Source organism: Streptomyces narbonensis, from assembly GCF_014649015.1.
In the GTDB taxonomy this organism is placed as follows: Bacteria; Actinomycetota; Actinomycetes; order Streptomycetales; family Streptomycetaceae; genus Streptomyces; species Streptomyces narbonensis.
Genome location: NZ_BMSF01000002.1, coordinates 1 through 115,343 on the forward strand (window position 1 = coordinate 1; position 115,343 = coordinate 115,343).

Here is a 115,343-nt window from a genome sequence, read left to right on the forward strand (position 1 = left end):
ACGCACCAGACGCCGCGGGGCCGCCCTTCGGGCGACGACGGGAATGTGACGACACCCCCTAGGCCCTGTCGATCAGGGCGAACCGCGGCCGGCCAGGACCGCGGCCGGTCAGGACCGCGGCCGGTCAGGACCGCGGCCGGCCAGGACCGCGGCCGGCCAGGACCGCGGCCGGCCAGGGGCCGGGGACGGCCCCTCCCGGCACCTCACGCCGGGCCGGACGAGAGCCGGGCCCGGAGTCGGTCCCGGGATCAGGCCTCGGCGCGCGCGGAGTCCAGGGCGGCCACCAGGGCCTCCGGCTCACGGCTCGACAGGTACGCGTACGGCGTCGGGTCCGTCGGGTCGGTGATCTCGACCCGCACCGCCCGCGGCACATAGCTGCGCATCAGCATGAAAGCGCGCGGGTCCGCCTTGTGGGAGCGCCAGGCGCGCGCCTCCTCCTCGTCCAGCGCCTCGGCCGCCCCGAGCGCCGAGACCGGGATCCGGGCGTCGCCCGCCACGAGCGAACCCGCCACCACCCGGACCCGGGCGGAGCCGTACGAGGAGACCGCCGCCCCCGCGAGCACCGCTGCCACGATCACACCGGCCAGCGTCGGGACCGCACCCAGCGGGTACATGACGAGGCCGCCGGAGAGACCGAGCAGACCCGCGATGACCCACCACGACCGGGGCGCCGTCAGCCGCTCGTCGAAGCGCGGCGCGACCGCCGCCGGGGACGACGCTGCGGGCGCCGCCGAGGTCGCCTCGGCGGACGGCACGGGCGAGGGCTCGGAGGAGGGGGCGGGGGACGGCACGGAAGGCTGCATGCGTCCAAGCTTGGCACGGCGCGACCCGCGCCCGGCCGCGCGGGTAAGGTCTGCGCCTGTGACTGCAACATCTGCCGCCCTCACCCCGCCGGCCGACGCCATACCGCCGGTACGCCACCCCGACGCCCCGGCCCCCGGCGAGCTGCTCGGTTCCCACTACGAGTACTGCTTCGGGTGCGGCGGCGGGCAGCCCCACGGCCTGCACCTGGAGGCGCGGGCGGGCGAGGGCGTGACCGTCACCGCCGAGTTCACCGTGACCCCCGACCACCAGGGCGCCCCCGGCCTCGCGCACGGCGGCGTCCTCGCCACCGCGCTCGACGAGACCCTCGGCTCCCTGAACTGGCTGCTGCGGGTCATCGCCGTGACCGGCAGGCTGGAGACCGACTTCGCCCGGCCCGTCCCGGTCGGGACCGTTCTCCACCTGGAGGCCGCGGTCACCGCCGTACACGGCCGCAAGATCTTCTCGACCGCCGTCGGCCGGATCGGCGGCCCCGAGGGGCCCGTCGCCGTCCGCGCCGACGCCCTCTTCGTCGAGGTCAAGGTCGACCACTTCATCGACAACGGCCGGCCTGAGGAGATCCAGGCCGCCATGTCCGACCCCGACCAGGTCCGGCGCGCCCGCGCCTTCGAGGTGAACCCCTGATGCGCAACCCTGTCGACGTACTGATCCGCCGCGTGGACCCCGAAGTGCCGATCCCGGCCTACGGGCACCCCGGCGACGCCGGTGCCGACCTCGTGACCACCGAGGCCGCCGTCCTCGCCCCCGGGGAGCGCGCCGTGCTGCCCACCGGGGTCTCCATCGCGCTGCCGGACGGGTACGCGGCCTTCGTGCACCCGCGCTCCGGCCTGGCCGCCCGCTGCGGAGTCGCGCTCGTGAATGCCCCGGGGACGGTGGATGCCGGGTACCGTGGAGAGATCAAAGTGATCGTGGTCAATCTCGACCCGCGCGAGAGCGTGCGGTTCGAGCGGTTCGACCGGATTGCCCAACTGGTCGTCCAGCAGGTCGAGAAGGTTCGCTTCCACGAGGTGGCGGAGCTTCCCGGCTCGGCGCGGGCCGAGGGGGGCTTCGGGTCCACCGGCGGCCATGCCGCCGTGGACGGCGCAACGGGTGGGAATCGATACGCTTCGGTCGTATCCGACCGGGAAGGACAGTGACGTGTTCGGACGTCGCAAGAAGAGCGGTGCCGCTGAGGACGCAGCGGGCGAGGCCGAGCAGGTCGTCGACGAGGTCGGCACCGACGAGTCGGCCGAGGCGCCGCGTCGGGTGAACCTTCCGCCGGCGCCCCGGCCCGACGGACCGTGGGACATCTCCGAGGTCACGACGCCGGAGGACGGCCGTGTCGACCTCGGTGGCGTCTTCGTGCCCGGAGTCGAGGGCATGGAGCTGCGGGTCGAGGTGGCGGGCGACGCGATCGTCGCGGCCACCGTCGTCCTGCGCGACAGCGCCGTGCAGCTCCAGGCCTTCGCCGCCCCGAAGAAGGAGGGCATCTGGGGCGAGGTCCGTGACGAGATCGCCACGGGCATCGTCCAGCAGGGCGGAGTGATCGACGAGGTCGAGGGCCCCCTCGGCTGGGAGCTGCGGGCCCAGGTCCCCGTCCAGCTGCCCGACGGCAACCGCGGCGTGCAGCTCGTGCGCTTCGTGGGCGTCGACGGACCCCGCTGGTTCCTGCGCGGAGTGATCTCCGGGCAGGGCGCGGTGCAGCCGGAGGCGGCCGGGCTCCTGGAGCAGATCGTGCGCGACACCGTGGTCGTCCGCGGTGACGGCCCGATGGCCCCGCGCGACCCGATCGTCCTCAAGCTGCCGAACGACGCGCAGATGGTGCCGGACGGTGTCCAGCAGGAGGAGCAGGCGAACTCGCGCTTCTCCGGCGGCATGGGCCAGCTCCAGCGCGGCCCGGAGGTCTCCGAGATCCGCTGAGCCGCGATCGAGGATCGTGCACGCGCACATCGAGCAACGAGCGGTGGGCCGCTTCCCGTACGAGAGGTACGGGAAGCGGCCCACCGGCCGTTGTCCCGCCGCCCCACCGCTGCTTCCTCCGCTGCTTCCTCCGCCGTCCCCCTGTCCGTACGGCCTTGGGCTCTGGCCCTGGGGCCCGGCGGCGGACCATACTGGCGCGCACATGTTCGAGGAGGGGGAGTACGCGGTGAGTGAGAGCAGCACGCGGTCCGGAACAGCCGTCGCCGAGGACCCGGCCGGCACGCCGATGGTCCGCGTCGAGGGCCTCCGGCGCTCGTACGGCACGGGCGAGGCCGCCGTCCACGCCCTGCGCGGGGTCACCTTCGACATCCCGCGCGGCGAGCTCGTCGCCCTGAAGGGCCGCTCCGGCTCCGGCAAGACGACCCTGCTCAACCTCGTGGGCGGCCTCGACCAGGCCGACGGGGGCCGGATCGTCATCGACGGCACCGACCTCTCCACCCTCGGCGAGAGCGGACTCCTGGAGCTGCGCCGCGACCGGATCGGCTTCATCTTCCAGTCCTTCGGACTCCTCCCGATCCTCTCCGCGGCCGAGAACGTCGGCGTACCCCTCCGGCTGCGGAAGGCCGACCCCAAGGAGCGCGAGGAGCGGGTCGCGCTGCTGCTCTCCCTCGTGGGCCTCGCCGATCACGCGGCCCAGCGGCCCGGCGAGCTCTCCGGCGGCCAGCAGCAGCGGGTCGCCATCGCCCGAGCCCTCGCCAACAAGCCCGCCCTGCTGATCGCCGACGAGCCGACCGGCCAGCTCGACGCGGAGACCGGGCTCGCCGTCATGGAGCTGCTGCGCGCGGTGGTGCGCAGCGAGGGCTGTACGGCCCTGGTAGCCACGCACGACCCGCAGCTCCTGGGCCTGGCGGACCGGGTCCTGGAGCTCAGCGACGGCGAGATCACCGAGCACTGACCTCCGGATCCGCCGACCCCGGGGCACCCGCTCCGGGCCGGCTGGTCCGGCCGTCGGCCTTCGGACATCAGAATCACGTCAATACCGCCCCGGGGCCTCCGCCCGCGTACGGAATGTCCGATTGGCTGGACGTATGGTCGTGCCATGGGACGCGGCAAGCTTCGGATCTACCTCGGCGCTGCGCCGGGCGTCGGCAAGACGTACGCGATGCTCTCCGAGGGACATCGCCGGATCGAGCGCGGCACGGACTGCGTCGTGGCCTTCGTGGAGCACCACGGACGGCCGCGCACGGAGGTGATGCTGCACGGCCTGGAGCAGGTCCCGCGCCGGACCCTGGAGCACAGGGGCGCCACCTTCACCGAGATGGACGTCGACGCGGTCCTGGCCAGGAAGCCGACCGTCGCTCTCGTCGACGAGCTCGCCCACACGAACGTCCCCGGCTCCCGGAACTCCAAGCGCTGGCAGGACGTCGTCGAGCTCCTCGCGGCCGGTATCGACGTCGTGTCGACGGTCAACATCCAGCACCTGGAGTCGCTGGGGGACGTCGTCGAGTCGATCACCGGCGTACGGCAGAAGGAGACCGTCCCCGACGAGGTCGTCCGCCGGGCCGACCAGATCGAGCTGGTCGACATGTCGCCGCAGGCCCTGCGCCGCCGCATGGCCCACGGCAACGTCTACACGTCCGACAAGGTCGACGCGGCCCTCTCCAACTACTTCCGCCCGGGCAACCTCACCGCCCTGCGCGAGCTCGCCCTGCTGTGGACGGCCGACCGGGTCGACGAGTACCTCCAGCAGTACCGCGGCGAGCACAACATCCGCTCCACCTGGCAGGCCCGGGAGCGCATCGTCGTGGGCCTCACCGGCGGACCCGAGGGCCGCACGCTCATACGCCGGGCCACGCGGCTGGCCGAGAAGGGCGCGGGCGGCGAGGTGCTCGCCGTCTACATCGCCCGCAGCGACGGACTGACCGCCGCCTCGCCCAAGGAGCTGGCCGTCCAGCGGACCCTCGTCGAGGATCTCGGCGGAACGTTCCACCACGTCATCGGCGACGACGTCCCCTCCGCGCTCCTGGAGTTCGCCCGCGGGGTCAACGCCACCCAGATCGTCCTCGGCTCCAGCCGCCGCCGCGCCTGGCAGTACGTGTTCGGCCCCGGCGTCGGCCAGACCGTGGCACGGGAGTCCGGCCCCGACCTCGACGTCCACATCGTCACCCACAGCGAGGTCGCCAAGGGGCGGGGGCTGCCCGTCGCGCGCGGGGCGCGCCTCGGCCGGTCCCGGATCCTCGGCGGCTGGCTCGTCGGCGTCGCGGGGCCCGCCGCCCTGGCCCTGCTCCTCACCCATGTCGACGCCGACCTCGGCCTCGCCAACGACATGCTGCTCTTCCTCGCCCTGACCGTGGCCGCCGCGCTGCTCGGCGGGTTCCTGCCGGCGCTCGCCTCGGCCGCGGTCGGCTCCTTCCTCCTGAACTGGTTCTTCACCCCGCCCGTCCACCGGCTCACCATCGCCGACCCGAAGAACATCGTCGCCATCACCGTCTTCCTCGGGGTCGCGATGGCCGTCGCCTCGGTGGTGGACCTGGCGGCCCGGCGCACCCACCAGGCGGCCCGGCTCCGCGCCGAGTCCGAGGTCCTGTCGTACCTCGCGGGCAGCGTGCTGCGCGGCGAGACCAGCCTGGACGCCCTCCTCGAACGGGTCCGCGAGACCTTCTCGATGGAGTCGGTGACCCTGCTGGAGCGGGCGGACGAGATCGAACCGTGGACCCCGGCGGCGAGCGTCGGCCCCCACCCGGCGGCCCGGCCGGAGGACGCCGATGTGGACATGCCCGTCGGCGACCATCTGGCCCTGGCGCTGACCGGCCGGGTCCTGCCCGCCGAGGACCGGCGCGTCCTCGGCGCCTTCGCGGCCCAGGCCGCGGTCGTCCTGGACCGGCAGCGGCTCGTCGGCGAGGCCGAGGAGGCCAGGAAGCTGGCCGAGGGCAACAAGATCCGTACGTCGCTCCTCGCCGCCGTCAGCCACGACCTGCGCACCCCGCTCGCGAGCATCAAGGCCTCCGTCACCTCCCTCCGCTCCGACGACGTCGAGTGGTCCGAGGAGGACCGCGCCGAACTCCTGGAGGGCATCGAGGCAGGCGCCGACCGGCTCGACCACCTCGTCGGCAACCTCCTCGACATGTCCCGCCTCCAGACCGGCACCGTCACCCCGCTGATCCGCGCCGTGGACCTCGACGAGGTCGTCCCGATGGCCCTCGGGGGAGTGCCCGACGGCAGCGCCGAGCTCGACATCCCCGAGACGCTGCCCATGGTCGAGGTCGACAAGGGCCTCCTGGAGAGGGCCGTCGCCAACATCGTCGAGAACGCCGTCAAGTACAGCCCCGACGGCCGGCCCGTCTCGGTCGCGGCCAGCACCCTGGGGGAGCGCGTCGAGCTGCGCGTCGTGGACCGGGGCCCCGGAGTGCCCGACGAGAGCAAGGACGGCATCTTCGAGCCGTTCCAGCGCTTCGGCGACGCTCCCCGCGGCGCCGGTGTCGGTCTCGGCCTCGCGGTCGCCCGCGGCTTCGTCGAGGCCATGGGCGGCACCCTCGCCGCCGAGGACACCCCGGGCGGGGGGCTGACCATGGTGCTCACCCTCAGGACCGTGCGGGGCGCGCCCCCGGAACCGGCCGCCGAGCTCCCGGCGCAGGCCGTGAGCTGAGCCGGGCGGCGCCCGGCCGCAATACAGCCCCCGCCGCCCGCCCGTACAGCCCCCGCCGCCCGGGCCGCACGCCCCCGCCGTACAACCGCTCCCGCAGCCCTCCGGCGCCGCCCCCCGCTCACGTACTGCCTGCCCCGCAAGCCCCACCGCCATCACCCAAGCCGCCCGCAACGGGCACCGAAGAAGGTAGGTCCCCCTCCATGACCCGGGTCCTCGTGGTCGACGACGAGCCACAGATCGTCCGCGCCCTGGTGATCAACCTCAAGGCGCGGAAGTACGAGGTCGACGCCGCGCCCGACGGCGCCACCGCCCTCCGGCTGGCCGCCGAGCGCCACCCCGACGTCGTCGTCCTCGACCTCGGCCTGCCCGACATGGACGGCGTCGAGGTGATCAGGGGCCTGCGCGGCTGGACGAGGGTGCCGATCCTGGTCCTCTCCGCCCGCCAGACCTCCGACGAGAAGGTCGAGGCGCTCGACGCCGGCGCCGACGACTACGTCACCAAGCCCTTCGGCATGGACGAGCTGCTCGCGCGGCTGCGCGCGGCCGTGCGCCGCGCCGAGCCGGTCGGCGGTGCCGAGGACGGCGTGGTGCTCGTCGAGACCGAGGGCTTCACCGTCGACCTGGCGGCGAAGAAGGTCCACCGCGACGGCCGCGACGTCCGCCTCACCCCCACCGAATGGCACCTCCTGGAGGTCCTCGTCCGTAACGGCGGGCGGCTGGTCAGCCAGAAGCAACTGCTCCAGGAGGTCTGGGGGCCCTCGTACGGTACGGAGACCAACTACCTCCGCGTCTACATGGCGCAGCTGCGGCGCAAGCTGGAGGCCGACCCCTCCCACCCCCGCCACTTCGTCACCGAACCGGGCATGGGTTACCGCTTCGAACGATGAAGCGAACGTCGTGTGTGTAGCCGGTCCTGGTGGGGGTGGGGGCCGGTACGCTTTCTGTATGAGTGCTGCACCGCGTACAGAGAAGCCGGCCGGAAGGTTCCGCCGGATGCTCGACCGGCTCTCCTCCACCCCGGAGGACCTGGAGTCGGAGGAGCTCCAGGAGGACGCCGAGGCCACCGGGTGCACGCGTATCTGCGACTGCTCCGACCGCCAGATAGTCAAGGTGACTGGTACCTTGCGCACGGTCACGCTGCGCCCCCGGGCCGGTGTGCCCGCGCTGGAGGCCGAGCTCTTCGACGGCACGGCACCGCTGGACGTCGTCTGGCTGGGCCGCCGCTCCATCGTGGGCATCGAACCGGGCCGCAAGCTGATCGCCTCCGGCCGGATCTCCATGAGCCACGGCCGGCGGGTCCTCTTCAACCCCAAATACGAGCTCCGACCGCTCGGACAGGAGTAGCCGGTGACGTCCCTCGACAAGCCGACCACGGATCAGGGCGCCGAGGCCCCGCAGGACGCCCGGGCCTCGAAGGAGGTCACCGAGGCCGCGCTGTTCGAGGCCTTCGGCGGCCTGCGAGGCATGATCGAGACGGTCGTGCCCGGCCTGCTCTTCGTCACGATCTTCACGATCAACAAGAACCTGCACGTCTCGGCGATCGCCGCGCTCGCGGTCTCGCTGGTCCTGGTCGCGGTCCGGCTGATCCGTCGCGACACCGTCAAGCACGCCTTCAGCGGCGTCTTCGGCGTCGCCTTCGGTGTCGTCTTCGCGATGATGACGGGCAACGCCAAGGACTTCTACCTGCCGGGCATGCTGTACACCCTCGGCCTCGCCCTCGCGTACATTGTCACCACGCTCGCGGGCGTCCCGCTGATCGGCCTGATCCTCGGCCCGGTGTTCAAGGAGAACCTCTCCTGGCGCACCCGCAACCCCGGCCGCAAGAAGGCGTACGCGAAGGCCAGCCTGGCCTGGGGCTTCATCCTGCTCGCCAAGTGCGCGATCCTCTTCCCGATGTACTGGTGGGCCGACACGACCAAGTTCGGCTGGGTGCTGGTCGCCCTGAAGATCCCGCCGTTCCTGCTCGCGGTCTACCTCACCTGGATGTTCCTCGCGAAGGCGCCGCCGCCGATCGACGTCTTCGCCGAGATGGAGGCCGAGGAGCGCGCCGAGAAGGAGCGCAAGGCGGCCGCGGCCGCCGCGCGGAGCGGCACGCCGGAGGCCTGAGCCGTACGCCGGAGGGCCCGGACCTGACGAACAGGTCCGGGCCCTCCCGCGTATCACGCCTGATCAGGAATCGGTCGTCTCGCGGCGGACCTGCAGCAGGTCCTCCAGCTGCTCCTCGCGGGCCTGCGCGGCCACGAACAGCAGCTCGTCGCCGGCCTCCAGGGTCTCCTCGGGGCTCGGCGTGAGCACCCGGGAACCACGGATGATCGTCACCAGCGAGGTGTCCTGCGGCCAGGCCACGTCCCCGACCGAAGTGCCGGCGACCGCCGACTCCGGCGGGAGCGTCAGCTCGACCAGGTTCGCGTCGCCGTGGCTGAAGCGCAGCAGCCGGACCAGGTCGCCGACGCTCACCGCCTCCTCGACCAGGGCCGACATGAGGCGCGGCGTCGAGACGGCCACGTCCACGCCCCAGGCCTCGTTGAACAACCACTCGTTCTTCGGGTTGTTCACCCGGGCCACGACCCGCGGCACGCCGTACTCGGTCTTGGCGAGCAGCGAGACGACCAGGTTCACCTTGTCGTCGCCGGTCGCCGCGATCACCACGTTGCAGCGCTGGAGCGCCGCCTCGTCGAGGGACGTGATCTCGCAGGCGTCGGCCAGCAGCCACTCCGCCTGCGGCACCCGCTCCACCGAGATGGCGGTCGGCGCCTTGTCGATCAGCAGGACCTCGTGCCCGTTCTCCAGCAGCTCGCCCGCGATGGAACGGCCCACCGCACCCGCGCCCGCAATAGCGACACGCATCAGTGACCGCCCTCCTCAGGACCTTCGGCGAAGGCCTCCTCGACCTGCGCGATCTCGTCCGTACGCATCATCACGTGCACCAGGTCACCTTCCTGGAGCACCGTCTGAGAGGTGGGCAGAATCGCTTCGCCCAGCCGGGTGAGGAAGGCGACGCGGACGCCGGTCTCCTCCTGGAGCCGGCTCACCTTGTGGCCGATCCAGGCGGGCGTGGTGTGCACCTCGGCGAGCTGCACACCGCCGCTCGGGTCCCGCCACAGCGGCTCCGCTCCGGAGGGCAGCAGCCGCCGCAGCATCTGGTCGGCGGTCCACCGGACCGTCGCGACCGTCGGGATCCCGAGGCGCTGGTAGACCTCGGCTCGGCGCGGGTCGTAGATCCGCGCCGCCACGTTCTCGATGCCGAACATCTCGCGCGCGACCCGCGCCGCGATGATGTTCGAGTTGTCGCCGCTGCTCACCGCGGCGAAGGCACCGGCGTCCTCGATCCCGGCCTCACGCAGAGTGTCCTGGTCGAAGCCCACACCCGTGACGCGCCGACCGCCGAAACCCGACCCCAGACGACGGAAGGCCGTCGGGTCCTGGTCGACGACCGCGACGGTGTGCCCCTGCTGTTCGAGGGTCTGCGCGAGAGCGGCTCCCACTCGCCCGCAGCCCATGATGACGATGTGCACGTCCCCTTACCCCGCACTCCTGATCGCCCTGCTGACCTGCGAAAACACCCTGCCCACAACTTTCCTCGCCCGATCGGCCCGGGCCGCGGCGGACAACACCCTGCCGGGTTGCCCGGTCCGAGCTTATGCGGCAACGCCGACCGGGACTGCATCAGAGGTGGTAGACGGAAAGATTCCGTATGGATAGGGGGTCGCGTTGAGCTTGGCTGTTTTCGAACGCTTACGATCCTCTCCGTGTCCAAACTGACCGACGTGCCCAAACGGATCCTGATCGGGCGGGCTCTGCGCAGCGACAAGCTCGGGGAGACCCTCCTCCCGAAGCGGATCGCCCTCCCCGTCTTCGCCTCCGACCCGCTGTCCTCGGTGGCGTACGCGCCCGGCGAGGTGCTGCTGGTCCTCTCCGTCGCGGGACTGTCGGCGTACCACTTCAGCCCGTGGATCGCGCTCGCGGTCGTCGTACTGATGTTCACGGTCGTCGCCTCGTACCGGCAGAACGTGCACGCGTACCCGAGCGGCGGCGGCGACTACGAGGTCGCCACCACCAACCTCGGGCCGAAGGCCGGACTCACCGTCGCGAGCGCCCTGCTCGTCGACTACGTCCTGACCGTCGCCGTCTCGATCTCCTCGGGCATCGAGAACCTGGGCTCCGCGATCCCCTTCGTCGTCGAGCACAAGGTGGCCTGCGCGGTCGGCGTCATCGTCCTGCTGACGGTGATGAACCTGCGCGGGGTGAAGGAGTCGGGCAGCCTCTTCGCCATCCCCACCTACGTCTTCGTCGCCGGCGTCTTCATCATGATCGCCTGGGGCGCCTACAAGGGGATCGTCCTCGACGAGACCATGAAGGCCCCCACCGCCGACTTCGAGATCAAGCCCGAACACGAAGGACTGGCGGGCTTCGCCCTCGTCTTCCTCCTCCTGCGCGCGTTCTCCTCCGGCTGTGCCGCGCTCACCGGCGTCGAGGCGATCTCCAACGGCGTCCCCGCCTTCCGGAAGCCGAAGTCGAAGAACGCCGCCACCACGCTCGCCCTCATGGGCGGTCTGGCCGTCACCATGTTCTGCGGCATCATCTTCCTCGCCATGGCCACCGACGTCCGGATGGCCGAGAAGCCCGCCCAGGACCTCCTGAACAACGGAGTGCCGGTCGGCGAGGGCTACGTCCAGGACCCGGTCATCTCCCAGGTCGCCGCCGCCGTCTTCGGCGACGGAACGTTCTTCTTCGTCGTCCTGGCCGCCGCCACCGCGCTCGTCCTCTTCCTGGCCGCCAACACCGCGTACAACGGCTTCCCGCTCCTCGGCTCGATCCTCGCCCAGGACCGGTATCTGCCGCGCCAGCTGCACACCCGCGGCGACCGCCTCGCCTTCTCCAACGGCATCGTGCTCCTCGCCGGCGCCGCCGCGCTCCTCGTCTGGCTCTACGGGGCCGACTCGACCCGGCTGATCCAGCTGTACATCGTCGGCGTCTTCGTCTCCTTCACGCTCAGCCAGATCGGCATGGTCCGGCACTGGAACCGGCACCTGAGGACGGAACGCGAACCCGCCAAGCGCCGCCACATGATCCGCTCCCGCGCGATCAACACCTTCGGCGCCTTCTTCACCGGCCTCGTCCTGGTCGTCGTCCTCGCCACCAAGTTCACCCACGGCGCCTGGGTCGCCCTGCTCGGCATGGTGATCTTCTACGGGACGATGACCGCGATCCGGAAGCACTACGACTCGGTCGGCGCCGAGATCGCCGCCGCGGAGGAGCGGCCGGACGAGTACGTGCGCCCCTCCCGGGTCCGCTCCATCGTCCTCGTCTCCAAGCTCCACAAGCCCACCCTGCGCGCCCTGGCCTACGCCAAGCTCATGCACGCGAACGAGCTGGAGGCGCTGACCGTCAACGTCGACCCGGTCGAGGTGAAGGCGCTCAAGGAGGAGTGGGAGCGGCGCAACATCAACGTCCCGCTCAAGATCCTCGACTCCCCGTACCGCGAGATCACCCGGCCGGTGATCGAGTACGTGAAGAGCCTCCGCCGCGAGAGCCCGCGCGACGTCGTCTCCGTCTACATCCCCGAGTACGTCGTCGGCCACTGGTACGAGCACCTGCTCCACAACCAGTCCGCACTCCGCCTCAAGGGCAGGCTGCTCTTCACCCCCGGCGTCATGGTCACCTCGGTCCCGTACCAGCTCCAGTCCTCCGAGGCCGCGAAGAAGCGGGCCCGGAAGCGCCAGGAGTGGAACGCGCCGGGCTCGGTCCGCCGCGGTCCCGTGGAGAAGGGCCAGAAGGAACCGGCCGCGAAGAACAACCGGTAAAGAACAACTAGACTGGTGGGCTGCCGTCCGAACTGTCACGAACGGCGGCCCACCGTCACTTCCTCTTGGAGTCCCCCCGCCATGCAGAACACCCCTGTTTCGTCGTTGGTCGGGGAAGAGTACGAGGTCGAGGTCGGTCCGGTGGCCCACGGCGGGCACTGCATCGCCCGCACCGAGGCGGGCCGCGTCCTCTTCGTCCGCCACGCGCTGCCCGGCGAGAAGGTCGTCGCCCGCGTCACCGAGGGCGAGGAGACCTCCCGCTTCCTGCGCGCCGACGCCATCACGATCCTCGAACCCTCCAAGGACCGCGTCGAGGCCCCCTGCCCCTTCGCCGGCCCCGGCAAGTGCGGCGGCTGCGACTGGCAGCACGCCAAGCCCGGCGCCCAGCGCCGCCTCAAGGGCGAGGTCATCGCCGAGCAGCTCCTGCGGCTCGCCGGGCTGACCCCGGAGGAGGCCGGCTGGGACGGCACCGTCATGCCGGCCGAGGGCGACAAGCTGCCGCCGGGCGAGGTCCCGCAGTGGCGCACCCGTGTCCAGTACGCGATCGACGCCGAGGGCCACGCGGGCCTGCGCAAGCACCGCTCGCACGAGGTCGAGATCATCGACCACTGCATGATCGCCGCTCCGGGCGTCTCGGAGCTCGGCATCGAGAAGCGCACCTGGGAGGGCATGGCCTCGGTCGAGGCCATCGCCGCCTCGGGCTCGAACGACCGCCAGGTCATCCTGACCCCGAAGCCCGGCGGCCGCCTGCCCCTGGTGGAGCTGGACAAGCCGGTCGCCGTCCTCCGCGTCGACGAGAACGACGGCGGCGTCCACCGCGTCCACGGCCGCGGCTTCGTCCGCGAGCGCGCCGACGAGCGCACCCACCGCGTCGGCAGCGGCGGCTTCTGGCAGGTCCACCCGCAGGCCGCCCAGACCCTCATGCTCGCCGTCATGCAGGGACTGACCCCTCGCAAGGGCGACACCGCCCTCGACCTCTACTGCGGCGTCGGCCTCTTCGCGGGCGCCATCGCCGACCGTGTCGGCGAGCGGGGCGCGGTCCTCGGGATCGAGTCCGGCAAGCGCGCCGTCGAGGACGCCCGCCACAACCTGGCCGGCTTCCCCCGCGTCCGCATCGAGCAGGGCAAGGTCGAGTCCGTCCTCCCGCGCACGGGCATCACGGACGTCGACCTCATCGTCCTGGACCCGCCCCGCGCGGGCGCGGGCAAGCAGACGGTCACCCACCTCGCCGGCCTGGGCGCCCGCCGCATCGCCTACGTCGCCTGCGACCCGGCGGCCCTGGCCCGCGACATCTCCTACTTCGCGGAACGCGGCTACAAGGTCCGTACTCTGCGTGCTTTCGACCTGTTCCCGATGACGCATCACGTGGAGTGCGTGGCGATCCTGGAGCCGGTGAAGAAGGACGCCTGACCGGCTGTCACTCCGCGTGTGACGGGGCGGGCGGTTACGGCTTCCGGGAGTCGGCTCAGGGCAGGTCGATGTGTACGCTCGTCGACTTCACCCGGGCCGTCACCGTGACCCCCACGTCGAGCCCCAGTTCCTCCACGGCTTCCCGGGTCACCAGGGAGACCAGTCGGTGCGGACCCGACTGGATCTCCACCTGGGCGGCCACGTCGTCGACGCGTACCCCCGTGACGATGCCCACGAAGGAGTTCCGGACGGACGTGGGCACGTCGTCCTCCGGGACGGCGTGGAAGCCGGCGCCCCGTTCCTGCGCGAAGCCGGCCAGGGCCGCTCCGTCGATCACCCGCTTGCCGGAGCCGTCCCGTTGCATGGCCAGCTTGCCGCCGTCCGCCCAACGGCGGACGGTCTCCGAACTCACTCCGAGCAGCTGCGCTGCCTGCCCAATGCTGTATGACGGCACCGTCGCACTCTAGGCCACGCACCAGCCTTCCCCCGCAGGACAAAAGGTACAAATAGGAATAGGTTCGGGGGTCATGAGGCGGGCCGATGCCGGTGCCGCGGCGTTCGAGCGCTTCGACGAGGAACCACATGGCCCGAGCCGACACCCACGACGACACCGGAGCGGCGCCGTCGGCGCCGACCGCGAAACTCACCCTGCTGACGCTCACCGCGATGGTCGTCGGCTCCATGGTGGGTGCCGGCGTGTTCTCCCTCCCACGGCGATTCGCGCAGGAGACCGGTGTCGCGGGCGCGCTGATCGCCTGGACGGTGGCGGGTCTGGGCATGCTGATGCTCGCCTTCGTCTTCCAGGCCCTCGCCGTGCGCCGGCCGGACCTGGACGCCGGCGTCTACGCGTACGCCAAGGCCGGCTTCGGGGAGTACCTGGGCTTCTTCTCCGCCTTCGGGTACTGGGCGAGCGCCTGCGTCGGCAACGTCACGTACTGGGTGCTCATCATGTCGACGATCGGCGCGATCGCGCCCGCCCTCGGTGACGGGGACACGGCACTCGCCATCATCCTCTCGTCCGCCGGACTGTGGGGATTCTTCCTCCTCATCCGCCGGGGCGTGAAGGAGGCGACGGCGATCAACAGGATCGTGACCGTCGCCAAACTCGTCCCCATCATCGTCTTCGTCATCCTGGCGCTGTTCTGCCTCGACACGTCCGTGTTCGCCGACAACTTCGCCGGCGAGGACTACGCCGGCTCCCTCTTCAACCAGGTCCGCGGGACGATGCTGGCCACCGTCTTCGTCTTCCTCGGCGTGGAGGGCGCCAGCGTCTACTCCCGGCACGCCAAGCGTCGGGAAGACGTGGGGCGGGCCACTCTGCTCGGATTCCTCAGCGTCTTCGCGATCTTCGCCTCCGTCACCATCGTGTCGTACGGCATCCTGCCCATGAGCGAGATCGCCGAGCTCCGCCAGCCCTCCATGGCCGGCGTCCTGGAGGCGGCGGTCGGCACCTGGGGCAAGACCTTCGTGAGCGTCGGCCTCATCATCTCCGTCCTCGGCGCCTACCTGGCCTGGTCCCTCATGGCGGCGGAGGTCCTCTTCGTCGCCGCCAAGGACGAGGACATGCCCCGCTTCCTCGGCCGGTCGAGCGGTGACGACGTACCCGTCCCGGCCCTGCTCATGACGACGGCTCTCAGCCAGGTCGTCCTGATCGTCACGGCCTTCTCCGACGACGCGTTCGGCTTCGCCCTCGACCTGACCAGCTCGCTGAGCCTGATCCCCTTCCTGCTGGCCGCGGCCTTCGCCGTGAAGATCGCCCTGCGGCCCCGGCAGGAGAGAGTCGTCGGGCGGGGCACCCGCGCGGAACTCGTCTTCGCCGTCCTCGCGACCGTCTACACGGTGTTCCTGCTCTTCGCGGCCGGGCTCAAGTTCGTCCTCGTCTCCTTCATCATCTACGCCCCGGCCACCTTCCTGTTCGTCAAGGCCCGCCGGGAACAGAACCGGCGCCTGTTCTCCCCGAAGGAGGCCCTCATCTGCGCCGTCTCCGTCGCGGGGGCCGTCGTCGGCATCGTCGCCCTGGCCGCCGGGTGGATCGAACTGTGACCTGCCGGGGCCCCCGCCCGTCCCACCTGCCGGGGCCCCCGCCCCTCCCGCACACCGAGCCTCCCGCACCCGCCGCATCACCGGAAAGGCTGCTCATGAACCTCCCCGAGACCGGTACCGGTACCAGTACCGGCGCTGGTGCCGTGACCTCCGACCTCGGCGTCCACTCCGAGGTCGGACGCCTGCGCAAGGTCCTCGTCTGCGCCCCGGGACTCGCCCACCGGCGGCTCACCCCGGGCAACTCCGACGATCTGCTCTTCGACGACGTCATGTGGGTCGAGAACGCCCAGCGCGACCATGCCGACTTCGTCAACAAGCTCACCCAGCGGGGCGTCGAGGTCGTCGAACTGCACAACCTCCTCGCCGAGACCATGGCCGTCCCGGAGGCCAGGGCATGGCTCCTCGACCGCAAGATCGTCCCCAACGAGGTCGGACTCGGCCTGGTCGACGACACCCGCGCCTACCTCGAGTCCCTCGCCCCGCGCGAGCTCGCCGAGTTCCTCATCGGCGGCCTGTCCACCGCCGACCTGCCGGAGGACTTCCGCTCCGGATACGTGGCACTCGCCAGGGAGGGCGTCGGCGCGCGCGAGTACCTGATGCCCCCGCTGCCCAACACCCTCTACACCCGGGACACGACCTGCTGGCTGTACGGGGGAGTCACGCTCAACCCCCTGTACTGGCCCGCACGGCACGGCGAGACCCTCCTGATGAAGGCGATCTACACCTTCCACCCGGACTACAAGGCCGCCACCGTGTGGTGGGGCGACCCTGAACAGGACTGGGGTCAGGCCACCTTCGAGGGCGGCGACATCATGCCGGTCGGCAACGGCGTCGTCCTCATGGGCATGAGCGAGCGCACCTCCCGTCAGGCCATCACCCAGGTCGCCCGGGCACTCTTCGACAACGGCGCGGCCCAGCACGTCGTCGTCGCCGGCATGCCGAAGCTTCGCTCCGCCATGCACCTCGACACCGTCTTCACCTTCGCGGACCGCGACATCGTCACCCTCTACCCGACGATCATGGACGCCGTGCACACCTTCTCCCTGCGTCCCTCCGACAAGGCGCCGGGCGTCGAGATCACCGACGAGGGCGGTGCCGCGTTCGTGGACGTGGTGGCCAAGGCCCTCGGCCTGCCCCAGCTGCGGGTGATCGGGACGGGCGGTGACGTCTACGCCTCGGAGCGGCAGCAGTGGGACAGCGGCAACAACGCCGTCGCCCTGGAGCCGGGCGTCGTCTTCACGTACGACCGCAACACCCAGACGAACACGCTGCTGCGCAAGGCAGGTGTCGAGGTCATCACCATCGTCGGCGCCGAGCTGGGGCGCGGCCGCGGCGGCGGCCACTGCATGACCTGCCCTCTGGTCCGGGACCCGGTCGCGTTCTGACGCGAACCGGATAGCAGGAAGCGGCCGGGTCCCGGTGGGACCCGGCCGCTTCCCTCGCGTCGGAAGGCGCGTCGGAAGGCGCGTCAGAGCAGCGCGTCAGGCAGCGGATTCGGCGGAGCCGGCCAGCTGCTCCGCGAGCTCCCGCTCGCGCTCCTCGGAGAGCGAGGTCTTGAGCACCTCTCCGCCGAGGGGCCCCATCGCCGCGGCGAACCGGTCCTCCGTGACCTTCGTGGCCATGATCACCACCGCGTGCGAGCCCGGCCGGAGCAGCTCCTGGACCTTGTTGCGGAACTTGTTGTCGACGCCCATCTGCTGGAGCTTGCCGATCAGGCCGCCGGCGGCCGCACCCACGACGCCGATACCCGGGGTGAGGATGAGGATGCCGAAGACCATGCCCCACAGGGCGCCGGCGGTGGCCGACATGGCGATCTCCTCGGTTCTGGCCGGGGTGTCCACATGGGTCTTGCCGTCCTCGTCGACCGTCACGACGGCGAGTCCGGACAGGTCGACCACGTGGTCCTTTGCCAGCCGCTGGACCTCGGCGAACGCCTTGTCGGCGACGGCCCGGTCCTCGTAGCCGAGGACGATGAGTTCGGACATTGCGCAATCTCCTTGAGAGGGGGCTGTCAGTACCGCTGGGCCTTGGTCAGCCTCGCTGTGAGGACGGGTTCGGGCGGCTGCCGGCTGATGACCAAGGGCTGCCGGCGCTCGCCGGGAGCGAGATCCTCCTCGCCGACGAACTGGGTTTCGACGACCTCGCCCGCCGAGTCGATGAAGTCGACCTGGACGGCGTACGAGGCGGTGTCCTGCGTCTTGTTGGTGATGCTGACGACGGCGGTCGTGACGCCGTTGTCCCCGGTTCGGGGCTTGCCGGTCAGCGCCACCTCGCCCAGGGCGTTCCCCCGGCCCTGCACGTCCTTCAGGGCGTCCTCGGCCGCGCGGCGCGAGCGTTCGATCTCGGTCCCGATCGACGCCTTGCGCGACGCCTCCCTGGCGGACGCGGACGCGGCGGCCGACGAGGCGGACGCACGGGCGGACTCGACGACCGCAGAGGCCGAGGAGGCGACCGCGGAGGGCGCTGCTCCGCTGAAGGACTCGGTGATGGGAGGGGTCGGGCGTTCACTGAAGGTCGGTCCGCTCGTGTCGTCGCCGCCCGAGTCGCAGGAGACGACGGCCGTCGCGCCCAAGGCGACGAGGACGACGGCGGCGGCCGCGGTCGCGGCGCGAGAACGGACCGGGCGGCTGAGCCGCTCGGGTGACTTATTCACGGTCGTGCCTTCTCGGTAGGGGGTCAAGGTGGTCGTGCCGGGTGGTCGTGCAGGGTCCGGTCCTCTTCGGGACCGGACCCCTCGGACGCCGGTCAGTACCTCAGCACTCCGGCGATGTGGCCCTGGCCGGCCAGCGCCTCATCGGGTACGAAGCGGATCTCGGCCCCCCTCTCCAGGGCCTGCTCGACGATCTCGTCGACCATGTCGTCCCGCGCTCCGGGCTGGCCGGCGTCCGCGGGCTCCAGGTGGCCTCCCTCTTCCCGTACGACGGTCCGGTAGTGCTCCTCGACGGCCAGCAGCCGCACGCGCCCCTCCTGCACGGCCTGCCACACCTCGTCGAGCCCGCCCGCGAACTCCCTGCGGCCGCGTGCCGCTTCCAGCTCGGCGGCGATCGTGGCCGTCGAGGCCGCCTCGCGGGCCTCGCGGACCGGCTCCACGGCCTTGGCGACAGCACCGGCCGGCCCGTCGGCGAGCCCTCCGTGCTGGACCGAGACCGCGCCCGGGCCCAGCGGGCCGAGCTCCTCCAGAAGCGCGAGTGCGGCGGCCGACCCGATCACGTACAGCGGACGGGGCGCGCCGCCGAGGACGGCACGCAACCGCTCGTGCGCCTCGCGCAGGAACCGGCGGGTGGCCTCGTCCTGGAAGGTGCTGGGCAGGTCCCCGATCTGCTGCTTGCGCTCCGCGTCGGGGTCCTCAAGGCTCCGCGTGAGCGGGAAACCGTCCCCGGAGTGCTCGGCGACCTGCTCGGGACTGCCGTCCCACAGGGAGACCCGGTCGGCGGCCACCGCGACCGCCCAGTACGGCTGCTCGGCGGCCTGCGCCGCGACGAGGTTGCGGGTGAGGAAGGTGTCGGCGAGCACCACACGCTCGGGCACGGCGCGGGCTACCGACCACACGTGGTGCTCGCCCTCGGCCACGAAGATCACCAGACCGTCCTGCGCGTGGGTCGGATCGAGCTCGGCGACGGCTCGCCTCAGCCGCTCGACCATCTCCGTGCGCCGCTCGCGCGGCACGTCGGGGTCGCTCTCCAGCGCCTTCTCCGCCTGGGCCACCAGGTTGCGCAGACGCACGGGGTCCTGCGCGTTCCCCGGCTCGCGCCGGTGGGTCGGCATCAGCAGGGAGAGGGCGGGATAGGGCCGGGGCCGGCGCAGCTCGGCGAGCTGGTCCGAGGTGAGCTGGGGATCCATCGGATGCCTTCCTGGTGGTCGGGTGGTCGGGTGGTGGGGTGGGGGAGAGGGGCGTCCGTCGAGCCCGTGTGGCCCGCTCGTCCTGTCCGACGACGATGAGCTCGCCTACTGCCGCCTCCTCGGTCCGGTGCCCCTCACGACGGTCAGCTGTCGAGCGATTCCGCCAGAAAGCGCACACATGGACGAGCTTGACCCGATATGCAGGAGGGCGCGACTCGATGAGTACCTGTCCACTGCGTTTCTGGTTTGGCGGAAAAGTGCCGTAGGTCCCCCTCGCTTGTGCCAAGCTGGCGGTTCTTTCCAGCCGGGTGCGATGGGGCCGCCCCGGCAACCGGTCAGTGCGCTCGGGGGACAGCAGTGGGCAATGGCGACTGGTATGTGAACGAGGACTGGGCCGACATCCCGCTGGGCCGGGGCGGCGGGTTTCCCCGGACCGCCCGGGAGCGCTACGGCAAGGACGAGGATTGGGTCCGCCGCTGGAGCTGCTACGCCCAGATCATGAGCATCGCCGCCGAGCACTGGGGTGAGCGCGCGGACATCTACGAGGAGATGGGCGATCCGCACCTGCGGATCTACCAGGATCTGGTCTCCACCGAACTACTCGCACCTTCGCCGCGGGAGCTGGGCCGTTTCCTGTACGACTCCATCATCCAACCCGTCCTGACCGAGCTGTACGAGGACGACGAGGCACCGCCGCTCGACGGGGCCGGCCGTCAGCACCGGAACAAGTCGCGTGAGGCGATCTGCGCCTGGTACTGGGCCGTGGAATCCCACAGGTCCTGGAAAGAGGCGGCCCGGAAGTGGCAGTCGGCGATCCGGCAGCCGAGCCGCGAACTGAGCCAGCCCGAGCGGACGATCAAGGAGCGGATGTGGGCGGGCGGGCTGGCCGACCCCGAGGCCTTCCCGCCGTACTCCGCCGCCGGCCTCCGGCTGATCACGGAGCGGCTCGACGAGGCGTTACGGCAGTACCGCCGGGTGCCCGCGGTGGTGACGGACCTGCTCGACCAGCTCCTCCCGGCCTCGGTAGCCGAGAAGGTACGCAAGGGAACCGCGGAGCTGGCGCTCAGCCGCGCCCAGTACCCGCCCTCGGTGCTGGAGAACCTGGGCATCGACGAGGAGGGCCACACGGACCTGATGGCCGCCGCACTGCCCCGGCTGCTCGAATGCATCACCCAGCAGGAGTCGATGCTGCTGCTCGGCCCCACGTCCAGCGGCAAGAGCCGGGTCGGCCGGATCGCGGTGTGCCACGCGATCACCCGCGCGCGACGCCGGCACGGCCGGGCCGTCGTCCTGATGCCGACGAAGGCGCTCGTCAGTCAGGCCGTCGAGGAATGGGCCGAGTTCCTGGCGGGCACGGAGTTCGAGCACTGGCGCATCGTGCCGGGGTCCCGTGACTACCCGCACAACGACGAGGCCATCGCCCGCGGTGAGTTCGACGTCGCCGTGATCATCCCCGAGAAGCTGGCCGGTCTGATGGCGGGCGGCATGACCCTGGACGGCTGCGACCTCGTCGTCGTCGACGAGCTGCAGAACCTGGCCGACCGGGACCGCGGGCCCCGGCTGGAGATGCTGCTCACGACGATCCGCGCGAGCTACCAGATGCCGATCCTCGGGCTCTCCGCGACCCTGACCGAGGCCGCGGCCGAGGACGTGCGCGAGTGGCTGAAGATCAGTCCGCACGCCGTCGTCCGGGTGACCAGGCGCCCGGTGCCCCTCAACGTGATCGTCAGGGACGACCGGAAGGTCTCCGAGCGGCGTGCCGAGTACGACGAGCCCGAGAAGTACGCGCAGGACGTCGGCATCGTGCTGCGCCAGTGGAGAGCGGACCCCGTCCTCAAGGCGCATCTCAACACCAACACCGGGCGCCTGTACGAACGCGCCCTCGCGGTCGCCGTCGGGCTCCTCAAGGAGGACCGGCGCGACATCCGCAGCGTGCTGTGCTTCGTCGGCTCCCGGCAGGACGCCCAGAGGCTCGCGGAAGTCGCCCAGGCGCTGCTCGACCGGGACCCCGGCATGGGACGGGTCGCGCCCGCGGCCAATCCCTTCGACGGCCGCTTCGGCACCCTGGACAAGAAGGACGCGGACCTACGGCACCGCTCCTTCAACAGGTTCCCTCAGACCAGCGTGCGCGATTCGGTCGAGAAATCGCTGCGGACCGGCGTCGGCTACCACTCCGCCCGCCTCGAACAGGGCCTGCGCAGCGTGGTGGAGAAGGCCTTCCGGGACGGCCTGATCCGGCTGCTGTTCGCCACCGACACCCTCAAGCTCGGCATCAACCTGCCCGCCGACGCGGTCGTCGTCGGCTCGCTGACCACGCCGACGGGCGGCCGCAAGAGCGAAGTTCTCAACCGTGACACGGTGGCGCAGCGCCTGGGACGGGCCGGCCGCCTCGGCCTCGGCACGGGTCCGAGTCCGCGCGGTCACGGCTTCCTGGTGATTCCCCATCCGATCCCGAAGAAGAGCGCGGTGGACTTCCAGCTGGAGGAACTCCTCGGGCTGTCCGGGCGGATGAAGCCCCTCTACGAGGGCGAGCCGGAGATCGACAGGGCCTTGAGGGCGCTGGGCGACGTGGACGCCGTGTACGGGCACTACATCGACTACACCTCGGTGGGCGCGACGATCGCGTCCCAGGTGGACGACCGGTGGTTCGCCACCGAGCTGCTGCACTGGGCGGTGCAGCAGCGGTTCCCGTTCACCCGGTCGGACCTCGTCCGCAGGCTGGAGGCGCTGTACAGCGCCTCCCTGGGCGCCGTGAGGAACGCCCCGCCGCCCGACGCGGACACGGTCGTCGGCATGCTGGAGCAGGGCAGGCTGATCGGGCCCTTCCCCGGCCGCGCGAAGGACGCCGGCGACGGGCAGCCCGAGAGCTGGGTCGTCACCGGACTCGGGAGGGCGATCAGCACCTCGGGGCTGCCCTTCGCGGACGCCCGCATCGTGGAGCAACTGGTGGCCGAGGCCACGCACGGCGCCGGGGACCTGACGCTCCTGTGGATCGCGGCCCGGTCGCAGCACGTCAAGGACACCATGAGCTGGCTCTCCGTCGTGCCCGCCGCGGCCGACGACGAGCGGGAGAGGGAGCAGCGCGTCAGGGTCCTGCACCTGGCCTCGGTCCTGGTTGTGTCCGACCCCGAGGAACGACGCAGGCGCGCCTTCCAGCTCGCCGAGAGCACTTTCGTGGCGAGCCTCGGCGACCGGGACCTGATCGGCCGGGGCGTCGTGGCCGACCAGCTGCGGCAGCTGACCTCAGGGCCCGCCGAGAACCCGGGTCTCGACGACATCACGGCACTGCTGCGGGCCTGCGTGATGGTGCTGTGGATGTCCGGATGCCCGCTGCTCGACATCGCGTCGGCGATCGAGACCAACACGAGGGTCGGGAGCGCCCGGGTGCAGGGGCCGCGCGAGGTGGCCGTCCACGCCGCGGACGTCCGGAACCTCGGCGAGAACGCCAGCTACCTCTTCGACGCCGCACGCGAGCTGTCGGGCGTCCGGCCCCAGAACGCGGGCTTCCGGCGGTTCGAGGCGCTCAGCGAGGCGGTCGAGCTCGGCATGCCGAGCGTGCTGGGCCCGCTCGTCCGGCTGCCGCTGCCGACCACGCACCGCGAGCGCATCGTGCACCTCGTGCCGTACCTGCCCGCGATCACCGCCAAGGGGGTCGACCACATCGGCGACGTGGTGGACCACTACCTGGCGCGGCCCAAACGCAGGCCGAAGAACCTTCGTGACGCACAGAAGATCTACGACTTCACCCTGAGCGAGGAGGAGCGGGCCGAGATCCGTCGGATGCTCGACGCCCAGGAGCAGACACGGCGCCGCGGTCTCCGGCTGGCGCCCGCCTTCGGCCGGTTCCGGGTGCCCGGCCACACCAACTACCAGTTCGCGGAAGCGCTGGACAGGCTCTCCCGCGGCGACGCGGACGGCGCCCCCGACGAAGTCGCCACCCTGCTGGAGGCCTTCGGTCTGATGCCCGAGAAGGACCAGCTGACCGGCACGCTCACGGTGACGAGCCCACGGGACCCGGAGCTGACGCGCCGGATCGCCGTGCACACAGGCGACTTCGGGGTGCGGCAGCTCGTGGACGCCCGGGGCCGCGAGGAGATCGTGATCGCCTGCGGGGCGGTCACCGACGGGGTGCGGCGCGCCTTCCCCTCCTCCTCGCGCAACCCCGTGGTGGTGCAGCCGGCGATCCTGCTGGAGGCGTTGGGGCGGGTCATGCAGCTGGCGCACGTGGACGGGCTGATCGCGGATCCGGCGGCCGCGCCGGCGAAGGACGACTCGGCTGTCCGGCAACACCTCTCGGGAGTCGGCGGCTTCGGCGAGGCCGTGGTCGAGTCCGTGGTCAAGGTCGAGGTCGAGGACGACGTCGAGGACGACGTCGAGGACGACGTCGAGGTCGTGGCCCAGGTCGAGGGCTCGGAGATGGCGGTGGAGGTGTCGGCCGAGAGCTCCGAAGTGGAGGACGAGACCTTCGGGTGGGAATTCGAGGACGACAGGGAAGACGGGGAGCACGAGGACGACGAGGACGACGAGGACGACGAGGACGACGACGGTGGGTGGGACAACCTGTCCCCGACCGTGGGAACCGAGGAGGGCATGAGCGCGGTGGGCCACCGACTGCTGAAGCTGCTGACCGCCGCCCCGCCCGTGCTCGGGCGGAGCGAACTCAACCGGCTCGTCGCCGGACTCCGGGTCGCCGCACCGCCGGAGGACGACTCCCTTGAGCCCCTGGCCGGGGGTGAGGTCCGGTGAACCGCTTCGATCTGGGCGTCTTCGTCGACGCCCACCACCTCCTCGAAGCCGCTCCGAGGGTTCGAAGGGCCTCCGACGTGCTCGTCCGCATCGAGGCCGCCGCCGAGGAACAGTGCATGTCCTTCGGCATCGCGAACCGGCTCGTCGTCGCCGACTGCGCGGACGCGGAGGCCAGGGCCGTCGCCGAGGACTTCGGGGCCCAGGGATTCGTCATCCGGCACGTGCCCGCCGGTTCGACGGTGACGAGGGCGCACGTACTGACGGCCGAGATCATCGAGGCCGCGGTGGTCCGGGAGGAGCTGCGTACCGTCGCCGTCGTCGCGGCGGACGGCGTGCCGTTGTCCGTCGCCGACATGCTCCACCGCGCCGGCCGCGCGCTGATCGCCTGTGTGGCCGGCGGCACCCGCGACTCCGCCGCGCTGGACCGGCTGCTCACACTTGCACTCGACAGCCGCCCGCTGCAGTCGTTCGTGACCGACGCGGTGAACTCCCTACGGGAGGCGGGGCGGAGCGACGTACTGATCCCGGAGTTCGAGTCGGCGCTCCGCCGCGTGCGCCCCGGGTTCGCCCCCGCGGCGTACGGCACGACGACGAAGCAGCTGCTCCGGCAGCTGTCCGGGACCGGATTCCGGTTCGTCGAGCCGGACCGCGTCCTGATCACCCCGCAGGTCGGCACGCCAGGGTCCGAACACGCCTCGCCCGGCGCCGAACCGCGCCCGACCGTGGCCGCCGACGGATTCGTCCCCGCGCCTCGTGGGCTGCTGAGCGCCATGGCCGCCGCGGCCGCCGTGCTGCCCGCGACCACGAGCGTCGACCCCGGCTCGGTGGTGAAGGCGCTGCGTTCGGTTCTCGACCTGGCCGCCGAGCGGTCCCCTCTCCGTGAGGCCGCCGTGGGACGCGGGCTCACCATCATGGAAGTGTGCGCCGGGCTCGCGGTCGTCGCGCACCGATACCGGGCCTTGCCGTACAAGCCCTTGGAGCTCTGCCAGATGGCGGTGGACGGCACCCCGTGGACGGTGCTGAGGAACCCGGACAAGCCCGAGGACATCCGTCTCCGTCTCCGTCTTTCCGAGGACAGCGTGTCCGGGGCGTCCGAGGGCTCCGTGTCCGGCGTGTCCGGCGCGTCCGAGGACAGCGTGTCCGGGGCGTCCGAGGGCTCCGTGTCCGGCGCGTCCGGCGCGTCCGAGGACTCCGTGCCCGGCGAGACCTGACGACAACGCCCGCCCGCTGTCGGGGGATTCCCCGTGCGTTCCCCGATCCGGTCTCGTGAGCTGCTCGCGTTCCCCAACTCCCCCGTCCAGCCTGATGGCGAGCCGGAAGGGTTCCGGCGGAGACGGAGAACAGTCATGAAGAAGGGCATCTTCCGGGGGCGGGGCCGAGGCAGCGCTTCCCCGGCGGCAGGGAGCCAGGACACCGGCGGTGCGCACCCGGCACCGAGTGCTCCGGTGGACACCGGGCAACCCGACAGGGCGAGTCCGTTCCTCGTCCTCCTGAAAGCGCTCGACGTGGCGGTCCGCGTCATCGACATCGCGCTTCGCATGTGATTCGCCCTGTGGTGGGCGGCCCCCCCGGGAGGCCGCCCACCACAGGCCTGTCGAAGGAGCTGAAAGTTTGGGAGTCCACCCGTTCCTCATCGGTCCGACGCCCCTGCGGTGGCCCGCCGATCTCGTCGTCGCCGAGCTGGACCGGCTCATCGCCGCCGCGCCCGCCGACGGTCCCGGCGCGGCGGATCCCCATCTGTGGGGTCAGGAGGTCGAGCACTTCCTGCGCGAGGTGTTCCCCGCCGGCCCGGTCGAGGAATGGCAGGCCCTGTGGTCGTCGGGCTGGGAGCAGGACCACGACCACGCGGCCTCCGGCGTCGGGACGCGATGGCTCCGCGAACTGCGCAGTGCCGTCGACACCATGCCGGAGCCGCGATCCCGCCCCGCGTACTGGACACAGCGCCGCGCCGGCGACCTTCCCCGGACGCGCGGGGCCCGGGAGAGCGCTGCCGCCGTCGCCGACGCCGTCGCGGATCTCGAAGAGGCGGGCTATCTGGTCTGGGCCTTCGGGCAGGCCTGCGTGGACCGACCCGCAGCGGGCGTGCTGGGCGAGGATCCGGCCGAGGCCGTCCACAGCACGCTGGGCCGCGTCGGGCTCTGGCCGATCGCGCTGCACCACACGAGCTACACGCTGGACGACCTGGCCGACGTCATTGAGTTCCTCGCGGACCAGGTGCGCCGCCCCACCCGTTCGTACCTGCACGACTACGCGGGCTGTGGCCGGCACTTCGACGGGTTCGACGCCGTCCGCGGAGCGCAGGTGTACCGGGCGAGGATCAACGCGGTGCTGCGGTCGAGCGACCTCGGGGTGGAGCTCGGAGAGCATGGCAGGCTCGTGCAGACCACGCCGCCCGGCCTGGGAGTCCTCGTCACCGACGTCCTCGGCGGCTCCTCCGTCCATGCGGCCGACGCCGCGGAACTCGCCCACGCCGTTGTGCGGTTCCGCGCTCGTGACGCCACGGAACTGGACCGCAGGCACGCGGTCATCGCCCTGGCCGGCATCCTGGAGCGCCGCCGCGGCCTGGTGTCCGAGCACCTCCTGCAGAAGGACGCCGGCGCGCTCTTCACCATTGCCAACACCTATGGAATCCGGCACCAGAAGGCCGACCAGCGCATCGAGTACGAGCCGCAGCTGTACCTGGAGTGGGTCTTCTACCTGTATCTCGGCGTCATCCACCTGACCAACCGCATCGTCGCCGAGCAGCAGCAGCAGCAGGAGGAGCAGCAGCAGGAGGAGCAGGAGGAGCAGGAGGAGCAGGAGCAGCAGTAGTCGGCCCCCGGCTCGTGAAGATGGGTGTCGGCCCCGATGCGGCGCGTCGGCGCCGCGGGTGATGGTGGGGTTTCGGAGCACCTGCTGTTCGGGGTGGGCCTGGTGGGGCGTGGGTGCTCGCGGCAGTCGCTGCGATGGGAGCCACGCCGATGAGCACCCAGCGGCTGACCACCCGGCCGATGAGCACCCAGCGGCTGACCACCCGGCCGATGAGCACCCAGCGGCTGACCACCCCGCCCAGGGCTCCGCGTCACGCCGGTACCAGCCGGGCCGGCCCGCCATGAGTGGCACCGCCTGGGTCGCCCTGGCCGTGTTCGCGGCCGTCTACGTGCTGATCGCCACCGAGAAGGTCCACCGGGTCGCCGCGGCCCTGGGCGGTGCGGTCGTCATGCTGCTGATCGGCGCGACCAGCACGGAGCACGCCTTCTTCTCCGAGGCCGCCGGGATCGACTGGAACGTCATCTTCCTGCTACTCGGCATGATGCTGATCGTCTCGGTCCTCAAGCGCACCGGCCTCTTCGAGTTCGTCGCGATCTGGGCCGCCAAGAGGTCGCACGGCCGCCCCTACCGGCTGATGGTGCTCCTGATCCTCGCCACGGCGTTCCTCTCGGCGTGGCTGGACAACGTCACCACCGTCCTGCTGATCGCCCCCGTGACCATCGCGGTCTGCACCAAGCTCGGCGTCCCGGTCGTGCCCTACCTGATCGCCGAGGTGATGGCCTGCAACATCGGCGGCGCCGCGACCCTGATCGGCGATCCGCCCAACATCATGATCGGCTCCCGCGCCGGACTCTCCTTCAACGACTTCCTGATCCACATGGCGCCCGTCACCACGGTGCTGATCGTGGTGTTCGCGGTGCTCGCCCGGTGGATGTTCCACGGCGCCTTCTCGTACGACCCCCAGCGCGCCGCGCACGTCATGGCCATGCGCGAGCGTGACGCCATCACCGACGGCCGTCTGCTGGCCGTCAGTGGCATCGTCGTCGTGGCCGTGATGGCGGGCTTCGTCCTGCACACCACCCTGCATCTGGAGCCCGCGGTGGTGGCCGTCTCGGGTGGCCTGATCCTGCTCGCCGTCTCCCGGCTCGACGCGCGCCGGGTCGCGGCCGACGTCGAGTGGGAGACCCTCGCGTTCTTCGCCGGTCTGTTCGTGATGGTCGGCGCCATGGTGAACACGGGCATCCTCACCGACCTGGGCCAGGCCGCGGCCCGCGTGCTCGACGGCAACCTGTTCGGCGCTTCCATGGCCCTGCTGCTCGGGTCGATCGTGCCGTCCGCGCTGATCGACAACATCCCGTTCGTCGCGTCGACCGGCCCGGTCGTCTCCGAGATCGTCACCGCCTCCGGCGGCACCGGGGAGGCCCAGGTCCTGTGGTGGTCCTTCGCCCTCGGGGCCGACCTCGCCGGCAACGCCACCGTCATCGCGTCCTCCGCCAACGTCGTGACGGTGGGCATCGCCGAACGAGCCGGACACCACATCTCCTTCTGGCAGTTCAGCCGCTACGGCCTCGTCGTCACCGCCGTCACCACGGTGCTGGCCGGGGTGTACGTGTGGCTGCGCTACTTCGTACTCGCCTGACCGACGGAGAGGGAGAGGGAGGGACGAGCGAGGGAGACGAGCGAGGAAGAGAGATGCGTGAGGGAGCGAGACGAGCGAGGAAGAGAGATGCGTGAGGGAGCGAGCGAGCGAGGAGGAGAGATGCGTGAGGGAGCGAGCGAGCGAGGAGGAGAGATGCGTGAGGGAGCGAGACGAGCGAGGAGGAGAGATGCGTGAGGGAGCGAGACGAGCGAGGAAGAGAGATGCGTGAGGGAGCGAGACGAGCGAGGAGGAGAGATGCGTGAGGGAGCGAGACGCGTGAGGAGAGGAGGGCGTCGTCATGACGGGATCCGACGACGAGAGGATCGCCGACCTCGAAGCCGCTCTGTGGCACGACGATCCCCGCTTCGCCCGCGGCCTGGGCCAAGGCCGCCCCTGCCGTCCTCGCGAGTACCGGCGTGGCCGGGCCTGGCCGGTGACGGCCCTGGGCGCCCTGGCCGCCGTGGTCGCCGGAGCCCTCATCCCCAACGGGCTGGTGCTGGCGGCCGGTCTGATCGCGGCCGCGTTCGCGGTGCATCTCTTCGACGCCACCCGTCGGCGCCGCGGCCGCCACCCGGGGCCAGGCCGAGGCGAGCACCGCTGACGCGGGCGGCCTCAGCCTCCGTCCTGCCGTGCCCTCGTCCTACGCGCGCCCCACCGGGTCCGGGTCCTGGGCAGGGTCCGGGTCCTGGTCCTGGGCCTGGTCCCCTTCCTTGAGCTCCTCCGGAGAAGGCGCCAGGGAAGGCACCGCGGCCGGGAGCGGGCCCGACGGGGCGCGCCGGCCGGTGATCCAGGTGGCCACGGGTTCGGTGTAGCGGGCGGTGAGCGGTCCGATCACCACGAGGATCAGGACGTACGCGGTGGCGAGCGGGCCCATGGCGGGTTCGATGCCGGCGCTGACGGCGAGGCCGGCGATGACGATGGAGAACTCGCCGCGGGCCACGAGCGTGCCGCCGGCGCGCCAGCGGCCCTTGACCCCGACCCCGGCGCGCTTCGCCGCCCAGTAGCCGGTGGCGATCTTCGTACCCGCCGTGGCCAGGGCGAGAGCGAGCGCCGGGAGCAGGACCGGCGGGATGCTGGCGGGGTCGGTGTGCAGGCCGAAGAAGACGAAGAACACCGCGGCGAAAAGGTCGCGCAGCGGGCTGAGCAGGGTGTGCGTGCCCTCGGCCACCTCACCGGACAGCGCGATGCCGACGAGGAACGCGCCGACGGCGGCGGAGACCTGGAGCTGCTGGGCGATACCCGCGACGAGCAGCGTCAGGCCGAGGACCACGAGGAGGAGCTTCTCGGGGTCGTCGCTGGAGACGAAACGGGAGATGTGGCGCCCGTAGCGCACGGCGACGAAGAGGACCGCTCCGGCGACGCCGAGGGCGATGGCCAGGGTCGCGCTGCCGGCGGCGAAGCTGACGCCGGCGAGGAGGGCGGTGACGATCGGGAGATAGACGGCCATCGCGAGGTCCTCGAGGACCAGGATGCTGAGGATGACCGGGGTCTCGCGGTTACCGACCCGCCCCAGGTCACCCATCACCTTGGCGATCACCCCGGAGGAGGAGATCCAGGTGACCCCGGCCAGGACGACGGCGGCGACCGGGCCCCAGCCCATGAGCAGGGCGGCGACCGCCCCGGGCACGGCGTTCAGGCCGAAGTCGACGAGACCGGCCGGGTACTGCGTCTTGAGATTGGAGACCAGATCGGTGGCCGTGTACTCCAGGCCCAGCATCAGCAGCAGGAGGATGACGCCGATCTCGGCGCCGATCGCCACGAACTCCTCGCTCGCGCCCATCGGCAGCAGCCCGCCCGTGCCGAACGCGAGCCCGGCCAGCAGGTAGAGGGGTATCGGGGAGAACTTGAAGCGGCCGGCGAGCCTGCCCAGCAGTCCCAGGCCGAGGATGATCGCACCGAACTCGATCAGGAAGACAGCGGAGTGCACAGGCGATCACTCCCGTCCGAGTATCGCCGCGGCGGCGTCGACACCCTCGCGGGTGCCGATGACGATGAGGGTGTCCCCGCCCGCCAGGCGGAATCCCGGCGCGGGGGAGGGGCGGGCCTCGGCCCGGCGCAGTACCGCCACGATCGAGACGCCGGTCTCCGTACGCATCCGGGTCTCACCGAGCACCCGGCCGTTCCAGTACGAGTGCGGTGACAGCTCGATCCGCTCGGCCACCAGGCCGAGATCGGTGGTGTGCAGCAGGCTCGGGCTGTGGTGCGCGGGCATCAGCGCGTCGATCAGCGAGGTCGTCTCCGCTCCGGTCAGGTGCAGCGACTGGGCGCAGGCGTCCGGGTCGTCGGTCCGGTAGACGTTCACCGTCCGCGTCCCGTCGCGGTGCGCGACCACGGACAGATGGCGGCGCTCGCGGGTGGTCAGGTCGTACTGCACCCCGATCCCTGGCAGTGGTGTGGTGCTCATCCGTGAAGCCGGCACAGCCGTCCCCCTTTTGTGTTCGTCTGGGTTAGTTTGGGTGGTGTTCGGTTTTCGGTGTTCGTGTTCGCTGTTCGGCGCTCGTTCGGGTTCGTTCCTACGAGGTGCCGTCGCGGTGAACGGCCGAGCTCAGGCGCGACGGAAGGCGCCGCCCGGCGGGCTCATCGTGCCACTTTCCGTGTGTCCGAAATATGGGTGTCGGCACGGATGGACGGCCGCCTTCCGTCGACGTGAGGATGGAGGCGGGACGGCCGCGAGGTCATGACGGATGCTGGGAGAGACCGGCTGGAAAGGTGTATGTGGCCGTGTCGCTGTACTGGCGGATCTTCCTCCTGAACACCGGCGTCCTGGCACTCGCGGTGGCTCTGCTCCTCGGCCCGGTCACGGTCTCCACCCCGGTCCTCTTCGGCGAGGCCCTCGTCCTCCTCGGCGGACTGGTCGCGATGCTGGTCGTCAACGCGGTGCTCCTCAGGGTCGGACTGGCACCGCTCGCCCGGCTGAACCGGGCCATGGCCACCGCCGACCTCCTCAAGCCCGGGGCCCGCCCGGCCGTCACCGGAGATGGCGAGGTCGCCGCTCTCACCCAGACCTTCAACGCGATGCTCGACCGCCTCGAAGCCGAACGGGCCACCAGCAGCGGCCGGGTGCTCACCGCCCTGGAGGCCGAACGCCAGCGCATCGCCCAGGAGCTCCACGACGAGATCGGCCAGACCCTCACCGCCGTCCTCCTCCAGCTCAAGCACGCCGCCGACCGCGCACCCGAACCGCTCCGCACCGACCTGCACCAGGCCCAGGAGACCACCCGCGCCAGCCTCGACGAGATCCGCCGCATCGCCCGCCGGCTGCGCCCGGGCGTCCTGGAGGAACTCGGCCTGCACAGCGCCCTGCGCTCCCTGGCCGCCGAGTTCACCACCCCGCGCCTGAGCGTCACCGCCCACATCACCCCCGGCCTGCCCCACCTCGACGGGGCCACCGAACTGGTCCTCTACCGCGTCGCCCAGGAAGGCCTGACGAACGCCGCCCGCCACTCCGGCGCCACGCGCGTCGAGGTGCACCTGCGGTCCCTGCCCGGCGGCGGCACCGGACTGCTCGTCCGCGACAACGGACACGGCCTCGGGGAAGCGCCCGAGGGCGCCGGCATCCGGGGGATGCGCGAGCGCGCCCTGCTGATCGGCGCCGAACTCCTCGTCGGTGCAGGCCCGCAGGGCGGCACCCAGGTCCGACTCGACATCGCCGACACGACGAAGGCCACGCGATGACCCAGCCCACCGCGGGACCCGCCCGCATCCTGCTCGCCGACGACCACACCCTCGTACGCCGCGGTGTACGGCTCATCCTCGACTCCGAACCCGACCTGACCGTCGTCGCCGAGGCCGCCGACGGAGCGGAGGCCGTCGCCCAGGCCCGCAGCCTCGATCTCGACCTCGCCGTCCTCGACATCGCCATGCCCCGTCAGACCGGCCTCCAGGCCGCCCGCGAACTGGCCCGCATCCGGCCGGGCCTGCGGATCCTGATGCTGACCATGTACGACAACGAGCAGTACTTCTTCGAGGCCCTGCGCGCCGGAGCCTCCGGCTACGTGCTCAAGTCCGTCGCCGACCGCGACCTCGTCGAGGCCTGCCGCGCCGCGCTGCGCGACGAGCCGTTCATCTACCCCGGTGCGGAGACCACCCTCGTCCGCACCTATCTCGACAGCGCCCGCTCGGGCGGCCCGATCCCGGACCGGCCCATCACCGAGCGCGAGGAGGAGATCCTCAAACTCGTCGCGGAAGGCCACAGCTCCAAGGAGATCGGCGACCTCCTCGTCATCAGCCCCAAGACCGTGGAACGTCACCGGGCCAACCTGCTCCAGAAGCTCGGCCTGCGCGACCGCCTCGAACTCACCCGCTACGCGATCCGCGTCGGCCTCATCGAGCCGTGACCGGGGCCGGGGACCAGGACCCCGGCCCAGGCCCTTGACCCCGGCCCCGTCCGCCTCCCCTGACGCCGACACCGCCGCACCCGCCCTGGTGGCCGCCGTGGTCGCCGGAACCAGCAAGGTCCTCCAGGCTGACGGACTGCTCTTCCGGGCGAGCGAACGGACCCCGCGGCAACGCCGCGAGGCCGCGACGACCCCCCTGTGCACGCTGGCCCTGCTGTCCTCGCCCACGGACGATCCGGTGGGAGCCGACGGTTCCGACCGCAGCGGACCGGCGGGACCCCAACTCCTGCCCTCCGCCATGGACATCGCGCACTCCGCCCAGCGCGACGCCGTCGTCCTGGAGGCCGTACCGAACACGGCCCGCCCCGAGCGGCGCGAGAGGCGGATCGGCACGGCCGGCCTCCCGGTGATGGAGCTCTTCTCCCGACGGGTCCGCTGGGCGCTGGCCGCCTTCACCGCGGCCGTCCTCGCCATCGCCGTCACTTCCTGGATCACCACCGGCGACCCACCCGCCCACGCCGCCTATGTCACCCTCCTGGACCTCTTCTCCATCAACGACCCCGCCGTCGGCGACCCCACCGAACGCCAGCTCCTCCAGCTCTTCACCGGGCGCGCGCCCTCCTCGCCCCCACCAGCTCCCTGGCCGCCCCCGCCCTCGCGAGCGCCATGATGGGACGCCAGATCCTCGGCGCGCTGCCCGTCGAGCGCCGGGTGCTGCTCTTCGCCGCGCTGGACGTGGCGGGCCTCCCCCGTCTCCAGGGCCGCACCGTCGCCGAGGCCACCCGGCCCGGCCGCTGGCGAGCCCTCGCCCTCGACACGGCGGCGCCCGCCGACCGGCGTCCCGATCTGCGCGCCACGCGCCTCGACGGCCGGGCCCACGACAGCGGTCTCCTCTTCGACCTCCACCCCGGCCACGTCCTCGGTCCCGAGGACCGAGTGGTCATCGCGGCCACCCGCCAGGGCCGGCCGAACAGCTCGGCGACGGGCCCTGACCGCAACTGGTGGAAGCGAAGGGTGAGATGGGTCCGTCGGATAATGTGGACGTCCGTCGTTGATCTCTGTTGCCGTGGTCGTGGCTGTGACGGTCCCGTTCGCGGTCGCAGTCTCCGTTCCGGTTCCGGTTCCGGTTCCGGTTCCGGTTCCGGTTCCGGTTCCTGTACCCGTACCCGTACCCGTTCTCGTCGCCGTTGCAGTTGCTCGAAAGGCCTCCATGTCGATCCCTTCGCTCGACCACTCCGCATCCGTCATCGTCACCCGGCTCCGGACCGCCGGGTGCGTCTTCGCCGAGGACGAGGCGGAGATGATCATGGCCGCTGCCGGTGACGCCGCCGAGCTGGAGAAGATGGTCGAGCGTCGCGTCGTCGGGCTGCCGCTGGAGCACGTCGTCGGATACGCGGAGTTCCGCGGCCTGCGGATCGAGGTCGACGCCGAGGTCTTCGTACCCCGGCGGCGCACGGAGGCACTCGTCCAGCAGGCGGCGGAGCTCGCTCCGGAGCGGGCGGTCGTCGTCGACATGTGCTGCGGCTCCGGCGCGCTGGGCGTCGCGCTCGCCGCGGCCCTGGGCGAGGTCGAGCTGCATTCCGCGGACGTCCACCCGGCCGCCGTCCGCTGCGCCCGGCGCAACGTGACCCCGGCCGGCGGCGAGGTCTACGAGGGCGACCTCTTCGAGCCGCTGCCCGCCGGGCTGAAGGGCCGCGTGGACGTCCTGCTGTCCAACGTCCCGTACGTGCCCACCGTGGAGATCGAGCTGCTGCCGTCCGAGGCCCGCGACCACGAGGCGCGCGTGGCGCTCGACGGGGGAGTGGACGGCCTGGAGATCCTGCGGCGCGTCGTCGCCGAGGCCGGCGAGTGGCTGGCCCCGGGCGGCGTCCTGCTGTTCGAGACGAGCGAGCGGCAGGCCGGCGAGGCCGTGGCCGCGGTCTCCGCCGCCGGGCTCGTCGCCCGGGTGGCCACTGACGACGAGCTGGACGCCACCGTGATCATCGCGAGTCGCCCCGACGCCGCCTGAGCGGACACCGCCGGAGAGGGCGCTGTCCCAGAGAGAGAGGTCATCCGTGACGCCGTCCGTGACGCCGCCGTCCGTGAACTTATCCGTGGAAGACGATCCCTCCGATCGTCGGCCGCAGCTCCTCGCCATCAGCGACCTGCACGTCTCCCACGAGGAGAACAAGCGGATCGTCGAGGAGCTCCGCCCGGCCTCGGACGGCGACTGGCTGATCGTGGCCGGCGACGTGGGGGAGATGTCCGAGCAGATCACCTGGGCGCTCCGGACGCTCAGCGAGCGCTTCGCCCGGGTGATCTGGAGCCCGGGCAACCACGAGCTGTGGACGCCGAACGAGGACCCCGTCCAGCTGCGGGGCGTCGAGCGGTACGAGTACCTGGTCGACGTCTGCCGCGACCTGGGCGTGCTCACCCCCGAGGACCCGTACGCCCTGTGGGAGGGCGACGGCGGGCCCGTCCGCGTCGCGCCCCTCTTCCTCCTGTACGACTACACCTTCCGCACGCCGACCGCCGCGAACAAGGCGCAGTCGCTGGAGCAGGCCTACGAGGCGGGGGTGGTGTGCACCGACGAGTTCTTCCTGCACCCCGACCCGTACGCGGGCCGCGAGGACTGGTGCGCGGCCCGGGTGGCCCTCACCGAGCGGCGCCTCGCGGAGTGCGACCCCGACGTCCCGCTCGTCCTGGTCAACCACTGGCCCCTGCTCCGCGAACCGACCAGGATCCTGCACTACCAGGAGTTCGCCCAGTGGTGCGGGACGGAGCGCACGGCGGACTGGCACCGCCGGTTCAACACCGCGGTGGCGGTCTACGGCCATCTGCACATCCCTCGGACCACCTGGCACGACGGCGTGCGCTTCGAGGAGGTGTCGGTCGGCTACCCGAGGGAGTGGAAGCGCCCCGGTCACCCCAGGAACGTGCCGCGCCCGGTCCTCGTCCCGTGAACGAGCGCGCCTTCCCGTAGGGGCGGCGCGCCCGCCCACGGAAGTCGTTCCGCCGCGGAATCCGGTCCGCCACGGAAGTCGTTCAATCCTGGAACTCACCCCTTGTGGCGATACCGACGATCGGTAAAATGTCACACACCATACAAGGGAGTTCCTACATGGCCCACGAGCATGCCCCGGCGCACCGTGCCCACCCCTGGCACGGCATCATGGTCGCCACTGCCCTCCCCCTGCGCGACGACCGTTCCGTCGACCTCGACGCGTACGCGGAGCACGTGGCCTGGCTGATCGCCAACGGGTGTGACGGGGTCGTCCCGAACGGCTCTCTCGGCGAGTACCAGACCCTGACCGACGAGGAGCGCGGCCAGGTCGTCCGTACCGCCGTCGAGGCGGCGGGCGACGGGGCGCGCGTCATGCCCGGCGTCTCCGCGTACGGGAGTGCCGAGTCGCGCCGCTGGGCCGAGCAGGCCGCCGAGGCCGGGGCGGAGTCGGTCCTGCTCCTGCCGCCGAACTCCTACCGCGCGGACGAGCGGGCCGTACGCGCCCACTACGCCGAGGTCGCCGCCGTCGGCCTGCCCGTCGTCGCGTACAACAACCCGCTCGACACCAAGGTCGACCTCACCCCCGACCTGCTCGCGCGCCTGCACGGCGACGGCAGCATCGTCGCCGTCAAGGAGTTCAGCGGCGACGTCCGCAGGGCATACGAGATCGCCGAACTCGCTCCCGAACTGGACCTCCTGATCGGCGCCGACGACGTCCTCCTGGAGCTGGCGCTCGCCGGTGCGGTCGGCTGGATCGCCGGCTACCCGAACGCTCTGCCCCGCAGCTGCGCCACGCTCTACCGGGCCGCCGTGGCCGGCGACCTCTCCGTCGCGCTCCCGCTGTACAAGTCGCTCCACCCGCTCCTGCGCTGGGACTCCAAGGTCGAGTTCGTCCAGGCGATCAAGCTCTCCATGGACCTCGCCGGACGCCACGGCGGAGCGACCCGGCCGCCCCGCGCGCCGCTGACGCCCGAGCAGGACGCCGTCGTGCGCGCCGCCACAGAGAAGGCCCTCGCCGAGGGCCACGGGTGAGCCCCCGAGCCCCGGGCCCGCGAGCTCCCGGGCTCCGGGGCTCCGGGGCTCCGGGGCTCCGGGGCTCTCGAGCCTCTGTGCTCCCGAGCTCCCGGGTCCGCCTCGCTCCGGTCCACCCGCAACCACCCATGGCAACCCGTAACCACCTATAACTTCCTCCCTCCCTCCCCCTCCCTCCCTCCGAAAGGGACCCCATGCGTACGCGCCATGTCTTCCATGCCGTCGACTCGCACACCGAGGGCATGCCCACGCGCGTCATCACCGGTGGCGTCGGGGTCATCCCCGGTGCCACGATGGCCGAGCGCCGGCTGCACTTCATCGAGCACATGGACCACCTCCGTACGCTCCTCATGTTCGAGCCGCGCGGTCACGCCGCAATGAGCGGCGCGATCCTGCAGCCGCCCACCCGGCCGGACGCGGACTACGGCGTGCTGTACATCGAGGTGTCCGGGCTGCTCCCGATGTGCGGGCACGGCACCATCGGGGTCGCGACCGTGCTCGTCGAGACCGGGATGGTGCCGGTCGTCGAACCGGTCACCACCGTCCGCCTCGACACCCCGGCCGGGCTCGTCAGCGTCGACGTGCAGGTCGAGGACGGCGCCGCGAAGGCGGTCACGCTCACCAACGTGCCCGCGTTCTCCGTCGGGCTCGACCTCAAGACGGAGGTGCCCGGGTACGGCACCGTCACCTATGACCTCGCCTACGGCGGAAACTTCTACGCCTTCGTCGAACTCGACTCCCTGGGCCTGCCGTTCGACCGCGACCGCAAGGACGACCTCCTCGCAGCCGGCCTCGCCATCATGGACTCGATCAACTCCGGCCCCGACCGCCCCGTCCACCCCCTGGACCCCGCCTTCGCCGGAGTGAAGCACGTCTATCTGGCCGCGCCCGGCTCGGACGCGACCCGCTCGCGGCACGCGATGGCCATCCACCCCGGCTGGTTCGACCGCTCGCCCTGCGGCACCGGGACCAGCGCTCGCATGGCCCAGCTCCACGCCCGCGGCGAGCTCCCGCTCGACACCGACTTCGTCAACGAGTCCTTCATCGGTACGGAGTTCACGGGCCGGCTCGTCGGCGAGACCGAGGTGGGCGGCGTGCCCGCGGTCGTTCCCACAGTGACCGGCCGCGCCTGGATCACCGGCACCGCGCAGTACTTCCTCGACCCCGCCGATCCCTTCCCCGCCGGATTCCTCCTCTGACCTGCGCTGCGGGGCCCGCCCCGTACGGACCGGCAGGGAAACGTGACATTGTACGATGCTCCTCCGTGACTTCTCGGAGGGCGCACGATGGGTGACCTGAAACAGTACGGCCTCGTGAGGGCGCAGGAGCGGCTCCGCGACCAGGTAGGGCACGCCCTCCGGGCCGCCCTCATAGCGGGCGAACTCCGCCCCGGCCAGGTCTACTCGGCCCCCGGGCTCGCCGCCGACCTCGGTGTCTCGGCGACCCCGGTCCGTGAGGCGATGCTCGACCTGGCCCGCGAGGGTCTGGTCGAGCCCGTACGCAACAAGGGCTTCCGCATCACCGAGGTCAGCGAGCGCGACCTCGACCAGTTCACCGAACTGCGGACCCTCATCGAGGTCCCCACCATCGGCCGCGTCACGCGCAAGGCCACCAAGGAGGAGCTGGAGGAACTCCGGCCGGTTGCCGAGGAGATCGTCTCCCGCGCCGGGGAGCACGACCTCATCGGCTATCTGGAGGCCGACCGCCGCTTCCATCTCGCCCTGCTCGCCCTGTCCGGAAACGATCGCCTCGTCGAGACGGTCGGAGACCTCCGCAAGCGCTCCCGTCTCTACGGCCTCACCGGCCTGGACGAGGCGGGCAAGCTCGTCTCCTCCGCCGAGGAGCACCTCGAACTCCTCGACCTGATGCTGGCCGGTGACGCCCAGGGCGCCGAGGAGTGCATGCGCCGCCACCTCGGACATGTCCGCTCCCTCTGGGCCGACGCCCACGACGAACCGGCCGGGCAGGCGGCGGCCGGGCAGGCGATGGCGGGGCAGCCGACGGCCGTCTGAACGGGGTCGGTGTGTGGCGTGATCCCGCCCGTCGACGGACATGCGGGAGAACGCCAACTCGGCTTCTCCCAGAGGGATTCCGCGAAGTCTGGACAGTCGGCGGACGATCTATATGCTGACGCCATGCATTCCGCCGCCTCGACGCCCGCGAACGCCGCCACCCCCCTCCCTTCCCCCGGCCAGGCCGTACCCGCCCCCGCCTTCGCCTCCCGGCTGGCCGGAGTCGCGTCGTCGCCGGTACGGGACATCCTGGCGCTCACCGCGCGCCCCGAGGTGATCTCCTTCGCCGGTGGACTGCCCGCCCCCGAGCTGTTCGACATCGCGGGGATCCGGGCGGCGTACGACCGCGTCCTGGCCGAAATACCGCGCCAGGCCCTCCAGTACTCGACCACCGAGGGCGACCCGGAGCTGCGCACCGCCGTCGCGGACCGGCTCACGGACCGCGGCCTGCCCACGGACGCCGACGACCTGCTGATCACCACCGGCTCGCAGCAGGCCCTCACCCTCCTCACGACGGCCCTCGTCGAACCGGGCAGCGTGGTCCTCGTCGAGGACCCCTGCTACCTCGCGGCCCTCCAGACCTTCGCCTTCGCCGGTGCCCGGGTCGTCCCCGTACCCACCGACGACCAGGGCATCATCCCCGCCGCGCTCGAAGAGATCGCGGCACGCGAGAAGGCCACCCTCCTCTACGTCATCCCCACCTTCCAGAACCCCACGGGCCGTACGCTCCCCGCCGAGCGCCGCGCCGCCGTCGCCGAGGCCTCCGCGCGGCACGGGTTCTGGATCGTCGAGGACGACCCGTACGGCGAACTCCGCTACGACGGCGAGCGCGTCCTCCCCATCGCCGCCGACCCCACGGCCGCCGACCGGACCGTCCTGCTCGGCTCCTTCTCCAAGGTGATGGCCCCCGGGCTCCGGCTCGGTTTCCTGCGCGCCCCCGCCCGGCTGCGCCGCGCGTGCGTCATCGCGAAGCAGGCCGCCGACCTGCACACCTCCTCCATCGACCAGGCGGCGGCCGCGCGCTATCTGCGCGACAGCGACCTCGACGCGCACGTCGCGGGGATGCGGGCCGCGTACCAGGAGCGCAGGGACGCCATGCTCGAAGGCCTGCCGGCCGCACTGCCCGAGGGCAGCCGCTGGAACCGGCCCGAGGGCGGCATGTTCATCTGGGTCAACCTCCCCGACGGCCACGACGCGACGGCCCTCCTGAGGACCGCCATCGGACACGAGGTGGCGTACGTGCCGGGGGCGCCGTTCTTCTCGGGCGAGCCGGACCCCGGCTCGGTGCGGCTGTCGTTCACCACGCACTCGGCCGAGGAGATCGGGGAGGGCCTGCGCAGACTGGCGAAGACCTTCGCCTGAGCACCGCCCGCTTCCCGGCAGGCCATGACCTCGTGTCGTTGTTGGGCCGAACGGGTGAGGAGCGGGAGGATGTGCGCATGAGTAGGTACGAGAGCTACGACGTCACCGACGAACAGTGGGAGGGCCTCGCCCAGGTCCTGCCCCTGCGCGGCCGTGACGAATGGCCGTCCAGAGTCGACCACCGCACGATCCCCGAGCAGTACGAGTCCGCCGAGCAGCGCCGCATGATCGTGCTGCGGGTCCAGGTGTTCGCCGACGCCCGTGAGGTCGCCGAGTACCTCATCGCCCAGATCCCGGTCCTCCTCGATCTGACGAGCGCCGACGCCGACGTCGCCAAGCGCATCCTCGACTTCAGCAGCGGGGTCGTCTTCGGCCTCGGCAGCGGGATGCACCGCGTCGACCGGAACGTTTTCCTTCTCGCCCCCGCCGGCACGGAGGTCGAGGGCGCGGAGGGCGGCGACGGTGAGGAGGTCGTGGGCGGCCGGACCGCGGGCGTCCCCCGTTCGTAGGAAGGTCATCTGGACGTAACGGTTCGTCACGGAGTGGGCTGCGTACGGTCCGGGCATGGACCTCACCGGCGGCAGCACGCTCGCCCGCACGCCACACGCGCCCCCCTCCGACGCCGTCCCCTCCCAGTCCCGCTCCTCCCAGTCCCGCTCCTCCGAAGCCCGTCCCTCCGAAGCCCGTCCCTCCGGAACCCACCCTTCCGAAGCCCGTACCCCCGAAGCCCGTCCTTCCGAAGTCCGGCCCTCCGGCGTCCGTCCGTCCGGCGGTCGCGGAGGCGGGGCCCGGGTCGAGGGCGGGCGGGCGTGCGCCCGGCCGGTGGTCACCGAGCTACGGCTGTCCGCGTTCGCAGGCCACCGCGGCGCCGTCCACGCGCTCGGGCCGGTCACCCTCTTCGCCGGGCCCAGCGGAAGCGGCAAGTCCACCATGCTCCGGGCCTACGAGGCCCTGGCCCGGCTCGGCGCGGGCGACTCCCTCGACGAGGTCTTCCCCGACGCCGTCGACTGCGTCCCCGAACGCGCCCGCCCCGACGCCCAGGGCCGCCGCGGATTCCGGATCGGCTGCACGGTCGACGGAGCGGCCGGCCCGGTCCGCCTCGACCTCGCCGTCCAGGCCGAGCCCCGGCTCCGTATCGTCGGCGAGCGGCTCACCGGCCGGGGCCGCACCCTGCTCGCGACCGCCCTGCGCGACCCGAGCCGCAGCACCGTCCAGGCCGAGTGGCACACGGCCGGAGCCACCCCCGTCACCCGGGCACCCCTCCCCGACGACCTGCTCGGTACGGCCCTGCTGCCGCTGCGCGTCGCCGGCAAGACGCCCGGACAGCTGGAGGTGCTGGCAGCGGCCGAGCAACTGGTCATCGGGCTGCGGTCCGCCTTCCCCTGCGACCCCCGGCCCTCCGGGATGCGGGCCTCCGTGCTCCCCGGCGAAGGACGCCTGCGGCGCGACTGCGCCAACCTCGCAGAGGTCCTGCACCGCACCCACACGGACTGCCCCCGCAGACACCACCGCCTCGCGGCCATGGCGGGTGCCGGCTGCGCGGGACCCGTCACGGGGCTCGGCGTGCGGGAACTCGCCGACGGCACCGTCCGCGCCGTCCTCGAAAGGGGCGGACGGTCCGCGACCCCGCTCGGCCGCCTGGCCGACGGCGAACTGCGCTACCTGGCCCTGGCGCTCACGCTGCTCACGGGCCCCGGCGTTCTCGCGATGGACCGGATCGCCGAGGTGCCGGACGCGATGCAGAGCCTGACCCTGCTCGCCGACGGCCTGGACCGGGGGCTCGACGGGCGTCAGGTGCGCGAACTGCTCGGCCTCGCTGTGGCCATCGCCGCCGACGGACACATCCGGGTCGCCGGGACCGTGGGGGAGCGAGGGGCGGGGGAGGCGCGGCGGACGTCCGGTGTGACGGTGGTAGACCTGGGCGTGTGACGGAGAAGAAGACGGAGTACGAGACGGTGGACGGCGACGGCGACGGCGACGACGCCGAGGGCGGCGGCGACGAGGGCGGCGGCGACGAGGGCGTGGGCGTGGGAGAAGGGGTGGGCGTGGGCGAAGGCGTGGGCGAAGGCGTGGGCGTGGGAGAAGGGGTGGGCGTGGGCGTGGGTGGCGAGTCGGCGGGCACGAGCGGGACGGGCAGCGGTGACGTGGTGCGCCAGGACGTGGCGGCGCTCCAGCGCAGGCTGGCCGAGTTCGCGGCCGCCCGTGACTGGCAGCCGTACCACACGCCCAAGAACCTGGCGGCGGCGCTCAGTGTGGAGGCGTCCGAACTCCTGGAGATCTTCCAGTGGTTGACCCCTGAGCAGGCGGAACGGGTGATGGACGACCCCGAGTCGGCGCACCGCGTCGCGGACGAGGTGGCCGACGTGCTCGCCTATCTGCTGCAGTTCTGCGAGGTGCTCGGGGTTGATCCGCTGGTGGCGCTCGCGGCGAAGATCGACAGGAACGAGGTCCGATTTCCCGTCCGGAGGCGGGGTGGCGGGGAGGTCGGCGGGGACGCCGGCGGGGCTGAGACGGGAGATCGTCACTCTTCGGAGTGATCGACTTTTCCCCGCCGAGCCTACTGTCCACAGATTTCCGAATTCCCCTGGTGGTGGGGCTCAGTCGGCCTCACTCTGGGTAGTGGAATGAGTGGGCGGTAAGTCGTATGAACGGGGGCGGCGTTGATGGAAGCAGAGCGGCTCATCGCGGCCGGGCGGCACGCGTTGGCGGGGAGCGGGACAGCACAGGACATTGTGGCGGAGGCCTGGCAGGCTCAGGCGCTCGCCCAGGCGATAGGGAGTCATCTCGCGCTCTGCGGGCCGTTGGAACTGCGCGGTGAGGCACGGGGGCTGAGCGAGATCGGGGAGTACCCGGCGTGGGGGGCCGGTGGGCCGCGTGCGGCGCAGTTGACCGAGGTCGGCGATCCGGTCGCGGCGCTGACGGCGCTCGGGGCGCTGCTCGGCGAGGTGGGGATCGCACTCGTCGGGGTGGCCTGCGCCACCGACGAGGAGGGGCTCTACTGGCAGTGCATCGAGGCCATCGATGCGGTCGACGAGTCGAGCGACAGGGTGGGCGGGATGCTCCGCCGGCTGGCGGTGCGCGACGACCGGGAGCGGGCCCGCCCGCCCGACCCGGCCCGAGGCCGGGCGGGCCCCGGGCCGCGACCGGCGTGAGCGGCGTGAACGACGGACGGCGATCGGCCGGACTGGCTCTAGAAGCGGGGCCGAGGGTCGCCGGGGGCCGGGCGGTGCTCGGGGCCGTGGTCCGCACTCTCGCGGTGCTTGGTGTCGTGGGGCTGGGAGCCGTGGTTCTCGGGTCGCGTGCTCTCGGGGCCGTGGCGGTCGGTCCGCAGGGCACCGGAGCCGTCCTGATCGGAGTGGTCCTGCTCGGAGCCGTCCTGCTCGGCCTGGTCGCGCTCGGCGCTGAGTCGGTCGCTGTCGGGGTGCGGGGGCTCCGGGTCCAGGCGCTCGGCCGTGGACTGGATGTCGGCGTCGAGCTGGGAGAGGTCGGCGGAGAGCGCCGCCATCAGCTCCTCCATCTGCTGGAGCAGGCCCTTGGGCGCGCCGGCGTCCTTCTGCTCGGGCACGGACGGCGGCGCGGACTGCTCGGGCACGGCCCGCTCCGGCGCGGCTTCCTGGGACATGGCGGCCTCCTCGGCCCGGACCCACCGCCGTCGGCGGGGACACGGGAGAGAGCGACGCACCGGCTGCGGCCGCCGGCACGCGGGCCGGGCGGTCCGGCTCCGCCCGAGCCAACGACGGGTCCCCGGCCACGGTCACTGGCCGGGTAGGACGCGGCCCGCCACGGGCCGGATATTCACCCGACCGGGCCGGAGCCACCCGCGAGCTGACGGAGAGGTTGACACGCACCCGACGGTGCAGGATGGAGGTATGGATCTCCGTATCTTCACCGAACCCCAGCAGGGGGCCGACTACGACACCCTCCTCGCGGTGGCCCGGGCCACCGAGGAGCTCGGCTTCGACGCCTTCTTCCGCTCCGACCACTACCTCAGCATGGGCTCGTCCGACGGGCTTCCCGGGCCGACGGACGCCTGGATCACCCTGGCCGGTCTCGCACGGGAGACGAAGCGGATCCGGCTCGGCACCCTGATGACCGCCGGTACGTTCCGGCTGCCGGGAGTCCTGGCCATCCAGGTCGCGCAGGTCGACCGGATGTCCGGCGGCCGGGTCGAACTGGGGCTCGGCGCGGGCTGGTTCGAGGAGGAGCACAAGGCCTACGGCATTCCGTTCCCGAAGGAGAAGTTCGGCCGGCTGGAGGAGCAGCTGGCGATCGTGACCGGCCTGTGGGAGACCGAGCTTGGCAAGACGTTCTCCTACGAGGGGCAGTACTACCAGCTCACCGACTCGCCCGCGCTGCCGAAGCCCGCGCAGGACAGGATCCCGGTGCTGATCGGCGGACACGGTGCGAGTCGTACGCCGCGGCTGGCCGCGCGGTACGCGGACGAGTTCAACATCCCCTTCGCCTCGCTGGAGGACAGCGAGCGGCAGTTCGGCCGGGTCCGGGCGGCGGCGGAGGCGGCGGGGCGGCAGGCCGGTGACCTCGTGTACTCCAACGCGCTGGTCGTCTGTGTCGGCAAGAACGACGCGGAGGTGGCCCGCCGGGCCGCCGCGATCGGGCGGGACATGGACGAGCTCAAGGCGAACGGCCTCGCGGGCTCGCCCGCCGAGGTCGTCGACAAGATCGGGCGGTACGCGGCCATCGGCTCCTCCCGGGTCTACCTCCAGGTCCTCGATCTCGACGACCTGGACCACTTGGAGCTGATCTCCGCGCGGGTCCAGTCGCAGCTGGGATGAGCGGGGAGAGCCGATGAGACCGGTCCGTACGCTTGCCGAGGCCCTCCGGGCGGGGCCGCTCGTCCTCGACGGCGGGCTGTCCAACCAGCTTGAGGCGCAGGGCTGCGACCTCTCGGACGCGCTCTGGTCCGCGCGGCTCCTCGCCGACGGGCCCGAGCAGATCGAGGCGGCGCACGCGGCGTACGTACGGGCCGGCGCCCGGGTGGTCACCACCGCCTCCTACCAGGCCACCTTCGAGGGCTTCGCCCGCCGGGGTGTGGACCGGGCCGGGGCGGCGCTGCTCCTCGGCCGGAGCGTGGAGCTCGCCAGGGAGGCGGCGGGAAGGGTCGGGGAGGGGGTCTGGGTCGCCGCGTCCGTCGGGCCGTACGGAGCGATGCTCGCGGACGGGAGCGAGTACCGGGGACGGTACGGGCTGTCCGTGCGAGAGCTGGAGCGGTTCCACCGGCCCCGGATCGAGGTGCTCGCCGCGGCCGGGCCCGATGTCCTGGCCCTGGAGACGGTGCCGGACATGGACGAGGCGGAGGCGCTGCTGCGGGCGGTCGACGGGTGCGGGGTACCGGTGTGGCTCTCGTACACGGTCGACGGCGGGCGGACGAGGGCCGGGCAGGAGCTGGCGGAGGCCTTCGCGGTCGCCGCCGGGAACGACCAGGTCGTGGCCGTGGGGGTCAACTGCTGCGACCCGGAGGGGGTGGGGTCTGCCGTGGAGCTCGCCGTCGCCGCGACCGGGAAGCCGGCCGTGGTCTACCCGAACAGCGGGGAGCGGTGGGACGCCGGGGCCCGGGGCTGGCGTGGCGACGGCACCTTCGACCCGTCCCGGGCCGCCGCCTGGGCGGTCGCCGGGGCCCGGTTGGTCGGGGGCTGCTGCCGCGTCGGTCCGCCGCTCGTCGCCGCGCTGGCCGGGGCTCTCGCCCGCGGGACGGAGCCTCCGCCCGAGTAGCCGACGGGCGACCCAGGTGCGCCGAAATTGCCTGGTGGGGCGGGCGGGGCGCGCTCATACTCGAGCGTGTGTTCCTGACGATCAGTACAACCGGCATCCCGGAGCGACCCGCGACCGATCTCGGATTTCTGCTGCACAAGCATCCCGAGAGGGCGCAGGCGTTCTCGACCTCGCACGGCACCGCGCACGTCCTCTACCCCGAGGCGAGCGCCGAGCGGTGCACTGCGGCACTCCTCCTGGAGGTGGATACCGTGGCGCTGGTGCGCCGCGGCAAGGGCAAGGGCCGGGGCGGCGCCCCCGACGCCGCGCTCGCTCAGTACGTGAACGACCGGCCCTACGCGGCGTCCTCGCTGCTCGCCGTGGCGCTCGCCAAGGTCTTCAAGACCGCGCTGCACGGCGTGTGTCAGGCGATGCCCGAACGGGCCGCCGCACCGCTGCCGTTGCGCGTCGAGGTCCCCGCGCTCCCCGCCCGGGGCGGCGCCGGCCTCGTGCGCGCCCTCTTCGAGCCGCTCGGCTGGAGCACGGTGGAGGCCGAACCGGTCGCGCTGGACGAGGAGTTCCCCGAGTGGGGCGACTCCCGGTACGTGCGGCTGGTGCTCGAAGGCGAGCTACGGCTCGCCGACGCGCTCAACCAGCTGTACGTCCTGCTGCCCGTCCTCGACGACGCCAAGCACTACTGGGTCGCGCCCGACGAGGTCGACAAGCTGCTGCGCGCCGGGGACGGCTGGCTGGCCGGGCACCCGGAGCGGAAGCTGATCACCGCGCGCTACCTCTCGCGCCGCTGGGGCCTGGCCCGGGAGGCGACGGAGCGCCTCGAGCTGGTGCGCCTCGCCGAGGCCGAGGGGCTCGACGTCGAGGACGTCGACAACGCCGTGGACGAGTCCACCGACACGGAGGAGCGGCCGGTGCCGCTCGCCGAGCAGCGGCGGGACGCGATCCTCGCCGCGCTCCACGGCGCCGGTGCGGCCCGCGTCCTCGACCTCGGCTGCGGCCAGGGCCAGTTGGTGCAGGCCCTGCTCAAGGACGTCCGGTTCACCGAGATCGTCGGCGTCGACGTGTCCGTCCGGGCGCTGACCGTCGCCGCCCGCCGGCTGCGGCTCGACCGGATGGGGGAGCGGCAGGCCGCCCGGGTCACGCTGCTCCAGGGCTCGCTGGCGTACACCGACAAGCGGCTCGCCGGCTACGACGCGGCCGTGCTCAGCGAGGTGATCGAGCACCTGGACCTGCCGAGGCTCCCGGCGCTCGAGTACGCGGTGTTCGGCGCGGCCCGGCCCCGTACGGTCCTCGTGACCACGCCGAACGTCGAGTACAACGTGCGCTGGGAGTCGCTGCCCGCCGGACACGTCCGGCACGGCGACCACCGCTTCGAATGGACCCGGGAGGAGTTCCGGGAGTGGGCGGCCTCGGTCGCCGGACCGTACGGCTACGGCGTGGAGTTCGTGCCCGTCGGGCCGGACGACCCCGAGGTCGGGCCCCCCACGCAGATGGCCGTCTTCACCCGGACGGACAAGACCGACGAGACCTTGAAGGAGGTCACGGCATGACCACCCGCACGCTGCCCGTCACCGACCTGTCCCTCGTGGTCCTCGTCGGTGCCACCGGCTCCGGCAAGTCGACCTTCGCCCGGCGCCACTTCAAGCCGACCGAGATCGTCTCCTCCGACTTCTGCCGGGGGCTCGTCGCCGACGACGAGAACGACCAGTCCGCGAGCAAGGACGCCTTCGACGTCCTCCACTACATCGCCGGCAAGCGGCTGGCGGCGGGACGGCTGACCGTCGTCGACGCCACCAACGTGCAGCCGGAGGCCCGCCGTCAGCTGGTCAGGCTGGCCCGGGAGCACGACGTGCTGCCCATCGCCATCGTGCTCGACCTGCCCGAAGAGGTGTGCCGCACGCGGAACGCCGGCCGTCCCGACCGCGCCGACATGCCCGCGCACGTCATCCAGCGCCACCGCCGCGAGCTGCGCCGCTCGCTGCGCGGACTGGAGCGCGAGGGCTTCCGCAAGGTGCACGTGCTGCGCTCGGTGGAGGAGGTCGAGGAGGCCGAGGTCGTCCTGGAGCGCCGCTACAACGACCTGCGCCACCTCACCGGCCCCTTCGACATCATCGGTGACATCCACGGCTGCCGGTCCGAGCTCGACAGCCTGCTCGCCCGGCTCGGCTATGTCGACGGCCACCACCCGGAGGGGCGTACGGCCGTCTTCGTCGGCGACCTCGTCGACCGGGGCCCCGACTCGCCGGGCGTCCTGCGGCGCGTCATGGCCATGGTCGCCGCCGGCGACGCCCTGTGCGTCCCCGGCAACCACGAGAACAAGCTCGGCCGCTGGCTGAAGGGCCGGAAGGTCCAGCAGACCCACGGACTCGCCGAGACGATCGAACAGCTGGAGGGCGAGAGCGAGGAGTTCCGCGCCCAGGTCGCCGAGTTCATCGACGGGCTCGTCAGCCACTACGTCCTCGACGGCGGCGCGCTCGTCGTCTGCCACGCAGGGCTGCCGGAGAAGTACCACGGCCGGACCTCCGGCCGGGTGCGTTCGCACGCGCTGTACGGGGACACCACCGGGGAGACCGACGAGTTCGGGCTGCCGGTGCGCTACCCATGGGCGGAGGACTACCGGGGCCGGGCCGCCGTCGTGTACGGCCACACGCCCGTACCGAACACCTCCTGGATCAACAACACCATCTGCCTCGACACCGGAGCCGTCTTCGGCGGGAAGATGACCGCGCTGCGCTGGCCGGAGCGCGAACTCGTCGACGTACCGGCCGAGCGGGTCTGGTACGAGCCGGCCCGGCCGCTCGTGACCGAGGCGCCCGGCGGGCACGAGGGGCGCCCGCTGGACCTGGCCGACGTGCACGGCCGACGGATCGTGGAGACCCGGCACCTCGGCAACGTCGCCGTACGCGAGGAGAACGCCGCGGCGGCCCTGGAGGTCATGAGCCGCTTCGCCGTCGACCCGCGGCTGCTCGCCTACCTGCCGCCGACCATGGCACCGACCGCCACCTCGCGCGCCGAGGGCTACCTGGAACACCCGGCGGAGGCCTTCGCCCAGTACCGGGCGGACGGCGTCGAGCGGGTCGTGTGCGAGGAGAAGCACATGGGTTCCCGGGCCGTGGCCCTGGTCTGCCGGGACGAGAAGGCGGCCCACGAGCGCTTCGGCGTCACCGGGGTGACCGGCGCCCTGTACACCCGTACCGGCCGCCCCTTCTTCGATGACCAGGACGTCACCGAGCAGGTCCTCGACCGGCTGCGGACCGCGATCGGCGCCGCCGGGCTGTGGGACGACCTCGCCGCGTCGGACAGCGCCCCCGGCGCGGGCGACTGGCTCCTCCTCGACGGCGAGCTGATGCCGTGGTCGCTCAAGTCGGCCGGGCTGCTGCGCTCGCAGTACGCGGCGGTCGGCGCCGCCTCGGGCGCCGTCCTCCCCGGGGCGGTCTCCGCCCTGGAGCAGGCGGTCGCGCGCGGGGTCGAAGGGCTCGACGGGCTCCTCGCCAAGCAGCGGGAGCGGGGGGTGGACGCGGCCGCGTTCACCGAGGCGTACCGCAGGTACTGCTGGCCGACGCAGGGCCTGGAAGGCGTGCGGTTCGCCCCCTTCCAGCTCCTCGCCGCGCGCGGACGCTCGCTCGCGGCCGTCCCGCACGACGAGCAGCTGGCCTGGCTCGACCGGCTCGTCGAGCACGACCCGACCGGGCTGCTCCAGGTCACCCGCAGGCTCGTCGTCGACACCGGCGACGAGGCCTCGGTCGCCGCGGGCACCGACTGGTGGCTGGAGCTGACCGCGGCAGGCGGCGAGGGGATGGTCGTCAAGCCGCTGGCCGCCCTCGTCCGCGATGCCAAGGGGCGCCTCGGGCAGCCGGGCGTGAAGGTGCGCGGCCGGGAGTACCTGCGGATCATCTACGGCCCCGAGTACACCCGCCCGGAGAACCTGGAGCGGCTGCGGCAGCGGTTCCTCGGCCACAAGCGCTCGCTGGCCCTGCGCGAGTACGCGCTCGGGCTGGAGGCGCTGGACCGGCTCGCCGACGGAGAACCGCTCTGGCGGGTCCACGAGGCCGTCTTCGCGGTCCTCGCGCTGGAGTCGGAGCCGGTCGACCCGAGGCTCTGAACCGCGCGATCGGGGCCGTTTCCATGGCGGTTCCGTGATTCTTTCGTGCTGCTCCGACGGGGGGCGCAGGGGTGCAGGGAACGGCGCTCCCCTGCGCCCCCCGTGCTCGTTGACGTTGTCGTTCCGCACCTCTAGCGTTCTTCACCCCACGAGGTGACACAGTGTCAACAGTGTGACGGGGCACGCCACATGAGGTGTGAACACACGCGCGAGCGGCGCCGGTCGGTGACCGGTGGGCGGGACTCTCCGAGGGCCCGCGGACGGTACGGGGGTGAGCGGGTGATGAGTCTCTTCGGGCAGGACCGCTCCTTCCTGCACGCCCTCCCGGCGGCCGACCGCCGCTCCCTCATCGCCGAGGGCGCCCGCCGCTCCTACGAGCCGGGCGAGGTGATGATCCGCGAGCACGACACCAGCGCCTACGTCCTCGCGCTGCTCTCCGGCTGGTCCGTCGTCTCCGTCGGCACCGAGCGCGGCTCCCGGCTCATCCTCGCCCTGCGCGGGGCCGGTGAGGTCGTCGGGGACCTCGCAGCCGTCGACCTCCGCCCGCGCAGCGCCACCGTCACCGCGCTCGGCGCCGTCGAGGCCGTGGCCGTCTCCGGCGACCGCTTCCGGCGCTTCCTCGCCGCCCGGCCGCACGCCACCTCGCTGATCATGCGCCAGCTCGCCACCCGGCTGCGCAGCGCCGACGTCGAACGCCGCGCGCTCGCCTCCGAGACCGTCCTCCAGCGCCTCGCCGCCCGTCTCGTCGAACTGGCGGAGCGCGCGGGCCGGCCGGCGGACGCCGGGACCGTACTCCAACTCCCGCTGCCCCAGCACGACCTGGCGGCCGCCATCGGAGCCACCCGGGAAGCCGTGGCCAAGGCGCTGCGCCTGCTGCGCGAACAGGACGTCGTCCGGACGGCGAACCGCACCGTCATCGTCATCGACATGCGGGTCCTCGTGCTGCTCGCCGAGGGGCGCGCACGCCCCCGCGCGGAACAGGCGGACGAATCTCCGCCGGATGTGTAAACGGCTACATCGCAGGTCGCGGAGTGCGGCCAGGCTGGACATCACACCACCACGGCACCAACGGCACCACGGCGTCCAACAGGGAGTCCGAGTGAGCAGTGCGGGAGTGAACGGGGCGTACGAGGAGGCGGTTTCGCGCCGCGAGGCCTCCTCCGGCGGGATCCACCGGTTCGTCGTCTTCGGCGACATCTGCGGATCCGGCACCCTGAACATGGCCGAGAAAGAGCTGCACCGCACGGCGATGTACGCGGCGTTCGACGAGGCCTACGCCTCCGTCGGGGTAGAGCCCGGCACCTACCACCAGGAGGACCGGGGGGACGGCATCCTCGCCGCCCTGCGCCCCGACATGCCGCCGCGGCTCATGGTCGGACGGTGGATCGACACCCTGTACGAGAGCCTCCGCGCCCACAACACGGGCCGGAGTCCGCGACTGCGGCTGCGGATCGGCATGAACGCCGGGCTCGTGGTCCAGGACCGGCACGGGCTCGTCGGACGGGCGGTGGACCTCGCCGCCAGGCTCTGCGACAGCCCCACGGCCAAGCGGATCATGGCGGAGGCCCCCGACGTCGACCTGCTCGTCGCGGTCTCCGACTGGCTGTACGGGAACGTGGTCGCCGAGGGCGGGCGGTACGTGGAACCGGACCACTACCGGCGGGCCCGGATCCGGTCCAAGGAGACCGACGAGGCCGCCTGGTTCCATGTGCCGCGGCGTGCCGCGCCGCCGCTGGTCGGGCCCGAGGGGGAGGCCGCGCCGGGGGACGCGGACACGGGGCGACGGGCACCCGGGGTGGGTTCAGGATCCGGCGTTGGGCCGTCGCGGGGGGACGGCCCAACGCCCCGAACCGGCGGGGGGAACCGCACGTACAACGTCGGGGGAGACCTGCTCGACATCCACGGCAACACCATCCACGGCGGGTTCACCGGCATCCGCAAGGACAGGGGCGAGGACAAGGGCAAGAACACGGGGGCGGGTGGGCCGGAGTGAGCGACGACCACGACGACGGCGCCTCCTCGCACGACGCACACGACTCGCACGACTCGCGCGAACCGCAGGACGGGGGCCGCGGCTCGGAGGACCGGGGAGGCGGCAGGGGCTCCGGACGGGGCGGAGAACGGAGCTCGGGACGAGGCGGAGAACGGAGCTCGGGGCGGGGCGGAGAGCGGGGCTCCGGGAGGGGCGGCGAGCGGGAGGGCGAGCGCTCCGGCGAGCGGGCGGGCGGCGGCGAGCGCGGCGACGGCTCGGGGGAGCCGCCGCGCGAGGTCAGCGTCTTCGCGTCCGCCGACCGGAGCCCCATCGGCGGCGACGGCGACACCGGGGGCTCCGCCACCGCGCGCCGGGCCCTGCGGACCTGGGCCGCCGCCGAGGGGGACCGCCACACCACCTTCCTCGGCGACGGCACCCTCTTCGAGGGCAACCAGTTCTTCAACGTGTTCGGCTCCGACCACTCCTCGCGCTTCGTCCGGGGACCCGTACCGACCGAGACGCTCGCCGACCTCGGACAGGTGTACTGCGAGATCGCCGGCTACCACGAGATGAAGCAACGGCTCCGCGACCACCGCGTCCTCGTCCTCTGCGGCGAGCCCGGCAGCGGCCGCAAGGCCACCGCGCTCGCCCTCCTCGACGAACTCACCGGAGGCCGCGTCTTCCGCCTCGACCCGCGCCACGGCGTCGACGAGATCACCGAGGAGGCCCTCCAGGAAGGTAGCGGTCACCTCATGGAGCTGCTCACCGAGGACGTCAGGACGGAGAGCGAGCCACGGCACTCCCGCTCCGGCCGGGGCGAGGGCGCCGACTCCGCGCGCCGGCCCGCCACCCGCCTCTCCGGACTGCACCTGGACCGCTTCGGAGACCTGCTGCGCGGCCGCGACGCCTACGGCATCGTCCTCGCCGAGAGCGGCGAGCTCGCCGACCGGATCCTGCGCGGCCGGTACGGGATGCCCTGCGCGCCGCCGCCCGCCGACGAGGTCCTGCGGCGCCACCTGAGGGTCCGGCTGCGCGGGGAGCCGCCCGAGGCCCTCGCCGCCGCGTGGGAACTCTCCGAGCGCCCCGATGTCGTCCGGGCCGTCGGCCTGGAGGAGCTGCGCCCGCGCGAGGCCGCCCGCTTCGCCGACCACCTCGCCCGCCACTGGCGCGGCGAGGCGACGGACGAGCAACTCCTCGGCGAATGCGCCACCTTCGTGGCCTCCCAGGCCCGCGAGTGGTTCTCCGGCGCCGACCGGCCCGGCACCCTCCCCGAGGCTCTCCCCGCACTGAGCACCGGAGCGTTCCGCATCTCCGTCGCCGTCTTCGACGGCTCCGCCTTCAGTCTCGCCGCCGAGGCCGCCGAACTCCTCGCCTGGGAGTTCGCCGTCGCCCTCGACCCCGAACACGCCCCGGGGAGGCGTCTGTTCGGCACGCGTGCCGAACACCGCCCGATGCGGGCGCGTGCCGTCCTGGAGGACGGCGAGCTGGACCTCGGTCCGGCGAAGGTGCCGGTGCGGGCGGTGCGCTTCCAGGGTGAGGCCCTCGCCGGCGCCGTCCTCGGGGAGGTCTGGCACGGCTACCACAACGCCCGCGGCCCGGTGGCCCGTTGGCTGCGGGCCCTCTGCGACGACCCGCGCGCGGAGGTGTGGGTGCGCGCCTCCGTCGCCGCCGGAGTGCTCTGCTCCTGGGACTGGATACACGGCTTCCGCGAGCTGATCGTCCCCCTCGCGGTGACGGACGTGCCCGTCGCCCGGCTGGCCGCCGCGACCGCGCTCGCCGAGTCCGCCCGCGACCCCCGGGTCAGGCCGGCCGTCGCCTCCGTCCTCAAGGACTGGGCGGTGTCCGAGGACTCCACACTCGTCGGGACCGCCCTGCTGGCCCACGGCTACGTCCTCGCGGCCGGGGGAGTGACCGGCTCGCTCGACGCCCTCGCCCGGGTCGTCCGGGCCCACGAGGCCTCCGACAGCGAGGTGCTGGTGCTCGCCGCGTTCAGCGTGGCCCGGCTGCTGGCCTCCGGCGAGCCCGAGACCGTCCTGCCACGGCTCCACCACTGGCTCGACGACGGGCGGCTCACCCTCGCCAACGTGGTCCACCTCGCCGTCATCCGCGCGCTGACCACCCGGACCACCCACCTGTGGGGACTGCGGGAGGTGCCCGAGCTCGACCCGCACGCGGCCCGCCCGCTGCTCGTCGCGCTGCTCGCCACCCGCCCGGGCCTCGCGCCCGAGCTGGCCCGGCTGCTGCGGACCACGCTCGCGACGGCACGCGCGGGGTCGGCGGCCCTGGAGGCCCTGGGGGGTCTGCTCAGGCGGGCGGCCAAGGACGAGGAGGCGCTCGTCCACATCTGCCGCTTCCTCCCGCTCCTCGCCGTGGACCGCCGGGACCGCGACCGGTTGAGGGGACTGCTGAACGAACTGGTCCGGGACCGTGACCGGCCCCTGGACAGAGGCGCGGCGCGCCGCATGTGGGACGCCGTGACGGAAGGAGCGAACCGATGAGCGGGCCCGAGCAGAACAGGCGCGCGCGGCCGGACGAGCGGGCGCGAGGGGACGAGCGGGCACCGGACGGACGGGTGCCGGACGGCCGGGCCCGGCAGCGGTACGAGGAGTCGCCCGGGCGGGCACGGGACGACAGGGAACGGCAGCAGCGGTACGAGCGGGAACGGCAGATGCAGGGGTACGAGGGCGAGGGCGGGGCGCGGGACGGGGAGAGGGGCCGGGAACGGGAGCGGTACGGCGACCGGGAGGGGTACGGGGACGGGGAGCGCTACGGGGACGGGGAGCGGTACGGCGACCGGGAGCGGTACGGCGACGGAGACCGGGACCGGCGGCGGGAGCCGGGGCGTGAACAGGGGCAGGGAGGCGCGCGGGTGCCGGAGGACAGGCAGCGGGACGGGGAGCGGGGCAGGGACCAGGACCGGGGCCGGGACGGAGGGCGCGACGAGGCCTGGGACGACGTGCGGGACGGCGCGCGAGGCGGGGGACGGGTGCGGGAGCAGTGGAGCCCGGAGGCCTCCGGGCGGCCGCGCGGACCGCTCCTGCGCGAGTACGCGCCCCCGTACCGCCGCCGGAGCGGCCGGGTCGCCGCCGTGCTCCTCTACCGCAACGGCGGGCACCGTGTCGCCTGGCCGGATCGCAACGAGGACGTGAACAAGCCGCTGCTGGGCTCCCCGTACACCGTCTTCGAGGTCCAACTGGGCCGTAACGTCACGGAGTTCAGGCTCCAGCTGCCCGCCGCCGGGGATGGCGTCTTCTTCGACGCCGTCGCCCGGGTCACCTGGGTGGTCACCGATCCGCACCTCGTCGTCCAGGAGCAGGTCGAGGACGTCGCCGAGCTGCTGCACGACGAGCTCCTCGACCGGCTGCGGCGGCTGTCCCGGAGGTTCCGGATCACCGAGGCGCAGCGCGCCGACGAGGCGGTGCGGGACGAGCTGAACGCCGGACGCTTCGTCCTCGGCCGGGACATGGGTCTGAAGACCCGGGTCCATGTCTTCATCGACCTCGACGACCTGGTGAAGGCCGAGGTCTACCGCCGGGACCGGGTCGGCGTGACGATGGAGGCCGACGCGCGCGAGGCCGAGGCGGAGCGCCGCAAGGACGCCGCCGAGCGTGCCCGGATCGCCGACCGGGCCCGCGAGATGGAGGCCCTCTTCCGGCGCGGAGACCTGGCCCAGATCGCCCATCACATGGCGATGCACCCCGACAAGCAGTGGGAGATCCGGACACAGCTCCAGCGGGAGCGGCGCGAGGGCCAGGAGGACTACCTCGCGGTCTTCAACCGGCTCCTCGACACGGGTGTCCTGGAACGGCACGACATCGGCGAGCAGATGTACCAGGTCCTGATGTACCTGCGGACCCAGACAAGCACCGTCGTCGGCGGCATCACCGATCACGTGCTCAACCCCTCGGGCGGGCCGGGGGGAGCCCGTGCGCGGCGCGCCCTGGAGGAGGGGAATCCGGAGCCGGTCCGGCCGGACTGGGGCGACGAGCGCGGGGAACGGACGGATGGTATGGAGCGCACGGAGCGCGAGGGGCGCACGGAGCGCGAGGAGTCCCCGCACGACCGGCGGGTCTACGAGCCGACCCGCGTCGAGTCCGGGTCCGACCGGGAGCGGGGGGAGTACCGCGACAGGCACGGGGACAGGGGCAGGGCCGGGGACGGCGACGGGTACCCGTACGAGGACCGCGAGCGGGGCTCCGGCCGGCGGAACGGCGACCGGGACCGGTACGACCGGGACGACCCGTACGACCGGTTCGACCGGTTCGACCGCGACGATCCTTACGACCGCGAGGGCTCCGACCGGGCCCGACGGTCCTCCGGGCCCGTGCGCCCCGGCCGGCCCAGCGCGGAGTTCGACGACTGGGAGGACGAGTGACGACCCCGGACCCCACGGCCCACACGCCGACCTCGGATCCCACGCCGACCTCGGTCCCCACGCCGACCTCGGTCCCCACGCCGACCTCGGATCCCACGCCGACCTCGGATCCCACGCCGACCTCGGTCCCCACGGCGGCCTCGGACCGCGCGCCGCTTCCGGACGCCACGGAGCCGCCGGACCCCACGCCGGCCCAGGGCAGCACCCCGGCCCCGCCCCGAGCGGACCCCGCGGCCGCCCCGGTCGCGCCCGAAGAGCTGCGGTTCATGGCCGAGCGGCTGCTCGCCACCGTCCGCGAGGACATCGGGCGGGCCGACACCAAGGCCGCGATCCTACTCTCCGGCGCCCTCGCCTTCCTCGCCGTCGTGTTCTCCGGCGACCGCGCCCCGATGCCCACGGCCGGCGTCGGGCTCGGCCTCCTGCTCATCGCCGGGGGGCTGTGGACCGCCGGTGTCCTGATGCTCGTGTCGGTGGTCCTGCCCCGCACCCGGATAGGCGCGGAGCGCACGCTCCTGCGCGACCTGGCGGCCGGGCCGTCCGAGGGCGAACTGCGCGAGCGGCTCGCCCCGCCCGGCGCGGACGCCACCGGCTGGCTCCTCGAACAGGCCAGCGTGCACGGGCTCGTGCTCGCGGCGAAGTACCGGTGGCTGCGCCTGGGCGTCTCGGCGCTGGCGCTCGGCGCCCTCCTGGCCCTCCTCAGCGAACTGTGGTGAGAGTGACGATGCGTTGGACGAACAAGGGGAGCGCCCTGCTCCTCGCCGGTGCGCTGCTCGCGCTCACCGGCCCGCTCGCGACCGCCGGAACCGCCGGCGTGCCGCGGGGACCCCGAGCGGCCGCCGATCCGGCCGAGGGGCCCGCCCCGATCGACTTCGCCGTCGTCGTCGACCAGTCGAAGAGCCTGGCCGACAAGGACCTCGCGCGCGAGACGGAGGCCGCGGGGCTGCTCAGCCAGGGAGAGATATCCGAGCGCTCCCGGGCGACCGTCATCGGCTTCGGCAGCTCGGAGAAGCCCGGACAGTCACCCGTACGCGAGGTCTGCGCCCTCACCGTCGCCGACGCGGCGGGCCGTGAGCGGCTCAGCGACTGCGTCCAGGACCTCAACAAGCGCGACGCGGCCCGGATGGGACCGGGCACCGACTTCCCGGCGGCCATCCGCCAGGCCGTCACCCGCCTCACCCAGAAGAGCGCCACCGGCGGAGCGGCCGCGAAGGCCCCCGCCAAGCACAAGGTCGTCTTCCTCCTCACCGACGGAAAGCTCGACGTCTCCGACAGCCCCGAGTACGGCCGGGACCCCGCGAGCCGCCGCTCCAACGGCGAGCGGCGGCTAAGGGAGGAACTCGCCCGGGCCAGGGCGGCCGGCGTCCAGATCTGGCCCCTCGGCTTCGGCACCGAGATCGACCGCACCGCCCTCCGGGCCATGGCCGAGGGCGGCTACCGGGGCGCGTGCTCCGACGTGCCGGGCTCCGTCCCCCACATGCGGGTCGTCGCGAGCTCCGCCGACCTCGACAAGGCGCTCCAGGAGACCTTCGCCGTCGCCCGCTGCGCGCGGATCTCGCACGGCACCGCGGGCAAGCCGCCCGCCGACCTGGCCGTCGTCATCCCGCCCATCGCCACCGACGGCTCCCTCACGGTCTCCAAGCACGACCCGAAGGTCCGGGTCACCTACTACGACCCGGCGGGCCGCAAGGTCCCCACCCGGGGCGAGTTCGACGGCTCCACCTTCGAGGTCGGCGGACAGGACGGGCCGGTCGAGGCGCTCCGCGTGAAGAACCCCCTGCCGGGCCGCTGGCGCGTGCACATCGAGGCGCCTGAGGGCCACCGCGACCGCGAGGTCGTCGTCCGGGCCATCTGGCAGGGCAGGCTCAGCTCCGACGTCACCCTGGACCCGGCCTCCCCGCGCCCCGGCGAGCAGGTCACCGTCGCCGTGCGGATGCAGACCCGGCGCGGGGTGACCATCACCGACCCCCGCCAGCTCACGGGGCTCAAGGTCTCGGCCGAACTGCGCGGCGAGGGCTTCGCCCCCGTGACGTTCCGGCTCGCCGACGACGGGAAGGCCCCCGACCGCAGGGCCGACGACGTCCGGTTCACCGGCACGCTCACCGTGCCCGCCGGCGCCACCGGCGACCTCCGGTTCACGACCCGCATGTCGGCTCCCGGCGTCACCTCCGACCTGCGACCGCTGAACGCCCGCATCACCCAGGGCACCCCGCTCGTCACCGCCGGACTCGCCTTCGACCGCGCGACCGCGCACCCCGGGGGCACCGTCCGCGGCACCCTCGACGTCACCAACAACGACGCCGGACCGCGCGTCCTGCGCCTCGCCGTGGAGAACCCGACGCCCGGCGCCGAACTCTCCGTCTCCCCGGCGACCGCCACCGCGCCGCCCGGCGGGAGCACACGCATCCCCTTCACGGTCACCCTCGGCGGCGGTACGCCGCTCGGCGAACTGGGCGGCCGGATCGCGGTCGTGGACACCGGCGACGACGACCGCGTCCTCGACGCCGACTTCCTCGACGTCCTCGTCGTGGCCCCGCCGACCTGGTGGGACCGATGGTGGAAGGCCGTCGTCGGCGGCGCGGCCGTCCTCGCCGTCCTCGCCGCGCTCGTCGTCGCGCAGACGGTCGCCCGGCGCCGCCGCCGCGACCTCACCGGGGTCACGCTCGAACTCCGCCAGGACGGGCGCGTCATCGACACGCTCACCATCCGGCGCGGCCAGAGCGTCCGCGGGTCCTTCCCCTTCGCCGTCGACGACGCGGGCGGTGCGCCGGCCACCCTCCGCCGCGCCCGCGAGGGCTCCTCGTCAGGCGCCCACGTCCTGCGCCGCACGGGCACCGGCCAGCTGCTGCTGCGCCCCCGGGGCGGTGCGCAGGTGCCCCTGCGGCCGGGCGAGCCGACCGGCCTCGACGCGTACGAACTGGTCGTTCGAGGCGGGGGTGGGAGTGCGGGCCGTGCCGGCAGGACGGGCCGCGCCGGCACCGGCTCCGGTTACGGCTCCGGATACGACACGGACACCGACACGGACACCGACTCGGGATACGGGTACGGGTATGGATACGGGGCCGGACAGGGCTCCGGTCCCGGCCCGGGCGCGGCCACCGGCTTCCGTACGGACGACGGCTTCGGCACGGACGACGACGGCCCGGGATTCGGTACGGACGACGGAAGCGGAGCGCGTACGGGCGGGGGTTCCGGCTCCCGTACGGGCGACGGCACCAGGTCCCGTACGCGTACCACCCAGGAACGCCGCGTTCCGTGGCAGCGCCGGTTCGGCGGGACCCGACGGTCCGGCCGCTCCGGCGCCGGGACCGGCGACCCCACGACGACCGATGCCGCGACCGGCGACAGCGGAACAGCACGCAGTACGGGCACGGGGGGCGCGACCGCCGGGGACCCGGACCCCAACTTCTGAACGGGCCCCCAAGGGAGACGACATGAAGATCTACCAGCCCATGCTCTTCGTCGGGCTCGGCGGCACCGGCGGACGCATCGGTACCGAACTGGAGCGCAGCCTCCGCCGGGAGCTCTGCGGCCCCGACGGCACCGACCTCGTCGACGGCGGCCGCCGGATGCCCTTCCAGCTGCCGGACTGCCTCCAGTTCGTCTACGCCGACTTCAGCGAGGCCGAGCTCACGAAGCAGCCGCAGTTCAAGGCCAAGGGCGCCGAGGGCGCCGCCTTCGCCCGTACGTCCCGGATGATCCGGGACCTGCTGCCCACGGACTTCGACTCCTCGCCCGAGGTCACGGAGATGCTCCGCGTCTCCGTCCCCGAGGAGACCCGGCTCTGGCTGCCGCCCCGGCTCCGGCAGCCGCGCGTCGCCCCCCTCAACAGCGGCGCGGGACAGCTGCCCACCGTCGGGCGCTCCGCGCTCTTCGCCACCCTGCGCTCCGGCCTGGAACCCGTCCTGCGGCAGCTCCGCGAGGCGATCGGCGCCATCGGCCAGGCGGCCGGCGACCTTCACCGGGTCGGCGGCGGCAAGATCCGGGGCTGCGACGTCTTCGTCGCCTTCTCCGTCGCCGGCGGCACCGGCGCCGGCATCTTCTACGACTTCATCCACCTCATCGGGCACGAGTTCCGCAACGCCAAGGTGCCCGGGGTGAAGATCTACCCGCTCGTCGTCATGCCCTCGGCGTTCCCGCCGGAGGCCGGCGGCGGACGCGAGGCCGAACTCAACGCCGCCCGTGCCCTTGTGGACCTCTCACGACTCGTCGACGACCAGAACATGCCCGATTCCACCGACTCCGTCGGCGACGTCGAGCAGCGCGGCCGGCTCAGCGTCACGTACCCCAGGGACGGGGTCGTCGCCCTGCGCCCCGCGACCATGCAGACCGCCTTCCTCTTCTCCAAGCCGTCCGTCATCGGAGCCGAGGACCTGCGCCGCTCCATCACCGCCATGGTGATGTCGCTGATCGGCACCGAACTCAGCGAGTCCAACGGCGGGGTGGCCCACGCCGACGACGACTACCAGTCCTTCGCGGAACGGTTCGTGAACAAGGCCGTCGAGCGCTCGACGCCCGCCCGCTCCGGCATCGGCTACCGGGGCATGTCGACCAGCCTCGCCGCCTCCCTCACCGTCCCCGTCGACGACCTCGCCGAGATCGTCGCCGCCCGGCTCCTCGCCCAGGCCGTACGTGGGATGGACGAACGGGCCCGGCGGCCCGCCCGGGACGGCTCGGAGGCCGTCCGCGACCTCTTCGTCCGCTCCGGCATCGGCCGGCTCTGGAACCGCGAGGCACCGGACGTCCCCGGACCCGAGGACCTCCCCAGGGGCCGCAAGGACATCGCCCAGGAACTGCAGCACCGGCTCGGGGACATGGAGGACGCCCTCCGCCGCCTCGACGCCAACCTCGCCCGTGAGATCCCGCGTCTCACCGAGGACTTCAGGCCGGGCTACGGGGCCCGGGAACTCCTCGGCCTCATCGGTCCGTTCCAGCTCGAAGCCGTCCTGCACGGTCTGCCCGCCCACCCCGAGAGGGTCGCCAGGGTGGGCTTCACCGGCATGCTCGACAACCGGCGCAACGAACCCGAACGGCCCTCCCACGTCCAGGCCGCCGCCCCGCCGATTCCCCCGATCAAGGGCAGCTTCGGCGGCGTCGTACCGGCCCGGTGGAACGACCCCGACGTCCAGGACACCCTCGCCGCACAGCAGGCCTGGTACCAGTGGCGCGCCCGGAGCCTCTGGCACCGCGGCTGGCAGGCGGGCGAGACCCAGTGGCGGCTCGCCCTGACCCGGACCGTCAACGAGCTCGGCGAACTCACCAAGGCGCTCCGCGCCCACGAGCAGGACGAGGCACGGAACTTCGCCGACCGCCGCCGCGACCTCTACCGCGACGACCGCGCCGGCATCGCCTACCTCCTGCCCCCGCAGAACACCCTGCGCGCCTTCTACGACGACGTCGTCGACCGGCTCGCCCAGAGCGAGGGCCTCCCCGAGGCCACCGACGCCGCGGCCCTCCTCGACAAGCTGGTCCGGCCCGACGACTGGCGCAACGCCCTCGACGCGGTCCGCCGCTCGCCGGGAGCACCGGTCAAGGAGATCAAGCAGGTCCTCGAACGCCGGGTCAAGAAGCTCTTCGGCGAGGCCAACGAGGCCAAGTTCACCCGCCCCCTCCTGCCCTCCATGGAGCTGCTGCTGAGGGCGGCGGCGGGCGACGAGGGCGCCGAGTCGAAGGTCGACCCGCGCTGGCTCGACCAGTTCCGCGCCCGGCTCGCCGGACTACTGCCCGTCGGCTTCGTCCCGGACGGCAGCGGCCCGATGAAGATCCTCATCGTGCACCCGGCCAGCGAGTCCGACGGGCGGGCCGCCGGCTTCCTCCGGCAGGCGCTCAACCTGCCCGCCAAGGCCGACCAGGAATACCGGGCCGTCGACACCCACTCCCTCACCGTCGTCCTCTTCCGCAGCGGCATGAACCTCACCGACATCTCCGAGGTCCGCAGCGTCCTCAGCCTCTGGTCCGACGCCCGCGACTCGGCCGGCGAGGACGACTTCCTGCACTGGCGGCAGCGGCTCGGCTACCAGGACGACTGGCTCGTCGCCACCGAGCAGGACCGCCAGCGGATCATGCACCGGCTGCTCTGCGCGATGTGGAACGGCGACATCGCCACCGAAGGGCCGGCCGAGTCGCCCGACCTCGTCCGGATCCGGCTCCGGGAGGGCGAGTCCGCGACCATGTCGCTGCGCCTCGAGGGCTTCGACGGCTCGCTCTCCAGCTGGGCGGGGATGCTGCGCGCGTACGAGCGCTGGGCGCTGCTCGACGAGGGCCAGATCATCGAGGTGTTCTGCGAACGCCTCATGCGCACCCTGCCCAAGGGCCTCTCTCAGGTGCCGCAGCCGCCGTCGCGGCTCTTCACCCACTTCGTGGAGGAGGTCGCGCCGCGCCAGCTCGTCCTGCTCGACCGGCTGGAGGCCGAGTACCGCGAGTACGGCGACACGGACGTCGAATGGCTCGCTCCGCTCCGGCAGTTCTGGGAGGTCACCTACCCGGGGGCCCTCGACATGCGCTTCCCGCCGGGAACCCGCGCGGCCCGCTCCACCCTCCGCGCCCTCTTCGACCGGCACGGGCCGGCGGGCGCGGGGCGGGGGAGGGGCCGGGGGCCGGGCACGGACGGGGGTGTGGGAGCTGCGGGCCAGGGGCAGGGTCCGATTCCGGGCCAGGGCCATGGGCACGGCCACGAGCAGGGCCATGGGCACGGCCAGGGCCAGGGCCATGGTCAGGGACAGAGACAAGACCAGGCGCAGAGTCACGGGCACGGGCACGGGCAGAGTCAGGGTCAGGGCCAGAGTCACGGGCACGGACAAAGTCACGGCCAGGGCCAGGGGCACGGCCAGGGCCAGGGGCACGGCCAGGGGCGCGGGGCCGGGCAGGCGCCGCCGCCGGGAGCGGGGTGGTACGGACAGGCCTCCGGGACCGGGCGGGCCGGTGAGGCGCCGAGGTCCGAGGACCCCGGCCGGTCCTTCTACGACGGGGATTGGGAGACGGAGCCCGAGCCCGAGTTCGAACACGACGGGTACCCCTGGGACCCGGAAGAGGAGGAGCAGTGAACCACCGGGTCCTCCCCGAACGGCCCCTGCCGGGCCACGCCGTCTGCCTCGACCTGCGGGCGGGCGGCCCGGACGACCCCGGCGCCGCCGTCCGCGCGGCACTTGACGCCCCCCAGCCCGGCGGCGAACGGCGGTTCCTCGTCGTCGACGAGGCCGACGGGCTCGTCGGCCACCAGCTCCTCTACGAGCGCCTCTCCTCCTACGGCCCCGCCCAGATCGTGTGCCTGGCCGTCGGAGCGCGCGGCGACAGGACGCTGCGCCGCACCCTGACCCTGCGTCCGCCCGCCGCCGGAGTGCTGTGGCTCCTCGACATCGGGGGCGACGACGAGGCCGGCGGCGGCGACGGGACCGACGCCGCCCTGCGCCCGCTCGTCGAGGTGCTGGCCACCCCGGAGGTCTTCGACGCCGTCCTCGGCTCGCTCGGGGACGTCGTGCACGGCGTGGCCGTACCCGCGGTGCGGGTCCTGGAGCACGACCTCACCGACGAGGCCCGCGCACGGGCCTGGCGGCAGGCCGTCGAAGGGCTGACGGGCCCTGAGGTACCGGCCGGGTCCGTCTCTCCGGAAGGCGTGCCGGGCGCGCTCGCACTGCTCCTCGGCGAGGGCGTGCCGCGCTCCCTGTCCGGTCACGACTGGCTCCCCGCGACCGGTCGCGAGGGGGCCCGGCTCGCCGCCTGCCAGGAGGCCCTCGACGACGCCGTCGAAGGCCACGACCGGGTGCGGGGCGCGGCGGGTCTCCTCACCGGGGCGGGGCGTGAGGTCGACCTGCCGGGGGACATCGAGCGGCTCACGGAGGAGCTCGCCCGGCTCCGTACCGCCGTCGCGGACGCGTTCGGCGCGGCGGGCGGCACCCGGCTCACGGCGGAGCACCGCGGGCTGCTCCGTGACCGAGGGGTCGAACTCCCCGAGCTGCCGAGGGAGATCACCCGGGCCGGGATCGTCCCGGCGCTGCGGGACCACACGTACGAGCTGATCGGCCGGGGCCTGCCGCTGCGCTCCGTGGCGGCCCGGCTCTCAGCACTCTCCGCGCGCACCGCCCCGGCAGGCAGCGCCTCCCGGCTGGCGCGGCTCGACGCGATCTGCGGTCCTGAGCGGCTGCGGCGGCTCGGGCGCCGCCATCCCTTCACGGCAGGCGGCCCGCGCCCGGCGGCCTTCGCCCTGACGGGCCTCCTCGCGCTGCTCGCCGGGGTGTGGCCGGTGCTCGGCTGGTTCCTCGGACCCGCCGTCGGCGCCCTCGCCGCCGTACTCGCCTGGCTGATGCTGCGGCGCAGGCCGAACCGTTCGCCGGACGGGCGGATCGACGGCGGCGGTGCGACGGGCGCGGCGCCCCGGCTCGTCGGCGGGGTCCTCGGCGGCCTCACCGGGGCGGGACTCGGGCAGTTCCTGGGACCGCCGGTCTGGGTCGGGGCCGTGGCCCTGGCCGTGTCCGCCGTGGCCGTGGTGGTGCTCGCGCTGCGCGACTGGACCCGGGCCGTGGACGACTGGTGGGCGCGGGCGGACCCGGAGGAGGCGGGCCGGATCCTGCGGGAGATCCACGCCCTGGTCGTGACGACCGCCGTGCACGACTGGCTCTTCGCCGACGTACGGCACCACTGCTCGGCCGGCGCGGGTGCCGCGGCCCGGCTGCTGCGCGACCTCGCGGAGACCGCCGAAGCGTACGGCGGGCGGTGGGCTGCGGACCGTGGGCCGGGGGGAGGGCCGGACCGTCCGTCGGACCGGGCGTCGGACCGTCCGTCGGATCCGGTGTCGGACTGGGCTTCCTGGGAGGACGAACCCCTGGAACCCCCGTCGGGTCCGGGACGGGGCCCGAACGCGGCCGGCGGCGCCGACACCGGGACGACCAGCTGGAGTTGGGACGACTGGAGCGACGCAGGGGAGGAGGACGGCTGGTCGGACATGGCAGAGGAGCCGCCGGTACGGGCCCCGGCCGCGTCCTCGTACGCGCCGCCGTCGCCCCCACCCTCCTCGTACGGATCGTCCGCGCACCCGCCGTCGTCCTCGTACGGATCGTCCGCGTACCCGCCGTCGTCCTCGTACCCGCCGTCGTCCCGGCAGTCCGAGCCCGCTCCGGCGTGGCTGGAGCGGCGGTACGGGGACGGGGGCTCCGCGCTCGTCGACACGCTCGTCGGCGATCTGGTCGCCGGCGCGGTCCTCCTCCTCGACGGGTGCTGGGCGGGCATCGAACGCGACCCCGGCGGTACGGATCACACGGTGCAGACACGGCGGCTGACGGAGCTCCTGGACGAGACCCGGATCCGCCTGGAGCGCGATGCGGCGGCCTCGCCCCCGCCCCCGTACGAAGGCCTCCGCGACCTCGGCGCGCTCACCTCGCTCGCCGCGCTCACCGACCGCTCCGAACGGCCCGACGCCGCCCGCCTCACCGGTGTCGCCCCGGATGCGGTGGCCCGGCTGCTGCTGACCGAGGACGACCCCGGCAGCACGGTCGCGCTCTGCGGCCCCGCGCACCTGCGGCTGCTCTCCCACGACCCGCTCGCGGCCCGGCAGGTCCGCTTCGTGCCCGAGGCGATGCGGCGCGGCACGGCGGGGGACGACATCTGGCGGGGCACCGCCGAAGGCGTCGTGTGGACCGGTGCGGGACGGCACGCCGGCATCCTCCGTCTCGTACCGCTGCGCGCGGACGTCGTGCACACCGTCCGCGCCGAGGAGGCGGGAGAACCGTGACAGACCCGAACCACCCGAACCAACCGAACCACCCGAACGACTCGAGCCACCTGAACCATCCGAGCCACCTGAACCGCCCGAGCCATCCGAACGACGCGACTCACCTGAACCGCCCGGACTACCTGGACGGCCCGAACGGCCCGCGCGACCCGGACGAGACCGGCTCGGACGCCGCGCACGGCCCGCAGATCCACCCCGTCGATCCCCACCACCCCGACCACCTGAGCGAGCCCATGAGCCCTCCGCACCCGTATTACGAGGAGCTGGCGTTCCTCAGCCACCGGGAGGAGCCGGTCCGCTTCACCGTCCGGTTCGGCGACGACCGCAGGCCGCCCGGCCGGCCCGGAGTCCTCGCGCGCCGGGCCACACTGGGCGCGGGATGGCCGGTCCTGCAGTTCCGGCTGTCGGCCTCCGTGCAGGCCGACCCCCACGCGTACGACCTCCTCGAACGCGAGGTCGCGGCCGCCGTCTCCCTCGAACGGCGTTACGGGGAGGAGAAGTTCGGCGCCGTCTTCGCCAGGGTCGTCGGCTTCGATCTCACCGCGCCGGAACCCTTCGTGCTGTACCGGATGCCCGGCGGACGGCCGCTCACCGAGTGGGCGGGCCGCCTCGGCCCGGAGGCGCAGGAGCGGATCATCGGCCAACTCGCCTTCGCCGTGCGGCTCCTGGAGCGGGCCGAGCTCGTGCACCGGGCCGTCACCCCCGACACCGTACGGTGGGACGGCGCTCACGTGCGGCTCAGCGAACCCTTCGCCGCGCTGCGCGCGGGCGAGCCGCGCGAGCCGCTCGGCGGCCCGCCGTGGGCTTCGCCCGAGCAGCGCGAGGGACTGGGAGCCGCCGACCCGCGCGACGACCTGTGGTCCGTCGCCCAGCTCGGCTACTACCTCCTCTCCGGGCGTCCCGCGCGAGGCGAGGGCCCGCCGGGGGACCTCGCCGACTACCGCCGGCTCGCCGCGCTGGCCCAGAGCGGACTCTTCTCCCCGAGGGCGGCCGACCGGCCGCGCCCCGTCGAGCTCATGCGGCTCCTGAACGTCCCCGATCCGCTCGCCACCGCCGCCGGAGCCACCGACCGCTTCGCCCGGGGCCGCGCCGAGTACGACCGCCAACTGGCCAGGAAGCGGGGCGTGTTCGAAGGGGGCGTCGCGCCGGGAGCGGAGTCGTACGCCGACGCCGACGACATGGGGGATCCCGGTCCGGATCCGACCTCGTCGCGCACCACCCTGATCGACCGGATCTTCGGCGGCGGGGAGGGCCCCGGCCGCCCGGTCGCGGCTGCATCGCCGCTCGAACCGACCCCGGCCCCGCTCTCGCGGAGCCGGATGTGCCCGCACTGCCTGCTGCCCGTCGAGTACGACCAACGCCTGCTCGTCACCATCGACGCCAAGGGCAACCGGATCCCGCTCGACCTGAGCGGCGAACGGCGCCCCGCCCACATCGCGGACGCCCTCCGCAAGGCCTACCACCTGTGCCCGCACACCGTGGAGGGCGACGAGGAGCACGAACTCCCCGTGCCCTACCTCACCAACGGCGAGCCGCTCTCCGTCGCCCTCGTCGGCAGCTCGTCCGTCGGCAAGACCCACCTCCTCGCCGCGATGCTCGGCGAGATCGAACTCGGCGGCCTCGCCCCGTACGGACTGCGGAGCCGTCCGCTCAACCCCGAGGCGCACCGCACCTATCTGCGCGAACGCGTCCAGAACCTCCAGCAGGGGCGGCAGTTGGGCCGCACGGGACAGCAGACCTTCGCCCGCTTCGCCGACGGCCTGCTCGTCTCCGCGGGCGGCGGGACGCCCCGGCCCGTCGTCTTCTTCGACCTCGCGGGCGAGGACCTCGCGCAGGACGGCGAAGTGGCCCGCTTCCTCATGGGGGTCGACGCCTTCATCTTCGTCCTGGACCCGCTGCGCGCGCTCCGACTCGGCCCTCTCGACGTCATACGGGACCAGAGCGGGCTGCGCCGTCGCGACCTCGGCGACGAGGCCTTCGCCACGGTCCTCGACCGCATCCCGAGGCAGCGCGGCGGTCTCGTCGCGGCGCCCGCGGCGCTCGCCGTCAACAAGAGCGACCTCGTGCGCTTCGAGCCGTCCGTCGACCGGTGGCTCGGCCGGGCCCTGCCCGGCCGCTACGACCCCGCCGAGGCGCACGAGGAGAGCCGGGACGCGTACGCCTTCCTCGCCCACCACGCCAGCGCCGCCTGGCTCAAGCCCTTCGACGACTGCGTGAACTGCTCCCTGCACTTCGTCGCCGCGACCGGCGGGCAGGCCCGCGGTGACCGCTTTCCGCACGGGGTCCGGCCGCGCCGGGTCCTGGCGCCCCTGCTGTCCCTGTTCGCCATGTGCGGGCTGCTGCCCGGGGCGGAGCCTACGGAGGGAATCGTCCGATGACACGGTCGGAGAACGAGGTCGACCAGATCGTCTTCCGCTGGGACAGCGAGAACGCCGCGGGAAGCACCGGCTTCGGCCCGGTGGCCTGGTCCGGGTCCCGGGAGCAGGCGGAGGGCCTCTTCCGGATCTCCGGTCCCATGCTGCGCGCGAGCGGCGACGAGACCCGGCCGGCCCTGATCCGGCTCCACCGGCGCCGGGGCGTGATGCTGATCCGGCGCATCCCGTTCACCGACGCCGACGGAGCGTCGTCCGTGCTCTGCCACGCGCTCGTCGGCTCGCCCGCCCTCCTCGATCCTGCCGACTGCCTCGGCCTCCACGCCTGGAACTGGCCGGGCGTCGACGCCGCGCACCTCGCCGTGGTGCGCGGCCGGCTGCCGGCGGTGCGCGAGGAGTCCCTGCTGCCGTCGACGGGCGAGGGGCAGTGGAAGCTCGACGAGGCCCTGTCGTACGCCGCCGAGGAACTCATCGGAGCGGTCGCGGAGTTGCTGCGCAGGCCCGAGGACCGCTTCACGGTCCTGGACGAGCGGGGCGACACCGCCTACCTCGTGCTCTGGGGGCTGCACAGCATGTTCGGCGCGCTCATCGACCGCCGGTGGACCTTCGCCACCCACGACACGGCCGAACTCCCCGATCTGCGCTTCGTGTTCGTCGGCCGCTGGTCGGGTGCGGCGAGCCCCAACACCGGTCGCCGCCGCGTCGACCCGCGCGAGCGGTTCGGCGACCGCGCGGAGGAGACCGCGGCCCGGCTCGTCCGGCACCACCTGCGGGGCGTCGAGGACGGCGACGGCCGCGAGTACGCCGTCAGCAGCGCCCTCCACGAGGCGGCGCCCGCCCGCCGCTCCCTCCTCGACACGGTGACCCGGGCCCTGGACATCCTCGACACCCAGGCCCGCCGCGGCACCCCACGCCCCGGGGAACGGCGCTTGTCGCCCGGGGGGAGGACGGGGTACGGGGCCGAGCCGGAGCGGCGGTACGAGGCCGAGCAGGCGCCGGGGTACGGAAACGCGGAGGATCCACGGCGCGGGGCCGGGCAGGAGTCTCGCCGCGGGCCCGATCCGGAGCCTCGCCGCGGGTACGAGCCTCGTCGCGGGTCCGATCCGGAGCCTCGGCGCGGGTCCGAGCCTCGGCCCGGGTCCGAACAGGAGCCCCGCAGCGGGTCCGGGCCTCGGCGCGGGCCGGAGCGCGAGCCGGATCCGAGGTACGGGTCCGGGCCGGAGCCGCGGTACGAGGCGGCCGAGCCGGACCCGTGGTTCGAGGCCGAGCCGGACCCGTGGTCGGAGGGGGCGCCGGAACCGCGGCGCGCATCCGGACCCGAGGCGAGGCCCGGGCCCGGACCGGAGCCGCGGTACGAGCCGGAGCCGGACCCGTGGTTCGAGGTGGAGCGGGAGCCGCGGCGCGCATCGGGGCCGGAAGCCCGGCGGGCGGAGCCGGACCCGCGGTCGGCGGCGGCGGATCCGCGGTACGAGGCCGGGAGGGAGCCGACCTCGGGGGCGGCGCCGGAGCCGCGGCGCGGGCAGGGGGAGGAGCCGGGCCCCCGGCCCGGGGCGGCGACGGGGCCGCGACCTCGCTCCGTACCGGAGCAGGCGTACCCGGCCGAACCGGAAGCGGGCCGGCCGGCCGCGCCCGGGTCGCGATACCCGGCCGAGCCGGGCCCGGAGTACCCACCAGCCGCGCAGGACCCGCGCCGCTCCCCGGTCCCGCCCCGCGACTCCGGCAGCCGTACCCCTGCCTCCACCGACCGGTCCCGCCCCCTGTACTCGCCCGACGCGGGGCGCCCCCCGTCCTCCCCGGACCTTTGGGACGGCGACCAGGCCTCGCCCCGCACCGGCCGTCCTCCCCAGGAGTCGTCCCGGCACCCGACGGAGGCGTACACGGACACGCCGCACGGGGAGGCCCCCGGCGGGGCCGACCCCTGGGCCAAGGGCACGCCACCACGCCAGACCGGCCCCGCTCCCGATCCCGCACGCGAACCCGGACCCGGACCCGAACCCGCCCCGGACCGTGACACCGATCCCGCGCCCCGCCCGGGTCCCACGCCTGTCCCCGCCCCCGAACCCGTCTCCGCCCCCGTCCGCTCCCACCCCGCCCCCGACCGGGCGGACGACCCGTACCCCCGTCCCGTCCTCCCGTTCGTCGGCGCCCAGTGGACCGGTCCGGCCGACGGCGGCCGACGGGTGTGGGCCAGGATGCCGTGGGCGCGGGAGCGGGAACGGGAGGCCGACACCGGGCTCGTGCACCGGCTGCCGACCGCGTACGACGTGGCGGAGGCCCGCGGCTTCGTCGAACGGGCGGGCAGCCGCGAGCTGCTCGACGCCCTGCGACGCCCCCAGGTGTACGTGGTCGTCACCCTGCTCCTCCGGGAGATCGCCAAGCGCCTGCCCACCTGGGAGCATCCGGCACGCCGCGAACTGTGCGAGGTGGTCCTCGGGCGCGAGCTCTGGGCGACCGCGCTGCCCGGCGCCGAGCAAGACCGCTCCGAGCCGCCCGAGGAACAGCGCGCGTCCAACGCCGCCGAGCTGCACCGCTGGGCCGTCCGGCCCCTCCTCGGCGGCGGTGACGCCCCGGTCGGCACGGTCGCGGCCCTGCTCGTCCGGCTCCGGACGAGCCCCGTGCCGTCGGCCCGGGAGGCCTTCTGGCAGATCGTCGACGGCGACCGCCCGGGCCTGCCCGACGCGGTCTGGCTCACGCTCCTCAAGGACGCCTACGGCGTCAGGCGCACCCCGCCGCCCCGCCACGGCCGACCTTCCCACCACACCCCACCGCCCGACCACACCCCAGCACCCGACCACGCTCCACCGCCCGACCACGCTCCACCGCCCGACCAGACCCCGCCCTCGCCCCATCAGGCCCCGCCGGCCGGGAGGCCGACACACCAGACCGCACCCCGCGGTGTTCCGTACCAACCGCAGCCGCAACCCCAACCGCCGCAGGACGACGAGTCGGTCAACGGCTACACCCGGCGTTTCCTCAGCCGTACCGCCGTCGTGCTCGCCCTCCTCCTCACCGCGATCCTCGTCGCCACCGTCATGAAGTGACGCCACCGGCCCCCGCGGCCGGAGGCGTCTTCGCAACCCCAGGCCCGAAGGCCCGAAAGACGGGCCCGGGCCGCCAGGCTCCGTCAGGATGGGCCCATGGGATTCCATGTCGATTCCGAGACCGGGCGGCTGCGCCGCGTCATCCTCCACCGCCCCGACCTGGAGCTGAAGCGGCTCACGCCGTCGAACAAGGACGCCCTCCTCTTCGACGACGTGCTCTGGGTGCGCAGGGCCCGCCAGGAGCACGACGGCTTCGCCGACGTGCTGCGTGACCGCGGGGTCGAGGTGCATCTCTTCGGCGACCTGCTGCGGGAGTCCCTGGAGGTACCGGCCGCCCGCGCGCTGGTCCTGGACCGGGTCTTCGACGAGAAGGAGTACGGGCCGCTGGCCGCCGACCACCTGCGGGCCGCGTTCGACTCGCTGGACGCGGGGGCGCTCGGCGAGGCGCTCGTCGGCGGCATGACCAAGCGGGAGTTCCTGGCGTCGCACCGCGAGCCGACGTCGGTGCGGTTCCACGCCCTCGACCTGGACGACTTCGTCCTCGGTCCGCTGCCGAACCACCTCTTCACCCGGGACACCTCGGCCTGGATCTACGACGGCGTCTCGATCAACGCGATGCGCTGGCCCGCCCGGCAGCGCGAGACGGTGCACTTCGAGGCGATCTACGGGCACCACCCGCTCTTCGCCGGCCCGGAGGCGGGCCCCTTCCACCACTGGTCGGAGGGACAGCGCGACTACCCGTCGACGATCGAGGGCGGCGACGTCCTGGTCATCGGCAACGGCGCCGTGCTCATCGGGATGAGCGAGCGCACCACCCCGCAGGCGGTGGAGATGCTGGCCCGGGGCCTGTTCGCGGCCGGTTCGGCGCGCACGATCGTCGCGCTCGACATGCCGAAGCGGCGTGCGTTCATGCACCTGGACACGGTGATGACGATGGTCGACCAGGACACCTTCACGCAGTACGCGGGGCTCGGCATGCTCCGCTCGTACACGATCGAACCCGGCGACGCGGGGCAGTCCCTGCGGGTGACCGACCATCCGCCGGAGCAGATGCACAGCGCCATCGCCGCGGCCCTGGGACTCCAGGACGTCCGGGTCCTGACGGCGACGCAGGACGTGCACGCGGCGGAGCGGGAGCAGTGGGACGACGGGTGCAACGTCCTCGCCGTGGAGCCGGGCGTGGTCGTGGCGTACGAGCGGAACGTCACCACCAACACCCACCTGCGCAAGCAGGGCATCGAGGTGATCGAGATTCCCGGGAGCGAGCTGGGCCGGGGGAGGGGCGGCCCGCGCTGCATGAGCTGCCCGGTGGAGCGCGACGCGAGCTGACCGCAGGCGAGGAGACGCCGGGGCTGTATATAAATGCTGATGTACGTATAGACTTCCAGGGTCGACCGGTCGTCGCCCCTCGGTCGTCGCGCCGTCACCCCTGCTGCCACCGTCCCGTCGACCCGTACCCCAGGAGCGCGTCCCATGGCCACCACTGACCTCATCGGCCGCCACTTCCTCAAGGAGCTGGACTTCACCGCCGAGGAGTTCCGCGGCCTGATCGCGCTCGCCGCCGAGCTCAAGGCCGCCAAGAAGGCCGGCGTCGAGGTCCAGCGGCTGCGCGGCAGGAACATCGCCCTCATCTTCGAGAAGACCTCGACCCGCACCCGCTGCGCCTTCGAGGTCGCCGCCGCGGACCAGGGCGCCTCCACCACCTACCTGGACCCCGCGGGTTCCCAGATGGGACACAAGGAGTCGGTCAAGGACACCGCCCGTGTCCTCGGCCGGATGTTCGACGGCATCGAGTACCGGGGCGACAGTCAGGCCACGGTCGAGGCGCTCGCCGAGTTCGCCGGCGTGCCCGTCTTCAACGGCCTCACGGACGACTGGCACCCCACGCAGATGCTCGCCGACGTGCTCACCATGACCGAGTACACCGACAAGCCCCTCGACGGGATCGCCTTCGCCTACCTCGGCGACGCCCGCTTCAACATGGGCAATTCCTACCTCGTCACCGGGGCCCTGCTCGGCATGGACGTGCGGATCGTCGCCCCGGAGGCGTACTGGCCGGCCGAGGGGGTCGTCGCCGCTGCCCGCAAGCTCGCCGAGACGAGCGGCGCCACGATCACGCTCACCGACTCCGTGGCGGACGGGGTCCGTGGCGCCGACTTCGTGGCCACCGACGTCTGGGTGTCGATGGGTGAGCCCAAGGAGGTCTGGGACGCGCGGATCGCCGCCCTCGCCCCGTACTCCGTGACCATGGACGTGCTGCGGGCCACCGGGAACCCGGACGTCAGGTTCCTGCACTGCCTGCCGGCCTTCCACGACCTGGGCACGGCCATCGGCCGCGACCTCCACGCCCGGCACGGTCTGACCGAGCTGGAGGTCTCCGACGAGGTCTTCGAGTCGGCGCACTCCGTCGTCTTCGACGAGGCCGAGAATCGCATGCACACGATCAAGGCGGTCCTGGTGGCCACCATGGCGGGCCCCGCCTGAGGTGCGTACGGGCATGGCTTCACGCCCGGGAGGGGGACTCGCCGCGCTCCACGATCCCGTTGGCCGACCGGCTCCGCTCAGGGCTCCCGGTGACGGCGCTGGGCCGGGATCCCCGGGAGCGTGAACCACACCGCCTTGCCGTGCGCGGTCGGGCGATGGCCGCAGTCGCTGCTGAGCGCGCGGATCAGGAGGAGGCCGCGGCCGTGTTCCTGCCAGGGGTCGACCTCGACCTCGGGGCCGGGGCGGACGAGGGCGGCGGGGCCGGCCGGCTCGGGGTCGTGGACCTCTATCTGACAGCCGCCCGGCGCGGCGAGCAGCTCGACGACCAGCTCGATCGGGCCCTGGCCTGCGGTGTGCTCGACGGCGTTGGCGACGAGCTCGGCGGTGAGCAGCTCCGCGGTGTCGCCGTCGGGGAGGGCGGCCATGCCGGGCTCGATGTCGTTGAGGGCGGCGCGGATCAGGGCGCGGGCGATCGGCACGGCGGCGGTCGTGTGCGGCAGTCGGATGTGCCAGGAGGCGGGGCGTCCGGTGGCGGGTCCGGCGGCGGGTCCGGGGGCGGATCCGGCGGCGGGTCCGGGGGCTTCGGGCATGGCTGGCAGGGCTCCCTTCGCCGAGGGGCGGCAGGTGGGCGAGTGGGGTGGGGGCGATGGTGGGGGCATCCCGAGACGTCCTGGTTTCAACCTTACGAGGCACAAGATCCCGTTCCCAGGGCCCCCCTCCCCGGGCGCCAGGGACTTCGGTCATCGGTCTCCCGGGACCTTGTGAGGCCCGGGCACACACTCGCTTTATCGCGTACTCGTGACGGTGGTCACACTTGAGTGATACCCTCCGGGTGGAGGAAGGAGGCCGTTCCGGATGAGCCCCTTTACCGGCTCCGCGACCCGCACCGAACGCTGGCGGCACCTGCGCCTGGACCTCGACGAGGGCGTCGCCACCGTGACCCTCGCGCGCCCCGCGAAGCTCAACGCCCTCACCTTCGGTGCCTACGCCGACCTGCGCGACCTGCTCGCCGAGCTCTCCCGCGAGCGGGCCGTCCGCGCCCTCGTGCTCGGTGGCGAGGGGCGGGGCTTCTGCTCGGGCGGTGACGTCGACGAGATCATCGGCGCCACCCTCTCGCTCGACACCGCCCGGCTCCTCGACTTCAACCGGATGACCGGCCAGGTCGTCCGGGCGCTCCGCGAGTGCCCCTTCCCGGTCGTCGCCGCGCTGCACGGCGTCGCGGCCGGCGCCGGGGCCGTCCTCGCCCTCGCCGCCGACTTCCGGGTCGCCGACCCCACCACCCGCTTCGCCTTCCTCTTCACCCGGGTCGGCCTGTCCGGCGGGGACATGGGCGCGGCCTATCTGCTGCCCCGGGTCGTCGGGCTCGGCCACGCCACCCGGCTCCTGATGCTCGGCGAGCCCGTCATGGCGGCCGAGGCCGAGCGCATCGGCCTGCTCAGCGAGCTGACGGAGGAGGGCGCCGCCGACACCCGCGCCGCCGCACTCGCCCGCCGGCTCGCGGACGGCCCGGCGCTGGCACTGGCCCAGACGAAGGCACTGCTCTCGGCGGAGCTCGACATGCCGCTCGCGGCCTCGATCGAACTGGACGCGGCGACGCAGGCCCTGCTGATGCACGGCGAGGACTACGCGGAGTTCCACGCGGCCTTCACGGAGAAGCGCCCCCCGAAATGGCAGGGCCGCTGACCATGACACCCCACCCCGAGCGGCTCAGGGCGCCCCTGCGGATCGCCGTCATCGGGGGTGGCCCCGGTGGTCTCTACGCCGCCGCACTGCTCAAGCGGCTCGACCCCGCCCGTGAGGTCACCGTCTGGGAGCGGAACGCGCCCTCCGACACCTTCGGCTTCGGGGTCGTCCTCTCCGACGAGACCCTCGGCGGGATCAGGGACGCCGACCCCGCCGTGTACGAGGCGCTCCGCCGCGAGCTCGTCCGCTGGGACGACATCGACGTCGTCCACCGGGGCCATCGCACGACCTCCACCGGCCACGGCTTCGCCGCCCTCGGCCGCCGCCGCCTCCTGGAGCTCCTCCACGCCCGCTGCGCCGAGCTGGGCGTACGGCTCCGCTTCCACGCCGAGGCCCCGCCCGCCGCCGAGCTCGCGGCCGTCCACGACCTTGTCATCGCCGCCGACGGCGTCCACAGCCGCACCCGCGAGGCACACGCCGACCATTTCCGCCCCACCGTCACCACCCATCGCTGCCGCTACATCTGGCTCGCCGCGGACTTCCCCTTGGAGGCCTTCCGCTTCGAGACCGCCGAGACCGAGCACGGCGTGATGCAGCTCCACGCCTACCCGTTCTCCGCGGACTCCTCCACCGTCATCGTGGAGATGCGCGAGGAGGTCTGGCGGGCCTCCGGGTTCGACGAACTCGACGAGGCCGAGTCCACCGCCCGCTGCGCCAAGATCTTCGCCGAGGCGCTCGGCGGCCGGGAGCTCCGCGCGAACAACTCCGCCTGGACCGCGTTCCGCACGGTCGTCAACGAGCGCTGGTCGTACGGCAACACCGTCCTCATCGGCGACGCCGCCCACACCGCGCACTTCTCCATCGGATCCGGTACCAAGCTGGCCGTCGAGGACGCCCTCGCCCTCTCCCGGCACATCGGCGAACACCCCACCCTCGCCGAGGCGTTGACGGCCTACGAGACCGAGCGCCGTCCCGTCGTCGCGTCCACCCAGCGCGCCGCCGCGGCCAGCCTCCGCTGGTTCGAGGAGCTCGCCGACCGCGTGGACAGGCCGCCCCGCCGCTTCGCCTTCGACCTCCTCACCCGCAGCCGCCGCGTCACCCACGCGAACCTCCGGCTGCGCGACCCGGCCTTCACCAGCACCGTCGAGAACGACTTCGGCTGCCCGCCCGGGACCCCGCCCATGTTCACGCCCTTCCGCCTGCGCGGTCTCACCCTCCGCAACCGGATCGTCGTCTCGCCCATGGACCTGTACGTCGCCGAGGACGGCGTCCCGGGCGACTTCCACCTCGTCCACCTGGGAGCCAGGGCCCTCGGCGGCCCCGGACTCGTCATGACCGAGATGGTGTGCGTCAGCCCGGAGGGCCGCATCACCCCGGGCTGCTCCGGCCTGTGGACGGACGAACAGGCCGAGGCCTGGGCCCGGATCACCGCCTTCGTCCACACCCGAGCACCCGGCACGGCGCTCGGCGTCCAGCTCGGCCACTCCGGCCGCAAGGGCTCCACCCGGCGCATGTGGGAGGGCATCGACCAGCCGCTGCCGGACGGCAACTGGCCGCTCGTCGCCGCCTCACCCCTCCCGTACCGGGCGGGCGTCAACCAGACCCCGCGCGCCCTCGACCGGGCCGGACTCGCCTCCGTACGCGAGGAGTTCACGGCAGCGGCCCACCGCGCCGCCCGCTGCGACTTCGACCTCCTCGAACTCCACTGCGCCCACGGCTACCTGCTCTCCGGCTTCCTCTCCCCACTCACCAACCACCGCACCGACGCCTACGGCGGAAACCTCGAAGGCCGACTGCGCTTCCCGCTCGAAGTCTTCGACGCCGTACGGGAGGTGTGGCCAGAGGACCGTCCCATGACGGTGCGCGTGTCGGCGACCGACTGGGCCGAGGGCGGCACGGACACCGAGGACGCCATCGCGATCGCCCGCGCCTTCGCCGCGCACGGGGCCGACGCGATCGACGTCTCGACCGGCCAGGTCGTCCCCGAGGAACGCCCCGAGTACGGCCGCTCGTACCAGACCCCGTACGCCGACCGGATCCGCGGCGCGGTCGGCGTCCCCGTCGTCGCCGTCGGTGCGATCTCCTCCTGGGACGACGTCAACTCCCTGCTCCTGGCGGGCCGTGCCGACCTGTGCGCCCTCGCCCGCCCGCACCTCTACGACCCGCACTGGACGCTCCACGCGGCGGCCGAACAGGGCTACGAGGGCCCGGCGGCGCCCTGGCCGGCCCCGTACCGCGCGGGCAGCCGCCCACCCCCGACGGGCCGCCGCGAGTAGGACGACCGCCCGGCCGCCCGTGGACGCTCGCGCATGCGGGTGCGACGCGAAACCATGGCCCGCGCGCTGCCGCTGCCCTTGAATGGGCGCATGACACCAAACAGGGGTGGGAAGGGCGCCGGGGTGGTCCTCGGCGCGGCGGCGGTGGCGACCGGACTGGTCGCGGGGGTCTTCTTCGCGTACGTCTGCTCGGTGATGCCGGCGCTGGCCCGCAGCGACGACCGGGTCTTCGTGGAGGTCATGCGGAACATCAACGACGTGATCCAGAACCCGGTCTTCTTCGCCGCCTTCTTCGGGGCGCCGATCCTCGCGGGCGTGGCCGCCTGGCAGCACCGCACCACCAGGGCCGGCGCGTGGACGCTCCTCGGGTTCGTCCTCTGCGCGGCGGTCTTCGTGGTCACCACGGCGGCGAACGTCCCCCTGAACGACGCCCTGGCGACCACGAAGGACCCGACGGCGGCCCGCTCCGCCTTCGAGGACACCTGGGTGGCCTGGAACACGGCCCGCACGATCCTGTCCGCCGCGGCACTCGCCTCCCTGCTCATGGCGATCTCGGCACGGAAGACGACCCGCCGCGAGAACACCTGAGGAGGCCCTGATTCCACCGTTCCACGTGCACGGGGCGGGCCCAGTCGCCGGCCCGGGCAGCCGGGCGGTCGACAAGGACCTGTTCCGTCTGCTGTCCCTGCAGGCCGCCGACCGCTACTGGGAACTCGCGGTCCCCGCCGCCGACGTCGCCCTGGTCCGTGTCGCCCTGCGCGGGTAAGACGTCCCCGAGCAGCCGGAGGACGGCCCGACACCTGGCCGACGCACCCACCGCGCCACCCGCGGCCGCCGGACCTACGGTGGCACCATGAGCGACGCGGAGACGGGCATGGAGCAGGGGCCCGAGAGGAACAAGGCCACGGCCAAGGCGTTCTACGACCTGATGTTCAACCAGTGCCGACCCGCCGAGGCCGTCGAGCGGTACGTCGGTGACACCTATATCCAGCACAATCCGCACGTCGGCGACGGCAAGCAGGCGTTCGTCGACTACTTCGAGCGCATGGCCGGCGAGTACCCGGGCAAGCACGTCGCGTACAAGCGCGCGTTCGCCGACGGCGACCACGTCGTCCTGCACTGCCACCAGACCTGGCCCGGCGACGAGGAGTACGCGGGCATCGACATCTTCCGCTTCGACGCCGACGGCAGGATCGTCGAGCACTGGGACGTCCTCCAGGTCGTCCCGCCCACCTCGAAGAACGACAACACCATGTTCTAGGAGGTACCGCTGACGAACGGGCGCACGAACTGCGCGCCCCGGTCCCACAGCAGTTCGTGCAGCGCCGCGAAGACCTCCGCCGAGCGGCGGCCCGGCCAGTCGTGGGGGAGCAGCTCCGCCGGCAGGACCGGGTCCGCGTACGGCAGACGGCGCCAGGAGTCCAGGACGAGCAGGTACGCCCGGTAGGCGTCCTCCGGGCCGCCCGGCGTGGAGCGCCAGGACCGCAGGACCGGCTCGTGGACCGCGAGGAACTCCTCGTGCAGCCCCGCGATCGCCGGCAGGTCCCACCAGCGGGCCGCCGCCTCGGCCGTCGCCGCGTACCCCAGGTGCTCGCCCCGGAAGAGGTCCACGTACGTCGAGAGCTCCAGCCGCTCCAGCGCGTTCCGCGTCTCCTCGTACAGCCGAGCGGGGGCGATCCAGACACCCGGCGCCGCCGTGCCGAAGCCCAGCCGGGCGAGCCGGGAGCGCAGCAGGTGCCGCTTGTGCCGCTCCGCCTCGGGCACCGAGAAGACGGCCAGCACCCAGCCGTCGGACAGCTTCGGCTCCGTACGGGCGTAGATCCGGCGGTCGCCGTCGTCGAGGAGCCGCCGCGCGTCCTCCGACAGGGCGTACCCGGCGGCGCCGTCCGCCGTCCGGCTCGGCAGCAGCAGCCCGCGCCGCTTCAGCCGCGAGACCGAGGACCGCACCGACGGCGCGTCCACGCCGAGTCCCCCGAGCAGCCGGATCAGCGCGGCCACCGGCATCGGGGACTCGTCGGGCCCACGGCCGTACGCGCCGTAGAGGGAGACGATCAGGGATCGGGGAGTGTGCTGCTCGGCCACGTGATCACTTTAGGGGGTCGGCCGGACCTGCCCGGCGTCGGATCAGACCGGATCCCGCAGCCGGTAGCGCTGCAGTTTGCCCGTCGCGGTGCGGGGCAGCGCGTCGAGGAAGACGATCCGGCGGGGCGACTTGTACGGGGCGAGGCGGGCGCGGACGAAGGCCCGCAGCGCTGCGGCCGTACCGGAGTCGCGCGGCACCCCGTCCCGTACGACCGTGTACGCGACGACGATCTGGCCGCGCAGCGCGTCGGGGCGGCCCACGACCGCCGTCTCGACGACGTCGGGGTGGTCGAGGAGCGCCTCCTCGACCTGCGGCCCGGCGATGTTGTACCCCGCCGAGATGATCATGTCGTCGGCCCGCGAGACGTACCGGAACCAGCCGTCGGGCCGGCGGACGTACGTGTCGCCGGTGACGTTCCAGCCGTCCCGTACGTACTCCGCCTGGCGCGGATCGGCGAGATACCGGCAGCCCACCGGGCCGCGCACGGCGAGCAGGCCTTCCTCGCCGTCCGGGACCTCCCGGCCCTCCCGGTCCACGATCCTGGCCTGCCAGCCGGGCACCGGGCGGCCCGTGGTGCCCGGGCGGATGTCGCCGTCGGCGGCCGAGATGAAGATGTGCAGGAGCTCGGTCGCGCCGATGCCGTTGATCAGGCGCAGGCCCGTGCGGCCGTACCAGGCGTTCCAGGTCGCCTCGGGGAGGTTCTCGCCGGCGGACACGCAGCGCCGCAGCGAACCGATGTCGGGGGCGCCCTCGCCGGCCAGCTCGTCGAGCATGACGCGGTAGGCCGTCGGGGCGGTGAAGAGCACCGAGACCCGGTGCCGCTCGACCGCCGCGAGGAGCTGCCGGGGACCGGCCTGTTCGAGGAGGACCGCGCTCGCCCCGGCCCGCAGGGGGAAGACGACGAGCCCGCCGAGGCCGAACGTGAAGGCGAGCGGCGGCGAACCGGCGAAGACGTCGTCGGGCAGCGGGCGCAGGACGTGCGCGGAGAACGTGTCGGCGACGGCGAGGACGTCCCGGTGGAAGTGGACGCAGCCCTTCGGCTGCCCGGTGGTGCCGGAGGTGAAGGCGATGAGCGCCACGTCGTCGGCAGCGGTCGCCACCGCCTCGTACCGGCCGTCACGGCGGGCGGCGAGGGCCAGCAGGTCGTCCGGGCCGTCCCCGCCGAAGGGGGTGACGCGGAGGTCCGGGATCCGGGCGGCGAGGAGTTCGTCGAGGGAGTGGGCGTCGCAGAGCGCGTGGGTGCAGCGGGCCGCCTCGGCCATCGCGGCGAGCTCGGGTGCGCGCTGCTGGGCCAGGACGGTGACGGCGACGCCGCCGGCCTTCATCACGGCGAGCCAGCAGGCGGCGAGCCACGGCGTGGTGGGGCCGCGCAGGAGCACGCGGTTGCCGGGCCGGACCTTCAGGTCGGAGGTGAGGACGTGGGCGATGCGGTCGACCCGGTCGAGGAGGTCTCCGTAGCTCCAGATCCGGCCCTCGGCGTCGTGGAAGGCGGGCCGGTCGGTGCCGAATCGTTCCACCGTGCGGTCGAGGAGTTCCGCTCCGCAGTTGAGCCGGTCGGGGTACGCGAGCTCCGGCAGCTCGAAGACGAGGCGGGGCCAGCGCTCCGGCGGAGGCAGGCCGTCGCGGGCGAAGGTGTCGAGATGGGCCGAGGGCGTCAGCTCCATGAGTCCGTCCCCCTGTCGTGGTGGGGTCGCTCAACGCCACACGAGCGTATCGTGTTGGTGACGGCAGTCAACGGTTCGCGACAAGAGCGTCGGTCGGCAGAGGGTCGAACGTGCCGGGCGGCATAAGGCCGAACGTGCCGGGCGGCACAGGGTCGAACGTGCCGGGCGGCACAGGGTCGAACGTGCCGGGCGGCACAGGGTCGACCGTGCCGGGCGGCGCACGACGGAACACGCCGGGCGGCGCACGACGGAACACGCCGGGCGGCGCACGACCGAGCGTGTCGGCCTGCGCACGGAGAAAAGCGCCGCAGGGCGCAGCGACAAGGGCGCCACAGGGCGCCGGAGAGGGCCCACATGCCCGCATTCTCGCTCGATCCGGGACAGATCACCTGGTGTGCGGAGCTCCGCGCCCTCGCCGCCGACCACCTCGCGCCGCTCGCCGCGAAGGGCGAGCCGGGCCGCGTCAACCGCCCCCTCGTCGCCGCCCTCGGCGAACTCGGCCTCCTCGCCCGCCTCTTCGACGCCGGCGCCCTCGACCTCTGCCTCCTGCGCGAATCCCTCGCCCAGGCCTGCACCGAGGCCGAGACCGCACTCGCCCTCCAGGGCCTCGGCACCCATCCGGTCGCCGCCTTCGGCACGGACGCGCAGCGCGCCCGCTGGCTCCCCGAGGCCGCCGCCGGACGGGCGGTCGCGGCCTTCGCCCTCTCCGAACCCGGCGCCGGCTCCGACGCCGCCGCCCTCGCCCTCGACGCCGTCCCCGACGGCCGCGGCGGCTGGCGTCTGCACGGCGAGAAGCGCTGGATCTCCAACGCCCCCGAGGCCGACTTCGCCACCGTCTTCGCCCGCACCACCCGAGGCGCGGGGTCCCGTGGCGTCACCGCCTTCCTCGTCCCGGCCGACCGCCCCGGGCTCGGCGGCGAGGCGCTCGACATGCTGTCCCCGCACGCCCTGGGCACCCTCACCTTCGACGGGGTCCCCGTCGGCGCCGAAGACCTCCTCGGCGAACCGGACCGGGGCTTCCGGGTCGCGATGCACACGCTCAACCTCTTCCGCCCCAGCGTCGGGGCCTTCGCCGTGGGCATGGCGCAGGCGGCCCTCGACGCCGCAGTCGCCCACACCGCCGATCGCCCCGCCTTCGGCGGACACCTCGCCGACCTCCAGGCCGTCGCCCACCGGATCGCCGAGATGGCCACCCGCACCGAAGCCGCCCGCCTGCTCGTCTACGCGGCCGCGGCCGCGTACGACGGCGGAGACCCGGACGTACCCCGCCGCTCCGCCATGGCCAAACTCCTCGCCACCGAGACCGCCCAGTACGTCGTCGACTCTGCCGTCCAACTCCACGGAGCCCGCGCCCTGCAACGCGGTCACCTCCTCGAACACCTCTACCGCGAGGTCCGCGCGCCCCGGATCTACGAGGGAGCCACCGAAGTCCAGCGCACGATCATCGCCAAGGAGCTGTACGCGTCCCACCGGCGTAGGCTCGACAGCCTCCAGGAGGTGCCGTCCTCATGAGCCTGCACCGGCACAACCCCGCCGAACTCGCCCCGCCCACCGGCTTCTCCCACGCCGTGACGGCCACCGGCTCCCGGCTTGTCTTTCTCGCCGGGCAGACCGCCCTCGACAACGAGGGCGCCGTCGTGGGGGACACCCTCACCGAGCAGTTCACCACGGCCCTCGGCAATCTGCTCACCGCCCTGCGGCACGCCGGCGGCACCCCCGCCGACCTGGCCCGCGTCACCGTCTACACGACCGACGTCGACGACTACCGCACCCACGCCCACGAACTCGGGAGGATCTGGCGACGGTTGGCGGGCCGCGACTACCCGGCGATGGCCGTCATCGGAGTCGTACGCCTCTGGGACGAGCAGGCCCGGGTGGAACTGGACGGCTTCGCGGTCCTGGACGAGCCCGTACACGCTTGATCAACTGGTCGCCCGGGCAGGCCGGGCTTAGTGTCGAAAGGTGGACTGACCGGCCCACGGCTCACTCACCAGGCGAGGACCCGAGGTCGCCAAATGAGTACACCCCAGCCGACGCCCCCGGCACAGACGGCCACCCCCAGGAAAGGCAGTGACGGCAAGGGCATTGCCCTGTTCGTCATCGCGTCCTGTCAACTGATGGTCGTTCTCGACATCACCATCGTGAACATCGCGCTCCCCCACATCCAGACAGCGCTGGACTTCTCCACCACCAGCCTGTCGTGGGTCGTCAACGCCTACACGCTGACCTTCGGCGGTCTGCTCCTGCTGGGCGGACGCGCAGGTGACATCCTGGGCCGACGGCGCGTGTTCATCTTCGGTGTGCTGCTCTTCGGACTGGCCTCGCTCTTCTGCGGACTCGCGCAGAGCGAGTGGCAACTCCTCGCGGCCCGCGCCCTCCAGGGCGTCGGCGGCGCGATAGCCTCCCCGACCTCGCTCTCCCTGATCACCACGACGTTCGACGAAGGCCCGGAACGCAACCGGGCCTTCGGCGTCTTCGCGGGCGTCTCGGCCGGCGGCGGCGCGATCGGTCTGGTCGCCGGCGGCATGCTCGTCCAATGGCTCGACTGGCGCTGGATCTTCTTCGTCAACGTGCCGATCGCGCTGATCATCGCCTTCCTCACCCCGCGACACGTCAAGGAGTCCGAGCGGCACCCCGGCCACTTCGACCTCGCGGGCGCGCTCACCTCCACGCTCGGCATGGTGGCTCTGGTCTACGGGTTCATCCGGGCCGCCCAGGAGGGCTGGAGCGATCCGTACACGATCGGCTCGTTCGTCGCGGCGGTCGTCCTCCTGGCCACCTTCATCCTGATCGAGCGGCGCTCCCAGCAACCCATCACGCCGCTGCACATGTTCGCCGACCGCAACCGCTCGGGCACCTACGTCATCATGCTCTGTCTGGCGGCGGCCATCTTCGGGATGTTCTTCTTCCTCACCCTGTTCGTCCAACAGGTGCTGGGCTTCAGCCCCCTGGCGACAGGGCTCGCCTTCCTGCCGGTCAGCGCGATCATCGGGGTCGGCGCCGGCCTCACGTCCAACCTGCTGCCCCGGTACGGCCCGAAACCCTTCATGGTGGTGGGCTCGGTGCTCGCCGCGGCCGGACTGTCCTGGCTGACCCTGACCGACGTCGACTCCACCTATCTCGGCAGCATCCTCGGACCGATCCTCGTCTTCGGCCTCGGCATGGGCCTGATGTTCGTCTCCCTGACCATCATGGCGCTGTCGAACGTCGAACCCCAGGAATCCGGCGCCGCGTCCGGTCTGCTCAACGCCATGCAACAGGTGGGCGGTTCGCTGGGCCTGTCGATCCTGGTGACGGTCTTCGGCACGGCCAGCCGCAACGAGGCGGACACCCAGGTCCCCCTCTTCCTCTCCCAGGCGACCCCGCTGCAGAAGGCCGAGTTCGCCAAAACGGGCCAGCTTCCCGCTCCCTGGGGCGACCAGGTGCTGACCTCGGGCGTGTCCGCGGGCTTCGTCACAGCGGCGATCTTCGCCGTCGTCGGCGCCCTGGTGGCCCTCTTCGTGATCCAGGTCCGCCAGTCCGACATCGACCGTCTCAAGGGCGGAATGGGCCCACCGGGCATGGGCTGACCGACAACCCGGTCGGCTCGGCTCGGGCTCAACTCGGAGAGCGGTCGGACCCCCCAGGCCTGGGAGGTCCGACCGCTCTCCGACACCTTCAGTCCTGCTCTCAGATGTCCCGGAAGATCTCGATCTGCGCGCCGACCGAGTTGAGGCGCTCCGCGAGTTCCTCGTAGCCGCGGTTGATGACGTACACGTTGCGGAGGACCGACGTGCCCTCGGCGGCCATCATCGCCAGGAGGACGACCACCGCGGGGCGCAGGGCCGGCGGGCACATCATCTCGGCGGCGCGCCAGCGGGTGGGGCCCTCGACCAGGACGCGGTGGGGGTCCAGGAGCTGGAGGCGGCCGCCGAGGCGGTTGAGGTCGGTGAGGTAGATGGCGCGGTTGTCGTAGACCCAGTCGTGGATGAGGGTCTTGCCCTGTGCCGTCGCCGCGATCGCCGCGAAGAAGGGGACGTTGTCGATGTTCAGGCCCGGGAAGGGCATCGGGTGGATCTTGTCGATCGGCGCCTCCAGCTTGGAGGGGCGGACCGTCAGGTCGACCAGGCGCGTGCGGCCGTTGTCGGCGGCGTATTCGGCCGAGCGGTCGTGGTCGAGGCCCATCTCCTCCAGGACCGCGAGCTCGATCTCCATGAACTCGATCGGGACCCGGCGGATGGTCAGCTCGGATTCCGTGACGACCGCCGCGGCCAGCAGGCTCATCGCCTCGACCGGGTCCTCGGAGGGGGAGTAGTCGACGTCGACGTCGATCTGGGGGATGCCGTGGACGGTCAGGGTGGTGGTGCCGATGCCGTCGACCCGTACGCCCAGCGCCTCCAGGAAGAAGCACAGGTCCTGGACCATGTAGTTGGAGGAGGCGTTGCGGATGACCGTCACGCCGTCGTGGCGGGCGGCGGCGAGCAGTGCGTTCTCGGTCACCGTGTCGCCGCGCTCGGTCAGGACGATCGGGCGGTCGGGGGAGACCGAGCGCTCGACCTGGGCGTGGTAGATCCCCTCGGTGGCCGTGATGTCCAGGCCGAAGCGCCGCAGCGCGATCATGTGCGGCTCGATCGTGCGCGTACCGAGGTCGCAGCCACCGGCGTACGGCAGCTTGAAGCGGTCCATGCGGTGCAGCAGCGGGCCGAGGAACATGATGATCGAGCGGGTGCGGATCGCGGCCTCGGCGTCGATGGACTCCATGTCCAGCTCGGCGGGCGGCACGATCTCCAGGTCGACGCCGTCGTTGATCCAGCGGGTGCGCACGCCGATGGAGTTGAGGACCTCCAGGAGCCGGAAGACCTCTTCGATGCGGGCGACGCGGCGCAGGACCGTGCGGCCCTTGTTCAGGAGCGAGGCGCAGAGCAGCGCGACACAGGCGTTCTTGCTCGTCTTGACGTCGATGGCTCCGGAGAGCCGACGGCGCCCGACGACGCGGAGGTGCATCGGTCCCGCGTAACCCAGGGACACGATCTCGCTGTCGAGGGCCTCGCCGATCCGGGCGATCATCTCAAGGCTGATGTTCTGGTTGCCGCGCTCGATCCGGTTGACGGCGCTCTGGCTTGTGGCCAGCGCCTCGGCAAGCTGCGTCTGCGTCCAGCCGCGGTGCTGCCGGGCGTCACGGATGAGCTTGCCGATGCGTACGAGGTAGTCGTCTGCCATGGCGTCACGTTATCTCAGATATGAGATGGGGCTCGCCATTGGGGTAGGCCGTCAGGGTGACAGCGTGTGCGCGGTCGGGTGACGCGGTTCGTACAGGGGGAGTTCGGCGCCGCTCGGCAGCCGGACGGCCCCGAGCAGTCCCCAGCCCTGGTCGGTGATGGGGCGTGAGATCTCGGCCCCGCGGTCCTCCAGGGCCGTCAGGGTGCCGGCGATGTCCTCGCACATCAGATAGACCTCGTGCTTCGGCTCGCCCTCCGTGGGATGCACGGCGATCTCGGCGGGCGGCAGCTTGAAGATGAGCCACCCCCGGCCGGCGTCCACATGGTCGAAGCCGAGGACGTCCTTGAGGAAGTCGCGGTCGGCCTCCGCGTCCTGGGTGTACAGAATCACGTGCGCGCCGTTGAACATGACTCGATCCTCGGTCCGCCGGCCGCCCCCGGCCAGCAGTGCGCCGCCATCCGTGGCCGGCCGTGCGCCGCCGGCAGTGCGCTGTCGGCGGGTGTCCCCTCAGCTCTATCGCCGCCGTGCTACCCGGCGGTAATCTGCGGGCCCGTCCGCAGCATGGGGGAGTGGCATGGGCACCGTCCCGACGTTCGATCCCGTCTCCGAGCACCAGAGGACCCGCGCCGCGCTGGCCGCCGCGATCCCGCGCCTCGCGCGGCTGCTCCGCGAGGTCCCCGACCTGGACGCCGCCTCCGGCGTCCCCAGGTGGAGCGTCGGCGACGTCGGTGCGCACCTCGCCTCCGTGTACCTCGCGTACGGCTCCGTCGTGTCGACGAATGTCGACGCCGGAGCCGGGGCCGATGCGGGGGCCAGGGTCGACGCCGATGCCGGGGCCAGGGTCGACGCCGGAGCCGGAGCCGGAGCCGGAGCCGGAGCCTGGGCCGACGCCGACGCCGACGCCGACGCCGACGCCGACGCCGACGCCGACGCCGGGGCCGGGGCCGTGGACTGGGCGAGCGTCCTGCCCTCCGGCGACCTGCCTTTCGTCGAGCGGATCGCGGCCATGAACGACACCTCCGTCGCCCTCCTCGACGGCGCGGGGCGCGCCCGGCTCGGCGACCTCCTCGCCGAGCGGGGTGAGACGTTCCTGCGGATCACCGAGGACCTCGCCCCGGACGCTCCGGTCACCGCGCCCTGGTACGGCCCGGAGCCCACGCTCACCGTCGCGGTGGTGACCGGCCTGATGCTCAGCGAGAGTCTCGTGCACGGCCTGGACATCGCGCGCGGCGCGGGGCTCCCCTGGTTGATCGGAGCGGACGAGGCGAGCCTGGTGATCGGCCAGTCGATGCCGACGATGATGAGCCTGGCCCTGGACCCGGCGAAGGCGCGGGGCGTCCGCATCGCCTTCGACCTGGTGGTCAAGGGCGGCCCCCGTCTCGCGGTCGTCGTCGACGGCGGGGCGATGACGGTGACCCGAGACGCCCCGCCGCGGGCGTACGACTGCAGGCTCACGGTCGACCCGGCCGCCTTCCTGCTCGTCTCCTTCCGGCGCACCCCGGTCTGGAAGGCCGTGGCCCTGGGGCGGATGCGGGCCGGCGGCCGCAGGCCGTGGCTCGCCGCACGGCTTGGCGACCTCGTCGCCACCCCGTGACCGGGGGAGACGCGCGCCACCCGGATCTGCGGGGCGGCCGGGCATGACCGAGCGGCGGGGATGCACTAGAGTTATCTCGACATCGAGATAACTGCTTACGGCGCACCGCAGCCGCCCGCCCGGTAAGGGTTACCTAACTAAGTCTTACCTTAGCGGATCGGCGTGGAGCCGTGGCGGCAGCATGGCGGTAGTACGCGCACATTGATGAAGGAGACTGTCGTGTCGGCGAACAGCTTCGACGCCCGCAGCACGCTGCGCGTGGGCGACGAGTCGTACGAGATCTTCAAGCTGGACAAGGTCGAGGGCTCCGCGCGCCTCCCTTACAGCCTGAAGGTCCTCCTGGAGAACCTGCTCCGCACCGAGGACGGCGCGAACATCACCGCCGACCACATCCGGGCGCTCGGCAACTGGGACTCGCAGGCCCAGCCGAGCCAGGAGATCCAGTTCACGCCGGCGCGCGTGATCATGCAGGACTTCACCGGTGTCCCCTGTGTCGTCGACCTCGCCACCATGCGTGAGGCCGTCGCCGCACTCGGCGGCGACCCGGCGAAGATCAACCCGCTCTCCCCGGCCGAGATGGTCATCGACCACTCCGTCATCGCGGACAAGTTCGGCACGAACGACGCCTTCGCGCAGAACGTCGAGCTGGAGTACGGCCGCAACAAGGAGCGCTACCAGTTCCTGCGCTGGGGCCAGACCGCCTTCGACGACTTCAAGGTCGTCCCCCCGGGCACCGGCATCGTCCACCAGGTGAACATCGAGCACCTGGCCCGTACGGTCATGGTCCGCAACGGCCAGGCGTACCCCGACACCCTCGTCGGCACCGACTCGCACACCACCATGGTCAACGGCCTGGGCGTGCTGGGCTGGGGCGTCGGCGGCATCGAGGCCGAGGCCGCGATGCTCGGCCAGCCGGTCTCCATGCTCATCCCGCGCGTCGTCGGCTTCAAGCTGACCGGCGAGCTGCCGGCCGGCACCACCGCCACCGACCTGGTCCTCACGATCACCGAGATGCTGCGCAAGCACGGCGTCGTCGGCAAGTTCGTCGAGTTCTACGGTGAGGGCGTCGCCGCCACCTCCCTCGCGAACCGCGCCACCATCGGCAACATGTCGCCGGAGTTCGGTTCCACCGCCGCGGTCTTCCCGATCGACGGCGAGACCCTGAACTACCTCAAGCTGACCGGCCGCTCCGCGCAGCAGGTCGCGCTCGTCGAGGCGTACGCCAAGGAGCAGGGTCTCTGGCTGGACCCGGCCGCCGAGCCCGACTTCTCCGAGAAGCTGGAGCTCGACCTCTCCACGGTCGTCCCCTCCATCGCCGGCCCGAAGCGCCCGCAGGACCGCATCGTCCTCGCGAACGCCGCCGAGCAGTTCGCCCTGGACGTCCGCAACTACGTCGACAGCGTCGACGAGGCGGGCCAGGAGTCCTTCCCGGCCTCCGACGCCCCGGCCGTCAGCAGCACGGTCCCGTCGAACCCGGTCCAGGTGACCGCCCCCGACGGCACCACCTACACGATCGACCACGGCGCCGTCACCGTCGCCGCGATCACCTCCTGCACCAACACGTCGAACCCGTACGTGATGGTCGCCGCCGCGCTCGTCGCGAAGAAGGCCACCGAGAAGGGCCTGACCCGCAAGCCGTGGGTCAAGACCACCCTCGCCCCGGGCTCGAAGGTCGTCACCGACTACTTCGACAAGGCGGGCCTCACCCCGTACCTCGACAAGGTCGGCTTCAACCTCGTCGGCTACGGCTGCACCACCTGCATCGGCAACTCCGGCCCGCTGCCGGAGGAGGTCTCCAAGGCCGTCAACGAGCACGACCTGGCCGTGACCTCGGTGCTCTCGGGCAACCGTAACTTCGAGGGTCGTATCAACCCCGACGTCAAGATGAACTACCTGGCCTCCCCGCCGCTGGTCGTCGCGTACGCCATCGCGGGTTCCATGAAGGTGGACATCACCAAGGACGCCCTCGGCGTCGACCAGGACGGCAAGCCCGTCTACCTGGCCGACATCTGGCCGTCGGAGGCCGAGGTCAACGACGTCGTCGCCAACGCCATCGGCGAGGACATGTTCAACAAGTCCTACCAGGACGTCTTCGCAGGCGACGCCCAGTGGCAGGCGCTGGAGATCCCGACCGGCAACACCTTCGAGTGGGACACCGAGTCCACCTACGTCCGGAAGCCCCCGTACTTCGAGGGCATGACGATGGAGACCACCCCGGTCACCGACATCGTCGGCGCGCGCGTCCTGGCAAAGCTGGGCGACTCGGTCACCACCGACCACATCTCCCCGGCCGGCGCCATCAAGGCCGACACCCCGGCCGGCAAGTACCTCACCGAGCACGGTGTGGAGCGTCGTGACTTCAACTCCTACGGCTCGCGCCGTGGCAACCACGAGGTCATGATCCGCGGCACCTTCGCCAACATCCGCCTGCGCAACCAGATCGCGCCGGGCACCGAGGGCGGCTTCACCCGCGACTTCACCGTCGAGGGCGCGCCGGTGTCGTTCATCTACGACGCCTCGCAGAACTACCAGGCCGCCGGCACCCCGCTGGTCATCCTGGGCGGCAAGGAGTACGGCTCCGGCTCGTCCCGCGACTGGGCCGCCAAGGGCACCGCGCTCCTCGGCGTCAAGGCCGTCATCACCGAGTCGTACGAGCGCATCCACCGCTCGAACCTCATCGGCATGGGTGTCCTGCCGCTGCAGTTCCCGGCCGGCCAGTCGGCCGACTCGCTCGGCCTGACCGGCGAGGAGACGTTCTCCATCGCGGGCGTCACCGAGCTGAACGACGGCACCACGCCGTCGACGGTCAAGGTCACGACCGACACCGGTGTCGAGTTCGACGCGGTCGTCCGCATCGACACCCCCGGCGAGGCGGACTACTACCGCAACGGCGGCATCATGCAGTACGTGCTCCGCAACCTGATCCGCGGCTGACGCGTCGGGTGATCGGCTAGTACGACAAGGGCCCCGCTCCTCGGAAGAGGAGCGGGGCCCTTGCGCTTGCCCTGAGGCCTAGACGCCCATAGGCGCCCGGGGACGACTAGAACAGCTCGCGGAAGCCGTTCCAGCCGGACGTGCCGATCTTCACGCGTCCGGTGTACGGGGTCGTGGCGTTGCCACGGCCCTTGTACAGCCACAGCGCGCCGGCGCCGTCGCGGGCGACGAGGTCGGCCTTGCCGTCGAAGTTCAGGTCGCCCGAGGAGACGATGGCGTTGTACGTGTTCCAGCCACTGCCGACACGGGTGCGGCTGGCGAAGGGCGTCCGGTAGTTGCCGGTGCCCTTGTAGAGCCACAGGACGCCGTTGCGGTCACGCGCGACGACGTCGGGACGCCCGTCGCCCGAGACATCGCCCTTGCCGGCGATCTGGGTGTACGCGTTCCAGCCGGAACCGATGCGGTAGCGCTGGGTCAGCGAGCCGTTGCCGTTGCCCAGGTAGTGCCACAGCACACCGGCGCTGTCGCGGGCGAGGACGTCGTCGGCCGTGCCGCCGCCGGTGTTGGCGGCGGAGAAGACCTCGTTGTAGATGCCCCAGCCGCCACCGATGAAGCGGGGCGAGCCGCCGAACGCGGTGTAGGTCAGGTTGCCGCGGTTGACGGTGTACATACCGTCGGCGGAGCCGTTGCCGTTCATGTCGGCCTGCGAGAAGTGCTTGTCGTAGTTCCAGCCGGAGCCGGACTGGGTGTTGAGACGCTGGATGGCACCGCCACCGACCGGCTCGTAGCGCCAGATGATGCCCGCGCTGTTGACGCCGTTCAGGTAGTTCACCGGAGCGACGGCGGCGGCCGACGCGGCCGAGAAGGCGCTCGCGCCGGAGGCCTGCTCGACGCCGGCGATGGTGGGCTTCGGCGCGTCGGCGGCCGTGGCCGCCGTCGTCGTGCCGACCAGAGCCGCCGTTATCGCCGCGACCGTCACACGGGACAGAACGCCCGTGCGGTTCAGGCGAGAAGACTTCGCCACGTATTACTCCAAACGCATAGGAAACAGGCAGGTTCGCCGCGCCTCCGTCGCGAGGACGGGCGTCGGCGAGACCTCTATGATCCCGGATCTTCCTTATGGAATCTTCACTTGGTGGGGGGTCTGTGACACAACTGTTTCGGTCACGAACATATGTCCCTGTTTGCCCCTCCGTTGCCCTGGTCGGCACGGTTCGGCCCCACCAATGGCGTAGCGCGGCCTCCCAATAGGCGGAGCTCTGATGTGCTGTCAAGGGTGTTACAGGGCCAACGGTTGGACGAAACGCCGCAGATTCGGCGCGCTTATCGCGGAGGTCTCAACTCGGGAAAGATGGTTGCTGAAACCTGCTTTCGATCTTGCTCAGGTGAAGGGAAGTGGACTATACCTGTCGGCGTCCAGCCAGTCGGAGTACTCCTCGGGGCACTCCCCGGAGCACTCCGGCCACGGCCCGACGCGTGCACGACCCGGCTGCAAATGACCGCGGTGGCGGGGCCCTTCGCCTGTGGCGAGTGAGTTACGGGCGACCGGTACACCGCCTGAGTCCTGAATGAAGGCGAGGACTTGAGCATGGGATCCACCTCCGCACACAACGGTGAGGGCGGCCTCGGCCGTCGCGATCTGATCAAGCGTTCCGCCGCGATCGGCCTGATCTCGGTGCCGACCATGGGCTTCCTCTCCGCCTGCGCGAGCAGTGGCGGCGACGGCAACGAAAAGGTCGAGAAGGGCACGAAGTCCGAAAAGAACCCGCTCGGGGTGAACGGGTCGGCCGCGCTCGATTTCGTTCTCTTCGACGGCGGATTCGGACAGCAGTACGCCAAGGACGCGATCAAGGTCTACGAGACGAATTACCCCGGGGCCAAGGTCAAGTTCACGCCCACCCAGAAGATCACGACCGAGCTCCAGCCGCGCTTCAACGGCGGCAACCCGCCGGACCTCATCGACAACTCCGGCGCCGAGCAGATGGACATGGGCGTCCTCGTCGGGCAGAAGCAGCTGGCCGACCTCACCGCCCTCCTGGACTCGGCCTCCATCGACGACCCGAAGAAGACGGTCCGCGACACCTTGCGGCCCGGCATCGTCGAGATGGGCCAGTTCGACGGCGCCCCGGTCTGGGTCCTCTACTACGCCTACACCGTCTACGGGGTCTGGTACTCGCAGAAGCTGCTCGACTCCCTCGACGCGAAGTACCCCGAGACCTGGGACGAGATGCTGGCCGTCTGCGAGAAGGCCAAGAAGAAGGGCATCGCCGGCTGGACGTACGCGGGCAAGCACCCCTACTACCTGCCCTTCTCGCTCTACCCGATGATCGCCAAGGTCGGCGGCCGCGAGGTCCTGGACGCCATCGACAACCTGGAGCCGAAGGCCTGGGAGCACCCCGCGGTCAAGGCCTGTTTCGAGGCGTACTACGAGCTCAAGCGCAAGGGCTACATCCTCAACGGCACCCCCGGCCTCGACCACATCCAGTCGCAGACCGCCTGGACCGAGAACAAGGCCCTCTTCATCCCGAACGGCTCCTGGGTCGAGAACGAGGCGGCCAAGACCATGCCGGCCGACTTCGACCTGGCCGTCTCGGCGCCGAGCGGCCTCGACGCCTCCGACAAGATGCCCTTCGGCACCATGTGGGCCTCCGGCGGCGAGCCCTTCATCGTCCCGGCCAAGGCGGCGAACCCCGAGGGCGGCATGGAGCAGCTGCGCATCATGCTCAGCGAGGCCTCGTCCAAGAACTTCACGCAGTCCGTGAAGTCCCTCTCCGCGTTCAACGGCGGCACCGACGGCATCGAGCTGACGCCGGGCCTCAAGTCCGGTGTCGCGGCTCTGGAGAAGGCCGGCCAGAACGTCGTCAACCTGCGCCTCCAGGACTGGTACGTCGCCCTCCAGAAGGAGAAGATCGGTGTCGCGGGCATCGGCGAGATGATGGCCGGCCGTGCGACCCCGGCCGAGACGATCAAGAAGATCCAGAAGTTCGCCGACGAAGCGGCCAAGGACTCCTCGATCAAGCACTACAAGCACCAGTGAGCAGTGCCGGGGCCCCTTCCCGCCGACCGGGAGCGGGCCCCGGTCCCTTCGCGCGCGGCACCCGCGGCGCGCCTCCGCGGGAAGATCGGGGTCGGTAGGAATGCAGCACGGCAAGTACCGTTTCATCGTGGGGTTCCTGGCGGCGCCCCTCGCGCTCTACGCGCTCTTCGTCATCTGGCCGTTCATCCAGTCCATCTACTACTCGCTGACGGACTGGAGCGGACTGAGCCCCGAATTCGGGTTCGTCGGATTCGACAACTACAGCAGAATGCTGGACGACGAGATCTTCTGGAAATCGCTCCAGCACAGTCTGACCCTCGCCGTGGTGCTGCCGCTGGTGACCGTCGGACTCGCGCTGTTCTTCGCGTTCATGCTCAATGTCGGCGGTCGGCGCCGCCGTGGAGCGGCCATTGCCGGTGTGCGCGGATCAGGCTTCTACAAGATCGTGTACTTCTTCCCGCAGGTGCTGTCGATCGCCATCGTCGCGCTGCTCTTCCAGTTCGCCTACAACCCGAACAGCGGAGCCATCAATTCCGGACTGAAGCTCGTGGGCCTCGGCAGTATTCAGCCGGACTGGCTGGGCGATCCGAACCTCGCCCTCATCTGTGTGATGGCCGTTCTCGTCTGGTCCACGGTCGGATTCTTCGTCGTCCTCTTCTCGGCCGGCATGGCGTCCATTCCGAGGGACTTCTACGAGGCCGCCCTGCTCGACGGCGCCAACCGCTTCACGACGTTCTTCAAGATCACGCTGCCGCTGCTCTGGGACACCGTGCAGTCCGGCTGGATCTACATGGGCATCCTCGCGCTCGGCGCGGAGTCCTTCGCCGTCGTCCAGATCATGACCGTCGGCCCCAACGGCGGCGGGCCCGACTACTCCACCGTCGTCCTTCCGCTGTACGTGTACCAGAAGGCGTTCCGGGACGGTCAGGCCGCCTACGCAACGACCATCGGTGTCGCGCTCCTTCTCGTCACCCTGGCCTTCGCGGCCATCGTGATGAAGCTGGGCCGGCGCGAGCGGCTGGAGTTCTGATGAAGACGACCGACACTGCCACCCCCGGCGTCGAGACCCCGGGCCCCTCGGGGGGCCCCGGGCCCGCGGTCGCCAAGACGGCGGCGCCCACGCCCCCCAAGGAGTCCGGGAAGGAGGGCGCGGTCCTCAACGTCTTCTCGCACGGCGTCCTCGTCATCTGGGCGATCATGGTCGTCATGCCGCTGCTCTGGGCGGTGATGACCTCGTTCAAGACCGACCGGGCGATCTTCACCTCCCCGTGGTCGCTGCCGGACGGCCTGCACTTCGAGAACTGGTCGCGCGCCTGGTCCCAGGCACACATGAGCGACTACTTCATGAACACGATCGTGGTCGTCGGCGGTTCGCTCATCGGCACCCTGCTCCTCGGCTCGATGGCGGCGTACGTGCTGGCCCGCTTCGACTTCCCCGGGAACCGCTTCATCTACTTCCTCTTCATCGGAGGGATGAGCTTCCCGATCATCCTGGCGCTGGTGCCGCTCTTCTACGTGATGCAGAACATGGCCCTGCTCAACACCCCGCACGGCCTGATCCTCGTCTACATCGCGTACTCGCTGCCCTTCACCGTCTTCTTCCTGACGGCCTTCTTCCGCACCCTGCCGTCCTCGGTGGCGGAAGCGGCCTTCGTGGACGGCGCCTCGCACACCCGGACCTTCTTCCAGGTCATGCTGCCCATGGCCAGGCCGGGCCTGATCAGCGTCGGCATCTTCAACTTCCTCGGCCAGTGGAACCAGTACCTGCTGCCCACCGTGCTCAACACGGAGCAGGACGAGAAGGTGCTCTCCCAGGGCCTCGTCCAGCTGGCCACGAGCCAGGGCTACAAGGGCGACTGGTCCGGCCTCTTCGCCGGCCTCGTGATGGCGATGCTGCCGGTCCTCGCCGCGTACATCATCTTCCAGCGGCAGGTGGTGGCCGGTCTGACCGCCGGCGCCGTGAAGTAGCCGCAACCCGCCCCCGGAGGGGGACGAAGCCCCGCTCTCCCGCCCCCGAAGAGCCCCCGGCGCCGCCGCGCCGGGGGCCTTTCGTGTGCCGTGACACCCGACGCCCGCCACTCAAGGTCTTGACGGGGAGCAAGGCGAAAGCGTCCCCTTAGAGTTCACATGTTGGAGAAAACGGTGGGAGTGAGTGAGTCGATGGAGACTCCGGGGTCGCAGACCTCTCTGCACAAGGCCAACCTCGAACGGGTCGTCCGGGCGGTGCGGATGGCCGGATCCCTGACCCAGGCGGAGATCGCCCGGGCGACGGGCCTGTCCGCCGCCACGGTCTCCAACATCGTGCGGGAGCTGAAGGACGGCGGGACGGTCGAGGTCACCCCGACCTCCGCGGGGGGCCGCAGGGCCCGCAGCGTCTCGCTCTCCGGGGACGCCGGCATCGTCATCGGCGTCGACTTCGGCCACACCCACCTGCGGGTCGCCGTCGGCAACCTCGCCCACCAGGTGCTGGCCGAGGAGGCCGAGCCGCTCGACGTGGACGCCTCCGCGGCCGAGGGCTTCGACCGGGCGGAACAGCTGGTCACACGGCTGATCGCGGCCACCGGGATCAGCCGCGACAAGGTCATCGGCGTCGGGCTCGGCGTACCCGGCCCCATCGACGTCTCCTCCGGCCGGCTCGGCTCGACCTCGATCCTCCCGGGCTGGAGCGGCATCAACCCCGCCGAGGAGCTCTCCGGCCGCCTCGGCGTCCCCGTGCACGTCGACAACGACGCCAACCTCGGCGCGCTCGGCGAGCTGGTCTGGGGGAGCGGGCGGGGCGTCAAGGACCTCGCGTACATCAAGGTGGCCAGCGGCGTCGGAGCCGGCCTCGTCATCGACGGGCGGGTCTACCGGGGGCCCGGCGGCACCGCCGGCGAGATCGGGCACATCACCCTCGACGAGTCGGGACCGGTCTGCCGCTGCGGCAACCGCGGCTGCCTGGAGACCTTCACCGCCGCCCGCTACGTCCTGCCGCTCCTCCAGCCCAGTCACGGCCCGGACCTGACCATGGAGCGGGTCGTCCAGCTGGCCCGCGCGGGCGACCCCGGCTGCCGCCGCGTCGTCGCCGACGTCGGCCGGCACATCGGCAGCGGCATCGCCAACCTCTGCAACCTCCTCAACCCCAGCCGGGTCGTGCTCGGCGGCGACCTCGCCGAGGCCGGTGAGCTGGTCCTCGCGCCCATCAGGGACTCCGTCTCGCGGTACGCGATCCCCAGCGCCGCCCGGCAGCTCTCGCTGGCCCAGGGGGCCCTCGGCGGACGCGCGGAGGTGCTCGGCGCCCTCGCCCTCGTCCTGAGCGAGATGGGCGATTCGACCCTGTTGGAGAGCCCCCTGCCGACGGCGGCCCCGGTCTCCACGCCTGCCTTCACTTAGATAACGAAAGGCACCGTTGTCATCTCGTTAAGAATTTACTTCTTGACGACGGTGTTGCGGCCGAGTTGACTTCGGGCATCCTCGGCCGCAACGTCGCGGCCTCGTCAGGGAGGCAACCCCAATGAACAAGGTGACGCGTCGCGCCGTCATAGCCACGGCCGCGGTCTCGATGGCCCTGTCCCTCGCCGCCTGTGGTCAGGCCGGCGGCGGAGACGGTGAAGACAAGGGCAGCTCGACCAAGATCGGTCTGCTCCTTCCCGAGAACAAGACCTCGCGCTACGAGGCCCTGGACAAGCCGCAGTTCGAGAAGGCCGTCAAGGCCGCCTGCTCCGACTGCGAGATCGTGTACAACAACGCCGTCTCCGACGTCGTCAAGCAGAAGCAGCAGTTCGACCAGCTGATCGCCGACGGCGTCAAGGTCATCGCCCTGGACCCGGTCGACTCGGCCAAGGCCGCGGGCTGGGTCAAGGACGCGAAGGCGAAGGGCGTGAAGGTCGTCGCGTACGACCGTGCCGTCCCGGGCGCCGACGCCTACGTCAGCCACGACAACAACAAGGTCGGCGAGCTCCAGGGCCAGGCGCTCCTCGCCGCCCTCGGCTCCAAGGCGGCCGGCGCCAACGTCGTGATGATCAACGGCGACGAGAAGGACCCGAACGCCGCCCTGTTCAAGAAGGGCGCCCACACCGCGCTCGACGGCAAGGTCGGCAAGATCGCCTACGAGGCGTCCGGCGAGTGGGACCCGAAGGTCGCCGGCGAGAAGATGTCCGCCGCGATCTCCTCGGTCGGCAAGGACAAGATCGGCGCCGTCTACTCCGCCAACGACGGCATGGCCGGAGGCATCATCACCTCCCTCGAGAACGCCGGCGTGAAGAACATCCCGGTCGGCGGCCAGGACGCCGAGGTCGCGGGCATCCAGCGCATCGTCGCCGGCTCGCAGACCTTCACGATCTACAAGTCCCCGCTGCAGCTGGCCCCCGAGGCCGCCAAGTTCGCCGTGAACCTGCTGCAGGGCAAGGAGCTCGGCGCGCAGGGCGCGACCGACGGCGTGCCCTCCACGCTCTTCCCGCCGGTCGTGGTCGACAAGACCAACATCCAGACCACGGTGATCGCGGACGGCATCTACAAGGCCGCGGACGTCTGCACCGCGGACCTCGCCGCCAAGTGCACCGAGCTGGGCATCAAGTAACCCCCCGGGCCTCCTCCCGGGCCCGACCGGGCCCGCGAGGGCCCGAATCCCCGGCGACGGACCCCCGTGACCCCGTGGTCCCGGGACCCCCGGTCCCGTGATCCGCGTACGACGCCCCCTCCCCGCCTCCCCGCCCGTGCGACCGGCCTCCCGGCCGGGCGCCACGTGCAAGAGGTGAAGGACCGCGCGGCGCAGACGCACCACGAAGGGGCTCCGTCCCCACCCACCCGTCCGGTTCCCGGCCGACCCAGACCCCGCTGTCGGTCCGGGAGCCGGACGTGCAAGCCCCCCTCAGATCTCGGCGCCGCCCGGCGGCGCGCCTTGCCCGCCGCCGCACCGGTGGCGAAGGAGTTGGTTCACGTGTCCCAGACGCCCGTGTTGGCGTTGCGCGGGATCTTCAAGCGGTTCGGAGCGGTTCAGGTCCTCTCCGGTGTCGATCTCGAAGTCCACGCAGGAGAGGTCGTCGCGCTCGTCGGCGACAACGGAGCGGGCAAGTCCACGCTCGTCAAGACGATCGCGGGCGTGCACCCCATCGACGAGGGCGTCATCGAGTGGGAGGGCGAGCCGGTGGAGATCAACCGCCCGCACGACTCCCAGAACCTCGGTGTCGCGACCGTCTACCAGGACCTCGCCCTCTGCGACAACCTCGACGTCGTCGCCAATCTGTTCCTCGGACGCGAGATCAAGAAGGGCGGCGTCCTCGACGAGGTCGCCATGGAGAAGCGGGCGAAGGACCTCCTGTCGACCCTCTCCATCCGCATCCCCAGCGTCCGCATCCCCGTCGCCGCCCTCTCCGGCGGCCAGCGGCAGGTCGTCGCCATCGCGCGCGCCCTCGTCGGCAACCCCAAGATCGTGATCCTGGACGAGCCGACCGCCGCCCTCGGCGTCGAGCAGACCGCGCAGGTCCTCGACCTGGTCGAGCGGCTGCGCGAGCAGGGCCTCGGCGTCATCCTCATCAGCCACAACATGGCGGACGTCAAGGCCGTGGCCGACACCGTCGCCGTGCTGCGCCTGGGCCGCAACAACGGCACCTTCCCGGTCGCCACCACCACGCACGAAGAGATCATCGCCGCGATCACGGGAGCCACGGACAACGCCGTGACCCGCCGTCAGGCCCGCAACGCGGAGGTAGCGAAGTGAGCACGACCCCTCCCACCGCGAGCGACGAGACGGCCGTCCCCGAGCCTCGTGCGGGCCAGGACGCCCCCGCCGCCGGCGCGATCCCCGCCGTCGACCCCCGCCTCCTCGTCCGCCAGCAGGGCCTGAAGGGCTACGTCGAGGAGTTCAAGCGCAAGATCCGCTCCGGCGAGATCGGCTCGCTGCCCGTCGTGGTCGGCCTGATCGTCATCGGCATCGTCTTCCAGGCGCTGACCGGCAACTTCATCACCTCGTACAACCTCGACCAGATCACGCTGTACGCGGTCGGCCCCGGCATCATGGCCGTCGGCATCGTCTTCGTCCTGCTGCTCGGCGAGATCGACCTCGCCGTCGGCTCCGTGGCGGGTCTGGCCGGCGCGGTCTGGGGCGTCCTCGGCACCGACATGCCCGACGGCCTCGCGATCGTCCTCGGCATCCTCTCCGGCACCCTGATCGGCGCCTTCCACGGTCTGGTCTTCGCCAAGATCGGCGTGCCCGCCTTCGTCGTCACCCTCGCCGGCTTCCTCGGCTGGGCCGGTCTGCAGACCTGGGTGATGGGCGACCGCTCCACCATCCCCACCCCGATCGGCAGCTTCGTCGGCGACCTCACGAAGTACTACTTCTCCGACGTCGCCGCCGCCTACGGCCTCGCCGTGGCCGTCGTCGCCGCCTTCTACCTCGCCCAGCTGCGGGACTCCCGCCGCCGCAAGGCCGCCGAGCTGCCGCACCGCCCGCAGAGCGAGATCATCCTGCGCACCGCCGTCCTGGCGGTCCTGGTCCTCGTCGCCGCGTACGGCTTCAACCAGGAGCAGGGCCTCCCGCTCTCCCTGGTGATCTTCCTGCTGATCCTGCTCGTCACCGACTTCGTGCTCCGCCGCACCACGTACGGCCGTCAGGTCTTCGCGGTCGGCGGCGGCATCGAGGCAGCCCGCCGCGCCGGCATCAACGTCTCCTGGATCCGGATCTCGGTCTTCATGATCTCCGGCACCATGGGCGCGATCGGCGGCCTCTTCCTGGCCTCCGCCACCGGCGGCGCCGACCGCTCCCTGGGCGGCGGCAACCAGCTGATGATGTGCATCGCCGCGGCGGTCATCGGCGGCACGTCCCTCTTCGGCGGACGCGGCAAGGTCTGGTCGGCGCTCCTGGGCATCCTGGTCATCCAGTCCATCGTCCAGGGCCTCAACCAGATGAACCTGTCCTCGAACGCGATCCAGTACATGATCACCGGAGCGGTCCTGCTCATCGCCGTGATCATCGACTCGGTCTCCCGCAAGACGCAGAAGTCGGCCGGCCGCGCCTAGGGACCCCGTCCCGCGCGCGTAACGCTCGCCACACCGCCCGGCGCCGTGAAACCGGCGCCGGGCACTGCTGCGTCCGGAGCAGTGCACGACGGCGTACGAGAGCGGTGCGCGCGGGCGCACAGAGCCGTACAGATCAGCGGCATGTCGGCCATGAGGGTGACGCCTCACCCCCCGGCCCGATGCCCACGATCCAAGACGGAACATTAGACTCGACAAATCGGCATGCTCGACCAGCTCAAACGCAAGGAGGCACGGGTGGCTCTGCTGACCCGTATCAGGGGACCGAGAGATCTTGACCGGCTCTCCCCGGAACAGCTGGACCAGCTGGCCGACGAGATCAGGACGTTCCTCGTGGACGCCGTCTCCAAGACCGGCGGGCACCTCGGCCCCAACCTCGGCGTGGTCGAGCTGACCATCGCCCTGCACCGCGTGTTCGACTCCCCGAAGGACAAGGTCCTCTGGGACACCGGACACCAGAGCTACGTCCACAAGCTGCTCACGGGCCGCCAGGACTTCTCCAAGCTCAAGATGAAGGGCGGCCTCTCCGGCTACCCCTCACAGGCGGAGTCCGAGCACGACGTGATCGAGAACTCGCACGCCTCGACGGTCCTCGGCTGGGCCGACGGACTCGCCAAGGCCAACGAGGTCCTGAAGAAGGACGACCACGTCGTCGCCGTCATCGGCGACGGAGCCCTCACGGGCGGCATGGCCTGGGAGGCGCTGAACAACATCGCCGCCGCCAAGGACCGCCCGCTCGTCATCGTCGTCAACGACAACGAGCGCTCCTACGCGCCCACGATCGGCGGCCTCGCCAACCACCTGGCGACCCTGCGCACCACCGACGGCTACGAGCGCTTCCTCGCCCGCGGCAAGGACATCCTGGAGCGCACCCCCGTCGTCGGGAAGCCGCTCTACGAGACCCTGCACGGCGCCAAGAAGGGCCTCAAGGACTTCATCGCCCCGCAGGGCATGTTCGAGGACCTCGGCCTCAAGTACGTCGGCCCCATCGACGGCCACGACATCGAGGCCCTGGAGTCCGCGCTGACCCGCGCCAAGCGCTTCGGCGGCCCGGTCATCGTCCACTGCCTCACCGAGAAGGGCCGCGGCTACCAGCCGGCCCTCCAGGACGAGGCCGACCGCTTCCACGCCGTCGGCAAGATCCACCCCGACACCGGCCTGCCCATCGCCTCCTCCGGCGCCGACTGGACCGGCGTCTTCGCCGAGGAGATGGTCGCGCTCGGCAAGGAGCGCGAGGACGTCGTCGCCATCACGGCGGCCATGCTCCAGCCCGTCGGCCTCGACAAGTTCGCCAAGGCGTTCCCCGAGCGGGTCTTCGACGTCGGCATCGCCGAGCAGCACGCCGCGGTCTCCGCGGCCGGCCTCGCCACCGGCGGCCTCCACCCGGTCTTCGCCGTCTACGCGACCTTCCTCAACCGCGCCTTCGACCAGGTCCTGATGGACGTGGCCCTGCACAAGTGCGGCGTCACCTTCGTCCTGGACCGGGCCGGTGTCACCGGCACCGACGGCGCCTCCCACAACGGCATGTGGGACATGTCGATCCTCCAGGTCGTGCCCGGTCTGCGGCTCGCCGCGCCGCGCGATGCCGACCAGGTCCGTGCCCAGCTCCGCGAGGCCGTCGAGATCACCGACGCCCCGACCGTGGTCCGCTTCTCGAAGGGCGCCGTCGGCCCCGCCGTACCGGCCCTGCGCCGCGTCGGCGGCATGGACGTGCTCCGTGAGCCCGGCTCGGACAGGCCCGACGTCCTCCTGGTCTCCGTGGGCGCCCTGGCGCCCATGTGCCTGGAGATCGCCGATCTGCTCGACCGTCAGGGCATCTCCACCACCGTCGTCGACCCCCGTTGGGTCAAGCCGGTCGACGAGGCCCTCGCCCCGCTCGCCGAGCAGCACCGGGTCGTCGTCACCGTCGAGGACAACAGCCGCGTCGGCGGCGTCGGCTCGGCCGTCGCCCAGGCGCTGCGCGACGCCGGCGTGGACGTGCCGCTGCGTGACTTCGGCATCCCGCCGCGCTTCCTCGACCACGCCTCGCGCGCCGAGGTCATGGCCGAGATCGGGCTGACCGCCCCGGACATCGCCCGTCAGGTCACCGGTCTGGTCTCACGTCTGGACGGTCGTTTCGAGTCCAGCGCGCAGGCCGTGGAGCCCGCGCGCGACTGACGGACCACCCTCACCCGGCGTCACCATTGGGCCGGTCGGCTCACTCTTCGGAGTGCCGACCGGCCCTTTCGCGTGCATTCTGACCACAGGGCGGGCAGCCCCATGGCAGGGAGCAGCAGGGAGGTACGACCGTGAGTACGGACCAACAGCCGCGCGCGAACTCCGGAGTGTTCCGGACCAAGTCGGTCGAGCAGTCGATCCGGGACACCGAGGAACCGGAGCACGCGCTCAAAAAGTCCCTGTCCGCCTGGGACCTGACCGTCTTCGGTGTCGGCGTCATCATCGGCACCGGCATCTTCGTCCTCACGGGCAAGGTCGCCAAGGAGAACGCGGGACCGGCCACGGCCCTCGCCTTCGTCGCGGCCGGCATCGTCTGCGCCCTCGCCGCCCTGTGCTACGCCGAGTTCGCCTCGACGGTGCCGGTGGCGGGATCGGCGTACACCTTCGCGTACGCCTCGATCGGCGAGCTGCCGGCCTGGATCATCGGCTGGGACCTCGTCCTGGAGTTCGCCCTCGGTACGGCGGTGGTGGCGGTCGGCTGGTCCGGCTACGTCCGCTCGCTGATGGACAACGTCGACTGGCATCTACCGAACGCGCTGGAAGGCCCGGACGTGGCGGGCGGCACCTTCGACATCCTGGCCTTCCTGCTGGTCCTGGTGCTGACCGTCGTCCTCGTCCTGGGCATGAAGCTCTCCGCCCGGATCACCGCGGTCGTCGTGGCCATCAAGGTGACCGTGGTGATGATCGTGATCGTCGCCGGCCTGTTCTTCATCGTCGGCGACAACTACGACCCGTTCATCCCGCCGGCCGTCACCCCGGAGGGCGGCGGCTCCAACTGGGACGCCCCGCTCGTCCAGCTCCTCTTCGGCTACGAGCCGACCAACTTCGGCGTGATGGGCATCTTCACCGCCGCCTCGGTCGTCTTCTTCGCCTTCATCGGCTTCGACGTGGTCGCCACGGCCGCCGAGGAGACCAAGCTGCCGCAGCGGGACATGCCCCGCGGCATCCTCGGCTCCCTCTTCATCTGCACCGTGCTGTACGTGGCGGTGGCCCTCGTCGTCACCGGCATGCAGCACTACACGGAGCTGTCCGTGAGCGCCCCGCTCGCCGACGCCTTCAAGGCCGCCGGGCATCCGTTCTACGCGGGCGTGATCAGCTTCGGCGCCGCCGTCGGTCTCACCACGGTCTGTCTGATCCTGCTCCTGGGACAGACCCGCGTGTTCTTCGCGATGAGTCGCGACGGCCTGCTGCCGCGCTTCTTCTCCGTCACGCACCCGCGGTTCAAGACCCCGTACCGCCCGACGATCCTGCTCGGTGTGATCATCGCCATCGTCGCCGGCTTCACCAGCATCAACGAACTCGCGACCCTGGTGAACATCGGCACGCTCTTCGCCTTCGTCATGGTGGCCGTCGGCGTCATGGTGCTCCGCAGGACGCGCCCCGACCTGCACCGCGCCTTCCGCACCCCCTGGGTGCCGGTGCTGCCGTGCCTCTCCATCGCGGCTTCGTTGTGGCTGATGCTCAACCTGCCGGGCGAGACCTGGTTCCGCTTCGCCGTGTGGATGGTGATCGGCATCGTCGTGTACTTCCTGTACGGGCGCGGGCACAGCCGGTTGGGCCGGGAGGGCCGGGAGGCCACGTACTGAGCGGGCGGGGTACCGGGCCGACGGAGGGGTTCGGGCGGGCGACTACAGTCGGTTCGTACCCGAACTCCTCCCGACGACCGGAGCGCTGGATCCCCCCATGGCGAATCGATCCCAGGCCCCCACAGCCTCTGCCCACGGTTCCACTTCCTCTCCTCTCCTCCAGGGCAACTGGCTGACCAGAGGGGAGGAGGGCCGGTTCAGCGTCTACCTGCCCCGGGACGGTGAGGTGGTGCGCTGGACCGAGGAACCGGGCGGTGGCTGGAGCGGTCCGGTCTCGCTCGGTGGCGACGGCCTGACGCCCTTCCTGGCGGTCGGCCAGGGCGCCGACCGCTACGTCCACCTGGTCGGCCTGCGGCCCACGGCCGGGGACGAGGGACACGTCGAGCTGGTGCACAGCGTCCAGTTCCAGACGGGCCGTCCGGCCGTGGCCTGGCGCTCCATCGGACACTCGAACGGCAAGGGGCCGTGGACGGGCAACCCGGCCGTCGCGGTGGACGCCCAGGGGCGCGCGTACGCCTTCGTGCGGAACGGCGGCGGCGGGCTGAGCGTCCGGGCGCAGAAGGACGCCGGCGGCTGGCACCCGTGGTGGGACCTGCACGGCTCGGGCACCGACCCGTCCCCCGTCGCGGCGGTCAACGGCCAGGGGCGCGTCGAGCTCCTCACGGCCACCGCGAAGGGCCTGCTCCGCTACGTCCAGGAGGAGCCGGGCGCCAAGCCCGTGCGCCAGGACCTGCTGCCCGCGGAAGTCACCCTCGGCACGCTCGCTGCGGTGACCGGCCCGTCGGGTCACGTGACGCTCTACTACTGCGACCAGGACGGCGGGGTCCGCGCCTGGTCCCCGGGCCGCGGCCTGGCCCCGACACGCCTCGCCGACGCGGTCGGTACGGGACGGCTCGCCGCGACCCGCTGTCTGATCGACGGTTTCGACTGCACGGTCCTCGCACAGCAGTCGGCGGACGGCCGCCTCGCCCTCGCCGCCTACCCGAGCGAGCAGGAGGAGTCGGGCGCCCGCTGGTCGGAGACCGGTGAGGCACGCGGACAGCTGACCACGGTCCTCACCCGGAGCCTCGACGGCCGCCTGGTCGCCATGGCCCTGGCCGGTGCGGGCGGGCTGGTCACCACGCGTCAGAAGGCGGCGGCGGACGGCCTCCTCCTGGAGAGCTGGCGCCCCGTCGGCTGAGCCCACCCGCCCCGCGGGGCGCACGCGAAACGGCCCCGGCACCTTTCTTCAGGTGCCGGGGCCGTTCACGTACTCCCTAGGGAGTGCGCTCCGGTGTTACGCCGGGACGCTCGCCACGCCCTGCGCCAGGAAACGCTTGCCGTTGACGCGCTCGGAGACGCCCTCGCGGTCCAGGTACGGCGTGATGCCGCCCAGGTGGAAGGGCCAGCCGGCGCCCGTGATCAGGCAGAGGTCGATGTCCTGCGCCTCGGCGACGACACCCTCCTCCAGCATCAGGCCGATCTCCTGCGCCACCGCGTCGAGGACGCGGTCGCGGACCTGCTGCTCGGTCAGGACGGAGTCGCCCTGGACGAGAAGCGCGGCGACCTCGGGGTCGAGCTCGGGCTTGAAGCCGTTCTCCGGCTTGTAGACGTAGAAGCCGCGCTTGCCGGCCTCGACGACGGCCTTCAGGTTGGGGGAGACGATGAAGCGCTCCGGGAAGGCGCGGTTCAGGGTCTCGGAGACGTGCAGACCGATCGCCGGCCCGACGAGCTCCAGGAGGACCAGGGGGGACATCGGCAGGCCGAGCGGCTCGATCGCCTTCTCGGCGGTCTCGACCGACGTGCCCTCGTCGATGACGTTCTGGATCTCGCCCATGAAGCGGGTGAGGATGCGGTTCACGACGAACGCCGGGGCGTCCTTCGTCAGGACCGCGGTCTTCTTCAGCTTCTTCGCGACACCGAACGCGGTGGCCAGCGAGGCGTCGTCCGTCTGCTCGCCGCGGACGATCTCCAGGAGCGGGAGGATCGCGACCGGGTTGAAGAAGTGGAAGCCGACCACGCGCTCGGGGTGCTGGAGCTTCGACGCCATCTCGGAGACCGACAGCGAGGAGGTGTTGGTGGCGAGGATCGCGTGCGCCGGGGCGACCGCCTCGACCTCCGCGAACACCTTCTGCTTGACGGACATCTCCTCGAACACGGCCTCGATGATGAAGTCCGCGTCCGCGAAGCCCTCGGCCTTGTCCAGGACACCGGAGACCAGGCCCTTGAGACGGTTGGCCTTGTCCTGGTTGATGCGGCCCTTGCCGAGCAGCTTCTCGATCTCGGCGTGGACGTAGCCCACACCCTTGTCGACGCGCTCCTGGTCGATGTCGGTCAGGACGACCGGCACCTCGAGGCGGCGCAGGAAGAGCAGGGCGAGCTGGGAGGCCATCAGGCCGGCACCGACGACACCGACCTTGGTGACCGCGCGGGCCAGCGACTTGTCCGGGGCGCCGGCGGGGCGCTTGCCGCGCTTCTGCACCAGGTTGAAGGCGTAGATGCCGGAGCGGAGCTCGCCGCCCATGATCAGGTCCGCGAGGGCCTGGTCCTCGGCGTCGAAGCCCTTCTGCAGGTCCCCGTCCTTGGCGGCCTCGATGATGTCGAGGGCGCGGTAGGCGGCCGGGGCGGCGCCGTGCACCTTGGAGTCGGCGATGGCGCGGCCCTTGGCGACGGCCTGGTCCCAGCCCTCGCCGCGGTCGATCTCGGGGCGCTCGACGGCCACGGAGCCGTTCAGGACGGAGGCCGTCCAGATCAGCGACTGCTCCAGGAAGTCGGCGCCCTCGAACAGTGCGTCGGCGATGCCGAGCTCGAAGACCTGCTTGCCCTTGAGCTGGCGGTTCTGGTTCAGCGAGTTCTCGATGATGACCGAGACGGCCTTCTCGGCGCCGATGAGGTTCGGCAGGATCGCGCAGCCGCCCCAGCCGGGCACCAGGCCGAGGAAGACCTCGGGCAGCGAGAAGGCCGGCAGGGCCTTCGACACGGTGCGGTAGGTGCAGTGCAGACCGACCTCGACGCCGCCGCCCATGGCAGCGCCGTTGTAGTACGCGAAGGTCGGCACGGCGAGCGCGGACAGACGCTTGAAGACGTCGTGGCCGCCCTTGCCGATGGCGAGGGCCTCGTCGTGCTGCTTGAGCAGCTCGACGCCCTTGAGGTCGGCGCCGACGGCGAAGATGAACGGCTTCCCGGTGATACCGGCGCCGACGATCTCACCGTTCGCGGCCTCGGCCTCGACCTGGTCGATCGCCGTGTTCAGGTTGGCCAGCGACTGCGGGCCGAAGGTGGTCGGCTTGGTGTGGTCGAAGCCGTTGTCCAGCGTGATCAGTGCGAACCGACCCGCACCGGCGGGCAGTTCGAAGTGCCGTACGTGGGCGCTCGTGACGACCTCGTCGGGGAAGAGCGCGGCGGCGCCCTTCAGAAGCTCGGCGGTGGTGCTCACTTGCCCTCCCAGTGGGGGTTTTCCCAGATGACCGTCGCGCCCATGCCGAAGCCGACGCACATGGTGTTGAGGCCGTAGCGGACCTGCGGGTTCTCCTCGAACTGGCGGGCCAGCTGCGTCATCAGACGGACGCCGGAGGAGGCGAGCGGGTGGCCGTACGCGATGGCGCCGCCGTACTGGTTGACGCGGGCGTCGTCGTCGGCGATGCCGTAGTGCTCCAGGAACGCGAGGACCTGGACCGCGAAGGCCTCGTTGATCTCGAAGAGGTCGATGTCCTCGATCGACAGACCGGCCTTGGCGAGGGCCTTCTCCGTCGCGGGGATCGGGCCGTAGCCCATGACCTCGGGCTCGACGCCGGCGAAGGCGTACGAGACGAGGCGCATCTTCACCGGGAGGTCGTTCTCGCGGGCGAAGTCCTCGGAGGCGATGATCGAGGCGGTGGCGCCGTCGTTGAGACCGGCCGCGTTGCCCGCGGTGACGTTGCCGTGGACGCGGAACGGCGTCTTCAGGTTGGCCAGCGACTCCAGGGTGGTGCCCGGGCGCATCGGCTCGTCGGCGGTGACCAGGCCCCAGCCGGTCTCGCCGGCCTCGGCGTTGGTGCGGCGCACCGAGATCGGCACGAGGTCCGCCTGGATCTTGCCGTCGGCGTACGCCTTGGCGGCCTTCTCCTGCGAGCGCACGGCGTACTCGTCGGCGCGGCGCTTGGTGATGCTCGGGTAGCGGTCGTGCAGGTTCTCGGCGGTCATGCCCATGAACAGGGCGGACTCGTCGACCAGCTTCTCGCTGACGAACCGCGGGTTCGGGTCGACGCCCTCGCCCATGGGGTGACGGCCCATGTGCTCGACACCACCGGCGATGACGGCGTCGTACGCGCCGAAGGCGATGGAACCGGCGACGCTCGTGACGGCGGTGAGGGCACCGGCGCACATGCGGTCGATCGAGTAGCCGGGCACGGACTGCGGCAGGCCGGCGAGGATGCCCGCCGTGCGACCGAGGGTCAGGCCCTGGTCACCGATCTGCGTGGTCGCGGCGATGGCGACCTCGTCGATCTTCGCGGGGTCGAGGCCGGGGTTGCGGCGCAGCAGCTCCCGGATGGCCTTGACGACGAGGTCGTCGGCGCGGGTCTCGTGGTAGATGCCCTTCGGGCCCGCCTTGCCGAACGGGGTGCGGACGCCGTCGACGAAGACGACGTCCCTGACGCTACGAGGCACGATGGCTCTCCTCCAGGGTGCGGGATGGCACTGCTGCTGCGACGCACACCTAAGCGTGCGCTTGCTTCCCCCCATGCTACTTGCGGGTAACCAGGCTGCCCAGCCCCTGGGGCCCAAGCGGCGAAGGTCACACTGCACGAGCGTGCTCGAACGACCGCGCGCCCCGGGCGCACGCCCGTCCGATCGGCGCGCTCGCGCTACCCGATCGGGTCGGCTGCCCGCCAGACCCGGTCATGTCGACCCCCTCCGGCGACCGTCCGGGCGGAACCTGGCCCCGCCCGGGGCGCCCGTCCCGGGCCCGGTCCCAGCGAAACGGAGCACCCATGGCGGCCACGGTCACCCAGGCGGCACCCAGCATCACCGATCTCTACGTGGATCACATCTCGACGATTCCGGCGAACGCCGGCGACAAGGTCAAGCTCTTCGTCCGGGAGCACAAGGCACACTCCCACGGCGGCGGCCCGCGTCGGCCCGTCCTGATGCTGCACGGCCGCAGCGTCGCGGGCGTGGCGGTCTTCGACCTTCCGTACAAGGAGTACAGCTGGGCCGCGAAGCTGGCGAAGGCCGGCCACGACGTGTACGTGATGGAGCTGCAGGGCTCCGGCTTGTCCACCCGGCCGAGGATGGACGACCACCGCAACGTCAGCCCGGCCCCGTCCCAGCGCGGACTCCTCGTCCCGAACCCGAACGCCGCGATCTACACCGGCCCGGTGGAGTACGGGAGCCAGCTGAACAACTCGCAGAGCGACTGGGACGAGGTCGACGCCGTCGTCGACTTCGTCCTCGACCGCGCCGGCGTCACGAAGCTGGACCTCGTCGGCTATTCCGCGGGGTCCCAGCAGCTTGGGCCCTATGCCATCAAGCACCACGGCAAGGTGCGCAGCCTCTTCCTGGTGGCGCCGATCTTCCCGCCGAACGGCAGGAAGAGCAAGGACGGGACCGATTTCGACGCCCCGCAGCCCATGCCGGTGTCCGCTCCCGAGGGGGCCTTCGACTTTCCGATGACGGTGGGCACCAAGGGCGGCCTCGAAAACTCCTGGCAGAGGGACCTGAAGTGTCCCGACCAGCGCGAGCCCGCCATGGTCGACGAGGCGTGGAAGGCGATGATGGCGGCCGACCCCATCGGCGCCACCTGGGGCGGCAAGGTGCCCGGTTCCCCGGAGGGGCTGAACCGGATCCGGAACTCCTTCTGGTGGGGCTGGAACTCCACCACCGTGGCGCTGCACAAGGTCCTCGGCGACAAGGTGCCCGTGTGCATCGTGTACGGGGAGCACGACTCGATCGTCAACACCTCGCCGGACCTCGGACTGACGTACTTCTCGACGCCCGAGCTCTACCGGAAGATGCCCGGGAAGAAGAAGCTGATGTTCCGGATCTCCTGCGCGGGCCACCAGGTGCTCTGGGAGCACCAGGCCGAGCTGGTGCACAGCATGTCCGAGGATTGGCTGAAGAACAACAAGGTCGAGGGCGCGACCAGGGGAAGCTACGACCGGGACGCGGACGGGGCCCTCACCCTGCTGGAGGAGTGAGGACCCCGTCATGGGACCCGGTCGTGAGGACCCGCTCGTGAGGCTCCGTCGTACGGGCCTCCGGGCCGCCGGCTCAGGCCTCCGCGGCCAGGGCCTCGACGAGCAGCGGGGTCACGAGCCCGACCTGCCAGGGGCGCGCGCCGTGGCCCGCCAGGGCGGCGGCCACGGCGTCCGCGTCGGCCGGCGTCGGCGGTTCCCAGCAGACGCGGCGGACCGTGTCCGGGGTGATCAGGTTCTCCTGGGGGAGGTTCAGCTCCTCCGCGAGCGCCGAGACCGCGGTGCGGGCCGCCGCGAGACGGGCCGCCGCGACCGGGTCCTTGTCCGCCCAGGCGCGCGGCGGGGGCGGGCCCGCGACCTGCGTGCCCGGCTGGGGGAGCTCGCTCTCGGGCAGGGCCCTGGCCCGGTCCACCGCGGCCTGCCACTGCTCCAGCTGCCGCCGACCCATCCGGTTGCCGAAACCGGGCAGGGCGGTGAGCGCGGCCACGTTCACCGGCACCGCGAGCGCCGCCTCGACGATCGCCGCGTCGCTCAGCACCTTGCCGGGGGAGACGTCCCGCCGCTGGGCGACCTTGTCACGGGCCGTCCACAGCTCCCGTACGACCGCCATCTGGCGGCGGCGGCGCACCTTGTGCATGCCGGAGGTGCGGCGCCACGGGTCCTTGCGCGGGGGGGCGGGCGGGGCGGAGGCGATCGCGTCGAACTCCTGGTGCGCCCACTCCAGCTTCCCCTGCCGGTCGAGCTCCTTCTCCAGCGCGTCGCGCAGGTCGACGAGGAGCTCGACGTCCAGCGCCGCGTACCGGAGCCAGGGCTCGGGAAGCGGGCGGGTGGACCAGTCGACGGCGGAGTGGCCCTTCTCCAGGGCGTAGCCGAGGACGGACTCGACCATCGCGCCGAGGCCGACACGCGGGAAGCCCGCGAGCCGTCCGGCCAGCTCGGTGTCGAAGAGCGAGGTGGGGAGCATGCCTATGTCGCGCAGGCACGGAAGGTCCTGGGTCGCGGCGTGCAGGATCCACTCGGTTCCGGCGAGCGCCTCGCCGAGCCCCGAGAGGTCGGGGCAGCCCACGGGGTCGATGAGCGCGGTGCCCGCGCCCTCGCGGCGGAGCTGCACGAGATAGGCGCGCTGCCCGTAGCGGTAGCCGGAGGCGCGCTCGGCGTCGACGGCCACCGGGCCGCTCCCGGCGGCGAAGGCGGCGATCACCTCGGCGAGGGCGTCCTCCGTCTCGACGACGGGCGGGATCCCCTCGCGGGGCTCCAGCAACGGGATCGGAAGCCCATTCGCAGGGACATCGTCGTCCGGGGGGCCGCCCCCGGTGGTGCGCAGTGCTGTGTCTGCTGCGGTCTCTTGGGCGTCGGTCACCTGTCAAGGGTATCGGTGAACGGCAAGCGCCTGTCGACGGAACGTTCCGTCGACAGGCGCTTGCCGTCCCTCGGCCTCGTATCAGTGGATGATGCCCGTCCGCAGGGCCACCGCGACCATGCCGGCGCGGTCGCCGGTGCCCAGCTTGCGGGCGATGCGGGCGAGGTGGCTCTTGACGGTGAGGGCGGAGAGGCCCATGGAGACTCCGATCGCCTTGTTCGACTGGCCCTCCGCGACGAGCCGGAGCACCTCGACCTCACGGCCGGAGAGCTCGCGGTAGCCGCCCGGGTGGCTCGGGGCACCCGGGGGGCGGCGGTGGCCGAGACGCGCGGCGGCGGAGCCGATGGGGGCGGCTCCGGGCCGGGTCGGATGACCGATGTTGGTCCGGGTGCCGGTGACGACATAGCCCTTCACGCCGCCCGCCAGGGCGTTGCGTACGGCGCCGATGTCATCGGCGGCCGAGAGGGCGAGGCCGTTGGGCCAGCCCGCGGCGCGGGTCTCGGACAGCAGGGTCAGGCCGCTGCCGTCGGGCAGGTGGACGTCGGCAACGCAGATGTCGCGCGGGTTGCCGACGCGGGGACGTGCCTCCGCGATGGACGAAGCCTCGATCACGTCGCGTACTCCGAGGGCCCACAGGTGGCGGGTCACGGTGGAGCGGACGCGCGGGTCGGCCACGACGACCATGGCCGTCGGCTTGTTCGGGCGGTAGGCGACCAGGCTTGCGGGCTGCTCGAGGAGAACGGACACCAGGCCTCCTGGGGGGAAGGATGCGGGACGGAGCCGGCTCGGGGATGAAGCCGGGGGGCGAACCCGTGCTGCTGATGGGGTCACTGACTCCTTCGGCAGCTGGGCCGCCCTCCTTTAGGGAAAGATCACGATTTGGTGAGTAACAATTAGGGCAATTCGGACGCGTGATCGATCATCCTACGAGCGGACCCCCTTCCGAGGGCCCTCGGAAGGGGGTCCCCGGACCGGTCCCGGAGCCGCTCCTACGCCTGCTGAGGGCCCCGCCGCTGGGGCAGCGAGACGACCCCCGCGCCCGTCACCGTCCCCGTCGGCCCCGCCCCCGGCTCGGATGTCGCGGGAGGCAGGCCCGCGATCTGGCAGAGCAGATCACACCAGGCCGCCAGGTGCGCCCCCGTGTCCGGCACCCCGCCCATCCCTTCGCGCGGCGTCCAGGAGGCCCGGATCTCGATCTGGGTCGCGGGGCGCCGGTCCGCCAGCCCGCCGAAGTAGTGCGAGCCGGCCATCGTGACGGTCCCGCTCGCCTCCCCGTACGCGAGCCCGCGCGCCTCCATCGCCCCGGTCAGCCAGGACCAGCACACCTCGGGGAGCAGCGGGTCCGCCGCCATCTCCGGCTCCAGCTCCGCCCGGACGAGCGTCACGAGCCGGAACGTGCCCTTCCATGCCTCGTGGCCGTCCGGATCGTGCAGCAGCACGAGCCGGCCGTCCGCGAGATCGTCCTCGCCGTCGACGACGGCCGCCTCCACCGCGTACGCGTACGGGGCCAGGCGCTGCGGGGGCCTGGTCGGGTCGATCTCGATCTCGGAACGCAGTCGCGCCGATCGCAGCGCCTCCACCGCACGCCGGAAGGCGGGGGGTACCGGGTTCGTCTCCGTACTGTCCGCTGTCTCGTCCGTCCCTCTTTTGCCGTCGGAATGATCGGAAAAATGTCCCTGAGCCGCAGCCATGCGGGGAAGAGTAGGCGGAATGGGGCCTCTGTGCGGGGAGGACACCCGCCCCGCACGAGCGGCTTCCCGCCACATGCGAAGATTCTGGGCGTGAGTGCCAATGAACGCCCGCAGGGCCACCAGACGAAGCAGCAGTCGCGGACGTACGACTCCGCGTTCCTCCGGGCATGCCGGCGCGAGCCCGTGCCGCACACCCCCGTCTGGTTCATGCGGCAGGCCGGGCGCTCCCTCCCCGAGTACCTGAAGGTCCGCGAGGGCATCCCGATGCTCGAGTCGTGCATGCGGCCCGAGCTGGTCACCGAGATCACGCTCCAGCCGGTGCGCCGCCACAAGGTCGACGCGGCCATCTACTTCAGCGACATCGTCGTCCCGCTCAAGGCCATCGGCCTCGACCTCGACATCAAGCCCGGCGTCGGCCCGGTCGTCGCCGACCCGATCCGGACCCGCGCCGACCTGGCCCGGCTGCGCGACCTGACCCCCGAGGACGTCCACTACGTCACCGAGGCCATCGGGATGCTCACCGCCGAGCTGGGCGAGACCCCGCTCATCGGCTTCGCGGGCGCGCCTTTCACCCTCGCGAGCTACCTCGTCGAGGGCGGCCCGTCGCGCAGCCACGAGCGCACCAAGGCGATGATGTACGGCGACCCGCAGCTCTGGGCCGACCTGCTCGACCGCCTCGCCGAGATCACCGCGGCCTTCCTCAAGGTCCAGATCGAGGCCGGCGCCTCCGCCGTGC

Annotated in this window: 91 protein-coding genes (1 of these 91 running past the window's edge); 70 read left to right on the forward strand and 21 right to left on the reverse strand. The window is 72.2% G+C overall.

What is annotated here, in order from left to right; genetic code table 11:
* Positions 1-248 precede the first annotated feature (248 nt).
* Positions 249-803: a DUF3093 domain-containing protein gene (locus tag IE124_RS03655; protein ID WP_189504801.1), complete on the reverse strand. Its 555-nt coding sequence runs from the start codon at positions 801-803 to the stop codon at positions 249-251.
* A gap of 58 nt (positions 804-861) precedes the next feature.
* Here IE124_RS03655 and IE124_RS03660 point away from each other — a divergent pair, with 58 nt between their 5' ends.
* The 8 genes from IE124_RS03660 (at position 862) to IE124_RS03695 (ending at position 8,473) form a co-directional block, all read left to right on the forward strand.
* A complete protein-coding gene (locus IE124_RS03660) occupies positions 862-1,446 on the forward strand; it encodes a PaaI family thioesterase (protein ID WP_024758523.1) in 585 nt (194 codons plus the stop codon).
* Entirely contained in the window at positions 1,446-1,958 is a 513-nt protein-coding gene (dut, locus tag IE124_RS03665) for a dUTP diphosphatase (protein WP_055640924.1), read from the forward strand. Before IE124_RS03660 ends, dut begins: the two co-directional genes overlap by 1 nt.
* Before the next feature lies 1 nt (position 1,959).
* A complete protein-coding gene (locus IE124_RS03670) occupies positions 1,960-2,721 on the forward strand; it encodes a DUF3710 domain-containing protein (protein WP_189504803.1) in 762 nt (253 codons plus the stop codon).
* 202 nt (positions 2,722-2,923) lie between these two features.
* A complete protein-coding gene (locus IE124_RS03675; RefSeq protein ID WP_189504805.1) occupies positions 2,924-3,676 on the forward strand; it encodes an ABC transporter ATP-binding protein in 753 nt (250 codons plus the stop codon).
* 144 nt (positions 3,677-3,820) lie between these two features.
* Positions 3,821-6,367, forward strand: coding sequence for a DUF4118 domain-containing protein (locus IE124_RS03680; RefSeq protein WP_189504807.1), 2,547 nt, complete (start codon positions 3,821-3,823; stop codon positions 6,365-6,367).
* A 200-nt stretch (positions 6,368-6,567) separates the two neighbouring features.
* Positions 6,568-7,254: a response regulator gene (locus IE124_RS03685; RefSeq protein ID WP_189504809.1), complete on the forward strand. Its 687-nt coding sequence runs from the start codon at positions 6,568-6,570 to the stop codon at positions 7,252-7,254.
* Positions 7,255-7,312: 58 nt separating this feature from the next.
* Positions 7,313-7,711, forward strand: a complete 399-nt coding sequence (locus tag IE124_RS03690) for an OB-fold nucleic acid binding domain-containing protein (RefSeq protein WP_078627107.1) — start codon at positions 7,313-7,315, stop codon at positions 7,709-7,711.
* 3 nt (positions 7,712-7,714) lie between these two features.
* Positions 7,715-8,473: a DUF3159 domain-containing protein gene (locus IE124_RS03695; protein WP_189504811.1), complete on the forward strand. Its 759-nt coding sequence runs from the start codon at positions 7,715-7,717 to the stop codon at positions 8,471-8,473.
* 63 nt (positions 8,474-8,536) lie between these two features.
* On the opposite strand, the gene IE124_RS03700 is transcribed toward IE124_RS03695, so the two are convergent.
* Together IE124_RS03700 and IE124_RS03705 are read right to left on the reverse strand one after the other, a co-directional pair.
* On the reverse strand, positions 8,537-9,214 hold the full coding sequence (locus IE124_RS03700; RefSeq protein ID WP_189504814.1) for a potassium channel family protein: 678 nt from the start codon (positions 9,212-9,214) through the stop codon (positions 8,537-8,539).
* The gene (locus IE124_RS03705; RefSeq protein WP_148006525.1) at positions 9,214-9,882 is read right to left on the reverse strand and encodes a potassium channel family protein; all 669 of its coding nucleotides are present in this window, start codon (positions 9,880-9,882) and stop codon (positions 9,214-9,216) included. Before IE124_RS03705 ends, IE124_RS03700 begins: the two co-directional genes overlap by 1 nt.
* A gap of 234 nt (positions 9,883-10,116) precedes the next feature.
* Here IE124_RS03705 and IE124_RS03710 point away from each other — a divergent pair, with 234 nt between their 5' ends.
* The gene (locus tag IE124_RS03710; protein WP_189504816.1) at positions 10,117-12,171 is read left to right on the forward strand and encodes an APC family permease; all 2,055 of its coding nucleotides are present in this window, start codon (positions 10,117-10,119) and stop codon (positions 12,169-12,171) included.
* An 81-nt stretch (positions 12,172-12,252) separates the two neighbouring features.
* On the forward strand, positions 12,253-13,581 hold the full coding sequence (locus IE124_RS03715; protein WP_189504817.1) for a class I SAM-dependent RNA methyltransferase: 1,329 nt from the start codon (positions 12,253-12,255) through the stop codon (positions 13,579-13,581).
* Positions 13,582-13,636: 55 nt separating this feature from the next.
* On the opposite strand, the gene IE124_RS03720 is transcribed toward IE124_RS03715, so the two are convergent.
* Positions 13,637-14,035 (reverse strand): TOBE domain-containing protein, encoded by a 399-nt coding sequence (locus tag IE124_RS03720; RefSeq protein WP_189504819.1) that lies wholly within the window; start codon positions 14,033-14,035, stop codon positions 13,637-13,639.
* Positions 14,036-14,163: 128 nt separating this feature from the next.
* Between IE124_RS03720 and IE124_RS03725 the strand changes: the two genes are divergently transcribed.
* Both IE124_RS03725 and IE124_RS03730 read left to right on the forward strand, forming a co-directional pair.
* Positions 14,164-15,624, forward strand: coding sequence for a basic amino acid/polyamine antiporter (locus IE124_RS03725; RefSeq protein ID WP_189504821.1), 1,461 nt, complete (start codon positions 14,164-14,166; stop codon positions 15,622-15,624).
* Positions 15,625-15,719: 95 nt separating this feature from the next.
* On the forward strand, positions 15,720-17,009 hold the full coding sequence (locus IE124_RS03730) for an arginine deiminase (RefSeq protein WP_189504823.1): 1,290 nt from the start codon (positions 15,720-15,722) through the stop codon (positions 17,007-17,009).
* A 96-nt stretch (positions 17,010-17,105) separates the two neighbouring features.
* On the opposite strand, the gene IE124_RS03735 is transcribed toward IE124_RS03730, so the two are convergent.
* The 3 genes from IE124_RS03735 to IE124_RS03745 all read right to left on the reverse strand — a co-directional run bounded on the left by IE124_RS03735 (position 17,106) and on the right by IE124_RS03745 (position 19,464).
* Positions 17,106-17,609: a DUF1269 domain-containing protein gene (locus IE124_RS03735; RefSeq protein ID WP_189504825.1), complete on the reverse strand. Its 504-nt coding sequence runs from the start codon at positions 17,607-17,609 to the stop codon at positions 17,106-17,108.
* A gap of 26 nt (positions 17,610-17,635) precedes the next feature.
* Positions 17,636-18,277, reverse strand: a complete 642-nt coding sequence (locus IE124_RS03740) for a hypothetical protein (protein ID WP_189504827.1) — start codon at positions 18,275-18,277, stop codon at positions 17,636-17,638.
* Between the two features lie 92 nt (positions 18,278-18,369).
* Positions 18,370-19,464, reverse strand: coding sequence for a baeRF3 domain-containing protein (locus IE124_RS03745; RefSeq protein WP_189504829.1), 1,095 nt, complete (start codon positions 19,462-19,464; stop codon positions 18,370-18,372).
* 378 nt (positions 19,465-19,842) lie between these two features.
* Here IE124_RS03745 and IE124_RS03750 point away from each other — a divergent pair, with 378 nt between their 5' ends.
* The 7 genes from IE124_RS03750 to IE124_RS03775 all read left to right on the forward strand — a co-directional run bounded on the left by IE124_RS03750 (position 19,843) and on the right by IE124_RS03775 (position 29,201).
* The gene (locus IE124_RS03750; protein ID WP_189504831.1) at positions 19,843-24,210 is read left to right on the forward strand and encodes a DEAD/DEAH box helicase; all 4,368 of its coding nucleotides are present in this window, start codon (positions 19,843-19,845) and stop codon (positions 24,208-24,210) included.
* Positions 24,207-25,421, forward strand: a complete 1,215-nt coding sequence (locus IE124_RS03755; protein WP_189504833.1) for a hypothetical protein — start codon at positions 24,207-24,209, stop codon at positions 25,419-25,421. Before IE124_RS03750 ends, IE124_RS03755 begins: the two co-directional genes overlap by 4 nt.
* Positions 25,422-25,556: 135 nt before the next feature.
* Positions 25,557-25,754 carry a hypothetical protein gene (locus tag IE124_RS03760; protein ID WP_189504835.1) on the forward strand — a complete coding sequence of 66 codons (198 nt, stop codon included), beginning with the start codon at positions 25,557-25,559 and terminating at the stop codon, positions 25,752-25,754.
* Between the two features lie 67 nt (positions 25,755-25,821).
* The gene (locus tag IE124_RS03765) at positions 25,822-27,021 is read left to right on the forward strand and encodes a hypothetical protein (protein ID WP_189504837.1); all 1,200 of its coding nucleotides are present in this window, start codon (positions 25,822-25,824) and stop codon (positions 27,019-27,021) included.
* A gap of 149 nt (positions 27,022-27,170) precedes the next feature.
* The gene (locus IE124_RS35280) at positions 27,171-27,305 is read left to right on the forward strand and encodes a hypothetical protein (RefSeq protein ID WP_268246700.1); all 135 of its coding nucleotides are present in this window, start codon (positions 27,171-27,173) and stop codon (positions 27,303-27,305) included.
* A complete protein-coding gene (locus IE124_RS03770; protein ID WP_189504839.1) occupies positions 27,302-28,600 on the forward strand; it encodes an ArsB/NhaD family transporter in 1,299 nt (432 codons plus the stop codon). The genes IE124_RS35280 and IE124_RS03770 overlap by 4 nt, the downstream gene beginning before the upstream one ends.
* Positions 28,601-28,898: 298 nt before the next feature.
* The gene (locus IE124_RS03775; protein ID WP_189504841.1) at positions 28,899-29,201 is read left to right on the forward strand and encodes a DUF3040 domain-containing protein; all 303 of its coding nucleotides are present in this window, start codon (positions 28,899-28,901) and stop codon (positions 29,199-29,201) included.
* 39 nt (positions 29,202-29,240) lie between these two features.
* Here IE124_RS03775 and IE124_RS03780 read toward each other — a convergent pair whose 3' ends face one another.
* Together IE124_RS03780 and IE124_RS03785 are read right to left on the reverse strand one after the other, a co-directional pair.
* Positions 29,241-30,527 carry a cation:proton antiporter gene (locus IE124_RS03780; protein ID WP_189504843.1) on the reverse strand — a complete coding sequence of 429 codons (1,287 nt, stop codon included), beginning with the start codon at positions 30,525-30,527 and terminating at the stop codon, positions 29,241-29,243.
* Positions 30,528-30,533: 6 nt separating this feature from the next.
* Positions 30,534-31,004 (reverse strand): cation:proton antiporter regulatory subunit, encoded by a 471-nt coding sequence (locus IE124_RS03785; protein WP_189504845.1) that lies wholly within the window; start codon positions 31,002-31,004, stop codon positions 30,534-30,536.
* A gap of 317 nt (positions 31,005-31,321) precedes the next feature.
* On the opposite strand from IE124_RS03785, the gene IE124_RS03790 reads away from it, so the two are divergent.
* The 13 genes from IE124_RS03790 (at position 31,322) to IE124_RS03850 (ending at position 43,478) form a co-directional block, all read left to right on the forward strand.
* Positions 31,322-32,275, forward strand: a complete 954-nt coding sequence (locus IE124_RS03790; RefSeq protein WP_189504847.1) for a sensor histidine kinase — start codon at positions 31,322-31,324, stop codon at positions 32,273-32,275.
* Positions 32,272-32,937, forward strand: coding sequence for a response regulator transcription factor (locus IE124_RS03795; protein WP_189504849.1), 666 nt, complete (start codon positions 32,272-32,274; stop codon positions 32,935-32,937). The genes IE124_RS03790 and IE124_RS03795 overlap by 4 nt, the downstream gene beginning before the upstream one ends.
* A gap of 34 nt (positions 32,938-32,971) precedes the next feature.
* Positions 32,972-33,607 carry a hypothetical protein gene (locus tag IE124_RS03800; protein ID WP_189504850.1) on the forward strand — a complete coding sequence of 212 codons (636 nt, stop codon included), beginning with the start codon at positions 32,972-32,974 and terminating at the stop codon, positions 33,605-33,607.
* Between the two features lie 540 nt (positions 33,608-34,147).
* Complete coding sequence (locus IE124_RS03805) at positions 34,148-34,945, forward strand: putative protein N(5)-glutamine methyltransferase (protein WP_189504851.1); 798 nt, start codon at positions 34,148-34,150, stop codon at positions 34,943-34,945.
* 85 nt (positions 34,946-35,030) lie between these two features.
* Positions 35,031-35,879 carry a metallophosphoesterase family protein gene (locus IE124_RS03810; RefSeq protein WP_229832111.1) on the forward strand — a complete coding sequence of 283 codons (849 nt, stop codon included), beginning with the start codon at positions 35,031-35,033 and terminating at the stop codon, positions 35,877-35,879.
* A 158-nt stretch (positions 35,880-36,037) separates the two neighbouring features.
* Positions 36,038-36,952: a dihydrodipicolinate synthase family protein gene (locus tag IE124_RS03815; RefSeq protein WP_189504853.1), complete on the forward strand. Its 915-nt coding sequence runs from the start codon at positions 36,038-36,040 to the stop codon at positions 36,950-36,952.
* 194 nt (positions 36,953-37,146) lie between these two features.
* Positions 37,147-38,151, forward strand: a complete 1,005-nt coding sequence (locus tag IE124_RS03820; protein WP_189504854.1) for a proline racemase family protein — start codon at positions 37,147-37,149, stop codon at positions 38,149-38,151.
* An 87-nt stretch (positions 38,152-38,238) separates the two neighbouring features.
* Positions 38,239-38,964 (forward strand): GntR family transcriptional regulator, encoded by a 726-nt coding sequence (locus tag IE124_RS03825; RefSeq protein WP_189504855.1) that lies wholly within the window; start codon positions 38,239-38,241, stop codon positions 38,962-38,964.
* A 123-nt stretch (positions 38,965-39,087) separates the two neighbouring features.
* Positions 39,088-40,326 (forward strand): aminotransferase-like domain-containing protein, encoded by a 1,239-nt coding sequence (locus IE124_RS03830; protein ID WP_189504856.1) that lies wholly within the window; start codon positions 39,088-39,090, stop codon positions 40,324-40,326.
* A gap of 77 nt (positions 40,327-40,403) precedes the next feature.
* Positions 40,404-40,835, forward strand: coding sequence for a cell division protein SepF (locus tag IE124_RS03835; protein WP_150265146.1), 432 nt, complete (start codon positions 40,404-40,406; stop codon positions 40,833-40,835).
* Between the two features lie 55 nt (positions 40,836-40,890).
* Entirely contained in the window at positions 40,891-42,255 is a 1,365-nt protein-coding gene (locus IE124_RS03840) for an AAA family ATPase (protein ID WP_189504857.1), read from the forward strand.
* Positions 42,256-42,470: 215 nt separating this feature from the next.
* Positions 42,471-42,863: a nucleotide pyrophosphohydrolase gene (locus IE124_RS03845; protein WP_189505512.1), complete on the forward strand. Its 393-nt coding sequence runs from the start codon at positions 42,471-42,473 to the stop codon at positions 42,861-42,863.
* A gap of 126 nt (positions 42,864-42,989) precedes the next feature.
* Positions 42,990-43,478 (forward strand): DUF6099 family protein, encoded by a 489-nt coding sequence (locus IE124_RS03850; protein ID WP_150265142.1) that lies wholly within the window; start codon positions 42,990-42,992, stop codon positions 43,476-43,478.
* A gap of 38 nt (positions 43,479-43,516) precedes the next feature.
* Here the strand turns inward: IE124_RS03850 and IE124_RS03855 are convergent, their stop codons facing one another.
* The gene (locus IE124_RS03855) at positions 43,517-43,948 is read right to left on the reverse strand and encodes a hypothetical protein (protein WP_189505583.1); all 432 of its coding nucleotides are present in this window, start codon (positions 43,946-43,948) and stop codon (positions 43,517-43,519) included.
* A gap of 247 nt (positions 43,949-44,195) precedes the next feature.
* Between IE124_RS03855 and IE124_RS03860 the strand changes: the two genes are divergently transcribed.
* From IE124_RS03860 to argF, 16 genes are all read left to right on the forward strand, one after another.
* On the forward strand, positions 44,196-45,119 hold the full coding sequence (locus IE124_RS03860; protein ID WP_189504858.1) for an LLM class F420-dependent oxidoreductase: 924 nt from the start codon (positions 44,196-44,198) through the stop codon (positions 45,117-45,119).
* A gap of 13 nt (positions 45,120-45,132) precedes the next feature.
* On the forward strand, positions 45,133-46,056 hold the full coding sequence (mmuM, locus tag IE124_RS03865; protein ID WP_189504859.1) for a homocysteine S-methyltransferase: 924 nt from the start codon (positions 45,133-45,135) through the stop codon (positions 46,054-46,056).
* Positions 46,057-46,124: 68 nt separating this feature from the next.
* Entirely contained in the window at positions 46,125-47,600 is a 1,476-nt protein-coding gene (locus IE124_RS03870) for a 3' terminal RNA ribose 2'-O-methyltransferase Hen1 (protein WP_189504860.1), read from the forward strand.
* Positions 47,597-50,152, forward strand: coding sequence for a polynucleotide kinase-phosphatase (locus IE124_RS03875; RefSeq protein ID WP_189504862.1), 2,556 nt, complete (start codon positions 47,597-47,599; stop codon positions 50,150-50,152). Before IE124_RS03870 ends, IE124_RS03875 begins: the two co-directional genes overlap by 4 nt.
* A 282-nt stretch (positions 50,153-50,434) precedes the next feature.
* Positions 50,435-51,160: a Crp/Fnr family transcriptional regulator gene (locus tag IE124_RS03880; RefSeq protein ID WP_141295032.1), complete on the forward strand. Its 726-nt coding sequence runs from the start codon at positions 50,435-50,437 to the stop codon at positions 51,158-51,160.
* 91 nt (positions 51,161-51,251) lie between these two features.
* On the forward strand, positions 51,252-52,145 hold the full coding sequence (locus tag IE124_RS03885; RefSeq protein ID WP_229832114.1) for a nucleotidyl cyclase domain-containing protein: 894 nt from the start codon (positions 51,252-51,254) through the stop codon (positions 52,143-52,145).
* Positions 52,142-54,622 carry a hypothetical protein gene (locus IE124_RS03890; RefSeq protein WP_189504864.1) on the forward strand — a complete coding sequence of 827 codons (2,481 nt, stop codon included), beginning with the start codon at positions 52,142-52,144 and terminating at the stop codon, positions 54,620-54,622. Before IE124_RS03885 ends, IE124_RS03890 begins: the two co-directional genes overlap by 4 nt.
* Positions 54,619-56,499 carry a hypothetical protein gene (locus IE124_RS03895; RefSeq protein WP_189504866.1) on the forward strand — a complete coding sequence of 627 codons (1,881 nt, stop codon included), beginning with the start codon at positions 54,619-54,621 and terminating at the stop codon, positions 56,497-56,499. The genes IE124_RS03890 and IE124_RS03895 overlap by 4 nt, the downstream gene beginning before the upstream one ends.
* Positions 56,496-57,212, forward strand: a complete 717-nt coding sequence (locus IE124_RS34620) for a Pycsar system effector family protein (RefSeq protein WP_229832116.1) — start codon at positions 56,496-56,498, stop codon at positions 57,210-57,212. The genes IE124_RS03895 and IE124_RS34620 overlap by 4 nt, the downstream gene beginning before the upstream one ends.
* 8 nt (positions 57,213-57,220) lie before the next feature.
* On the forward strand, positions 57,221-59,908 hold the full coding sequence (locus tag IE124_RS03905) for a vWA domain-containing protein (protein WP_229832118.1): 2,688 nt from the start codon (positions 57,221-57,223) through the stop codon (positions 59,906-59,908).
* A 22-nt stretch (positions 59,909-59,930) separates the two neighbouring features.
* Positions 59,931-63,539, forward strand: coding sequence for a tubulin-like doman-containing protein (locus IE124_RS03910; protein ID WP_229832120.1), 3,609 nt, complete (start codon positions 59,931-59,933; stop codon positions 63,537-63,539).
* The gene (locus tag IE124_RS03915; RefSeq protein ID WP_189504870.1) at positions 63,536-66,220 is read left to right on the forward strand and encodes a hypothetical protein; all 2,685 of its coding nucleotides are present in this window, start codon (positions 63,536-63,538) and stop codon (positions 66,218-66,220) included. Before IE124_RS03910 ends, IE124_RS03915 begins: the two co-directional genes overlap by 4 nt.
* The gene (locus IE124_RS03920; RefSeq protein ID WP_229832122.1) at positions 66,217-68,598 is read left to right on the forward strand and encodes a hypothetical protein; all 2,382 of its coding nucleotides are present in this window, start codon (positions 66,217-66,219) and stop codon (positions 68,596-68,598) included. The genes IE124_RS03915 and IE124_RS03920 overlap by 4 nt, the downstream gene beginning before the upstream one ends.
* Positions 68,595-71,633: a hypothetical protein gene (locus IE124_RS03925; RefSeq protein WP_189504872.1), complete on the forward strand. Its 3,039-nt coding sequence runs from the start codon at positions 68,595-68,597 to the stop codon at positions 71,631-71,633. Before IE124_RS03920 ends, IE124_RS03925 begins: the two co-directional genes overlap by 4 nt.
* A 96-nt stretch (positions 71,634-71,729) precedes the next feature.
* The gene (locus IE124_RS03930) at positions 71,730-72,962 is read left to right on the forward strand and encodes an arginine deiminase (RefSeq protein WP_189504874.1); all 1,233 of its coding nucleotides are present in this window, start codon (positions 71,730-71,732) and stop codon (positions 72,960-72,962) included.
* Between the two features lie 144 nt (positions 72,963-73,106).
* Entirely contained in the window at positions 73,107-74,117 is a 1,011-nt protein-coding gene (argF, locus tag IE124_RS03935) for an ornithine carbamoyltransferase (RefSeq protein ID WP_189504876.1), read from the forward strand.
* 77 nt (positions 74,118-74,194) lie between these two features.
* Here argF and IE124_RS03940 read toward each other — a convergent pair whose 3' ends face one another.
* Entirely contained in the window at positions 74,195-74,707 is a 513-nt protein-coding gene (locus IE124_RS03940; RefSeq protein ID WP_189504878.1) for an ATP-binding protein, read from the reverse strand.
* 265 nt (positions 74,708-74,972) lie between these two features.
* Here IE124_RS03940 and IE124_RS03945 point away from each other — a divergent pair, with 265 nt between their 5' ends.
* The 5 genes from IE124_RS03945 to IE124_RS03965 all read left to right on the forward strand — a co-directional run bounded on the left by IE124_RS03945 (position 74,973) and on the right by IE124_RS03965 (position 79,337).
* Positions 74,973-75,800, forward strand: a complete 828-nt coding sequence (locus tag IE124_RS03945; protein ID WP_189504880.1) for an enoyl-CoA hydratase family protein — start codon at positions 74,973-74,975, stop codon at positions 75,798-75,800.
* Positions 75,785-78,076: a bifunctional salicylyl-CoA 5-hydroxylase/oxidoreductase gene (locus IE124_RS03950; protein ID WP_229832123.1), complete on the forward strand. Its 2,292-nt coding sequence runs from the start codon at positions 75,785-75,787 to the stop codon at positions 78,074-78,076. The genes IE124_RS03945 and IE124_RS03950 overlap by 16 nt, the downstream gene beginning before the upstream one ends.
* Before the next feature lie 90 nt (positions 78,077-78,166).
* Complete coding sequence (locus tag IE124_RS03955; protein ID WP_189504882.1) at positions 78,167-78,664, forward strand: anthrone oxygenase family protein; 498 nt, start codon at positions 78,167-78,169, stop codon at positions 78,662-78,664.
* A 25-nt stretch (positions 78,665-78,689) separates the two neighbouring features.
* Positions 78,690-78,842 (forward strand): hypothetical protein, encoded by a 153-nt coding sequence (locus IE124_RS03960; protein WP_189504884.1) that lies wholly within the window; start codon positions 78,690-78,692, stop codon positions 78,840-78,842.
* An 87-nt stretch (positions 78,843-78,929) separates the two neighbouring features.
* Entirely contained in the window at positions 78,930-79,337 is a 408-nt protein-coding gene (locus IE124_RS03965) for a nuclear transport factor 2 family protein (protein ID WP_229832125.1), read from the forward strand.
* On the opposite strand, the gene IE124_RS03970 is transcribed toward IE124_RS03965, so the two are convergent.
* Positions 79,334-80,158, reverse strand: a complete 825-nt coding sequence (locus IE124_RS03970) for a PaaX family transcriptional regulator (protein ID WP_189504886.1) — start codon at positions 80,156-80,158, stop codon at positions 79,334-79,336. The two genes, IE124_RS03965 and IE124_RS03970, sit on opposite strands and share 4 nt — an antisense overlap.
* A gap of 42 nt (positions 80,159-80,200) precedes the next feature.
* The gene (locus IE124_RS03975) at positions 80,201-81,823 is read right to left on the reverse strand and encodes an AMP-binding protein (protein ID WP_189504888.1); all 1,623 of its coding nucleotides are present in this window, start codon (positions 81,821-81,823) and stop codon (positions 80,201-80,203) included.
* Positions 81,824-82,177: 354 nt separating this feature from the next.
* On the opposite strand from IE124_RS03975, the gene IE124_RS03980 reads away from it, so the two are divergent.
* From IE124_RS03980 to IE124_RS03990, 3 genes are all read left to right on the forward strand, one after another.
* Positions 82,178-83,335 carry an acyl-CoA dehydrogenase family protein gene (locus IE124_RS03980; protein WP_189504890.1) on the forward strand — a complete coding sequence of 386 codons (1,158 nt, stop codon included), beginning with the start codon at positions 82,178-82,180 and terminating at the stop codon, positions 83,333-83,335.
* On the forward strand, positions 83,332-83,745 hold the full coding sequence (locus tag IE124_RS03985) for a RidA family protein (RefSeq protein WP_189504892.1): 414 nt from the start codon (positions 83,332-83,334) through the stop codon (positions 83,743-83,745). The genes IE124_RS03980 and IE124_RS03985 overlap by 4 nt, the downstream gene beginning before the upstream one ends.
* Positions 83,746-83,838: 93 nt before the next feature.
* Positions 83,839-85,392: an MFS transporter gene (locus IE124_RS03990; RefSeq protein ID WP_189504894.1), complete on the forward strand. Its 1,554-nt coding sequence runs from the start codon at positions 83,839-83,841 to the stop codon at positions 85,390-85,392.
* 100 nt (positions 85,393-85,492) lie between these two features.
* On the opposite strand, the gene IE124_RS03995 is transcribed toward IE124_RS03990, so the two are convergent.
* Both IE124_RS03995 and IE124_RS04000 read right to left on the reverse strand, forming a co-directional pair.
* The gene (locus IE124_RS03995; protein WP_150265096.1) at positions 85,493-87,022 is read right to left on the reverse strand and encodes a helix-turn-helix domain-containing protein; all 1,530 of its coding nucleotides are present in this window, start codon (positions 87,020-87,022) and stop codon (positions 85,493-85,495) included.
* 51 nt (positions 87,023-87,073) lie between these two features.
* The gene (locus IE124_RS04000) at positions 87,074-87,430 is read right to left on the reverse strand and encodes a VOC family protein (RefSeq protein ID WP_189504896.1); all 357 of its coding nucleotides are present in this window, start codon (positions 87,428-87,430) and stop codon (positions 87,074-87,076) included.
* A gap of 166 nt (positions 87,431-87,596) precedes the next feature.
* On the opposite strand from IE124_RS04000, the gene IE124_RS04005 reads away from it, so the two are divergent.
* Positions 87,597-88,616 (forward strand): maleylpyruvate isomerase N-terminal domain-containing protein, encoded by a 1,020-nt coding sequence (locus IE124_RS04005; protein ID WP_189504897.1) that lies wholly within the window; start codon positions 87,597-87,599, stop codon positions 88,614-88,616.
* A gap of 219 nt (positions 88,617-88,835) precedes the next feature.
* Positions 88,836-91,550, forward strand: coding sequence for an aconitate hydratase AcnA (gene acnA / locus IE124_RS04010; RefSeq protein ID WP_370468729.1), 2,715 nt, complete (start codon positions 88,836-88,838; stop codon positions 91,548-91,550).
* Positions 91,551-91,656: 106 nt separating this feature from the next.
* Here acnA and IE124_RS04015 read toward each other — a convergent pair whose 3' ends face one another.
* Positions 91,657-92,574, reverse strand: a complete 918-nt coding sequence (locus tag IE124_RS04015; protein ID WP_189504901.1) for an FG-GAP repeat domain-containing protein — start codon at positions 92,572-92,574, stop codon at positions 91,657-91,659.
* Between the two features lie 564 nt (positions 92,575-93,138).
* On the opposite strand from IE124_RS04015, the gene ngcE reads away from it, so the two are divergent.
* The 10 genes from ngcE (at position 93,139) to IE124_RS04065 (ending at position 106,584) form a co-directional block, all read left to right on the forward strand.
* Entirely contained in the window at positions 93,139-94,587 is a 1,449-nt protein-coding gene (ngcE, locus tag IE124_RS04020; protein ID WP_189504903.1) for an N-acetylglucosamine/diacetylchitobiose ABC transporter substrate-binding protein, read from the forward strand.
* A gap of 100 nt (positions 94,588-94,687) precedes the next feature.
* Positions 94,688-95,617, forward strand: a complete 930-nt coding sequence (locus tag IE124_RS04025; protein WP_189504905.1) for a carbohydrate ABC transporter permease — start codon at positions 94,688-94,690, stop codon at positions 95,615-95,617.
* Entirely contained in the window at positions 95,617-96,555 is a 939-nt protein-coding gene (locus tag IE124_RS04030; RefSeq protein ID WP_189504906.1) for a carbohydrate ABC transporter permease, read from the forward strand. Before IE124_RS04025 ends, IE124_RS04030 begins: the two co-directional genes overlap by 1 nt.
* Positions 96,556-96,747: 192 nt before the next feature.
* A complete protein-coding gene (locus IE124_RS04035; RefSeq protein WP_189504908.1) occupies positions 96,748-97,959 on the forward strand; it encodes an ROK family transcriptional regulator in 1,212 nt (403 codons plus the stop codon).
* Between the two features lie 121 nt (positions 97,960-98,080).
* Entirely contained in the window at positions 98,081-99,145 is a 1,065-nt protein-coding gene (locus IE124_RS04040; RefSeq protein ID WP_189504910.1) for a sugar ABC transporter substrate-binding protein, read from the forward strand.
* Between the two features lie 351 nt (positions 99,146-99,496).
* Positions 99,497-100,285 carry an ATP-binding cassette domain-containing protein gene (locus IE124_RS04045; protein ID WP_078626871.1) on the forward strand — a complete coding sequence of 263 codons (789 nt, stop codon included), beginning with the start codon at positions 99,497-99,499 and terminating at the stop codon, positions 100,283-100,285.
* Complete coding sequence (locus IE124_RS04050) at positions 100,282-101,583, forward strand: sugar ABC transporter permease (RefSeq protein ID WP_189504912.1); 1,302 nt, start codon at positions 100,282-100,284, stop codon at positions 101,581-101,583. The genes IE124_RS04045 and IE124_RS04050 overlap by 4 nt, the downstream gene beginning before the upstream one ends.
* 255 nt (positions 101,584-101,838) lie before the next feature.
* A complete protein-coding gene (gene dxs / locus IE124_RS04055; protein ID WP_189504914.1) occupies positions 101,839-103,758 on the forward strand; it encodes a 1-deoxy-D-xylulose-5-phosphate synthase in 1,920 nt (639 codons plus the stop codon).
* Between the two features lie 131 nt (positions 103,759-103,889).
* Positions 103,890-105,404: an amino acid permease gene (locus IE124_RS04060; protein ID WP_189504916.1), complete on the forward strand. Its 1,515-nt coding sequence runs from the start codon at positions 103,890-103,892 to the stop codon at positions 105,402-105,404.
* Positions 105,405-105,501: 97 nt separating this feature from the next.
* Positions 105,502-106,584 carry a PLL family lectin gene (locus tag IE124_RS04065; RefSeq protein WP_189504918.1) on the forward strand — a complete coding sequence of 361 codons (1,083 nt, stop codon included), beginning with the start codon at positions 105,502-105,504 and terminating at the stop codon, positions 106,582-106,584.
* A 96-nt stretch (positions 106,585-106,680) separates the two neighbouring features.
* On the opposite strand, the gene IE124_RS04070 is transcribed toward IE124_RS04065, so the two are convergent.
* Together IE124_RS04070 and IE124_RS04075 are read right to left on the reverse strand one after the other, a co-directional pair.
* Positions 106,681-108,819 (reverse strand): 3-hydroxyacyl-CoA dehydrogenase NAD-binding domain-containing protein, encoded by a 2,139-nt coding sequence (locus IE124_RS04070; protein WP_189504920.1) that lies wholly within the window; start codon positions 108,817-108,819, stop codon positions 106,681-106,683.
* Positions 108,816-110,030: a thiolase family protein gene (locus tag IE124_RS04075; protein WP_055640866.1), complete on the reverse strand. Its 1,215-nt coding sequence runs from the start codon at positions 110,028-110,030 to the stop codon at positions 108,816-108,818. Before IE124_RS04075 ends, IE124_RS04070 begins: the two co-directional genes overlap by 4 nt.
* A 323-nt stretch (positions 110,031-110,353) precedes the next feature.
* Here IE124_RS04075 and IE124_RS04080 point away from each other — a divergent pair, with 323 nt between their 5' ends.
* A complete protein-coding gene (locus IE124_RS04080; protein ID WP_189504922.1) occupies positions 110,354-111,559 on the forward strand; it encodes an alpha/beta fold hydrolase in 1,206 nt (401 codons plus the stop codon).
* A gap of 73 nt (positions 111,560-111,632) precedes the next feature.
* On the opposite strand, the gene IE124_RS04085 is transcribed toward IE124_RS04080, so the two are convergent.
* From IE124_RS04085 to IE124_RS04095, 3 genes are all read right to left on the reverse strand, one after another.
* Complete coding sequence (locus tag IE124_RS04085) at positions 111,633-112,916, reverse strand: ribonuclease D (protein ID WP_189504924.1); 1,284 nt, start codon at positions 112,914-112,916, stop codon at positions 111,633-111,635.
* An 81-nt stretch (positions 112,917-112,997) separates the two neighbouring features.
* Complete coding sequence (locus tag IE124_RS04090) at positions 112,998-113,663, reverse strand: response regulator transcription factor (protein WP_017242457.1); 666 nt, start codon at positions 113,661-113,663, stop codon at positions 112,998-113,000.
* Between the two features lie 242 nt (positions 113,664-113,905).
* Complete coding sequence (locus IE124_RS04095) at positions 113,906-114,607, reverse strand: DUF3000 domain-containing protein (protein WP_189504926.1); 702 nt, start codon at positions 114,605-114,607, stop codon at positions 113,906-113,908.
* A gap of 90 nt (positions 114,608-114,697) precedes the next feature.
* Between IE124_RS04095 and hemE the strand changes: the two genes are divergently transcribed.
* A protein-coding gene (gene hemE / locus IE124_RS04100) for a uroporphyrinogen decarboxylase (protein ID WP_189504928.1) crosses the window boundary here: on the forward strand, positions 114,698-115,343 show its 5' portion. The gene runs 431 nt beyond the window's last position; only the first 646 of its 1,077 coding nucleotides appear in the window; its start codon is at positions 114,698-114,700; its stop codon lies off the right edge, out of view.

Excerpts from the sequence above, each read along its gene's own strand:
- IE124_RS03655 (WP_189504801.1), bottom strand. The coding sequence starts at position 803 with ATGCAGCCTTCCGTGCCGTCCCCCGCCCCCTCCTCCGAGCCCTCGCCC.
- dut (WP_055640924.1), top strand. The coding sequence starts at position 1,446 with ATGCGCAACCCTGTCGACGTACTGATCCGCCGCGTGGACCCCGAAGTG.
- IE124_RS03675 (WP_189504805.1), top strand. The coding sequence starts at position 2,924 with ATGTTCGAGGAGGGGGAGTACGCGGTGAGTGAGAGCAGCACGCGGTCC.
- IE124_RS03680 (WP_189504807.1), top strand. The coding sequence starts at position 3,821 with ATGGGACGCGGCAAGCTTCGGATCTACCTCGGCGCTGCGCCGGGCGTC.
- IE124_RS03685 (WP_189504809.1), top strand. The coding sequence starts at position 6,568 with ATGACCCGGGTCCTCGTGGTCGACGACGAGCCACAGATCGTCCGCGCC.
- IE124_RS03690 (WP_078627107.1), top strand. The coding sequence starts at position 7,313 with ATGAGTGCTGCACCGCGTACAGAGAAGCCGGCCGGAAGGTTCCGCCGG.
- IE124_RS03700 (WP_189504814.1), bottom strand. The coding sequence starts at position 9,214 with ATGCGTGTCGCTATTGCGGGCGCGGGTGCGGTGGGCCGTTCCATCGCG.
- IE124_RS03715 (WP_189504817.1), top strand. The coding sequence starts at position 12,253 with ATGCAGAACACCCCTGTTTCGTCGTTGGTCGGGGAAGAGTACGAGGTC.
- IE124_RS03725 (WP_189504821.1), top strand. The coding sequence starts at position 14,164 with ATGGCCCGAGCCGACACCCACGACGACACCGGAGCGGCGCCGTCGGCG.
- IE124_RS03730 (WP_189504823.1), top strand. The coding sequence starts at position 15,720 with ATGAACCTCCCCGAGACCGGTACCGGTACCAGTACCGGCGCTGGTGCC.
- IE124_RS03735 (WP_189504825.1), bottom strand. The coding sequence starts at position 17,609 with ATGTCCGAACTCATCGTCCTCGGCTACGAGGACCGGGCCGTCGCCGAC.
- IE124_RS03745 (WP_189504829.1), bottom strand. The coding sequence starts at position 19,464 with ATGGATCCCCAGCTCACCTCGGACCAGCTCGCCGAGCTGCGCCGGCCC.
- IE124_RS03760 (WP_189504835.1), top strand. The coding sequence starts at position 25,557 with ATGAAGAAGGGCATCTTCCGGGGGCGGGGCCGAGGCAGCGCTTCCCCG.
- IE124_RS35280 (WP_268246700.1), top strand. The coding sequence starts at position 27,171 with ATGAGCACCCAGCGGCTGACCACCCGGCCGATGAGCACCCAGCGGCTG.
- IE124_RS03770 (WP_189504839.1), top strand. The coding sequence starts at position 27,302 with ATGAGTGGCACCGCCTGGGTCGCCCTGGCCGTGTTCGCGGCCGTCTAC.
- IE124_RS03775 (WP_189504841.1), top strand. The coding sequence starts at position 28,899 with ATGACGGGATCCGACGACGAGAGGATCGCCGACCTCGAAGCCGCTCTG.
- IE124_RS03785 (WP_189504845.1), bottom strand. The coding sequence starts at position 31,004 with ATGAGCACCACACCACTGCCAGGGATCGGGGTGCAGTACGACCTGACC.
- IE124_RS03795 (WP_189504849.1), top strand. The coding sequence starts at position 32,272 with ATGACCCAGCCCACCGCGGGACCCGCCCGCATCCTGCTCGCCGACGAC.
- IE124_RS03805 (WP_189504851.1), top strand. The coding sequence starts at position 34,148 with ATGTCGATCCCTTCGCTCGACCACTCCGCATCCGTCATCGTCACCCGG.
- IE124_RS03815 (WP_189504853.1), top strand. The coding sequence starts at position 36,038 with ATGGCCCACGAGCATGCCCCGGCGCACCGTGCCCACCCCTGGCACGGC.
- IE124_RS03820 (WP_189504854.1), top strand. The coding sequence starts at position 37,147 with ATGCGTACGCGCCATGTCTTCCATGCCGTCGACTCGCACACCGAGGGC.
- IE124_RS03825 (WP_189504855.1), top strand. The coding sequence starts at position 38,239 with ATGGGTGACCTGAAACAGTACGGCCTCGTGAGGGCGCAGGAGCGGCTC.
- IE124_RS03830 (WP_189504856.1), top strand. The coding sequence starts at position 39,088 with ATGCATTCCGCCGCCTCGACGCCCGCGAACGCCGCCACCCCCCTCCCT.
- IE124_RS03835 (WP_150265146.1), top strand. The coding sequence starts at position 40,404 with ATGAGTAGGTACGAGAGCTACGACGTCACCGACGAACAGTGGGAGGGC.
- IE124_RS03840 (WP_189504857.1), top strand. The coding sequence starts at position 40,891 with ATGGACCTCACCGGCGGCAGCACGCTCGCCCGCACGCCACACGCGCCC.
- IE124_RS03850 (WP_150265142.1), top strand. The coding sequence starts at position 42,990 with ATGGAAGCAGAGCGGCTCATCGCGGCCGGGCGGCACGCGTTGGCGGGG.
- IE124_RS03855 (WP_189505583.1), bottom strand. The coding sequence starts at position 43,948 with ATGTCCCAGGAAGCCGCGCCGGAGCGGGCCGTGCCCGAGCAGTCCGCG.
- IE124_RS03860 (WP_189504858.1), top strand. The coding sequence starts at position 44,196 with ATGGATCTCCGTATCTTCACCGAACCCCAGCAGGGGGCCGACTACGAC.
- mmuM (WP_189504859.1), top strand. The coding sequence starts at position 45,133 with ATGAGACCGGTCCGTACGCTTGCCGAGGCCCTCCGGGCGGGGCCGCTC.
- IE124_RS03875 (WP_189504862.1), top strand. The coding sequence starts at position 47,597 with ATGACCACCCGCACGCTGCCCGTCACCGACCTGTCCCTCGTGGTCCTC.
- IE124_RS03880 (WP_141295032.1), top strand. The coding sequence starts at position 50,435 with ATGAGTCTCTTCGGGCAGGACCGCTCCTTCCTGCACGCCCTCCCGGCG.
- IE124_RS03895 (WP_189504866.1), top strand. The coding sequence starts at position 54,619 with ATGAGCGGGCCCGAGCAGAACAGGCGCGCGCGGCCGGACGAGCGGGCG.
- IE124_RS03905 (WP_229832118.1), top strand. The coding sequence starts at position 57,221 with ATGCGTTGGACGAACAAGGGGAGCGCCCTGCTCCTCGCCGGTGCGCTG.
- IE124_RS03910 (WP_229832120.1), top strand. The coding sequence starts at position 59,931 with ATGAAGATCTACCAGCCCATGCTCTTCGTCGGGCTCGGCGGCACCGGC.
- IE124_RS03925 (WP_189504872.1), top strand. The coding sequence starts at position 68,595 with ATGACACGGTCGGAGAACGAGGTCGACCAGATCGTCTTCCGCTGGGAC.
- IE124_RS03930 (WP_189504874.1), top strand. The coding sequence starts at position 71,730 with ATGGGATTCCATGTCGATTCCGAGACCGGGCGGCTGCGCCGCGTCATC.
- argF (WP_189504876.1), top strand. The coding sequence starts at position 73,107 with ATGGCCACCACTGACCTCATCGGCCGCCACTTCCTCAAGGAGCTGGAC.
- IE124_RS03940 (WP_189504878.1), bottom strand. The coding sequence starts at position 74,707 with ATGCCCGAAGCCCCCGGACCCGCCGCCGGATCCGCCCCCGGACCCGCC.
- IE124_RS03945 (WP_189504880.1), top strand. The coding sequence starts at position 74,973 with ATGAGCCCCTTTACCGGCTCCGCGACCCGCACCGAACGCTGGCGGCAC.
- IE124_RS03950 (WP_229832123.1), top strand. The coding sequence starts at position 75,785 with ATGGCAGGGCCGCTGACCATGACACCCCACCCCGAGCGGCTCAGGGCG.
- IE124_RS03955 (WP_189504882.1), top strand. The coding sequence starts at position 78,167 with ATGACACCAAACAGGGGTGGGAAGGGCGCCGGGGTGGTCCTCGGCGCG.
- IE124_RS03965 (WP_229832125.1), top strand. The coding sequence starts at position 78,930 with ATGAGCGACGCGGAGACGGGCATGGAGCAGGGGCCCGAGAGGAACAAG.
- IE124_RS03975 (WP_189504888.1), bottom strand. The coding sequence starts at position 81,823 with ATGGAGCTGACGCCCTCGGCCCATCTCGACACCTTCGCCCGCGACGGC.
- IE124_RS03980 (WP_189504890.1), top strand. The coding sequence starts at position 82,178 with ATGCCCGCATTCTCGCTCGATCCGGGACAGATCACCTGGTGTGCGGAG.
- IE124_RS03985 (WP_189504892.1), top strand. The coding sequence starts at position 83,332 with ATGAGCCTGCACCGGCACAACCCCGCCGAACTCGCCCCGCCCACCGGC.
- IE124_RS03990 (WP_189504894.1), top strand. The coding sequence starts at position 83,839 with ATGAGTACACCCCAGCCGACGCCCCCGGCACAGACGGCCACCCCCAGG.
- IE124_RS03995 (WP_150265096.1), bottom strand. The coding sequence starts at position 87,022 with ATGGCAGACGACTACCTCGTACGCATCGGCAAGCTCATCCGTGACGCC.
- IE124_RS04000 (WP_189504896.1), bottom strand. The coding sequence starts at position 87,430 with ATGTTCAACGGCGCGCACGTGATTCTGTACACCCAGGACGCGGAGGCC.
- IE124_RS04005 (WP_189504897.1), top strand. The coding sequence starts at position 87,597 with ATGGGCACCGTCCCGACGTTCGATCCCGTCTCCGAGCACCAGAGGACC.
- ngcE (WP_189504903.1), top strand. The coding sequence starts at position 93,139 with ATGGGATCCACCTCCGCACACAACGGTGAGGGCGGCCTCGGCCGTCGC.
- IE124_RS04025 (WP_189504905.1), top strand. The coding sequence starts at position 94,688 with ATGCAGCACGGCAAGTACCGTTTCATCGTGGGGTTCCTGGCGGCGCCC.
- IE124_RS04030 (WP_189504906.1), top strand. The coding sequence starts at position 95,617 with ATGAAGACGACCGACACTGCCACCCCCGGCGTCGAGACCCCGGGCCCC.
- IE124_RS04035 (WP_189504908.1), top strand. The coding sequence starts at position 96,748 with ATGGAGACTCCGGGGTCGCAGACCTCTCTGCACAAGGCCAACCTCGAA.
- IE124_RS04040 (WP_189504910.1), top strand. The coding sequence starts at position 98,081 with ATGAACAAGGTGACGCGTCGCGCCGTCATAGCCACGGCCGCGGTCTCG.
- IE124_RS04065 (WP_189504918.1), top strand. The coding sequence starts at position 105,502 with ATGGCGAATCGATCCCAGGCCCCCACAGCCTCTGCCCACGGTTCCACT.
- IE124_RS04080 (WP_189504922.1), top strand. The coding sequence starts at position 110,354 with ATGGCGGCCACGGTCACCCAGGCGGCACCCAGCATCACCGATCTCTAC.
- IE124_RS04095 (WP_189504926.1), bottom strand. The coding sequence starts at position 114,607 with ATGGCTGCGGCTCAGGGACATTTTTCCGATCATTCCGACGGCAAAAGA.